Annotated in this window: 104 protein-coding genes, 6 tRNA genes and 3 pseudogenes (2 of these 113 cut by a window edge); 28 read left to right on the plus strand and 85 right to left on the minus strand. The window is 54.7% G+C overall.

Translation table 11 applies throughout. From position 1 onward, the window contains the following. The 4 genes from B142_RS0100545 to B142_RS0100560 all read left to right on the plus strand — a co-directional run. Positions 1-321: the final stretch of an ABC transporter ATP-binding protein gene (locus B142_RS0100545; protein ID WP_018119586.1), read on the plus strand. Its footprint begins 642 nt before the window's first position; 321 of the gene's 963 nt are visible here — the last part of the coding sequence; its start codon lies beyond the left edge, outside the window; it ends in the stop codon at positions 319-321. A 73-nt stretch (positions 322-394) separates the two neighbouring features. Continuing rightward, entirely contained in the window at positions 395-1,075 is a 681-nt protein-coding gene (locus B142_RS0100550) for an ABC transporter permease (protein ID WP_018119587.1), read from the plus strand. Positions 1,076-1,153: 78 nt separating this feature from the next. Further along, a complete protein-coding gene (locus tag B142_RS11435) occupies positions 1,154-2,116 on the plus strand; it encodes a COX15/CtaA family protein (RefSeq protein ID WP_051067287.1) in 963 nt (320 codons plus the stop codon). A 36-nt stretch (positions 2,117-2,152) separates the two neighbouring features. Then, positions 2,153-3,130, plus strand: a complete 978-nt coding sequence (locus tag B142_RS0100560; protein WP_018119589.1) for a quinone oxidoreductase family protein — start codon at positions 2,153-2,155, stop codon at positions 3,128-3,130. A gap of 25 nt (positions 3,131-3,155) precedes the next feature. On the opposite strand, the gene B142_RS0100565 is transcribed toward B142_RS0100560, so the two are convergent. Further along, positions 3,156-4,091: a heme o synthase gene (locus tag B142_RS0100565; RefSeq protein ID WP_018119590.1), complete on the minus strand. Its 936-nt coding sequence runs from the start codon at positions 4,089-4,091 to the stop codon at positions 3,156-3,158. 288 nt (positions 4,092-4,379) lie between these two features. Between B142_RS0100565 and tkt the strand changes: the two are divergent. The 5 genes and pseudogenes from tkt to pgl all read left to right on the plus strand — a co-directional run. Further along, positions 4,380-6,473 (plus strand): annotated as a pseudogene (tkt, locus tag B142_RS13915) (transketolase); the annotation flags it as partial. Positions 6,474-6,587: 114 nt separating this feature from the next. Next, positions 6,588-7,652: pseudogene (gene tal / locus B142_RS13920) on the plus strand (transaldolase); the annotation flags it as partial. 81 nt (positions 7,653-7,733) lie between these two features. Continuing rightward, positions 7,734-9,260, plus strand: coding sequence for a glucose-6-phosphate dehydrogenase (zwf, locus tag B142_RS0100575; protein WP_026167704.1), 1,527 nt, complete (start codon positions 7,734-7,736; stop codon positions 9,258-9,260). A 42-nt stretch (positions 9,261-9,302) separates the two neighbouring features. Beyond that, positions 9,303-10,208: a glucose-6-phosphate dehydrogenase assembly protein OpcA gene (locus tag B142_RS0100580; RefSeq protein ID WP_018119593.1), complete on the plus strand. Its 906-nt coding sequence runs from the start codon at positions 9,303-9,305 to the stop codon at positions 10,206-10,208. Then, positions 10,208-10,930 carry a 6-phosphogluconolactonase gene (pgl, locus tag B142_RS0100585; protein ID WP_018119594.1) on the plus strand — a complete coding sequence of 241 codons (723 nt, stop codon included), beginning with the start codon at positions 10,208-10,210 and terminating at the stop codon, positions 10,928-10,930. The genes B142_RS0100580 and pgl overlap by 1 nt, the downstream gene beginning before the upstream one ends. A gap of 140 nt (positions 10,931-11,070) precedes the next feature. Here the strand turns inward: pgl and secG are convergent, their stop codons facing one another. From secG to pyrR, 29 genes and pseudogenes are all read right to left on the minus strand, one after another. Then, positions 11,071-11,307 carry a preprotein translocase subunit SecG gene (gene secG / locus B142_RS0100590; RefSeq protein ID WP_018119595.1) on the minus strand — a complete coding sequence of 79 codons (237 nt, stop codon included), beginning with the start codon at positions 11,305-11,307 and terminating at the stop codon, positions 11,071-11,073. Between the two features lie 85 nt (positions 11,308-11,392). Next, a complete protein-coding gene (gene tpiA, locus B142_RS0100595) occupies positions 11,393-12,172 on the minus strand; it encodes a triose-phosphate isomerase (protein WP_018119596.1) in 780 nt (259 codons plus the stop codon). 49 nt (positions 12,173-12,221) lie between these two features. Further along, complete coding sequence (locus B142_RS0100600) at positions 12,222-13,436, minus strand: phosphoglycerate kinase (protein ID WP_018119597.1); 1,215 nt, start codon at positions 13,434-13,436, stop codon at positions 12,222-12,224. Between the two features lie 110 nt (positions 13,437-13,546). Continuing rightward, complete coding sequence (gene gap / locus B142_RS0100605) at positions 13,547-14,560, minus strand: type I glyceraldehyde-3-phosphate dehydrogenase (RefSeq protein ID WP_018119598.1); 1,014 nt, start codon at positions 14,558-14,560, stop codon at positions 13,547-13,549. Positions 14,561-14,614: 54 nt separating this feature from the next. Continuing rightward, on the minus strand, positions 14,615-15,652 hold the full coding sequence (gene whiA / locus B142_RS0100610; protein WP_018119599.1) for a DNA-binding protein WhiA: 1,038 nt from the start codon (positions 15,650-15,652) through the stop codon (positions 14,615-14,617). Positions 15,653-15,740: 88 nt separating this feature from the next. Further along, on the minus strand, positions 15,741-16,790 hold the full coding sequence (locus B142_RS0100615; RefSeq protein WP_018119600.1) for a gluconeogenesis factor YvcK family protein: 1,050 nt from the start codon (positions 16,788-16,790) through the stop codon (positions 15,741-15,743). 180 nt (positions 16,791-16,970) lie between these two features. Then, on the minus strand, positions 16,971-17,843 hold the full coding sequence (rapZ, locus tag B142_RS0100620) for an RNase adapter RapZ (RefSeq protein ID WP_018119601.1): 873 nt from the start codon (positions 17,841-17,843) through the stop codon (positions 16,971-16,973). Positions 17,844-17,901: 58 nt separating this feature from the next. Then, positions 17,902-19,935: an excinuclease ABC subunit UvrC gene (uvrC, locus tag B142_RS0100625; RefSeq protein WP_026167705.1), complete on the minus strand. Its 2,034-nt coding sequence runs from the start codon at positions 19,933-19,935 to the stop codon at positions 17,902-17,904. A 60-nt stretch (positions 19,936-19,995) separates the two neighbouring features. Then, on the minus strand, positions 19,996-20,538 hold the full coding sequence (locus B142_RS0100630; protein WP_018119603.1) for a PH domain-containing protein: 543 nt from the start codon (positions 20,536-20,538) through the stop codon (positions 19,996-19,998). Then, a complete protein-coding gene (gene ribH / locus B142_RS0100635; protein WP_018119604.1) occupies positions 20,535-21,041 on the minus strand; it encodes a 6,7-dimethyl-8-ribityllumazine synthase in 507 nt (168 codons plus the stop codon). The genes B142_RS0100630 and ribH overlap by 4 nt, the downstream gene beginning before the upstream one ends. 1 nt (position 21,042) lies before the next feature. Continuing rightward, positions 21,043-22,404: a bifunctional 3,4-dihydroxy-2-butanone-4-phosphate synthase/GTP cyclohydrolase II gene (locus tag B142_RS0100640; RefSeq protein ID WP_018119605.1), complete on the minus strand. Its 1,362-nt coding sequence runs from the start codon at positions 22,402-22,404 to the stop codon at positions 21,043-21,045. Between the two features lie 11 nt (positions 22,405-22,415). Further along, positions 22,416-23,129: a riboflavin synthase gene (locus B142_RS0100645; RefSeq protein ID WP_018119606.1), complete on the minus strand. Its 714-nt coding sequence runs from the start codon at positions 23,127-23,129 to the stop codon at positions 22,416-22,418. A gap of 13 nt (positions 23,130-23,142) precedes the next feature. Next, entirely contained in the window at positions 23,143-24,210 is a 1,068-nt protein-coding gene (gene ribD, locus B142_RS0100650; RefSeq protein WP_026167706.1) for a bifunctional diaminohydroxyphosphoribosylaminopyrimidine deaminase/5-amino-6-(5-phosphoribosylamino)uracil reductase RibD, read from the minus strand. A 12-nt stretch (positions 24,211-24,222) separates the two neighbouring features. Next, on the minus strand, positions 24,223-24,972 hold the full coding sequence (rpe, locus tag B142_RS0100655) for a ribulose-phosphate 3-epimerase (protein ID WP_018119608.1): 750 nt from the start codon (positions 24,970-24,972) through the stop codon (positions 24,223-24,225). Positions 24,973-24,988: 16 nt separating this feature from the next. Continuing rightward, the gene (locus tag B142_RS0100660; protein WP_018119609.1) at positions 24,989-26,608 is read right to left on the minus strand and encodes an RsmB/NOP family class I SAM-dependent RNA methyltransferase; all 1,620 of its coding nucleotides are present in this window, start codon (positions 26,606-26,608) and stop codon (positions 24,989-24,991) included. Then, on the minus strand, positions 26,605-27,582 hold the full coding sequence (fmt, locus tag B142_RS0100665; RefSeq protein ID WP_018119610.1) for a methionyl-tRNA formyltransferase: 978 nt from the start codon (positions 27,580-27,582) through the stop codon (positions 26,605-26,607). The genes B142_RS0100660 and fmt overlap by 4 nt, the downstream gene beginning before the upstream one ends. 49 nt (positions 27,583-27,631) lie before the next feature. Beyond that, positions 27,632-29,638, minus strand: a complete 2,007-nt coding sequence (locus B142_RS0100670) for a primosomal protein N' (RefSeq protein ID WP_018119611.1) — start codon at positions 29,636-29,638, stop codon at positions 27,632-27,634. A gap of 17 nt (positions 29,639-29,655) precedes the next feature. Next, a complete protein-coding gene (metK, locus tag B142_RS0100675; RefSeq protein ID WP_018119612.1) occupies positions 29,656-30,891 on the minus strand; it encodes a methionine adenosyltransferase in 1,236 nt (411 codons plus the stop codon). Between the two features lie 177 nt (positions 30,892-31,068). Beyond that, positions 31,069-32,343 carry a bifunctional phosphopantothenoylcysteine decarboxylase/phosphopantothenate--cysteine ligase CoaBC gene (coaBC, locus tag B142_RS0100680; protein WP_049148374.1) on the minus strand — a complete coding sequence of 425 codons (1,275 nt, stop codon included), beginning with the start codon at positions 32,341-32,343 and terminating at the stop codon, positions 31,069-31,071. Between the two features lie 45 nt (positions 32,344-32,388). Then, positions 32,389-34,008 (minus strand): sodium:solute symporter family protein, encoded by a 1,620-nt coding sequence (locus tag B142_RS11445; RefSeq protein ID WP_018119614.1) that lies wholly within the window; start codon positions 34,006-34,008, stop codon positions 32,389-32,391. Positions 34,009-34,360: 352 nt separating this feature from the next. Then, positions 34,361-34,642, minus strand: a complete 282-nt coding sequence (gene rpoZ / locus B142_RS0100695) for a DNA-directed RNA polymerase subunit omega (RefSeq protein ID WP_018119616.1) — start codon at positions 34,640-34,642, stop codon at positions 34,361-34,363. A gap of 95 nt (positions 34,643-34,737) precedes the next feature. After that, positions 34,738-35,307: a guanylate kinase gene (gene gmk, locus B142_RS0100700; protein ID WP_018119617.1), complete on the minus strand. Its 570-nt coding sequence runs from the start codon at positions 35,305-35,307 to the stop codon at positions 34,738-34,740. A gap of 5 nt (positions 35,308-35,312) precedes the next feature. Then, a complete protein-coding gene (gene mihF, locus B142_RS0100705) occupies positions 35,313-35,636 on the minus strand; it encodes an integration host factor, actinobacterial type (protein WP_018119618.1) in 324 nt (107 codons plus the stop codon). Between the two features lie 273 nt (positions 35,637-35,909). Then, positions 35,910-36,755 carry an orotidine-5'-phosphate decarboxylase gene (pyrF, locus tag B142_RS0100710; RefSeq protein WP_018119619.1) on the minus strand — a complete coding sequence of 282 codons (846 nt, stop codon included), beginning with the start codon at positions 36,753-36,755 and terminating at the stop codon, positions 35,910-35,912. Next, the gene (carB, locus tag B142_RS0100715; protein WP_018119620.1) at positions 36,745-40,080 is read right to left on the minus strand and encodes a carbamoyl-phosphate synthase large subunit; all 3,336 of its coding nucleotides are present in this window, start codon (positions 40,078-40,080) and stop codon (positions 36,745-36,747) included. Before carB ends, pyrF begins: the two co-directional genes overlap by 11 nt. Before the next feature lie 2 nt (positions 40,081-40,082). Further along, the gene (gene carA, locus B142_RS0100720; protein WP_018119621.1) at positions 40,083-41,291 is read right to left on the minus strand and encodes a glutamine-hydrolyzing carbamoyl-phosphate synthase small subunit; all 1,209 of its coding nucleotides are present in this window, start codon (positions 41,289-41,291) and stop codon (positions 40,083-40,085) included. Positions 41,292-41,349: 58 nt separating this feature from the next. Beyond that, positions 41,350-42,759: a dihydroorotase gene (locus tag B142_RS0100725; RefSeq protein WP_049148376.1), complete on the minus strand. Its 1,410-nt coding sequence runs from the start codon at positions 42,757-42,759 to the stop codon at positions 41,350-41,352. Between the two features lie 77 nt (positions 42,760-42,836). Further along, positions 42,837-43,772, minus strand: coding sequence for an aspartate carbamoyltransferase catalytic subunit (locus tag B142_RS0100730; protein WP_018119623.1), 936 nt, complete (start codon positions 43,770-43,772; stop codon positions 42,837-42,839). Between the two features lie 134 nt (positions 43,773-43,906). Next, positions 43,907-44,476 (minus strand): annotated as a pseudogene (pyrR, locus tag B142_RS0100735) (bifunctional pyr operon transcriptional regulator/uracil phosphoribosyltransferase PyrR); the annotation flags it as partial. A gap of 110 nt (positions 44,477-44,586) precedes the next feature. Here pyrR and B142_RS0100740 point away from each other — a divergent pair. From B142_RS0100740 to B142_RS0100750, 3 genes are all read left to right on the plus strand, one after another. Next, complete coding sequence (locus tag B142_RS0100740; protein WP_018119625.1) at positions 44,587-45,993, plus strand: TIGR01777 family oxidoreductase; 1,407 nt, start codon at positions 44,587-44,589, stop codon at positions 45,991-45,993. Between the two features lie 121 nt (positions 45,994-46,114). Then, on the plus strand, positions 46,115-46,639 hold the full coding sequence (locus tag B142_RS0100745) for a YbjN domain-containing protein (RefSeq protein ID WP_018119626.1): 525 nt from the start codon (positions 46,115-46,117) through the stop codon (positions 46,637-46,639). A gap of 9 nt (positions 46,640-46,648) precedes the next feature. Next, a complete protein-coding gene (locus B142_RS0100750) occupies positions 46,649-47,149 on the plus strand; it encodes a YbjN domain-containing protein (RefSeq protein WP_018119627.1) in 501 nt (166 codons plus the stop codon). 92 nt (positions 47,150-47,241) lie between these two features. Here the strand turns inward: B142_RS0100750 and B142_RS0100755 are convergent, their stop codons facing one another. From B142_RS0100755 to aspS, 16 genes are all read right to left on the minus strand, one after another. Next, positions 47,242-48,093: a PPK2 family polyphosphate kinase gene (locus B142_RS0100755; RefSeq protein WP_039733494.1), complete on the minus strand. Its 852-nt coding sequence runs from the start codon at positions 48,091-48,093 to the stop codon at positions 47,242-47,244. A gap of 5 nt (positions 48,094-48,098) precedes the next feature. Continuing rightward, the gene (gene nusB, locus B142_RS11450) at positions 48,099-48,692 is read right to left on the minus strand and encodes a transcription antitermination factor NusB (protein WP_018119629.1); all 594 of its coding nucleotides are present in this window, start codon (positions 48,690-48,692) and stop codon (positions 48,099-48,101) included. Between the two features lie 11 nt (positions 48,693-48,703). Then, positions 48,704-49,267, minus strand: a complete 564-nt coding sequence (gene efp, locus B142_RS0100765) for an elongation factor P (RefSeq protein ID WP_018119630.1) — start codon at positions 49,265-49,267, stop codon at positions 48,704-48,706. Between the two features lie 213 nt (positions 49,268-49,480). Beyond that, the gene (locus B142_RS0100770) at positions 49,481-50,572 is read right to left on the minus strand and encodes an aminopeptidase P family protein (protein WP_018119631.1); all 1,092 of its coding nucleotides are present in this window, start codon (positions 50,570-50,572) and stop codon (positions 49,481-49,483) included. A gap of 112 nt (positions 50,573-50,684) precedes the next feature. Beyond that, the gene (gene aroQ, locus B142_RS0100775; RefSeq protein ID WP_018119632.1) at positions 50,685-51,140 is read right to left on the minus strand and encodes a type II 3-dehydroquinate dehydratase; all 456 of its coding nucleotides are present in this window, start codon (positions 51,138-51,140) and stop codon (positions 50,685-50,687) included. A gap of 58 nt (positions 51,141-51,198) precedes the next feature. Beyond that, the gene (aroB, locus tag B142_RS0100780) at positions 51,199-52,314 is read right to left on the minus strand and encodes a 3-dehydroquinate synthase (RefSeq protein ID WP_049148379.1); all 1,116 of its coding nucleotides are present in this window, start codon (positions 52,312-52,314) and stop codon (positions 51,199-51,201) included. Positions 52,315-52,361: 47 nt separating this feature from the next. Then, the gene (locus tag B142_RS0100785) at positions 52,362-52,895 is read right to left on the minus strand and encodes a shikimate kinase (RefSeq protein WP_018119634.1); all 534 of its coding nucleotides are present in this window, start codon (positions 52,893-52,895) and stop codon (positions 52,362-52,364) included. Then, on the minus strand, positions 52,895-54,130 hold the full coding sequence (gene aroC / locus B142_RS0100790; protein WP_018119635.1) for a chorismate synthase: 1,236 nt from the start codon (positions 54,128-54,130) through the stop codon (positions 52,895-52,897). Before aroC ends, B142_RS0100785 begins: the two co-directional genes overlap by 1 nt. Positions 54,131-54,138: 8 nt before the next feature. Then, positions 54,139-54,594, minus strand: a complete 456-nt coding sequence (locus tag B142_RS0100795) for a prepilin peptidase (protein WP_018119636.1) — start codon at positions 54,592-54,594, stop codon at positions 54,139-54,141. A gap of 98 nt (positions 54,595-54,692) precedes the next feature. Next, on the minus strand, positions 54,693-55,616 hold the full coding sequence (locus B142_RS0100800; protein WP_236658171.1) for a shikimate dehydrogenase: 924 nt from the start codon (positions 55,614-55,616) through the stop codon (positions 54,693-54,695). Then, a complete protein-coding gene (gene mltG / locus B142_RS0100805; RefSeq protein ID WP_018119638.1) occupies positions 55,570-56,769 on the minus strand; it encodes an endolytic transglycosylase MltG in 1,200 nt (399 codons plus the stop codon). The genes B142_RS0100800 and mltG overlap by 47 nt, the downstream gene beginning before the upstream one ends. Before the next feature lie 25 nt (positions 56,770-56,794). Then, positions 56,795-57,352, minus strand: coding sequence for a Holliday junction resolvase RuvX (gene ruvX / locus B142_RS0100810; RefSeq protein WP_049148380.1), 558 nt, complete (start codon positions 57,350-57,352; stop codon positions 56,795-56,797). A gap of 143 nt (positions 57,353-57,495) precedes the next feature. Then, entirely contained in the window at positions 57,496-60,168 is a 2,673-nt protein-coding gene (gene alaS, locus B142_RS0100815; RefSeq protein ID WP_018119640.1) for an alanine--tRNA ligase, read from the minus strand. Positions 60,169-60,300: 132 nt separating this feature from the next. After that, a complete protein-coding gene (locus B142_RS0100820; RefSeq protein WP_026167712.1) occupies positions 60,301-61,641 on the minus strand; it encodes a replication-associated recombination protein A in 1,341 nt (446 codons plus the stop codon). Positions 61,642-61,721: 80 nt separating this feature from the next. Further along, positions 61,722-62,933: a phosphotransferase gene (locus B142_RS0100825; protein ID WP_018119642.1), complete on the minus strand. Its 1,212-nt coding sequence runs from the start codon at positions 62,931-62,933 to the stop codon at positions 61,722-61,724. 85 nt (positions 62,934-63,018) lie between these two features. Next, positions 63,019-64,836, minus strand: a complete 1,818-nt coding sequence (gene aspS, locus B142_RS11455; RefSeq protein ID WP_039733557.1) for an aspartate--tRNA ligase — start codon at positions 64,834-64,836, stop codon at positions 63,019-63,021. Between the two features lie 405 nt (positions 64,837-65,241). Here aspS and B142_RS0100835 point away from each other — a divergent pair, with 405 nt between their 5' ends. Continuing rightward, positions 65,242-66,651, plus strand: coding sequence for an L-serine ammonia-lyase (locus tag B142_RS0100835; protein WP_026167713.1), 1,410 nt, complete (start codon positions 65,242-65,244; stop codon positions 66,649-66,651). Here the strand turns inward: B142_RS0100835 and hisS are convergent. From hisS to tpx, 3 genes are read right to left on the minus strand one after another with little or no spacing between them, the layout of a single operon-like run. Then, a complete protein-coding gene (gene hisS / locus B142_RS0100840; RefSeq protein WP_018119645.1) occupies positions 66,648-67,922 on the minus strand; it encodes a histidine--tRNA ligase in 1,275 nt (424 codons plus the stop codon). The genes B142_RS0100835 and hisS overlap by 4 nt on opposite strands. A gap of 11 nt (positions 67,923-67,933) precedes the next feature. Beyond that, positions 67,934-68,605 (minus strand): MBL fold metallo-hydrolase, encoded by a 672-nt coding sequence (locus B142_RS0100845; protein WP_018119646.1) that lies wholly within the window; start codon positions 68,603-68,605, stop codon positions 67,934-67,936. A gap of 59 nt (positions 68,606-68,664) precedes the next feature. Continuing rightward, positions 68,665-69,165 carry a thiol peroxidase gene (tpx, locus tag B142_RS0100850; RefSeq protein WP_026167714.1) on the minus strand — a complete coding sequence of 167 codons (501 nt, stop codon included), beginning with the start codon at positions 69,163-69,165 and terminating at the stop codon, positions 68,665-68,667. Positions 69,166-69,346: 181 nt separating this feature from the next. On the opposite strand from tpx, the gene B142_RS0100855 reads away from it, so the two are divergent. Next, complete coding sequence (locus B142_RS0100855) at positions 69,347-70,213, plus strand: peptidylprolyl isomerase (protein ID WP_018119648.1); 867 nt, start codon at positions 69,347-69,349, stop codon at positions 70,211-70,213. An 81-nt stretch (positions 70,214-70,294) separates the two neighbouring features. After that, the gene (locus B142_RS0100860) at positions 70,295-70,663 is read left to right on the plus strand and encodes a hypothetical protein (RefSeq protein ID WP_018119649.1); all 369 of its coding nucleotides are present in this window, start codon (positions 70,295-70,297) and stop codon (positions 70,661-70,663) included. Between the two features lie 155 nt (positions 70,664-70,818). Here B142_RS0100860 and B142_RS0100865 read toward each other — a convergent pair whose 3' ends face one another. From B142_RS0100865 to B142_RS0100915, 11 genes are all read right to left on the minus strand, one after another. Further along, entirely contained in the window at positions 70,819-73,110 is a 2,292-nt protein-coding gene (locus B142_RS0100865; protein WP_018119650.1) for a RelA/SpoT family protein, read from the minus strand. A 17-nt stretch (positions 73,111-73,127) separates the two neighbouring features. Then, a complete protein-coding gene (locus tag B142_RS0100870; RefSeq protein WP_018119651.1) occupies positions 73,128-73,694 on the minus strand; it encodes an adenine phosphoribosyltransferase in 567 nt (188 codons plus the stop codon). A gap of 67 nt (positions 73,695-73,761) precedes the next feature. Beyond that, positions 73,762-75,384 (minus strand): ABC transporter substrate-binding protein, encoded by a 1,623-nt coding sequence (locus B142_RS0100875; RefSeq protein WP_244264079.1) that lies wholly within the window; start codon positions 75,382-75,384, stop codon positions 73,762-73,764. A gap of 216 nt (positions 75,385-75,600) precedes the next feature. Beyond that, positions 75,601-76,743: a protein translocase subunit SecF gene (gene secF, locus B142_RS0100880; protein ID WP_018119653.1), complete on the minus strand. Its 1,143-nt coding sequence runs from the start codon at positions 76,741-76,743 to the stop codon at positions 75,601-75,603. Continuing rightward, a complete protein-coding gene (gene secD / locus B142_RS0100885; RefSeq protein WP_018119654.1) occupies positions 76,736-78,544 on the minus strand; it encodes a protein translocase subunit SecD in 1,809 nt (602 codons plus the stop codon). The genes secF and secD overlap by 8 nt, the downstream gene beginning before the upstream one ends. A 64-nt stretch (positions 78,545-78,608) precedes the next feature. Beyond that, entirely contained in the window at positions 78,609-79,019 is a 411-nt protein-coding gene (gene yajC, locus B142_RS12780; RefSeq protein ID WP_018119655.1) for a preprotein translocase subunit YajC, read from the minus strand. 111 nt (positions 79,020-79,130) lie between these two features. Further along, positions 79,131-80,249, minus strand: coding sequence for a Holliday junction branch migration DNA helicase RuvB (ruvB, locus tag B142_RS0100895; RefSeq protein WP_018119656.1), 1,119 nt, complete (start codon positions 80,247-80,249; stop codon positions 79,131-79,133). Positions 80,250-80,270: 21 nt separating this feature from the next. Continuing rightward, complete coding sequence (ruvA, locus tag B142_RS0100900) at positions 80,271-80,903, minus strand: Holliday junction branch migration protein RuvA (protein ID WP_018119657.1); 633 nt, start codon at positions 80,901-80,903, stop codon at positions 80,271-80,273. A 3-nt stretch (positions 80,904-80,906) separates the two neighbouring features. Next, positions 80,907-81,446: a crossover junction endodeoxyribonuclease RuvC gene (gene ruvC / locus B142_RS0100905; protein ID WP_018119658.1), complete on the minus strand. Its 540-nt coding sequence runs from the start codon at positions 81,444-81,446 to the stop codon at positions 80,907-80,909. Positions 81,447-81,467: 21 nt separating this feature from the next. Then, positions 81,468-82,223 carry a YebC/PmpR family DNA-binding transcriptional regulator gene (locus B142_RS0100910; protein WP_018119659.1) on the minus strand — a complete coding sequence of 252 codons (756 nt, stop codon included), beginning with the start codon at positions 82,221-82,223 and terminating at the stop codon, positions 81,468-81,470. A gap of 163 nt (positions 82,224-82,386) precedes the next feature. Beyond that, entirely contained in the window at positions 82,387-83,322 is a 936-nt protein-coding gene (locus B142_RS0100915) for an acyl-CoA thioesterase (RefSeq protein ID WP_018119660.1), read from the minus strand. A gap of 128 nt (positions 83,323-83,450) precedes the next feature. On the opposite strand from B142_RS0100915, the gene B142_RS0100920 reads away from it, so the two are divergent. Next, positions 83,451-83,927, plus strand: coding sequence for a DUF3817 domain-containing protein (locus tag B142_RS0100920; RefSeq protein ID WP_018119661.1), 477 nt, complete (start codon positions 83,451-83,453; stop codon positions 83,925-83,927). 18 nt (positions 83,928-83,945) lie between these two features. On the opposite strand, the gene B142_RS0100925 is transcribed toward B142_RS0100920, so the two are convergent. The 15 genes from B142_RS0100925 to B142_RS0100995 all read right to left on the minus strand — a co-directional run bounded on the left by B142_RS0100925 (position 83,946) and on the right by B142_RS0100995 (position 93,597). Further along, complete coding sequence (locus B142_RS0100925; RefSeq protein ID WP_018119662.1) at positions 83,946-84,470, minus strand: hypothetical protein; 525 nt, start codon at positions 84,468-84,470, stop codon at positions 83,946-83,948. Next, positions 84,467-85,567: a glycosyltransferase family 4 protein gene (locus B142_RS0100930; protein WP_018119663.1), complete on the minus strand. Its 1,101-nt coding sequence runs from the start codon at positions 85,565-85,567 to the stop codon at positions 84,467-84,469. Before B142_RS0100930 ends, B142_RS0100925 begins: the two co-directional genes overlap by 4 nt. An 11-nt stretch (positions 85,568-85,578) precedes the next feature. After that, positions 85,579-86,556: a phosphatidylinositol mannoside acyltransferase gene (locus tag B142_RS0100935; RefSeq protein WP_018119664.1), complete on the minus strand. Its 978-nt coding sequence runs from the start codon at positions 86,554-86,556 to the stop codon at positions 85,579-85,581. Next, positions 86,553-87,176, minus strand: coding sequence for a phosphatidylinositol phosphate synthase (gene pgsA, locus B142_RS0100940; RefSeq protein WP_026167719.1), 624 nt, complete (start codon positions 87,174-87,176; stop codon positions 86,553-86,555). Before pgsA ends, B142_RS0100935 begins: the two co-directional genes overlap by 4 nt. Further along, complete coding sequence (locus B142_RS0100945; RefSeq protein ID WP_018119666.1) at positions 87,169-87,750, minus strand: HIT family protein; 582 nt, start codon at positions 87,748-87,750, stop codon at positions 87,169-87,171. Before B142_RS0100945 ends, pgsA begins: the two co-directional genes overlap by 8 nt. After that, positions 87,734-89,797 (minus strand): threonine--tRNA ligase, encoded by a 2,064-nt coding sequence (gene thrS / locus B142_RS0100950; RefSeq protein WP_018119667.1) that lies wholly within the window; start codon positions 89,795-89,797, stop codon positions 87,734-87,736. The genes B142_RS0100945 and thrS overlap by 17 nt, the downstream gene beginning before the upstream one ends. A gap of 168 nt (positions 89,798-89,965) precedes the next feature. Then, complete coding sequence (locus B142_RS0100955; protein WP_026167720.1) at positions 89,966-91,237, minus strand: Dyp-type peroxidase; 1,272 nt, start codon at positions 91,235-91,237, stop codon at positions 89,966-89,968. 106 nt (positions 91,238-91,343) lie between these two features. Next, on the minus strand, positions 91,344-91,973 hold the full coding sequence (locus B142_RS0100960; protein ID WP_018119669.1) for a copper chaperone PCu(A)C: 630 nt from the start codon (positions 91,971-91,973) through the stop codon (positions 91,344-91,346). A gap of 29 nt (positions 91,974-92,002) precedes the next feature. Beyond that, on the minus strand, positions 92,003-92,611 hold the full coding sequence (locus B142_RS0100965; RefSeq protein ID WP_018119670.1) for a copper resistance CopC family protein: 609 nt from the start codon (positions 92,609-92,611) through the stop codon (positions 92,003-92,005). 301 nt (positions 92,612-92,912) lie between these two features. Then, positions 92,913-92,988 (minus strand) — tRNA-Gly (locus B142_RS0100970). Positions 92,989-93,050: 62 nt separating this feature from the next. Then, positions 93,051-93,123 (minus strand) — tRNA-Val (locus B142_RS0100975). Positions 93,124-93,154: 31 nt separating this feature from the next. After that, a tRNA-Cys gene (locus tag B142_RS0100980) sits at positions 93,155-93,225 on the minus strand. A gap of 44 nt (positions 93,226-93,269) precedes the next feature. Further along, positions 93,270-93,342, minus strand: a tRNA-Gly gene (locus tag B142_RS0100985). A gap of 30 nt (positions 93,343-93,372) precedes the next feature. Further along, positions 93,373-93,445, minus strand: a tRNA-Val gene (locus tag B142_RS0100990). A gap of 79 nt (positions 93,446-93,524) precedes the next feature. Further along, positions 93,525-93,597 (minus strand) — tRNA-Gly (locus B142_RS0100995). 134 nt (positions 93,598-93,731) lie between these two features. Between B142_RS0100995 and B142_RS0101000 the strand changes: the two genes are divergently transcribed. The 3 genes from B142_RS0101000 (at position 93,732) to msrB (ending at position 96,177) form a co-directional block, all read left to right on the plus strand. Then, the gene (locus B142_RS0101000) at positions 93,732-94,439 is read left to right on the plus strand and encodes a dihydrofolate reductase family protein (protein ID WP_018119671.1); all 708 of its coding nucleotides are present in this window, start codon (positions 93,732-93,734) and stop codon (positions 94,437-94,439) included. A 10-nt stretch (positions 94,440-94,449) separates the two neighbouring features. Beyond that, positions 94,450-95,697: a glycosyltransferase family 87 protein gene (locus tag B142_RS0101005; protein ID WP_026167723.1), complete on the plus strand. Its 1,248-nt coding sequence runs from the start codon at positions 94,450-94,452 to the stop codon at positions 95,695-95,697. Between the two features lie 78 nt (positions 95,698-95,775). Beyond that, entirely contained in the window at positions 95,776-96,177 is a 402-nt protein-coding gene (msrB, locus tag B142_RS0101010) for a peptide-methionine (R)-S-oxide reductase MsrB (RefSeq protein ID WP_018119673.1), read from the plus strand. A gap of 118 nt (positions 96,178-96,295) precedes the next feature. On the opposite strand, the gene hemQ is transcribed toward msrB, so the two are convergent. Beyond that, positions 96,296-97,030, minus strand: a complete 735-nt coding sequence (hemQ, locus tag B142_RS0101015) for a hydrogen peroxide-dependent heme synthase (RefSeq protein WP_018119674.1) — start codon at positions 97,028-97,030, stop codon at positions 96,296-96,298. A gap of 196 nt (positions 97,031-97,226) precedes the next feature. On the opposite strand from hemQ, the gene B142_RS0101020 reads away from it, so the two are divergent. Both B142_RS0101020 and B142_RS0101025 read left to right on the plus strand, forming a co-directional pair. Next, positions 97,227-97,859, plus strand: coding sequence for a DUF3000 domain-containing protein (locus tag B142_RS0101020; RefSeq protein ID WP_026167724.1), 633 nt, complete (start codon positions 97,227-97,229; stop codon positions 97,857-97,859). Between the two features lie 18 nt (positions 97,860-97,877). Continuing rightward, positions 97,878-99,104 (plus strand): HRDC domain-containing protein, encoded by a 1,227-nt coding sequence (locus B142_RS0101025; RefSeq protein ID WP_018119676.1) that lies wholly within the window; start codon positions 97,878-97,880, stop codon positions 99,102-99,104. 79 nt (positions 99,105-99,183) lie between these two features. Here B142_RS0101025 and dxs read toward each other — a convergent pair whose 3' ends face one another. From dxs to dut, 4 genes are all read right to left on the minus strand, one after another. Then, positions 99,184-101,073 (minus strand): 1-deoxy-D-xylulose-5-phosphate synthase, encoded by a 1,890-nt coding sequence (gene dxs, locus B142_RS0101030; protein ID WP_018119677.1) that lies wholly within the window; start codon positions 101,071-101,073, stop codon positions 99,184-99,186. Positions 101,074-101,166: 93 nt separating this feature from the next. Next, a complete protein-coding gene (locus B142_RS0101035) occupies positions 101,167-102,408 on the minus strand; it encodes a class I SAM-dependent RNA methyltransferase (protein ID WP_018119678.1) in 1,242 nt (413 codons plus the stop codon). A 2-nt stretch (positions 102,409-102,410) separates the two neighbouring features. Further along, positions 102,411-103,331: a DUF3710 domain-containing protein gene (locus tag B142_RS0101040; RefSeq protein WP_018119679.1), complete on the minus strand. Its 921-nt coding sequence runs from the start codon at positions 103,329-103,331 to the stop codon at positions 102,411-102,413. Positions 103,332-103,599: 268 nt separating this feature from the next. Next, entirely contained in the window at positions 103,600-104,052 is a 453-nt protein-coding gene (gene dut, locus B142_RS0101045; protein WP_039733498.1) for a dUTP diphosphatase, read from the minus strand. A 127-nt stretch (positions 104,053-104,179) separates the two neighbouring features. Here dut and B142_RS0101050 point away from each other — a divergent pair, with 127 nt between their 5' ends. Then, complete coding sequence (locus tag B142_RS0101050) at positions 104,180-104,746, plus strand: DUF3093 domain-containing protein (protein WP_018119682.1); 567 nt, start codon at positions 104,180-104,182, stop codon at positions 104,744-104,746. Between the two features lie 66 nt (positions 104,747-104,812). Here the strand turns inward: B142_RS0101050 and B142_RS0101055 are convergent, their stop codons facing one another. Both B142_RS0101055 and B142_RS11465 read right to left on the minus strand, forming a co-directional pair. Further along, positions 104,813-105,103 (minus strand): DUF4193 domain-containing protein, encoded by a 291-nt coding sequence (locus tag B142_RS0101055; RefSeq protein ID WP_018119683.1) that lies wholly within the window; start codon positions 105,101-105,103, stop codon positions 104,813-104,815. A gap of 192 nt (positions 105,104-105,295) precedes the next feature. Continuing rightward, positions 105,296-106,189 carry an inositol monophosphatase family protein gene (locus tag B142_RS11465; protein ID WP_051067291.1) on the minus strand — a complete coding sequence of 298 codons (894 nt, stop codon included), beginning with the start codon at positions 106,187-106,189 and terminating at the stop codon, positions 105,296-105,298. A 74-nt stretch (positions 106,190-106,263) separates the two neighbouring features. Here B142_RS11465 and ppgK point away from each other — a divergent pair, with 74 nt between their 5' ends. Continuing rightward, entirely contained in the window at positions 106,264-107,028 is a 765-nt protein-coding gene (gene ppgK, locus B142_RS0101065) for a polyphosphate--glucose phosphotransferase (protein ID WP_018119685.1), read from the plus strand. 255 nt (positions 107,029-107,283) lie between these two features. After that, positions 107,284-108,642, plus strand: a complete 1,359-nt coding sequence (locus tag B142_RS11470; RefSeq protein ID WP_018119686.1) for an RNA polymerase sigma factor — start codon at positions 107,284-107,286, stop codon at positions 108,640-108,642. 184 nt (positions 108,643-108,826) lie between these two features. On the opposite strand, the gene B142_RS12785 is transcribed toward B142_RS11470, so the two are convergent. From B142_RS12785 to B142_RS0101085, 3 genes are all read right to left on the minus strand, one after another. Further along, on the minus strand, positions 108,827-109,390 hold the full coding sequence (locus B142_RS12785; protein ID WP_018119687.1) for a DUF4190 domain-containing protein: 564 nt from the start codon (positions 109,388-109,390) through the stop codon (positions 108,827-108,829). Positions 109,391-109,472: 82 nt separating this feature from the next. Further along, entirely contained in the window at positions 109,473-111,281 is a 1,809-nt protein-coding gene (locus B142_RS0101080) for a DEAD/DEAH box helicase (RefSeq protein ID WP_018119688.1), read from the minus strand. 109 nt (positions 111,282-111,390) lie between these two features. Continuing rightward, entirely contained in the window at positions 111,391-111,633 is a 243-nt protein-coding gene (locus tag B142_RS0101085; protein WP_018119689.1) for a DUF3039 domain-containing protein, read from the minus strand. A gap of 59 nt (positions 111,634-111,692) precedes the next feature. On the opposite strand from B142_RS0101085, the gene B142_RS12790 reads away from it, so the two are divergent. From B142_RS12790 to B142_RS0101105, 4 genes are all read left to right on the plus strand, one after another. Next, on the plus strand, positions 111,693-112,214 hold the full coding sequence (locus B142_RS12790; RefSeq protein ID WP_018119690.1) for a DUF3099 domain-containing protein: 522 nt from the start codon (positions 111,693-111,695) through the stop codon (positions 112,212-112,214). Positions 112,215-112,232: 18 nt separating this feature from the next. After that, positions 112,233-113,825, plus strand: coding sequence for a DUF7782 domain-containing protein (locus B142_RS0101095; protein WP_018119691.1), 1,593 nt, complete (start codon positions 112,233-112,235; stop codon positions 113,823-113,825). 135 nt (positions 113,826-113,960) lie between these two features. Beyond that, complete coding sequence (dtd, locus tag B142_RS0101100) at positions 113,961-114,431, plus strand: D-aminoacyl-tRNA deacylase (protein ID WP_018119692.1); 471 nt, start codon at positions 113,961-113,963, stop codon at positions 114,429-114,431. Positions 114,432-114,614: 183 nt separating this feature from the next. Then, positions 114,615-115,343 carry the 5' portion of a sigma-70 family RNA polymerase sigma factor gene (locus B142_RS0101105; RefSeq protein ID WP_018119693.1) on the plus strand. It continues 261 nt past the right edge of the window, so the window shows 729 of its 990 coding nt (coding positions 1-729); its start codon is at positions 114,615-114,617; its stop codon lies beyond the right edge, outside the window.

Genomic DNA, 115,343 nt, shown 5'->3' on the forward strand with positions numbered 1-115,343 from the left:
GACTATGTCTACATCATCAACCACGGGAAGTTGCAGGTTGCGGGCACGCCGCACGAGCTACTCACACAAACCGCGGGGGAAAGTCTGACGTTTGCTACCGACGTTGAGCTTGCCGACGATCTCTTCCCCGCCGAGTGGACGGTGACTGCAGTCGGACACCACCGCTATCGCTTACACTCAGCCCCTACCCCAAAGCTGCTCGCTCAGCTGACCGCCACCTTGGCCGAGCACAATATCTTATTGCGCGAATGTAATGTCACTGCCCGTAGCCTAGAAGATGTCTTCCTAGCAGTAACCGAAAACGTTGATCACAGTGCATAGTTTTAGTACCGACACTTTCCGTCCAGCGCCGAACCCGGCCTCATTCGCCAGAATCGCCGCCGCACAAACGCGAATGGAAACTGCGCTGATTATGCGCCACGGCGAACAGTTACTTTTGAATATTGTTGTTCCACTCGCCATTTTAATCGGGGCTTCTGTGGTACCGGTATTAGGCGAAGACCGCGGCATTGATGAAATTTTTCCTATGGTCCTAGCCGTGGCTGCCATGGGTTCTGGTTTTACCGGACAAGCCATCGCGGTAGCCTTTGACCGCCGCTATGGTGCCTTAAAGCGCTTGGGAGCTTCCGGTGTCCCCCGTCGGGCAATAATCGTCGGCAAGATCGCCGCGATCGCCATCGTCACCTTGTTGCAAGCGATCCTGCTGGCTATTGCAGCAGCAGCGCTCGGTTTTAGTACCGGTATCGTCGCATACCTCCTGTCGGCCGTAGTACTGCTGCTATCCGCTGCCAGCTTTACTGCTTTTGGGCTCTTATTGGGCGGTACTCTCGCGGCCGAAAAAGTTCTGGGCTTGGGGAATTTCTTCTGGCTTGTGTTGCTCGGCGTTGTCGGCTGGGTGCTGTATTCGCAAGGCCTGTCCAGTAACGGAGCATGGACGATAGTGCCGTCGGTCGCTGTGGCCTCGGGGCTAACGGAAAGTTTGCGCGGCACCATCCCCATCACCGAATTGGCCGTGATCTTAGCCTGGGGATTAGGTGCAGCAGGGTTAGCAAGTAAGAAATTCAGGTTCTCCTAAAACTTCGAACCTGCTGTGGGCAATCCCTCAGGCTACTCGCCGCGTAAGCGTTCGGAACCCGAGTTTGTGCAGAGTAGGATGAGCGATGTGAGTAGCGTAAATCAGCAGACACACCAAAGCCTGAAATGGCAGCGACGGCTCGCCCTAATCCTGCTTATTTCGCAAGCCGGAATTACGGTATCTGGCTCGATCGTTCGGGTCACAGGCTCCGGGCTAGGCTGTGATACTTGGCCGAATTGCCACGAAGGCTCCCTCGTGCCCGTCGCTGGCGCACAGCCGTGGGTGCATCAACTCATCGAATTCGGTAATCGCCTACTGACCTTCGTCGTTGCCGCAGCCGCCATCGCCGTACTCGTAGTCGTCATGAAAGCTGGCCGACGCCGCGAACTCGTCGTCTACGGCACACTCTCAATCATCGGCATCGGCGTGCAAGCTGTGATCGGCGGCATCTCTGTGCATATGGACCTGCACTGGTGGTTCGTCGCATTGCACTTCTTGCCTTCGATGGCACTCGTGTGGATCGCCGCACTGCTGTACGCGCGGATCCCAGAAGACGACCAGCAAGCACCACACCGGGTCTTTGGTGCGCATACGCGTCGATTCGCACTCGCGGGCGCCATCGCCTTGGCAGTCGTGTTGATGACCGGCACGATGGTTACCGGTTCCGGACCACATTCTGGTGATGCAGATGCTGGAATGGAAGGCCGTTTAGAGCTCGATACCGAAGTTCTAGCAGTCGTGCACGCGGTATGCATGTACGCCTACTTGCTGCTTACTCTGCTGGTGCTGTGGCAGTTGTACAAACAAAAAGCTCCACAGCGAGCCAAACGCACCGCGTGGGTGCTAGTCGTAGTCATCATCATCCAGTGGGCAATTGGCGTCGCACAGTTTTACCTCGGCGTCCCCCGGTGGACCGTGCCGTTCCACATTGCGATGAGCTCAGTGGTCGTGGCGTTTACCGCTGTTCTCTGGGCTCGGGGCTACGCCCGACCGCACTATGACATTCAGCGGTCAGAGGATCGGCAACTCCAGACCAACTAACTCACGACGCTGCCGCAGTCTGTAACCTCGGTAACCATGAAGGCAATACAGATTGAACAAACCGGCGGGCCGGAAGTCCTTCAGCTCGCTGAGGTTGCAGCACCTGAACCATCCGACGGACAAATCCTCGTCGATGTCCTCGTCGCTGGTGTGAACTACATCGATACCTATTATCGCGAGGGCATTTACGACGCCGAACCACCGTTTACTCCCGGATTTGAAGGCGTCGGGCGGGTCCGCCATGATCCACAAGGCGAAATCGCTCAGGGCACCATGGTCGCCTGGAACACCGCATTCGGATCCTACGCAGAACAAGTCTGTGTAGATCGTGACAAGGTGGTGGCAGTACCTAATGATTTTGACCTACCAACTGCCGCTTCCATGCTGCTGCAGGGCATCACCGCGCATTATTTAACCCACGGAGTCTACGAACTTGGTGAAGGCGATAGCTGTGTCATCACCGCTGGTGCAGGCGGGGTTGGCTTGGTAGCCACCCAGCTCGCAGCGGCAGCTGGTGCCACTGTCTACACAGTGGTCTCATCCGCAGAAAAAGAACAGCTATCGTATGACGCCGGGGCAACCCGTGTTCTCCGCTATGGGCCGGACCTAGTTGAACAGGTTCGCGACCTCACAGACGGTCGTGGTGTTGATGTGGTGTATGACGGCGTCGGCAAGGATACTTTTGCGCAATCGCTCGATATGGTCCGCGAGCGCGGTGTCGTCTGCTTGTTCGGTGCTGCGTCTGGCCCGGTGGATCCCATTGACCCGCAAGTCCTCAACCAAAAGGGCTCCATCTTTCTTACGCGACCATCCGTGGCCGGTTGGACGAGCCGCGAAGGTGAATTCCAAATGCGCGCCCAAGCCGTCGTACAGGCTGTCGTCGACGGAGACTTGCGGTTTCGGGTCAGCAACTCCTATGCCCTGGAAGACGCTGCCCAAGCCCACCGTGACCTACAAGACCGCAAAACTACCGGCTCCATCGTCTTGCGCGTGCAGGAAGACGAATACGCCTAAGCAGCGTTGCTAGTGGTGCTAGGCCTTAAGCCATGAACGGTGTCCAGCCGATAACAGCATCGACGGACAAGGTGAGGAATAAAATCGCCAAATAATTATTTGACCAGATGAACAGCGCCATGGGTTGCACCTTGGCGCCTTTTTTCACGCCTTGGTGTAAACGATTGGCCATGTATAAGAACACCGCCGCCGTGCTGACAGCACCGACGAGATAGATCCACGACGCAGCTGGGATCAGCACAAAAGAGGTAATAACCATGGCGACTGAGTACAGCAGAATCTGGCGGGTAACTTCGGATTCCTTGGCGACGACGGGCAACATTGGAATACCCGCTCGCTTGTAATCGTCCTTGTACTTCATAGCCAGGGCCCACGTGTGTGGTGGCGTCCAGAAGAAGATAATCAAAAACAACGCGATTGCTTGCCACCACTGTGCAGGCTCGCCCGCAGGCGCATTATCGGTGATGACAGCCCAACCAACCATGACTGGCATACATCCAGCAAGGCCACCCCACACGATGTTTTGCGAAGTACGACGCTTAAGAAACTTGGTATAGACCAGGATGTAATGCACGTTGGTCAGAATCACGAACAGCGCGGCAAGCCAGGAATGTGCGAGTAGGCCCAACCACAGCACAGAGATAATCAGCAACACTGAGCCAAATACCGCGGCTTCGCGTTTCGACACGGCGTCGTTCACCAACGGCCTGCCGCGGGTGCGCTTCATTTTTTGGTCGAGTTCATAGTCAGCGACCATGTTGAAGGTGTGCGCGGCAGAAGCACCCATCCAGCCACCCAATAATGTGAGGATGATCAAGCCGAAGTTATTGGCTATCGCTTCCGTGCCGCGTTCTGCTTGCAATATGGCAGGAAGCGCGGCCACCAAGAGCAGTTCAATGATCCGCGGCTTGGTTAATGCGAAATATGCCTTGATCTTCCCCAAGGAAAAATCCTCCAACAACGTGCCAATTAATTCTCTCCACGCCCATTATTGCTAGCAATCGGGCGCCTTAAGAGATAGTCGTTTACAAAGGGCGGAAAGTTCCCACCTACTTTCGGCGGATAAGAACTCACTGTCTCGAACCACCATAGCCTACACGCATCCTCGGGTGTCGCTCATAATCGCATGCAAGTACGCAAACTTAGACAGCTACCTTTAGACTATGGGCAGACCATCGTCGTCACAGTGATAGAACGTCACCGTGATAAGCCATCACCGTTGTAAACAGATTGATGCGAGGAACCTGCTGTGTCACTGTCCCCCAAATTAAAAGCTAAGACCGTACGTCGCTACCCAAGTGACTGGAGCGAGACCGATACCCGCGCAGTAGATACCGTGCGTTTATTAGCCGCCGATGCCGTGCAGAACTGCGGTTCTGGCCACCCTGGCACCGCCATGTCTCTCGCGCCTTTGGCTTATACGCTCTACCAGCGTGTGCTCAACCACAACCCTGCCGATCCACAGTGGGCTGGGCGTGACCGTTTTGTACTTTCCGTGGGCCACTCATCCCTGACGCAATATATTCAGCTTTTCCTTGGTGGTTTCGGCTTGGAACTCGAGGATTTGCAGAAGCTGCGCACCTGGGGTTCATTGACTCCAGGGCACCCAGAATACGGCCACACTGCTGGCGTCGAAATCACGACTGGCCCATTGGGACAAGGCTTGGCGTCATCGGTGGGCATGGCTATGGCTGCCCGCAAAGAACGTGGTCTATTTGACCCGGACGCACCTGCCGGTGAATCCCCATTCGATCATTACGTCTACACCATTTGCTCGGATGGCGACGTACAGGAGGGTGTAACCGCCGAAGCGTGCTCACTGGCGGGTACGCAACAGCTCGGAAACTTGATTGTCTTCTGGGACGACAACAACATCTCCATTGAAGATGACACCGATATTGCATTCTCGGAGTCCGTCGCTAAGCGCTACGAAGCTTACGGTTGGCAAGTTCTCGAAGTAGGTTCCGGCGAAGACGTCGCCGCCTTGGAACAAGCAATCAAGCTTGCGAAACAAGACACGTCACGGCCGACCTTTATTCGCGTACAAACTGTTATCGCTTACCCCGCACCCAACGCTATGAACACGGGCGCATCGCACGGTGCCGCACTCGGAGAAGAAGAAATCCGTGCGACAAAGAAGTTCCTCGGTTTTGATCCGGATCAACATTTCCATGTCGATGACAAGGTGTTGTCACACACGCGTGAGCTGGTCAACCGCGGCACCGAAGCACAACAGGCATGGCAGAGGCGTTTCGATGCGTGGGCAGAAAAAAACCCTGAGCGCAAACAGCTATTCGACCGCATGACGGCCTACGAGCTACCGGAGAACTTCGGCGAGAATATGCCAGTCTGGGAACCTGATGCCAAAGGCATTGCCACCCGAAAGGCGTCGGCGGAAGCCATCCAGGTATTAGCTGCCCAGCTGCCGGAACTATGGGGCGGATCGGCAGACCTTGCCGGCTCTAACAACACGGTAATCAAGGGCGCACCGTCGTTCGGTCCACAGTCGATTTCGACGGATATGTGGCAGGCCGATCCCTTGCAGGGACGTAACTTGCACTTCGGTATCCGTGAACACGGAATGGCCGCAATCATGAACGGCATCGCGTTGCACGGACACACTCGCGTGTACGGCGGCACGTTCTTGATTTTCTCGGAATACATGTACCCAGCTGTACGTCTGGGCGCGTTGATGGGCACTGACACCTATTACGTATGGACACACGACTCCATCGGCCTGGGCGAAGATGGCCCAACCCACCAACCCGTGGAAACCCTGGCTGCGTTGCGTGCGATCCCGAACTTGTCGGTAATCCGCCCTGCCGATGCCAACGAAACTACCCAAGCGTGGGTTGCCGCAATGCGGAAGGAGAAAGGCCCCAAGGGGCTGGCGTTAACCCGACAGAATGTTCCAGTATTGGACGGCACCGCCGAAAAAGCCGCAGAGGGCGTCGCCAAGGGCGCTTATGTCTTGGTGGAAGCCTCCGCCTCGCCAGAATTGATCCTGATTGCGACCGGCTCCGAGGTGCACCTGGCAGTAGCTGCAGCACAGCGCTTGGAAGCCGAAGGAACCCCAACGCGAGTGGTATCGGCTCCGTGTCTGGAATGGTTTGAGCAACAGGATGAGGCTTACCGGGAATCGGTATTGCCACGCGAAGTTCCTGCACGCGTCTCCATCGAAGCTGGTCTGGCGATGCCATGGCACAAATACACCGCACCTTATGGACGCCAAGTTTCTTTGGAGCACTACGGAGCTTCTGCCCCGGCGGAAGAACTCTTCGAAAAATTCGGCTTTAGCGTCGACAATGTGGTCGCTGAGGCGAAGAAGGCTCTGGATCAAGCACCGGCCGCCTCGAAGGTTTCTGGGTGGGGTGAAAAAACCACCTCCGGCACCGCTTCTGAATCGCTGGCCCCAGCACATGCCGTGGATTCTGCAGACGCCGATTCTGCACTCGCGGAACTAGCCGCGGTCGGCACCGCTACTTGGCTGGATGATCTCTCCCGCGAGCGCATTACTTCCGGCAACCTCAAGGAACTCATTGAAACCAAATCGGTTTTGGGTGTGACCACGAACCCATCAATTTTTTCTGCTGCGATGAGTAAAGGTGATTCTTACGACGCTGATATCGCGGAGCTAGCACAGAAGAACCCAGCTGCCGACGAAGCAGTCTATGAATTAGCAATTGCCGACGTGCAAGATGCGTGCGACGTTTTGTCGTCGGTGTATGAACGCACTGGTGGTGCCGACGGTCGCGTCTCCATCGAGGTTGACCCGCGAATTTCTGCCGATACTGACAAGACCTTGGAGCAAGCTCGCAGCCTGTGGCAGAAAGTCGGCCGCGAAAACGCAATGATCAAGATTCCGGCCACCCCAGAAGGCTTGTCGGCGATCACCGCGACCCTAGCAGAAGGAATCTCTGTCAACGTCACCTTGATTTTCTCCGTAGAGCGCTACCGCGAGGTCATCCAAGCCTATAAGGAAGGCATCAAACAAGCCCGCGACAACGGCCATGACCTGTCCAAGATTCACTCGGTTGCGTCTTTCTTCGTTTCCCGGATCGATACCGAAGTCGATAACCGTCTCGACGAGATTGGCACGGATGAAGCACGCAGCCTGCGCGGACAGGCTGGTATCGCTAACGCTCGACGTGCATACGCTCTGTTTATTGATGAGTTCCAGGACTTTGACATTCCAGGCGCCAACAAACAGCGGCCGCTGTGGGCGTCGACTGGTGTCAAAAACCCACACTATCCTGCCGACATGTACGTAACGGAACTGGCTGGTCCGGACACCGTAAACACTATGCCGGAAGCAACGCTGGAGGCCGTACTCGAAAGCGGTATTATCAAGGGTGACACGTTGACTGGTGCTGGTGACAAAGCTGGCGCAATCTTTAGTCAGCTGGAATCCGTAGGCATCGATTTCGCCGAGGTCTATGCCAAACTCGAGCTTGAAGGCATTGACAAGTTCGTTAAGGCATGGGAAGAACTGCTGGAATCTATGTCGCAGCGTTTGCGCTAAAGTACCCCTGCCAGTTCCCCATCTAACTTTCCATAGCATGACACCGCCCATGGTTATGGGCTGAGAAAGGACCATTCGCCTGTGACGTCGAATCCTTGGCATAATCCCCTGCGCAATCCGCACGATTCCCGACTGCCGAGGATCGCCGGCCCTTCGGGCATGGTGATTTTCGGAGTCACAGGCGATTTGGCCTATAAGAAGCTCCTGCCAGCTATTTATGATTTGGCCAACCGCGGCCTGTTATCCTCAGCATTCGTTCTGGTTGGCTTTGGCCGCAGGGAGTGGTCCAACGACGATTTCGTGGATTACGTCAAAGCCGCCGTACAAGACGGAGCGCGCACTCCGTTCCGGGAAAATGTCTGGCGCCAGCTGGCTGCCGGCATGGAATTTGTCACCGGGGGCTTTGATAACGACGGTTTCGACCAGCTCGCCGCACGAATCGCTGAGGTAGATCAACACCGCGGTACCGCTGGCAACTGGGCTTACTATCTGTCCATTCCCCCCAGCTTTTTCTCCGAAGTATGCCACCAGCTCGAGCGCACCAATATGGTCAGCACCGAGCCCGGTGCTTGGCGTCGGGTGATCATTGAGAAACCGTTTGGCCACGACGAAAGCTCAGCTCGCGAGCTCAACGAGATCGTCAACCAGGTATTCCCTGAGGATTCGGTCTATCGCATTGATCATTACCTTGGCAAAGAGACCGTTCAAAACATCCTGGCGCTGCGTTTTGCCAACTCGATTTTTGAGCCGATCTGGAATGCCCGCCACATCGACCACGTCCAAATCACCATGGCCGAAGACATCGGGCTCGGAGGGCGCGCCGGGTACTACGATGGTATTGGGGCTGCACGCGATGTCATGCAAAACCACCTCTTGCAGCTTTTGGCGTTGGTCGCGATGGAAGAACCCATTTCGTTCACCCCCGATGCGCTGCGCGCTGAGAAGGTGAAAATTCTGCAAGCAACCTCGCTGGCCACCCCGCTGGAGCATACTACCGCGCGTGGGCAATATTCCGCGGGCTGGCAGGGCTCTCAACAAGTCCAAGGCCTGCGTGAAGAAGAAGGCTTCGATCCCGAATCGACCACCGAAACCTATGCAGCCTGCACGCTGGAAATTAATTCACGTCGATGGGCTGGGGTGCCGTTCTACCTGCGCACTGGCAAACGCTTGGGGCGCCGCGTGACCGAGATCGCGCTGGTTTTCAAGCACGCTCCCCACCAACCCTTTGCGAAAAACGGTGCCCAGCATGGACAAAATACCGTGGTTATCCGTGTGCAGCCGGATGAAGGCGTGCTGATGCGCTTCGGATCCAAGGTTCCCGGCTCTGGTATGGAAGTTCGCGACGTGAATATGGATTTCTCCTACGCAGAGGCATTTACCGAGGAATCCCCCGCCGCCTACGAGCGCCTGATCCTCGATGCGCTGCTAGACGAGTCAAGTTTGTTCCCGACGAACAAAGAAGTGGAACTAAGCTGGGCGATTTTAGACCCGATGCTGGAATACTGGCAGCATGCAGACCAACCAGAAAGCTATCCCGCGGGTAGCTGGGGGCCTGCCAGCGCTGATGCGATGTTGGCACGACGCGGCCATGCCTGGCGGCGCCCGTAGACCGTGTCCGTGACTGACCTGCACAAGGAGTAATTAGCAACCATGATTCATTTCCTCACGGATACGACCACCACCGATATTGCCCGCGAGCTTAATCTGGCGCAAGAGCATTACACGCTGACCACTGGCCGAGTGTTGACGCTCATCATCATCGCTTCAGCGAGTGACGACGTTGAGGCCATCTTGCGCGCCAACCGCGATGCATCGCACGAGCACCCGGCCCGGGTACTGATTTTGTTGACGGCTGACTCTAACGATGACACCTACCTCGATGCTGAGCTGCGCGTTGGTGGTGAAGCCGGGGCATCTGAGATCGTCGTCATGACGCTCAACGGCGCGATGGCACACCACCCGTCGTCGATCGTCACCCCGTTGTTGCTGCCGGATACACCTATCGTCGCGTGGTGGCCTAATGTGCATCCTGATAACCCAGCTGCGGACCCAATAGGAAAGATCGCGCAACGTCGCATCACAAGCGCCCAGGACTTTTCGCAACTAGCCCGCAACTATGCGCCCGGTGACTCGGATACCGCGTGGTCGGCGATCACCGCGTGGCGTGGCATCGTTGCCTCAGCTCTGGATCGTTACCCACACCACGACGTGCACTCAGTGACCATCATCGGGAATCAAGGTCCCGAGCACGCCATTGCAGCAGGCTGGCTTGCCGACGCTTTAGGAATCCCTGTAACCCGTACGGCCGTGAGCCATGAGGATTCACCGCATGCTATCGATGCACTGCACTTAACGATGGATGATGGTGAAACTCTGAGCATCTCCCGCGCTGATAACCACACTGTCAGCGTCCACGTCCCAGGGGCTGCGCGTAGCCTCGTCGCGCTCAACGTCCGTAGCTGGGCAGAACGACTATCTGAAGAATTGCGGCATCTGGAACCAGACGATACATACGCACGTGCCCTTCGTGCAGCCAACGACGTGAAAGGACAATAATGACCACAGTCTTTCCTGCAACCGACAAACAGGACATGGCGCACAAGGTGGCACAGCGATTCGTTGATTTAGTCACCGAAATTCACGCAACCGGAGGTGGGGCACACGACGACGGCACTGTGCGCGTGGTGTTGACCGGTGGCTCTTCAGGAGCCGCGGTGCTCGAAGCTCTAGCTAGCAAAGGTACGGAGCTGGATTGGTCCCGTATCAGGATCTTTTTCGGGGATGAACGCAACCTGGCCGTCGACGATCCAGAATCCAACGAAGGGCTGGCACGCCGTGTCTTGCTTGACCAGCTGAATATTCCCGAAGACAATATTCACGGTTATGGCCTGGCTGGCAACGATGACCTTACAGATCGTGCCCGAGACTACGCCGCGGTGCTAGCGGATTTTGCGCCCGCGGGTTTTGACCTCCACCTCGTAGGCATCGGTGACGATGGGCATATCAATTCGTTGTTTCCCCACCACGCGGGGCTCGACAACGAAGCAACCGTCATAGCGGTGACGGACTCACCTAAGCCCCCAGCAGAGCGGCTGAGTTTGGGTATTCGCGCGGTGACGCATTCTGACCGGATTTGGTTTCTGGCTGCGGGAGAAAATAAATCCGATGCAGTCGCGCAGGTGCTCTCCACCGCGGAACCGGACAAGTCATGTCCAGCCACACTCGTGCATGGACGTATCGAAACTCTCTTGTTTAGTGACGTGATCCCCGCGCACTAATTTATGCTTGTGCACTACCCATCGCTGCACAAGCACTAGAATCCTGGGAAAGCACCGACACGCGAAAAACCCACCGGCTGGAAATGATTCCAACCGGTGGGTTCGTCGTTAGTGCGATGACGATGTGCAAGTTAAGCGAACTACAAGTTATAAGCCTGTAGCAAGTTCAACGCGACGATCGCTGCAATCCAAATCAACGCCAGGACGATTGTGTAGCGGGTCAGGTTCTTTTCCACCACGGTAGAACCAGACAAATTAGACTGCACGCCACCACCGAACAGGCTCGACAAACCGCCACCTTTGCCCTTATGGAGCAAGATGAAAATAGTCATCAATACTGCTGTAACCAGCAGGATGATCTGCAGCGCTAGTTGCATTCAGGTGTTCCTTCACAATGAGTGCGAGTTTATAGGTATACCGACGGTCGAGTATACCCTTAATGGGCAGCGAATGGGTGATTTGCTAAACCTGCGAGACGGATGCTGCTGCTAACTTAGCAAATTCTTCGCCATCCAGTGACGCGCCGCCCACCAGGCCGCCGTCGACGTCTGGCTGCGCAACGATATCCCCGATGGAATCCGTGCGCACTGAACCTCCATACAAAATGCGTATTGCTTCTGCTGTTTCCTCGTCTGCAAGCCTAGCGATCAAGCCGCGGAGTGCCTTGCACACCTCTTGCGCATCCTTTGGTGACGCTGCTTTGCCTGTGCCGATTGCCCAGATTGGCTCATAGGCCACGACGGTGTTCTTCAGCTGCTGAGGATCCAAACCGTCCAAGGAATTGCGGGCCTGCTCCACAATATAGTCGAGGTAGCTACCCGATTCCCGGATGTCTAGCGACTCACCGACACACACGATCGGCTTGATACCATGTCGATGCGCCACCTGGGCTTTCTGTGAGACCAGATCAGAGGTCTCGTGATGATAGTGGCGCCGCTCCGAATGGCCGACAATGACCCACTCGCAGCCCAATTTGGCAAGCATTGGTGCTGAAACATCGCCGGTATACGCTCCCTTTTCTTGGGAAGCCAGATTCTGTGCGCCGTAGCTGATCTTCATTTTCTCGCCACTGACCACGGTTTGAATCGAACGTAGATCAGTAAATGGTGCCAGCACCGCAATATCGACCTGTTCGTAGTACTCTTTCGGCAAAGCAAACGTCAGCTTCTGGATATTCTTGATGGCCTCGAGGTGGTCGAGGTTCATCTTCCAGTTACCGGCAATGAGCGGAGTTCGTGCCATGTGGTTCTCCTTGTGATGGTGCTAAACGTTCGGGTTTTTCAGGCAGTTTCTAGCGGGTCAGGACAGCGACGCCTGGAAGTTCTTTTCCTTCCAGGAATTCCAAGGAGGCTCCGCCACCAGTGGAAATATGGCTAAATCCAGCTTCATCCAGGCCTAGTGCGCGCACCGCAGAGGCAGAGTCCCCTCCACCGACAACGGTGAATGCTCCATTATCTGTGGCCGCAATAATGGCCTTGGCGACGCCTTCGGTACCCCGTGCAAATGGCTGCTTCTCGAATACGCCCATGGGACCATTCCAAAACACCGTCTTTGAGCCGGTAATGAGTTCTGCGAACTTCTCCACTGATTTCGGTCCGATATCCGGGGACAGCCAGCCTTCTGGGATGTCTGCGAGCCCGACAACCTGAGTATTCGCGTCGGCGGAAAATTCATCGGCGGCTAGCAGATCAACCGGCAGACAAATCTTGTCGCCGAAACGTTCCAGCAACTGTTGGCACGTCGGAATCATGTCTTCCTGCAGCAGCGAATTCTGCACGTTATAGCCCTGGGCAGCAAGGAATGTGTAGCACATACCGCCACCGATGATGATGTTGCGCGCCTTGCCTGCCAGCGCTTCAATAACGCCCAATTTATCGGAGACTTTTGAACCGCCCAACACCACGGTGTAATCCTGCTGCGGATCATCCGCAACCGCCGAAAGCTTTTCTAGCTCTGCCTCAACCAGGTACCCGGCATAGGCATCCAATTTGCCAGCAACCTCGAAGACCGAAGCCTGCGCGCGATGAACCACGCCAAACCCATCCGAGACAAACACTCCGTCATCAGCAGCTAACGCGGCCAGTTCCGCTGCGAACTCTTCCCGCTCGGCTGCGTCCTTCGACGTTTCCCGAGCATCGAAACGCACGTTTTCCAGCAACATGACGTCACCGTCGTTAAGCCCATTAGCACGTTCATGGGCATCTTCCCCCGTCACATCCTGCGCCAAAGCAACCCACTGGCCCAAAGCATCAGACAAAGCTTCCGCAACCGGCGCCAAAGAATACTTCTCGTTGAACTCGCCTTTCGGGCGGCCCAGGTGAGAAGCGATAATCACCTTGGCACCGGCGTCGACAAGCGCCTGAATAGTTGGCAACGCCGCCGTAATACGGCCGGGATCAGCGATGGCACCATCGTCGGTAAGCGGAACATTGAGATCCGCCCGCACCAATACGTGGCGGGAATCCAGGTCTTGCTCCAACAACTGCGCTAGCTTGCGAAATGCCAATGTCTCTTCCTTTACGCGATCAGATTCGTGTGCGATTCTACAGCGAACAATTTTGCAGCGAACAATTACTTGCGACGGACAAGCTCTGGCACGCTTCAATCAGTCCGAGGTTACAGCTGCGCCCCTACGTGTTTGCATAGTCGCAGCAACTGGCTACTGTAGCCCCATTCGTTGTCGTACCAGGCCACTACTTTGACCAAGGAGTCGCCGATAACCTTCGTCAACGGTGCATCAAAAATTGCGCCGTGGCCGTTGCCAACAATGTCGCTAGAGACCAATGGGTCTTCGGAATACTGCACAATTCCTGCCAAATGGCCCTCCGCCGCTTTCTGGATGGCTGAGTTAACCTCGTCGACGGTAACGCCGCGCTCGGCCTGGAACGTCAGCTCCATTGCCGAACCAGTGAGTGTAGGAACCCGTAATGCATAACCATCGAGCTTGCCAGCAAGCTCCGGAATCACAATGCCCACCGCTTTGGCTGCCCCCGTCGAGGTCGGAACAATGTTTTGTGCAGCCGCACGCGCCCGCCGAAGGTCCTTGTGCGGGCCGTCGACAAGCTGCTGGTCACCGGTATAGGCATGCACGGTCGTCATCAACCCGCTAGCGATCCCGAATTCCTGATGCAGGATCGACGCGATTGGCGCCAGGCAGTTTGTGGTGCACGAGGCTGCGGAAATGACGTCGTGTTGGGTTGAATCGTAAGAATCCGAATTGATTCCATACACAAAAGTCGCATCGACATCCTTGCCAGGTGCCGACAAAATCACCTTTTTTGCGCCCGATTCCAAGTGTGGGTGGGCTTGCTCGCTGGAGCGGAATTTGCCGGTAGCTTCAACCACGATATCGACGTCGTGGGTTTCCCACAGCAATTGCGACGGTTCGTTGATGCTGGTTAACGCAATACGCTGCCCATCGACAACCAGGGAATTTGCCTCACCAGATTCGACAGAAACGGTGGCCGCGAGCGGACCTGACACGGTGTCGAACTTCAACAGATGTGCCAAAGTTTCCGGCGGCGCCACGTCGTTAATGGCAACAATCTCAATATCTCCCGGCGATTCCAGGACGGCGCGCAAAAAGCTGCGCCCAATTCGGCCGAAGCCGTTAATTGCTACACGAGTCATAGCGCCATATTACCGCGTGACGGCAGCAACCGCTGTTCGTTTCTGAGTTTCCCCTTAGTTTTCTGCACTCTCGGAGTCATTGGAGTGATTGTTGTGCTCAGTAGCCGCAAAATCGTCGTCGAAAAGGTCCTCGTCGATGCCCTCGGAGGTATCCGGAATGCCGAGTTCTTCCGCACGCTTATCCGCCATCGATAACAGTCTGCGGATACGTCCAGCAACCGCGTCTTTGGTCATCTGCGGATCACCGAGCTTACCCAGTTCCTCCAACGACGCCTGACGGTATTTCACGCGGAGATTGCCCGCATCCGCTAGATGCTCCGGTACCTCGTCGCCAAGAATTTCCATCGCCCGGTGCACCCGGGCAGCGGCTGTCACCGCAGCACGTGCTGATCGACGTAAGTTCGCATCATCGAAATTGGCCAAGCGATTCTGCGAAGCCCGGGCTTCTCGCCGCAAGCGTTTCTCGTCCCATTCCAGGCGCGTAACCTGCGCTCCCATACGACTCAGTAACGCACCAATCGCTTCCCCATCGCGTATGACCACTCGGTCCGTGCCGCGGGATTCTTTGGTTTTCGCCGCGATTCCCAGCCTGCGCGCACAGCCCACCAAGGCAAGAGCTGCTTCTTGACACGGGCAAGAAACTTCCAACGACGAGGAACGACCCGGCTCCGTGAGAACTCCCTGGGCTAAAAACGCTCCCCTCCAGGCGGCCTCATTGTCAGCAATCGTTCCAGAAATTACCTGCGGGGGAAGGCCCACTACCGCATGCCCAGATTTCGTCACCAGCCCAAGCCGACGGGCAATCATCTTCGCATTCCGGGTGATACTCAGTTGGTAGCGCGGATTCTTTTGCGCACTGGCAGGACCAGCTGCGGTGGGACGAATCGTGATATTAAACAATTCTTCCAAGTCGTTTGCCAATCGCTGCGCCACCGATAGTGAACTTAGTTCCACCTCGATCGTCAAAATATCGCCGACGATTTCCATCGTTCCCGCTAATCGCAAAATTGCGGCGACTTCTGCACTCCGAGCGGATTGCTTAGCAGGAACCACCCGAGTGAGTTCCTCTTTGACTTGGTCTGTGAGCCCCACAGCAGCACTCTGCCTTTCGTCTGATGAGTCGATAGTTTCTAGCCGGGTGTTAAATTTTCCCGGAACCGCGGAAATGCACAGCCCAATATTACGTTGCCCGGTTTACCAGGAACTTGGCATAAACTTCGCGCAAAGTATCCGCGAGTTTCGCTTCCTCGTGCCGGGAACTTTCCCTGCCTGCTTCGTCTATTTCACGAACATCGGCAAAAACCATCTCAGCTTGCAATATTCGCGCGGCTTTGCGCAAATATTCTCGTTCTGCTTCCGAGGTTACTGATGCAGAGTCACAAATCACCACATCTACGTGTAACCCTGGCGCATGCTGAGCAAGAACGTGGATGTGCCGCTCATATGAAAAACCCTGTGTCTCCCCGGGTTCTCCATTCAAATTCAACACCAGTACACGCAGACCCGAACACTCGTTAATCGCGCGCACGATTTCGGGCAAGACTAAGTGCGGTATCACACTAGAAAACCAGGAACCTGGCCCGATCGTCACAAGTTCCGCATCAGCGATTGCTTTAAGCGCCGCAGGATTAATCTGCGGATTACTAGGAATCACACTGACTCGTCGTACTTGGCCAGGCGTGGAAGCCACCGCAACCTGTCCACGCACTGAACGCATCACGCGTGGGTCCTCGTCCAAACCTGAAACATCGGCCTGGATATCTAATGGTTCTGTACACACCGGCAATACCCGACCTTGCGCCCCGGTTAAGCGCGTCACCGCATCCAGCGCCGCCTGTTCTTGCCCCAGAATCTCTTTTAATGCAGTGATCAACAGATTGCCAAGGGCATGACCAGCCAACGCACCGCTGCCGCCAAATCGGTGCTGGAGAGTTTGTTCCCAGAATTTAGCTTCCTCGCTGTCGCTGACCGACAACGCAACCAGAGCCATGCGTAAATCACCTGGCGGGATCATGTCAAATTCTTTACGCAACCGTCCGGAACTACCGCCGTCATCCGCCACCGTGACAATCGCTGAAATGTGCTCAGCCCCTAACCGTCGGGCCGCCTTGAGGGTTTGGAACAAACCGTGGCCACCGCCAAGCGAAGCGATGCGCTCTGGCAGCTGCCTATCAGAGTGGAATTGTTCATTGGCAGGCGTCTCGGGTACAGGTGGCGGTGTCGAAACCATGTTGCAGCTAGTATTCCTTCTCGTAAATCGATGAGTGAATTATGAGTAACCGAGCCCGGTTACGGGTATACGCAGATTTATGACCTCGGACTGTTGGTCACTGCTAGTAGTTGTTAGTCACTGCTAGTCGCTGTTAGTCACTGAGTCCTGGAAACCACAAAGGCGCTTAGATCGTGGTCCCTAAGACCTGTCGAAATCGCGGTGCATAACGTTAATTTCCAGGTCCTCGCGTTGGCGCAGCCTGCGCGCTACTTCTTCAGAAATTGCTACCGAGCGATGATGCCCGCCAGTACACCCGATAGCGACGGTGATGAAGTTTTTTCCTTCATGCCGATACCCAGAAAGCATCGAATCAAACATCTTCTCGAAGTTTCCGATAAAGTTCTCTGCCGCGGGGCTTTCCAGTACATAATCAGCCACCGGCCCATCGGTACCGCGATATTCCCGCAGCTCCGGGATCCAATACGGGTTAGGCAGAAAACGCACGTCCAACATCAGATCCGCATCGCGCGGAGCACCATGCTTAAACCCGAACGATTCAATGACCACATGTTGCTTATCAAGGCCCATCGAACCAAAACTCGCCTCCATCGCACGACGCAGATCATGCACAGAGAGATTTGAGGAATCGATAATCACATCAGCGCGTGCCTTCAACGCAGAAATCGCTTCCCGCTCCCGCTGAATACCCACCTGAAGGGTATCGTCCTCCTGCAGCGGGTGCGTCCGGCGCACGGAATCAAACCGGCGAATCAAAACGTCGTCACGAGCATCCATAAACAACACCGTGACTGGCATATCGCGGCGTTCTAATTCATCTTTGGCGGACAGAATCGACCCCCCAAACATGCGAGAACGCACATCCGCCACGACGGCAACTTTGTCAACCGGTGAATTCTCATCCGCGCACAAATCTAACAGCTGCACCATCAATTCCGGTGGCAGATTATGCGCAACATAAAAGCCTTTGTCTTCCAGCACGCGAGCAGCCGAAGACAGCCCGGCACCGGACATTCCGGTGAGTAAAATTGGCGACGTGGCGAATGTGGTCATGGCTTACAGCATAGTCGGTGCATCACATCGGTGCGATTTACCGAAAACGCCGGTAAACCTACTTGTGGAGCGCAGTATAAATATTTTCCGCTAATGCCGGACCGAACCCCTTGACCTCAGTGATCTCCTCAACACTCGCCTGCTTCAGCTTTTTCACGGATCCAAAATGCTTCACCAAATCTGCGCGCCGGGCCGGGCCCAGCCCAGGCACCGCATCCAATGCCGAACTGCGCAGACGTTTTGAGCGTTGCTGCCGGTGGTAACTGATGGCAAAACGGTGTGCTTCATCACGGATATGCTGCAACAAGTACAGTGCTTCACTACCACGCGGGAGAATTATCGGTTCGTCATCACCCGGAACCCAAATCTCTTCGAGGCGTTTTGCCAAACCAATCAACGCCACATCCACTACGCCGAGCTCATCGAAGACTTTTTGCGCGGCATTCACCTGCGGCAATCCGCCATCGACGACGAATAACTGCGGCGGGTACGCAAATTTCTTGCCATCAGCGGATTCCTCGGTGACGTCTTCATCGGAAAACGTCGTTGCTTCCAGTTCCTCATCTGGGACGTGCAATTTATCGTCTTGGTGCCGTTTGAACCGCCTTCTGGTGACCTCCGCGATGGACGCGACGTCGTCCGAATGTCCCTCGCCTGCTGCTTCTTTGATGCGGTACCGCCGATAGCTGGATTTGCGCGGCCGGCCATCCTCAAAAACCACCAATGATGCCACGACATCAGTACCTTGAATATGCGAGATATCGATGCACTCGATGCGCAACGGGGCGGTGTCCAAGAACAACGCCGATTGCAGATCCTGGAGCGCGGCCGATCGTGCGGTTAGATCCCCGACGCGTTTGAGTTTGTGTTGTTTCAGTGCATCCTTGGCGTTGCGGTAGACGGTGTCCATCAGCGCCTTTTTGTCGCCGCGCTGCGGTACGCGTAGCTCTACCGGCCCGCCGCGTAAATCAGAAAGCACCGTGGAGACTTGCTTGCTGTCCTGGGGTTCGGTGTGCACCATGATCTGGCGCGGAATAACAGCCCGGGTGGTCTGTCCCGTAGCCCCGACATGCTCTCGGCTATCTGCGCGTGATTGTTGATCGACCCCGCGTCGATCAATGAGCTTCGCGTCTTCAGCAGCTTCTAGTTCTTCGCGTTCGGCGGCATCGGAATAAAACTGCACCAAGAAATTCTCAATGAGCTCAGGAAGCTCCGTGAGCTTTTCGACGACCCAACCACGCTGGCCCCGAATACGACCATCACGCACGTGGAAAATTTGCACTGCGGCTTCCAGCTCGTCGTCGGCAAAAGCTATGAGATCTGCAGCGGTCCCGTCCCCCAAAACTACTGTCTGTTGTTCCATCAACTTGTCAATCGCCCCGAGGTCATCCCGCAAGCGGGCCGCGCGTTCAAATTCAAGCTCTTCGGAAGCTTGCTCCATCTCTGCGGTCAGACGCTTGACAACATCATTTGTCCGTCCACGCATGAACGACACCAAACCATCGACCGTGTCCCGGTGCTCGGCGACGCTGACCCGCCCGATGCACGGAGCATCGCATTTGCCAATATATCCCAGTAGACAAGGCCTACCCAAGCGTTCATGCCGTCGATACACCCCAGCAGAGCAACTGCGCATCGGAAATACGCGCAGCAACAAATCCATGGTTTCGCGCACCGCCCAGGCATGCGAGTACGGGCCGAAATACCGAACCCCACGCTTACGCGGCCCGCGGTAAAAAAACACGCGCGGGACTTGTTCACCCACTGAGACCGCGAGCATTGGATAAGTCTTATCGTCGCGGTACATGACGTTAAACCGTGGATCGAACTTTTTAATCCAGGTGTACTCGAGCTGCAGTGCTTCGACCTCACTGGCAACCACTGTCCATTCCACCGAGCTGGCCGTCTGCACCATTTGCCTGGTTCGTGGGTGCAGTTGTGTGATGTCTTGAAAGTAGTTCGACAGACGCGCCCGGAGGTTTTTCGCCTTGCCGACGTAGACGACGCGCCGGTTTTCGTCGCGAAATTTGTACACTCCCGGTTCCGTGGGAATCGTCCCCGGCGCCGGGCGGTAGGTTGCTGGGTCGCTCATTCTACTGGATCACTTAGGGTGCTAGATCGCTAAAGGTGTTAGGACGCTCTGTAGAGCTGGTTATTCTTCTGGCATGTACTGTGCTTCAAGTGCACGGAATTTCCGGACTGCTTCAATCGTATCTTTGCCATCCGAGGCTTGGATCGCCCACAGCGGCATATATTCAAACTCTGGCAGCTCTAAGCGTGCCATCCGCGCGCCTTCTGGGAAAGACAAACCGTAGATCAGCTGCCAATAATAAAATCTGGTGCCAATAATATTGCGGACTTCCACGCCATCACTGTTCACGCGCACACGCGGACGAGACAACGCAAGCCAGACCAACACGGAGATAATCAGCCCGACGCCGGGAAACGCGATGAAGTCAATCCCGGTAACTGCAGCGCCCGTAAATTCCAGGCTTAATTGCCACGCCATGAAAATGTGCACGGCCAAGATGATCGGGATCAAGATCCCGGCATAAACCCGCAGGCGTCGGGAAGTGATAGTCAGTTGCCAAGGCTTATCGCTGGTCACAGAAAACGGGTCTAGTGCGGTATACGCCGCTAACTTTTTCTCATCGAGCTGCTTGCGGGAACTCCCCTCATGCGACTGGGATGTCATGCTTGCTCCTGCTCATTAGATAGCTGCTGTTCGCGCAAAATACGCAGTGTCGCCAAAGTATCGAGCGCTGCGGTCATGGCTTCGCCGCCTTTGTCTTCAATGGAATCAGGAAATCCTGCCCGAGCAAGCGCTTGTTCCTGGGAATTGACCGTCAGCACCCCGTTCGCGACCGGGGTAGCTTCATCCAGGCTGACCCTAGTGAGCCCTTGGGTCACTGAATCACAGACATAATCAAAATGTGGGGTGCCACCGCGAATCACGCATCCCAGTGCAACGACAGCGTCGAACTGCCGGGCTGCCTGTTGCACCACTACGGGCAATTCGATAGCGCCCATGACGTGGGCTTCGACAACTTCTGCCCCTGCTTCGGTTGCTACCGCGACCGCGCGCGAACGCATCTGTTCACACACTTCCTCATTCCAGCGGGTTGTCACTACGCACACGCGAGCGCCTGCAGCACTACCGCTGCTGATATTGCTCGCTGGTGCTCCTCCGTGTGCCATGTCAGTTCCTCGCTCCTGTTGGTGTCGGTGTTGTTGGTGCCGGTGTTGTTGCACCTGGCCTATCGCCAGTGGTTTCGTTGGGTTTAGCTTCTGCATGCCGCGCATCCCATTCCGCGACCGTCGGCAAATCATGCCCCATGCGATCACGCTTGGTGCGCAGATAAGAAATATTGTCCTCGTTAGCTTCCGTCACCAGCGCGGTGCGCTGAGAGACTTCCACCCCAAAGCCCTCGAGCCCTTCTGCTTTAAAGGGATTATTAGTCAACAAATTCGCCGTGGCGATACCAAGATCAGCAAGGATTTGGCCAGCCACAGAAAACTCGCGAGCATCCGCTGGCAGTCCTTGCTCTAGATTCGCATCGACAGTATCGGAACCGTTTTCCTGCAAGCGATAGGCCTTGAGCTTGGCCAGCAATCCGATCCCACGGCCTTCATGGCCACGGATATAAATCACTACCCCGCGACCAGCTTCTTGAATATAGTCAATCGCTTGATCGAGCTGTTGTCCGCAATCGCAGCGTCGCGAATGAAATACATCTCCGGTCAGGCATTCCGAATGCACGCGCACCGGAACATCGGTGGCATCACGTAAATCCTCTACTGACCCCGCAATCAACGCCACATGTTCTGTGCCATCCACCTGGTGGCGATAACCCAACGCGGTCATCGGACCAGCATCCGTCGGCAAGCTGGTTTCGACTTCCCGAATTACTTGCATTTCATTACGACGGCGCCACTGGATCATTTGCTCAATCGAGATCAATGCCAGCCCGTGCTCATCGGCGAATTCACGCAGCTCCGGCAAACGCGCCATGTCAGTCGGATCTTTTTCGGAGACGATCTCACAAATAGCACCAGCTGGGCGCAGACCCGCTAATCGAGCGAGATCAACCGATGCTTCAGTATGCCCGTTGCGCTCCAATACTCCGTTTGGACGCGCGCTCAGCGGCACGACATGTCCAGGCCGGGTAAATTGTTCGCGATCAGCATCATCAGCTGCTAATGCACGCAAAGTTTTCGCGCGGGTCGTCGCAGAGATGCCGGTCGTCCCATCATTGAAATCTACCGTGACCGTATAAGCAGTTCCGCGCACGTCCTCATTAATAGCGGTCATGGGTGGCAGACCCAGACGGTTGAGGTCATGCGGCAACATCGGCGCGCAAATATAGCCGGAGGTATAGCGAACCATGAACGCCACCAGTTCCGGGGTGGCTTTTTCGGCGGCAAAGATGAGATCGCCTTCGTTCTCCCGATCTTCGTCGTCAACAACAACGACCGCCTTGCCTGCGCGAATATCGGCTATCGCACGCTCGACGCTATCAAGTTTAATCTCACTGCCATCCTGGGTGACCTCGGTGCTCATATGCCTCCACCTTAGTGCGTGTCCGACGGAAAATTATAACTGGTCGGCGTACCTGCAGCCAACAGCTTTTCGACGTATTTGCCGATGATATCGACCTCCAGGTTCACCGTTTCGCCCACCGCCAATTGCCCCAAGGTGGTTACGGCCAAAGTCGTGGGAATCAAGGAAACTTCAAACCAGTGCTCAGCCTGATGCTGGGCAGTTGAACTCGCTGTATCTTGTGAATTCGTGGCGTCCGCAGTAGCTGTGTCAGAAACTGCTGCGTCAGAAATCGCAGACACCGTCAAAGAAACCCCGCTGACGGCGATTGAGCCCTTTTCCACGACGTATTTCACCAGGGGCTCTGGTAGCTGGAACCGTAATACGTCCCAGTGCTCGGAAGCAGTACGCGAGACTAAAGTAGCCGTACCGTCGACGTGGCCTTGCATAATATGGCCACCAAGCCTGGAATCCGCCCGTAATGCGCGCTCCAAATTCACAGCACTGCCGGGCCGGAGGTCTCCTAACGACGAACGGTTAAGCGATTCCTGCATGACATCCGCAACAAAGACACCGGAAGCAACGTCTAATTCAGAAACAGTCAAGCAGACACCATTGACTGCAATGGAATCACCAAGACGCGCATCCGTAAGGATGTGCCGACCGGAAATGCTTATCCGGACCGCGTCACCGACGTTGTCCACCGCCGTAACTTCCCCTGTAGTTTCCACCAATCCACTAAACATTATTCGCCACCTTTCACTGCTGCCGGTTTTCGGGCGTGCGCCCTGGCACCATTGTCAACAACACATCGCCGCCGAGTATTTCCACGTCGCTTATCTGCAGGCGCATCCCTTCCGCCAAACTCTGCCCAACAGCAGATTCGAGCACACTACGGCCCTGTCCTAACAGCAAAGGGGCGATATATGCTTGCACTGCGTCCACATAGCCCTGAGCAACGAATGCACTCAACAGCTTTGGACCGCCTTCCACCAGCACGTCACGGCAGCCCTGCTCCCATAAAGCAGTCAATGCAGTCGGAATATCCGGATATTGTGCGTAACCCAACCGTTGCAAGTTGCTGCATTCTGTCAGATCCGAAGCACCAATGACCACACGCTGTGGTTGCTGCTGGTACCAGGCAGTTTCTCCTGCTTCGGTAGTATAACGAGCAGTCAGCGACGGATTATCCGCCAATGCGGTACCAGTACCGATAATGATCGCATCACGCTTACTACGATCCAGGTGCACCCGCTCGCGGGCTGCGGTACCTGTAATCCACTGGCTCGACCCATCGATTGCGGCGCTGAAGCCATCGACAGACTGTGCAAACTTCAGCGTGACATGCACTCGGCCCATGGCTGTTGCGTGCAGCCATGGACGAAGCTCATCATTGTGCATCTCGCCCTCGTCAGGGCCTGCAGCTTCGAGGTGAAAAACGGGAATTCCTGCGGCACGCAGTTTTTCGGCCCCACCGGCAGCAATCGCGTTGGGATCCGCATGCACGTAATGCACCGAGGCTACACCTGCATCAATAAGTGCCTGCGCACACGGGCCAGTCCTGCCGAAATGATTACAAGGCTCAAGTGTGACTACCGCATGCGCTCCACGCGCAGCCGCACCGGCGTGCTCTAAGGCAACGATTTCCGCATGCCGCCCACCTGGAGGTTCTGTTGCACCTATTCCGCAAATCTCGCCGGTGGCGGTTACCAGCACTGCCCCTACCGGCGGGTTGGGACTGGTGCTGCCGCGAACCGTATCGCCAGCTTTGTGTGCGGCAGCTAGCGCCGCGTTAAGTATGTGAGCCGCAAGGGGGCTCTCGTCCATTGCCGGTGCCATTTAGTGGTGCGTCGCTCCAACAGCGAGTTCGCGGAGGTTATCGACCGCCGCGGCGGGGTTATCCTTTTTGAATACGGCAGAACCTGCCACGAATGCGTCACAGCCTGCTTCCGCGGATTTCTCAATGGTGTTCTCAGAGATTCCACCATCAATTTCGATAACACAATCCAGGTGCTTCTCATCGATCCTTTGGCGCAATGCACGGACTTTATCTAATTGGTCCGGCATGAACGATTGCCCGCCGAATCCGGGTTCCACGCTCATTACCAATGCTAAGTCGAAGTGTTCCAAATCATCGAGATACGGCTCAATCGGTGTCCCAGGTTTCAAGGAAAATCCTGCGCGCACACCTTTCTCACGAATCTTTTTCGCCAACCCGATGTGATCCTCGGTGGCTTCGACATGGAAGATTATGCAATCAGCCCCCGCCGCGACATAGGCGTCTACCCACTCCTCAGGCTTTTCAATCATGAGATGCACGTCGAGCTGCTGTTCGGTGATTTTGTCAACGGTCGCCGTGATGTCTGGGCCGAAAGACAGGTTCGGAACAAAGTGACCATCCATGATGTCCACGTGAATCCAGTCAGCATTGTCAACGGCACGTACTTGATCACCCAGCTGTGAAAAATCGGCCGCCAAGATTGACGGATTAATCAAGGCTCTTTGCTTGACGTTTAGGCCGTCCTGGCGGGCGCGGTTTCCCGCTGCGTGGGTATCATTTTCGAGGTGGGCGGAATCGCGAACAGACATACCGCCCATTCTACGACTACTCCGGCTTACGGCGCAGCACCGCGAAAAACATGGCATCAGTACCATGTCGATGCGGCCACATCTGTGCAGAGCGGAATGCGCCGTCTCCTCCAATACCTGGCATCGGCGGCAGCACCGAAGCCGCCGACAACTCTTCGAGATCCGGACTATCGGCGTCGGACATAACCGCATCAACGATTTCCCGGGTTTCCCGCAAGTCCGGTGAACACGTGGAATAAACCACCACACCGCCCGGGCGGACCAACCGCAGTGCCGAACGCAACAATTCCACCTGCACAACATTCAGCTCTTCGATATCAGCGTCGTCCTTTTTCCACCGTGCTTCAGGGCGGCGTCGTAAAGCGCCCAATCCGGAACAGGGGGCGTCGACAAGCACCCGATCATAGCCAGGCTTTAGGCCCGGATCCCGGCCATCCGCTTGATATACCGTGACGGGCAGATCCCCAACCGTGGAGCGAATAAGCTCTGCGCGGTGCGGAGAAATTTCCACCGCATCGACCGTAGCACCATCGATGCCCGCTAATGCGCCAAGCAACGCCGCCTTGCCACCAGGCCCCGCGCACAAATCCAGCCACCTGCCGGAATCGTTTCCACTAACCTCGGCTTGCGCCACTGCGCGGGCAATCAACTGCGAACCTTCATCCTGGACCGCCGCCAATGACTGCTGTACCGGCTCCAAAGCACCCGGATTTCCGCCGGACTCTAAATAAACCGCATAAGGGCTGTACCGAGCCGTCTCCCCTCCGATCATCAACGCGAGTTCCTCTGCGCTGATCTCGCCAGGACGTGCAACCAAATGCACCACGGGGCGTTCAGAATCGGCAGCGAGCAGCTCACCGAGTTCCGGATGGATCCGTGTCGCTGCCGCAGAATCCACAGCATCCGCAGCGTCCGCAACCGCGCGATTACCAATTCCAAGAGCACTAGGGGTGTTTTCGCTGGACGTTGCCCACAAGGCCGCATTAAAGGAACGTGCGATCCACTCCGGATGCGCGTTGGCAAACGCCAATCCTGCCAACTCACCATCCGGTCGCAGCTGGCTCATCCAGTCTGCCTTTGGGGTACGCCCGATCGTGCGCAAAATTCCGTTGACGAAGCCCTTAGCCTTGCTGTGCCCAGCTGTTTCCACCAACCGAACCGAAGTATCCACTGCCGCATGATCATCGACCCGCGTGAACAACAGCTGGTAGGCGCCAAGGCGCAGGGAATTCAACACGGCGGTTGCCAAAGACTCCAACTCGCGCGAGGAACATTCCTCCAAGACAGTGTCAATAATCCCGAGGCAACGCAGGCACCCATACGTGATCTCCGTGGCGAATGCCGCATCGCGTCCCTTTAGACGCGCTTGCCGCAAAGATTTCGGCAGAATCAAATTCGCATAGGCATCATCGTCACTGACTCGGTTCAACACTTCGAATGCCACCAGGCGTGGCTTGTCGACGCCCGCTGGTGCCTGGTGTTCGCGATTCCGGTCCTGCCGTTTAGAGTATTTTTGGTTGTTTTGCTGTTTTTCGCTCGGCGCGCCCTGCTTCCCCTTCTGCGCCTTTGTGCGTCCGGGGCGCTGTGACTGACCAGAACGCGCCCGAGAACGAAAACCTCCAGCGGCTGCACTCATGACAAAATTCCTTCCGGTTGACTACCACGTGCCCAATCTGCAGCATCCATCTTCTTCTTGCCAGGTGCTTGCACCATTCCCAAACGCACCGGCGTGGTCGCCGTGCCGACGAAAACGTCATTTTTGGTGACCTGGATTTCGCCCGGTGCTAACGCAGTTTCCTTCAACAACACGGTTTCGTTCAACACCGTAGCGGCATTGGAACCTGGTTTGACCACCGTCACCGGCGAAATCTTTAACCGCTGATCCCCCAACATCGTCCACGCACCTGGACCCGGGGTATATGCACGGATGTGGCGATCCACCGCGAAATCTGGCTGCGCCCAGTCGATCCGGGCTTGATCAGCCGAAATTTTCGGTGCATAGGTTGCCTCACCAGTTTGTGGTTGCGCCTCCAGGCGATCGTCGGCAAGCCCATCCATGGTGGCTACAAGCAAATCTGCACCTGAATATGCCAACCGTGTCAATAAATCATCGGCGGTATCATCGTCGTGAATTACCTCGGTGACTGTGCCCAGGACATCGCCAGTATCTAAGCCTTCCTCGATGCGAAACGTGCTCGCCCCAGTGATGTCATCGCCATGAGCAATCGCGGCTTGCACCGGGGCAGCCCCGCGCCAGTGCGGCAATAACGAAAAATGCAGATTGATCCAGCCATGACGGGCCGCCGACAAAAGATCAGGACTGATCAATTTGCCATAAGCCACGACCGCGACCGCCTCCGGAGCCAGTTCCCGTAGCCATTCACGTACCTGGACGCCATCGTCGGTATCAGCGCGCAGGGTCTCCGGCTTCAGCACCTCGATTCCCCGCTCCTGTGCCACCGCTGCCACCGGCGACGGAGCCAAGTTTCTTCCACGCCCTCGTCGCGCATCAGGACGCGTGAGCACCCCGACGACGTCATGCTCAGAACCCAATAACGCTTCTAAAGCTACGACAGCTGGCTCCGGCGTACCAGCAAACACAATCCGCATAGTTTTCACTGCTCCTTCATCAACGCGTAATAACTAAAAATTACCCAACTTATCCAATATGAATTGGATCAACCTGAATCCGCAATGGCAACTCATCTTTCCGCAGACTCCGAGCCACCGCCGCAGTGCGTAGCGCTGACCCTAATTCAGCCCGGGGCCCTAAGGGAGTACGCACCAGGATTCGTTGTGGTGGCCCAAAACGCTGCTCATCATATTCCCCCGGTAATCGCGTTGAACGCGGCAGATCCACCGGACCGAGGACTTCCGCATGCTTCGGCAGCTCAACTAGATCCAAAAATAAATCCAGGCTGGCATCGGCTCCATCAATCGCAGCCATATGCACCGCCGGCGGAAACCGCGTTTCCCGTCGGCCCGCCAATTCCGCGGCCGCAGCGGCAATCGGATCCCACCGGATAAACATCTGCACTGCTGGCAAACCAGCAGCTGCAACCACAATCACCGTGCCACCAGCCGCCCGGCTTTCCACTAACGCGGCCGCACGCATCCAGGTCGCGAGCGTATCTTCTGCAGCCCGCAGATCCTGTCGCCCGAGCAAAGCCCACGTATCAAGAAAGAGCGCGGCACCATAACATCCGTCTTCCACCTGAGGCTCCGCACCCGGTGTTGCCACCACGAGCGCTGGGCCATTGGGCACGGAATCCAGTACTCGCGAACCACCCGAGGTAATTACCCGCGTCGATGGGAATGCCCTACCAAGTTCTTCAGCTGTGCGTTGCGCTCCCAAGACCACGGCGCGCAGCTTGTGCGAACCACACTCACCACAACGAAACGACGAGTGTATTGCCCCGCACCAACGGCACGTCGGTACCGATGCCTCTGTATTCTCATGCTCCGGCAAGCCCAACGGGCCATTACATGTCCGACAGCGCGCTGGATGACGACACCGCCCACAAGCAAGCGTCGGGATATAGCCTTTCCGGGGGACCTGCACCAGCACAGGCTTCGCGGAAGACAGTGCGCGACGAGCGGTAGTGAAAGCCAGCCCCGGTATTCGAGCTTGGGCAGCACCAGGGTCTTTTTCGAGTTCAAAATCTGTATCTGCAGCTGCGCGAATCAGTGGCGCTGCCTCCCGCACCTGGTCCCGGGAAGCCACCAAATTATGCATCCAGCCGGCTTCAACCAACAGCTGTGTTTCTGCAGTTCGTGCATACCCACCGATCAACAACGAGCACTTTTCCAACCCAACACGCGTGGTCAGAATTTCCCGCGCATGGGCGTACGGCGCACGCGGATCTATCAGGTTTTCATCACCATCATCGATGATCACCGCCAACCGTAAATTGGCGACTGGCGCAAATGCCGCATTGCGGGTGCCGACGACCACACGCGCTTGGCCGTGTAAAACCGACAGAAAACGGCGGTAGCGCGCTTGCGGCCCCAATTGGGCATGAAGAGTCGTAATCTGCTTTGGGCCCACATACTCCCGAAACGCGGATTCTAAACGATCGACATCCCGCTGATCAGGCACAACCAGCAAAACCCCGCCACCGTCAATGGCAACCTTAGCCGCCAACGACGCCACTACGCTTGCCCAATCATCGCCCGGGGTAATCTGCCAAGCCGCACGAGACGGCTGGCCCGACAGTACCGAATCTACAAACGACTCCCCGTACTGATAATTCGACCACCCTGATAAGTCAGGCTCGGTTGGTTCACCAAGATCCTCCCACGCGGTAGCGAAATCCGCTGTCTCTGCTTGCTTGTGCCGCGGAGGAATCGCATTGCGGATAATATCGGCTCGGGTGCCGCTATAGCGCTGCGCTAACGACTCGACCAAAGCTGCCGTATGTTCCGGATAGACCACATCCGGTGAATACACCCGTTCAAGATAACGCAACCTGCCGGCATGATCAGAATGCTCGCGCCGCTCCAAAACGATGCCGTCGACAAGCCTGCCATGAAAACGTATGCGTACCCGGGTACCAGCCTGCGCAGCCTCATCATCTTTGTCCGCGACCAGATAATCAAACCCGCGGTCCAGGTGTGCTAGCCCAAGCAATGGCAGCACATGGGCGACCGGACGGGCTAGCTGCATTGCATCTCCTCGAACAGTTACGACACCCCTGCAGCGGAACGCAGTTGCTCGACCCGGTTTGTTTGCTCCCATGGCAAATTCAGATCGTCGCGGCCGAAGTGACCATACGCCGCGGTGGGACGGTAAATCGGACGAAGCAAATCCAATTCGCGGATAATAACGGCAGGTCGCAAATCGAAAGTCTGTGCAACCGCTGCCTGAATGGATTCGTCATCCAAACCATGATGTGCGGTGCCGAAGGTCTCGACGTAGAGCCCTACCGGATTAGCCCGACCGATAGCATAGGCAACCTGGACCTCTGCGCGATCCGCGAGGCCAGCGGCTACGATATTTTTCGCTACCCACCGCATCGCATAAGCCGCTGAACGATCTACTTTTGACGGATCCTTTCCCGAAAATGCACCACCACCATGGCGCGCCATTCCGCCATAAGTATCGACGATGATCTTCCGGCCGGTCAGCCCTGCATCGCCCATGGGACCGCCGAGAATAAAGGAACCAGACGGATTAATCAGCAAGGTGACATCGTCGGTATAAAAATCGTGCAACCCCGCCTGCTCGATCACGTGCTCGATGACATGGGTACGAAGTTGCTCTTCCAGCCACTCCTGGCTGACCTCTGGATCATGTTGCGTAGAAATCACAATCGTATCGATGTGCGACGGTTTTTGTCCGGTATAAGCAAAAGTTACCTGCGTTTTGCCATCCGGGCGCAAGTGCGGCACAATCCCCTGCTTACGCACGTCAGTGAGCCTACGAGACAACCGATGCGCGAGTGCAATTGGAAGCGGCATAAACTCCGGAGTCTCATTCGTGGCATAGCCGAACATCAGCCCCTGGTCACCGGCACCCGCGACGTCGTCATCATCCAGCTGAGAACCAGACCTGGCTTCGTGTGATCGATCCACACCGTCGCCGATTTCTTGGGACTGCTCACCGATGGCAATGTTCACGCCGCAAGTCCGACCGTCGAATCCGACATCCGAGCTCGTGAAACCAATCTCCAACAAAGTCTTGCGCACCAATTGCGGAATTTCTACATAACCGGTGGTCCGGACCTCACCTGCCACATGCACCTGGCCGGTGGTGACCAGCGTTTCGACGGCAACACGCGCGTGCTGATCTTTCTCGAGCAACGCATCAAGGATGCTGTCCGAAATGGCATCGCAAATCTTATCCGGATGACCTTCCGTCACGGACTCGGAAGTAAACAAGCGCAGGCCGTTGGCGCTTGCGCGAACTGGTGCAGCCACGAAAAATCCTTAGAACACAGAGAAAGCAACGTACAAAACCGAACTATTTACCAGCATCGGCACAACACAGCATGCGCGCATTACAATGACGCGGAATGCCATAGCGCAACACCGGCACAATACTCAGCGCAGCGCACAACGCCGCGCAGGAACAACAATTAGTATAGACAAAGCGGTCTATAGAAGCAACGCTAGCTTGTCCCAAATTTGGGCGGAAACTACGTGCTTCGAGCCCGCGGCAACCTCGGTAACAGTGCCATCGCTGTCCAAGAGAAATCCTTGATTGGTCGTTTGCCCGAAGACTTTGCCCGGCCCTACTTCATTGCACATCAGCACGTCGCAGCCTTTACTCTGCAACTTATCCTGGGCATATTCCAGAATAGATTGCTTATCATCTCCAGTTTCGGCAGCAAAGCCCATAATCACAGTCTCAGCAGCCAAACTTCCGCCAGCTCGCGCTTCCACCAAACTAGCCAGCACGTCCGGGTTTTCCACCAGCTCAATCGTGCTCAGTCCTGCAGCACCCTGCGACTTTTTCATCTTATGCTCGGCGGGCCTAGCAGGACGGAAGTCCGATACCGCCGCGGCCATGATAATCACGTCCGCACCTTCGGCTTGATTATGCATTGCATGCTGCAACTCCACGGTGGTTTCCACCGGGATGACCTTGACACCTGGAGGATTGGGCAGCGTGGAATTATTCGCAGCTACAAGCGTTACCGTGGCGCCCCGTTGTACCGCGATTTCTGCAAGCGCGAAGCCTTGCCGCCCCGACGAATGGTTTCCGATAAAACGAACCGGATCGATAACTTCTTGGGTGCCTCCAGCACTAATAAGCACGTTCACACCGGTAAGGTTGTGCTCCATCGACGCACCAGAAAATACAGTGCGCGCAACCGCCGCAATATGGCTGGGATCAGGAAGACGGCCTGCACCCGAGTCTTTCCCAGTCAGGCGGCCCACTGCGGGGTTGAGCACCACGATTCCGCGTTCCCGCAGCGTCGCGACATTCGCCTGCGTCGCCGGATTATTCCACATTTCGGTATGCATAGCCGGCGCAATAATCACCGGGCACGTAGCGACCAGCACGGTAGCAGCCAGTAAATCGTCGGCACGCCCTGCAGCTACGCGGGCCAAAAAATCGGCCGTCGCAGGCGCAATCACGATTCCGTCGGCCTCTTGCCCATAACGAACATGCGCGACCTCATGTACGTCCTCGAACACCGAAGTGGAAACCGGATTACCGGATAAAGCCTCAAATGTTGCTGCCCCGACAAACTGTAATGCCGAATTCGTCGGAATAACGCGTACCTGATCGCCGTCTTCCGTGAATTCCCGAACGAGCTGGCACGCCTTAAAAGCAGCGATCCCACCACATACCCCGACGACAATATTGTGTGGATGGCGTGCGCCATCGAAATTGCGCGGGCTCTCTGAGGTGGCAGCGTTCATCGTCGATCCGATCTGGGACATAGTGTGGGGCTCCTGTAAATTCGCCTAGCTCATAATTGGCACGTAGAAAAAGCCTACCGCGGTAAACAGGATGGCGATAAAGCCGATCGCCACATAGATGTACCGATTGGTGCGTTTGACCTCGGCTACCGTGACATCTGATTCCACGCGTTGCTTCAACTCCGAGATATATTGCCACGAGCTTTCTTCCACCGGCTTCACCTTCGAACCGACGATAACGGCAATCAAGCTGGCTGCGAGGCCGAACAGTACCGGGTGGAACGCCATCGGCCAATCAACACCGCCGAAAGTCTTGATGCTTTCCAGGATCAACGTGATGACACCGCCACAGAGCATTCCCCAGAAAGCGCCTGCTTCGGAAATCCGCTTGGATTGCGTAGAAGCAAAAGCCACAATGCCCCAGGATGCGGCAAAGAAAGACGCCGCCATATAGCCAATATCCAACACGCTTGGCGTCGCGACATATGCCAGCAGCAACGCAATACCGCCGACGATAAACATCGACCAACGAGCTGAGCGCACGTTATCAGTATTCGTGTCGCTGCCATCCAACCCCTCGCCACGGCGGAACAAGGGCCCAACGTCGTGCGCTGCGCTGAAACCGACCAATGATAAAAAGGTCGACGCAGAAGACAGGCCGGCAGCGACAATTCCGGTCACGAGGATAACACCAACCGCGGTGGGCATGACGTTGTAGGCAGCCCAGATAAACACCTGAGAATTTGGCTCAATATCTGGATTAATCAAGTTCACCGCGTACGCCGCAAACATAATGAAGAGATAAAATGACGGGATGATCAGCAGCGTCACAATACCCGCACGGATAGCAGTGTGACTGGTTTTTGCCATCATATAACGAGAAGCCTGCCACGGACTCACGGCAGTCACGAACGCCCACACCAGGCCAAAGGTGAAGATATAAATCAGCGCTTCACCAATGGAATTCAGCCTCTCGCCAGGCCCCTCAATCTGCCCATGCCACAATAAGCCCTCACGCAATGTCGGGTCTGCTGCCAATTGCGTGAAAGTTTCTTTTACTCCGCCTGCTTCGCGGAAAATTGCAATCGATCCCAGGATTCCGCCGATAAGGAAGAAGAAAAACATCATCGTATCGGTGATGATCACGCCCTTGGAACCGGACAACACCGTAAAGATGGTGAATGCTACCCAGGTGATGAACACGGCCCAGAAGCCATCGATGCCCAGGATCGCTTCGATGACCACCGCGAGACCACGAGTGACGGTAACAAGGTATAAGCCCATACCGATCAGCACGGACGCGCCGGCTAGTGCGCGAAGGCGCGAAGAATTAAAGCGATTGCCGAAAAATTCGGGGATAGTCAGTGCTTCCGAATCGCGCAAGTAGCGACCAAACAGGACCACGCCGGCCAAATAGCCCATCTTGGACATCACGCCCAAAAGCAAGATCGGCCACGGGAAGCCATCATAAGCCATTCCGGCCTCTCCCATGAGCGCGACCGTCGACAAGAACGACGCAACTAGCGTGCCGACGATGAACAGGACGCCAACGTTACGACCAGCAACGAAATAATCGTTTTTGTTATTGATCCCCCGGCTGACCCAAATACCTACAACGAGAAATCCAAGGAACGAGAGGATGACAGTGATGGTAAACGTATCCACTATTTCTCAGCCTCCCCCTTCTGCTCGGCGGAGTGCTGGGCATTTTTGAGTTCGGAATTGAGCTTCCAATAGGCCAAGCCAAGTCCGATACTAAACACCACGATGTGCAATATGCTGGGAAATAGCAGTTCGAGCATTCATCACTCCATTCAACAACTGATCAAAACTGGTAGGGAAACAATGGAATCCTAGCGTATTCGGGAGTTTTTGTCAGTTTTCTCACAACTTTCGCAGCTTCCTCCAACCTGAGACGGACCCCGGTGGGGGTAATGCGAAAAGCCAAAGCCCACCGCCCCGTGTCTGGGGAGGTGGGCTAGCTATGTGCGGCTCTTGCTTAAGCAGATACCAAAGCTTAACGAGCTTCCTCGTGATCCAACAGGCCTTCTTCAATCTCACGCAACGACAGCGACAATGGTTTTTCGCCTGGTTCCGGGGTGACCAATGGACCGACGAATTCAAATACGCCTTCGTCTTGTTCCTGATAGTAGCTATTGATCTGACGTGCCCGTTTAGCGGCGAAGATCACCAAAGCGTACTTCGACGACACTTTATTCAACAATTCGTCGATTGGTGGATCCGTGATGCCTTCAGGTTTATCGAAGACGCTGTCAGTTTTCGTGGACTCGGTAGTCACTACGAGACCAACCCCTTTTCGCGTTGATGTTTAGAAAAATTATAAGCCGTATCAGAGCCGTGGAAGACGAGCGCCGCCAACTGCCTAGAATTGTCTTAGCTGCGCAGAAACTCGCTAATGGTCTCTACTGCCCTGTCCAGATCGTCATTAACCACGACGTGATCAAATTCATTTTGGGCGTCCAACTCGACACGGGCTGTTTCCAGACGCCGACGCACGACGTCGTCGGGCTCAGTGCCACGGTTACTCAACCTATCGCACAGCACGTCCCATGATGGTGGAGCTAAGAATACAGTCGTGGCTTCCGGCATTTTAGCTTTGACGTTTCGGGCGCCTTCCAAATCCACCTCAACCAGCACAGGCCGCCCCTGAGACAAAGCCTTGGTGACGGGTTCGGCTGGAGTACCCGAACGCTGCAAACCGGAATGTACCTCTGCCCATTCCAGCATCTCGCCGTTATCGATGGTCTCCTGAAAACGTTCCGGGGTGACGAAATAATAATCAATTCCGTCAGTTTCCCCTGGACGCGGATCCCGAGTCGTCATCGAAACCGAGAAGTAGAGATCGTGGATCGCGGCGCGAAGCTGTTTCACCACCGTGGATTTTCCCACGGCAGTTGGTCCAGCAAGCACAACCAAACGGCCACGTGGTGTCACACCGGGCATGCGCTTTAGTCTTCGGAGTAGCCGAAACGATCCAGCAGCGCACGGCGCTGACGCTCACCGAGACCACGCAGACGGCGGGTCTGGGCAATCTCCAGGTCCTCCATGATTTCGCGGGCCTTGACCTTACCGACCTTTGGCAAGGCCTCCAGAAGTGCTGCGACCTTGGTCTTACCGATGATTTCATCGGTTTCTGCCTTGTCGAGGACTTCCTTCAGGTTAGTTCCGCCACGCTTCAGTTCGGCTTTGAGCTCAGCGCGCGCCTTGCGGGCCTCAGCAGCCTTTGCCAGGGCTTCTTTACGCTGCTCATCAGTCAACTTTGGAAGGGCCACGTGGATTCCTCCGATTCAATGTGGGTTTGTTGTTCTTATCAACGGCAACTGTAGCAGTCATGCACCAATTACCGCCCGAATGGGAATTATAGAGCTTCAACGATGTCAGACGAAGATAAACCAACCGCGGTCAGTTCCCGAACGCAACATCGCCGGCTTTTTGCATATCTTAACACCGTAACCAGGCATTCCGCGATTTCGCACCTTGGATACCGCAGAGTTTTACCACGTCAAAGCATCAGGAGGCACAGACGAAAGCCTTGCACGTGGGTCTTAGCACCCCGGAAACTGTGCAGCTTGCTCAACTACTGCTTTATGCAGGTCAGCAATGTCTGGACCAGCCGAAAGTACACTGCGTGAGACATTCGGAAAAGCCCAGTGGGCAGCGTCTGTCGCTATCCGTGCGATATCAGCCACAGTGCCGCCTTGCACACCAACGCCAGGCATGAGCACCGGTCCGTTAAACCCGCGAAGATCGGGCGGGGTGTGGACTGTCGCACCAACGACGATGCCTAGCGTCGCTGATTTCTGCGTCGCGTTGTAATCACGACAATAATTGACGACGTGCTGCGCCAAGCTCGTGCCGTTACGTTGGAAATTCTGGAATTCGACGGCTTCCGGGTTCGACGTCGCTGCCAAGACGAACACGCCTGTGCCGGTTGCCTCAGCGGTGTCAATCACAGGTTTCAGCGCACCGAGTCCAAGATAAGGAGCAACCGTGACAGCATCCGCTCGGAGAGGTGAGGCTGGGTCAAGCCACGCAGACGCATACCCAGCCATGGTAGAACCGATGTCTCCGCGCTTTGCGTCCGCGATGACCAACGCACCCGCCGCACGCAGTTCCGCAAGGGTTTCCTCGAGCACTGCAAAACCTGCGGATCCAAACCGTTCATAGAACGCCACCTGGGGCTTGACGACGCATGCCGTATCCGCAAACGCCTCCACGCACCGGCGCGAAAACTCCCGCAATCCATCGACGTCGTCGTTCAGTCCCCAATCGCGTAATAGCGCGGCATGCGGATCAATACCGACGCAGAGCCGCCCGCGCTCAGCGGAACGCTCGCGAATACGCTCTCCGAAACTGAGAAGAGTTCCAGCACCCGGTGCACTACTCGCCATGGTTGAGCTCCTGCAGGCTACGAACGGTTAATTCATCACCACGCAGGGCTTCGATTCCCTGCACAGCAGCGGTAATCCCCTGCACGGTAGTCACCGCCGGAATGCCTACCGAAATTGCAGCGCTACGAATGTCATATCCATCGTGCCGTGCCCCAGCAGATCCCGCCGGTGTATTCAGAATCAGATCGATATCACCTTCGGTGATCTGATCCACGATGGATTTGCCCTCGACATTGCCTGAGCGGATTTCCGAGGCCTTGTACGCAACTTCACAATCGATGCCGTTACGACGCAACATCTGCGCGGTTCCAGCTGTGGCGACGAGCTTGAATCCCATTGATGCCAAACGCTGGATTGGCACGATCAGTGTACGCTTATCGCGGTTCGCCACCGATACGAATACGGTGCCATCACGTGGTGGACAACCAAACGCAGCGGTTTCTGCTTTCGCATAAGCCGCACCAAAGTTGTCTGCCAATCCCATTACCTCACCAGTAGATTTCATCTCTGGCGACAGCAAAGTATCCAGCGGGGTGCCGTCCGGGCGCCGGAATCGTTTAAATGGCATCACTGCTTCTTTCACCGCAATTGGGTGATCCAGCGGCAGCGATCCACCGTCATAAGTAGTTGGGACCATGCCCTCGGCGCGCAAATCTTGCAGGCTTGCACCGAGCATGATCCGCGCGGCGGCTTTCGCCAGTGGAACACCGGTCGCCTTCGACACAAATGGAACCGTACGGGAGGCACGTGGATTCGCTTCGATGACATAGAGGATGTCGTCTTTCAAGGCGAATTGCACGTTGATCAAGCCCTTGACGCCAATACCGTGAGCCAATGCCTTGGTCGATTCACGCACCTTGTCGATATCTTCTGGCCCGAGCGTCATCGGCGGCAAAGCACATGAAGAGTCACCAGAGTGAATACCTGCTTCTTCGATGTGCTCCATCACGCCAGCAAGATAAACCTCTTCGCCATCACACAGGGCGTCAACGTCGATCTCAATTGCCGAATCCAGGAAGCGGTCCACCAACACAGGGTGGTCTTCGCTCAGCTCTGTCGCACGTTCGATGTAATTTTCCAGGCTGGCTTCGTCGTACACGATTTCCATGCCGCGTCCACCGAGCACATAAGACGGACGAACGAGGACTGGATACCCAATCTGTGCGGCAACGTCGCGGGCTTCTGCATAGGAAGTGGCTGTACCGAAATCTGGTGCTGGCAACTGGGCCTTGGCCAGTACTTTGCCGAACACTCCCCGGTCTTCTGCGTTGTTGATGGCCTCGGGGCTCGTACCGACCACAGGAACACCAGCAGCTTCCAAGCGCTCTGCCAAGCCCAGTGGGGTTTGCCCACCGAGCTGCACGATCACACCGGCGACATTTCCCGACTGAGATTCTGCGTGGTAGACCTCCATGACATCTTCGAAGGTCAGTGGCTCGAAATACAGGCGGTCGGCTGTGTCGTAGTCCGTCGAGACGGTCTCCGGGTTGCAGTTGACCATGACGGTTTCGTAGCCAATGCGTGATAGCTCCAGTGCGGCGTGCACGCAGGAGTAGTCAAACTCAATTCCCTGGCCAATGCGGTTCGGACCAGAGCCTAAGATGATGACCTTGTCCGTATCCCGCTGTTCGGAAACCTCCGACTCTGCATTCGGATCATATTCGTAGGCCGAATAGTGATACGGCGTGTGGGCTTCGAATTCACCGGCGCAGGTATCGACTGTCTTATATACCGGCCTAATACCCAGACTCCACCGCAGGGAACGCACGCCATTTTCCCCCGCGAACTCTGGGCGCAGTGCAGCAATTTGGGCGTCGGAAAGCCCCATGACCTTTGCTTGCCGCAGCAACTGTTCATCCAGTACTGGGGCGGTACGCAGGTAGTTACCGAATTCCACCAAGTGTGCGAGTTCGGCAAGGAACCAAGGGTCGATCTCCGATGCTTCGTGTACCGCGTCAACGCTGGCGCCCCACCGTAACGCAAGTTCGGCGTCGTACATGCGGCCTGCGGTTGGCCGTCGCAAACGATCCAATACTTCCGAGACGTTTGTCGCATCCCCCGCGATGACCTCATCCGGCACCGTCCACAAACCAAACGGCTTGGATTCCAGCGAACGCATAACCTTGTTCAGGCCTTGGATATAGTTACGACCAATTCCCATCGCCTCGCCCACCGATTTCATGGTGGTGGTCAGCGTGTCATCGGCGCCCGGGAATTTTTCGAAAGCAAAGCGTGGAGCCTTGACGATAACGTAGTCCAGCGTCGGCTCGAATGCCGCCGGGGTGGTCCCGGTGATGTCGTTGGTGACCTCATCCAGGGAATAGCCGATGGCGAGTTTGGCAGCCAATTTAGCGATCGGGAATCCAGTCGCCTTGGAAGCTAGCGCCGAGGAACGTGACACGCGAGGGTTCATCTCAATAACAATGATCCGCCCGTCGTCCGGATTGATTGCAAATTGAATATTGCAGCCACCCGTGTCGACGCCAACTTCGCGGATGATGTCGATTCCCAAATCGCGCATCTTTTGGAATTCACGGTCCGTCAGCGTCAAAGCAGGCGCCACGGTAACCGAGTCACCGGTGTGTACGCCAAGAGCATCGACGTTTTCGATTGATGCGATAACCACGACATTATCGTCACCATCACGCATCAGCTCCAGCTCGAATTCTTTCCACCCCAAAATGGATTCTTCAATCAGGACGTTCGCATCTGGCGAAGCTGCAATACCGCCTCCGGCAATTCGGTCCAGGTCTTCGTAGGTATACGCCAAACCAGACCCCAGTCCGCCCATGGTAAACGACGGCCGTACCACAACCGGAAGTCCCAATCGTTCGACGCATGCATGCACTTCGTCCATGGTGTAGCAAACTTCCGAACGCGCGGACTCGCCGCCGACCTTCTCGACGATATCTTTGAACTTCTGTCGATCTTCGCCTCGTTCGATGGCATCGATATCGGCACCGATCAGTTCAATACCGTGCTTGTCGAGGATTCCCGCGCGATCCAGCTGGATTGCTGCGTTCAGGGCAGTTTGTCCACCGAGCGTTGCTAGCACCGCGTCGATCGGGTGCCCACCAGCTCGTTCTTTGTCAATAATCTTCTCGATGTATTCGGTCTCGATCGGCTCCACATAGGTGGCATCCGCAAATTCCGGGTCAGTCATGATTGTCGCCGGGTTTGAGTTCACGAGTGTGACCCGCAGGCCCTCGGATTTCAGGACGCGGCAGGCCTGGGTACCCGAGTAGTCGAATTCGCAGGCTTGGCCGATGACGATTGGTCCGGATCCAATAACCAGGACGTGGTGAATATCAGGGCGCTTCGGCATAATTAAGCTTTCCTTTCCTGGCTGTGCTGCTCAAGCAGCGCGAGAAATTGATCAAAGAGCGGGTGGGCATCGTGTGGGCCAGCAGCAGACTCCGGGTGATATTGCACGGAATAAGCCAGGCCACTGCGCAAAGCGACGCCTTCGACGGTGCCATCATTCAGGCAAGTATGCGTGATTAACGCTGGGCCGAAATCGGTCGAAAACGCACGGTCGGTTTCCTGGCAATCGGCAGGCAACGTCTCGGTATTACCCGGGGCGGCCAACGCGAAACCGTGATTTTGCGAAGTGATATCAATCTTGCCGCTCTCGTGATGCAGTACCGGAACATTGATGCCACGGTGACCAAACTTCATCTTGTACGTCTGCAAGCCCAGGGCCCGGCCGAGCAGCTGGTTACCGAAACAAATACCGAAGAATGGAATTTTTGCCGCCAGAATCTCCCGCAGGGTGGCAACCATATCGTCAGCGGTTGCTGGGTCTCCCGGACCATTGGAGATAAATACCCCGTCTGGTTGCAGCTTTTCTACCTCGGCGAAACTGGTTCCCGCTGGCACCACCACAGTTTCAATGCCACGGCGTGCGAAATTACGTGGCGTTGCTGTTTTAATTCCCATGTCAAATGCAACGATGCGGTAGCGAGTCGCACCTACCGCAGGCACGGTGTAGGCCTTGTCGACGGAGACTTCCCCGGCCAAATCCGCGCCCGCCATATCTTCTTGCTCACGGACCTCCGCGATCAATTCATCATGTGGTCGCTGTGCCTGTTCACCAGAGAAAATTCCCGCCTTGACGGAACCATGGTTACGCAAACGACGGACTAAAGTTCGGGTATCGATACCGGAAATGCCAATGACGCCTTGTTGCTCCATCGCTTCGGGTAGCGAGGCAGTCGCACGCCAATTCGACACGCGATGTGCCAGGTCGCGAACGACCAGCCCAGCAACCCAGATGCGCCCGTCGTGTGATTCGTCATCCTCGTCGTTCCAACCGGTGTTTCCGATATGAGGTGCAGCGGTGACAACAATCTGACGGTGATATGACGGGTCCGTCATAGTTTCTTGGTAACCGGTCATCGCCGTAGTAAATACGGCCTCGCCGAGGTTTTTGCCAGTGGCGCCGAACCCAAATCCGGGATACACGCTGCCATCCCCGAGCACGAGTACCGCAGGTACCGTCTCGGGCGGGTAGCTTCGGTGTGCAGGGTTAGTCACGGTTTTCTGCCTTTCGCTTGCTGTTGTCAAATTCTCGAGTCCATTGTGCGGTAATCATTTAATCTTCCGAGCCTGTTGCCTCACCAGCGTCGGCACGCGCACAATCGGCAAGTTCATAACTCAACCCTCCCCGCAAGATCGTGTGTGTCACCTTCGCTCCAAATTCATGGCCCTCATAAGGGTTGTTCCGCGATTTCGACGCAAATTCCTCGGCCTTCGAGGTCCATGGATAAGCCGGATCCACCACAGTGAGGTTCGCCGGTTCTCCCACCGCAATCGGGCGGCCGTGATCTGGCAGTCGAGTGATTTCTGCGGGACGCTCCGACATGACGCGAGCAATAAAACGCCAGTCTGCCAAACCGGATTCCACGAAAATCTGGGCGATTACAGCCAACGAGGATTCCAGGCCGAGCATCCCCGGCTTCGCGTGTTCGAATTCCACGCACTTATCCTCGCTGCCATGGGGCGCGTGGTCGGTGGCCACGCAGTCGATTACCCCATCGAGAAGAGCTTGCCGCAGCGCCAACGTGTCCGATTCTTCACGCAACGGTGGATTAACCCGGAAAATCCCGTCATAAGTACGCAGCTTCTCGTCGTGCAGCAACAAATGATGCGGAGTAACTTCCGCGGTGATCGGGATTTCGTGTTGCTTCGACCAGCGCACCAGCTCCACTGTGCCTTCTGTGGAGGCATGGCAGATATGCACGCGGTTTCCGTAATCACGCGCCAATAGTGCATCCCGAACGACAATGGATTCTTCTGCTACCCGCGGCCAACCCGACAGCCCAAGCTGGGCTGCAGTCGCACCCTCATGGGCAACCGCAGTCTCGGTCATTCGGTGATCTTCTGCATGCTGCGCAATCAAGACGTTCAAGCCCTTGGCGTATTCCAGAGCTCGACGCATCAACTGTGGATCATTGACGCACTTCCCGTCGTCGGAAAACATCCGTACTTTCGCTGCACTGCGTGCGAGCATACCGAATTCTGTGAGGTTTTTACCTTCCAGCCCTTGCGAAATGGATCCCACCGGGTGCACATCGCACACGCCGTGCTGCTGCCCCTTGTACCAGACAGATTCCGCGATCACCGGCTGATCCGTCACCGGCTGCGTGTTTGCCATCGTGAAGACGGCTGTAAAGCCACCGCGCGCTGCAGCTTCTGAGCCACTGGCGATGGTTTCTGTGTCTTCCCTGCCGGGTTCGCGCAAGTGCACGTGCATATCGACAAGGCCTGGTAACAAAACGTTGCCCTGCAGATCGCGCTCATCATCTGCCGAGAGTTCAGCAGCTGCGTTCGAATCGGTTACCTCGATCGCCTGGATACGCCCGTCGGCAAGCAATACGTCAACGGGGTCACCCTCGCCATACGGCCGCACGTTGCGCAACAACAAGGAACTTTGCGACGCCGGGCGTAATTGCCCAGTCGGCGGATATTTCTCCTGCGACGGAGTGTGGTGTGTATGCGACATGATCGTGACTTCCCCTGTGTTGTGTGAATTATGTGCTGTCATATTCTGGTTTTCACCTGCGTTCTTTAACTGACGCGTTATTCCGCTCCGGAGCCGGCCAACAACGTAAATAGCACCGCCATACGCATGTGCACTCCGTTGTTCACCTGTCCCAGCACCACGGTATTTGGGTAGTCGGCAACGTCATAGTTGATTTCCATGCCGCGCAGCATCGGACCGGGGTGCATGATAATGGCATCATCACGCAGCAATGCCGCACGCTGCTTCGACAGCCCGTAGTACGTGGCGTATTCACGGTGCGAAGGGAAGAAACCACCGTTCATGCGTTCTTTTTGCACACGCAACATCATCACGGCATCAGCCCCGGCAAGCTCGGCATCAAAATCATGACTGGTACGTACCGGCCAATGTTCCACACCGTGCGGCAGCAAGGTGTGCGGTGCCACGAGAACCACGTCCGCGCCCATTGTGGAAAGTAAATCGACATTCGAACGCACGACACGTGAGTGCAGACAATCTCCCACAATAACGACACGACGACCGGAGATCTCGCCGAGATGCTGACGCAGCGTCATCGCATCGAGCAGGGCTTGGGTCGGGTGCTGATGAGCACCATCACCGGCGTTAATCACAGACGGGCCAGAGCCGTCGGTATCCACCCAATTGGCAAGCAACTGAGCAGCTCCGGACGACGGATGCCGGGTGATAATCGCATCGGCACCGATTGCGGCCAACGTCAACCCGGTATCGCGCAGGGACTCGCCTTTGGACACCGACGACGACGACGCAGATAGGTTAATCACATCGGCGCTCATCCATTTACCGGCAGTTTCAAACGACGAGCGGGTACGAGTCGAGTTTTCGTAAAACAAGGTATAAATCGTCCGCCCCCGCAACGTCGGAAGCTTCTTCACATCGCGATCAGCCAGGGCTTCGGAAAACCGCTCAGCCTCATCCAACAGTCCCGTAATTTGGTCCGCGTTTAAATCCGCAATGGATAGTAAGTGCTTCACTACTTGTCCCCTTGCCTAGGCTGGTCGTCTACTAGATCAGTGGTTGCGGTATCGGTCGATAGTGTCGACTCTACGAATTCTGCTGATGTAGCTGCTTGGTGCTGCGTAACCCGGTCCTGCACACTGCGCATTCCGCGTGACAAGATCACGGCGTCGCGGCCGTCGATATCCGAATTCAAAACAGAAATGCCCTCGGTACGCGCAGTCGGGAGATTCTTGCCGACGAAATCAGCGCGGATCGGGAGTTCACGGTGGCCGCGATCCACTAATACGGCCAGTTGAATTGCGCGTGGGCGGCCAATATCGGACAGTGCGTCGAGTGCTGCGCGAATGGTACGCCCGGAAAACAGCACATCGTCGACAAGCACCACGATGGCCTCGTCGATGCCTCCACGCGGAATCGATGTGGGTTTTAGCGCGCGGTGTGGTTTCGAACGAAGGTCATCACGATACAAAGTGATATCTAGCGCGCCAGTGGCGACAGCCTGGCCAGAAAACTCGTGAATCTTGTCCGCGATACTCTCCGCCAAGGGAAGGCCCCCGGACGGAATGCCCAGTAAGATCACCGGCGCCGAGTCTGGCGAGCCGATGGCGTTTTTCTCAATAATTTGGTGCGCGATGCGTGCGATCGTGCGCGAAATTGCAGCAGCGCTCAACAACTCAGTTGTTTCTGCTGCCTCCGCGGACGGTTCTTCCACTGTCATCGTGCCCTCCTTCCCCGCCTCTCTGTGCGGATTTTAAAGGATGCCGACTGCATTCATGGTTGGGTCTATGATGGAGACACCGCTTCAGTCTAGCACTAAGGATTACGCGCGTGAGCTTTTCCGCCCAACATCTCGTTCCAGCCCCACGCTCCGAAGTGTGGGATTGGCACACCCGCCCAGGGGCAATCAGTCGACTCACCCCGCCGTTTCTGCCGATGACGCCACAGACCGAAGCAACGAGTCTTGCCGACGGCACCACAATTTTCCGGCTCCCGGCAGGGCTGAAATGGGTCGCACGCCACGATCTCACGCGCTACCAACCCGAAATATCGTTTACTGATTTTTGCATCAATTCCCCAGTCCGACAGCTCGCACAATGGCGCCATGATCACCACTTCGCCGATGGTGAGCTGCCGAATACCACCACAATCAACGACACTGTCCACACACGTGCACCCGCTCATTTATTGCGCCCGGTGTTTGCTTATCGGCAGCGTCAGCTCATCGCGGATTTATCGTTCTTACAGTCGTTGAAGGACGCAGGCTTCGCAGGGGCAACGTCCGCAGCCACGACCGGAAAAAACTCCATAGAGCCCGTACCAGGAAAAGCTCTCACGATCGCCATGACCGGCGCCCATGGTTCTGTCGGACGCAGCTTGAAAGCCCAACTAACCACAGCTGGACATACTGTCATTGAGCTGGTGCGCGGGGAAGCGAAAACCGGTCAGCGCCACTGGCACACCCACTACCCTTCATCACATCTTCTCGCAGGCGTCGATGTCCTTGTACATTTAGCGGGTGAACCTATTTTTGGCCGCTTCAACGAAGCACACAAAAAAGAGATTCGCGGCTCACGGGTAGACCCAACCTATAAACTGGCACGCTTAGTCGCAGACTCACCGACTGTTACGACGATGGTCTGTGCTTCTGCTATCGGCTACTACGGCCCAGATCGCGGTCCCGAAATTCTCACAGAAAATTCCGAGCGCGGCGATGGCTTTTTGGCCGATGTGGTCGCTGACTGGGAACTTGCATGTCGACCGGCATTAGAAGCCGGAAAACGTGTGGTCAATATCCGTACTGGGGTGACGCTGTCCGGAAACTCTGGTTTGCTTCCACTGCTGAAGACATTGTTTTCCACCGGTTTGGGCGGGAGTTTTGGTGATGGAAATTTCTGGTTCAGCTGGATCGCGATGGATGATTTAACCGATATTTATACCCGAGTAATCGTTGACTCTCGGATTACCGGCGCAATCAACGCGGCAGCCCCGCAGCCATTGCTCAACAAAGATATGGCTAAAGCACTCGGTACTGAATTAAATCGCCCGACGCTGCTTCCAGTCCCCACATTCGGACCCAAATTACTACTGGGTAAAGAAGGCGCCCACGAATTAGCTTTGGCAAATCAACGGGTCTCCAGTGCAAAGATTAGCCAGCTCGGCCACCAATTCCGTTTTCCCACTCTTGATGCTGCCCTCGCTCACGAACTTGGGGGTGAACAGCTACAAGACGAATAAATACAGTATGGGAAAACCAGTACTAACACTGAAACTTACACTGTGGCCAATGATTTTCCGGCTAGTTTGCCGGTACGGTGGCAATGGTTAGAAGCAAACCCAACGCGAACGGAAAGAGCATATGAGCCAACAACCAACGCCGAATGAGCAAGATCGCTCGCCGGAAACCGTCGGTGACATTGCAGAAGTCACCTTCGAGCGCATAGGTGAGATTCTTGACGCCGAAAAGCTCGTGTACCGCAACGAGGAACAAGAAATTCCCGACGGCAGCACATTGCAGGTAGTACGCACCGGATTTAGTAATGCAGCAATCGCGATCAGCGTCCGGCAAAACATGCTTATCGTCGATTCACTCTGGCGCGGGCAGCTCAGTACTAGCCAAGCGGTTGACGTGCTTGCTGTCGTAAATTCGTGGAACCAAGCACAATTTGCCCCAACGCTGCGATTTTTTGAACAGGGAGAAAACCTGCTAGCAATTTCAGCGGTTCGTGAAGCTGATGTCAGCACTGGCATGACCCGAAACCAGTTGGGCGCGTTTTTGTTGAGCACGTTGGACGCAGTCTTGGAATCGTTCCAGGCCCTCGGCAAACAATTCCCAGACGCTGTCACCTGGGAAGAAAACCACACGCACGACGAACAGAACTAGGAGTTTCTCATGAACACCGATACAGAACTGGCCCCAGCCACCATCGACCGTGTCGTCGAGGCCATGCGTGGATTTGATGTGGAACTCACCAAGGTTGCAGGAAAAGAAATCGCTACCGCAAACCTCAACGACACCTTGTGCACATTCGCGGTGCTGGGCTCGGCAATGGTGGTCCGCTCCGAAGTCGCCACCGATACGGACTACGACAGTGCTGATGCTGGATTGTTCTTGGCTGCCAACCAAATTAATTCCACCTCGATCGGCGCACGCGCCGTTATTGCCGAGCACGAAGGCAAGTTAATCGTGCGCACCGAACGTGACATTGTGGTTGCCGCCGGAATCTCCGACGAGCAGCTCAAGGTCGCGCTCAAAGCTGCCGTCGACGGTGTGGTGCGAGCACAAGATGCGATGGTCGCCGCAGCCGACGAAATGCGAAAGCTCAATGAGCACCGCGACCAGGCTGATCACACCACCGCTGAGCACAACACCTCAGACGAGCAAGGCGCCTAGTCTCAGCGCAAAAACAGGCGCTAAGATAGTAGGTGCCAGGACGCAGCATTAACGCGGCATGGCACTACAACACGAGGAACCCGTGATTACAACTATCCGTGCAGGCGGCGGTACTGCTGCTCGACATCGTAGCTTGGCTGCGGCCAATCCAGATCCATGGCGCGCAACCGCCGCAACACCAAGTACTTCACGGCAGTACGTGCATAAAGCTTATTGTCACTAGGCACGATGTACCACGGAGCGTCCTCAGTGTGGGTGCGGTTAATGGCTATCTCATAAGCGCGCTGGTAATCTTCCCATTTCTTTCGATTGTCGAGATCAGACGGGTCAAATTTCCAGCGTTTATCATGTCGTTGCAGCCGACGTGCCAGGTTAGATTTCTGGAATTCTGCAGAAATATGCAGCATTATTTTGATAATGCGCACCCCGCGTGCTGCAAGCTGAGATTCAAAATCAACGATCGCATCATAGCGACGCTCGATCTCGTCAGCTGGCGCCATTTTCTCTACTCGCTGAATTAGAACATCTTCATAATGCGAGCGGTCAAACACGACGATTTCGCCGTCCTCCGGCGCATGCTTGTTGATGCGCCACAGGAAATCATGGTTCCGTTCTTCTTCAGTTGGCGCGCCGAATCCCACGGGACGCAAGCCTTGGGGGTCAAAAACTGACAACGCGTTGCGGATCATTCCGCCTTTGCCAGATGTATCCATGCCCTGCAAAATCAACAAGATGGATCCAGATTGTGCGGTCCCTAGGCGAGAATGCGCAAATAATTTTTCCTGCAGTTGCCGCAGTTCCGCATCGAATTTACGGAATCGTCTCCGCATCCTCTTCCCGCGCGGATTACCGGAAAACCCGGGAGTCGACTGTGGATCAATTGCGGACAATTCTACGGGTGGAACTGCCCGCAACCGTTCTGCATGACGTGGTTTAAAAGACACAGAAATTAGGCTTGCTCGTCTGTGTTTTTGGCGTCGGCATCGTCGCTAGCACCATCGTCGATGTCACCAACGTCAACGCCACTGTCATCTCTGTCATCGTGAGCCATCGGATTATCAGCTGAGACGGATTGGGCAATATCGTCCAACACCGCGTGAATATACGGCGCAGCCGATTCTGTGGAATATTCACTGGCTAATTCCACGCCTTCCACCACGGCAACGGCTGCCGGTACGTCAGCGTTAAACAATATCTCCCATGCGGAAACGCGCATGATCGCGCGGTCAACTGCCGGAAGCCTTCCAAGTTCCCATTCCTGTGATAAGAAACGGGAAATTAACTCGTCAATTTCATCGAGTTTCTCTGCAGCTCCCGCGACAATTTCTTTGGTGTACTCAGCCACGGGTGGGACCGGTGATTGCTCCCATGCGGCAAGCTCCACGCGATCGTCGACAATCGCCACCGGATCAAGGTCTCTGGTTTCAGCTTCGTAAAGGATGTCCGCGGCACGGCGGCGAGCCCGGTAGCGCTTGGTGTGCAAACGCTTATCTGAGCGAGTGAAACGGGTACCGGAAGCCGCGGTTTTTTTGTTGTCTGACATACCCTTGCGCGTTAGTTGTTGCTACGGGAGAGGTAGTCGCCGGTACGCGTGTCGATCTTGACGACGTTTCCGGTTTCGATGAACAGCGGAACCTGGACTTCAGCGCCAGTTTCTAGCGTCGCTGGCTTGGTGCCACCGCTCGAGCGATCACCTTGCAAACCAGGATCAGTGTGTTCCACTTTGAGGTCGACGTTGATCGGAAGTTCAGCGAACAACGGCTCATTTTCGTGGAACGAGACCTGGATGCGCATGTTTTCGAGCAGAAAATCCACTGCACGGCCGAATTTGTCGGCCGACAATTCGACCTGCTCGAAGGTCTTATCATCCATGACGACATAGTTGGTGCCGTCATTATAGAGGTACGTCATGTCACGGCGGTCAACCGTAGCCAACTCGGCTTTCGCGCCGGCGTTCCAGGTCTTGTCAGTAACTTTGCCAGTCATGACATCTTTGAGTTTGGTGCGCACGAATGCTGGACCTTTTCCTGGCTTCACGTGCTGGAATTCCACGATCTGTTGTAGTTTGTTGTCAATTTTCAGCACAACGCCGTTTTTGAAAGCAGTGGTATCAGCCACGAATCAACTCTCCAATATTTGTCAGTGCGACAGCTCCACAACGCGTGGAGTTGCCTAGTACATCTTTGCTCCCGCTAGTATAACCGAGACCGCCCGGACCGTTAAAGAATCGGCACGGGCGGCAATGTGCACTCGTGCGCTCCTATCTACCCGACGCCACGCGCGCGCAACGTCGTATGCTGACAATCCATGCCGACGTTATGGCAAACGTTTCTAGAGTTCGCGCAACTGTTTTGTCGGTGTAGATAAGTTGCGTGGCTTACCGTCCGTAATCACCAAAGTATCTTCAATCCGCACACCTACCTTGCCCGGGATATAAATTCCTGGCTCAATCGTGAGCGTCATACCTGCTTCGATTTTGCCCTGACCGGTGTGAGCAGCTGCTGGGGCTTCATGTACATCAAGGCCAATTCCGTGCCCGGTGGAGTGGACAAAATATTCTTCATAGCCAGCCTCACGGATAATGTCGCGGCACGCGGCGTCAATATCAGCCAGCGGAGTACCAGGGGTAGCCGCCCGGACTCCAGCTTCCTGTGCTTTAAGCACAATGTCATAAATTTCCCGAGAGAAATCATCGATCTTGCCTACAGCAACAGTGCGCGTCATATCGGAATTAAACCCAGCGCGGTGTGCACCATAGTCAATTGTTACGAGATCGCCTTCTTGCAGTTCGCGATCACCTGCACCGTGGTGTGGTTTTGCGCCATTTGGGCCGCTAGCGACGATAGTGTCAAAGCTTGGGCGTTCCGCACCCAACAAACGCATACGGTATTCCAGGTCAGCAGCAATCTGACGTTCGGTGCGACCGGCGACTATTTCCCCAGCAGCAATCATATCCTCGAGTGCTTGTGAGGCTAGCTCTGCGACTCCTGTCAGACGTTCGATTTCGACGTTGTCTTTGATTAACCGAATCTTTTCAATCATCCCGGAAACTGGCACCAGTGTCACTTCTTCTGGACACTGTTTTTCCAGTTGCTTGAACTGCTCGATGCTGACGAAATCAGACTCCACACCAACCCGACGTGGGCCTTCTAGCTTCTGGAGCAGATCTTTTGTGATGGCACTAGTAATCGTTGCAGTAATATCAGGAACTTCTTCTGCAATCTGTGTCGCGTAACGCCCATCCGTGCTAATAGCAGCAGATTGATCTTTCGATAACAGCACCGCACCATTGGATCCAGAGAAACCGGATAAATACCGAACGTGGATCAGGTGAGTCACCAAAAAGTCATCGAGGCGCTCTGCTGCCATGGCTGTCGCCAATTTACGACGACGGTTGCTAAAGCGAGTATCAGCCAATGTCATTGTTCTCCTTATTAGGCTAGTATGCTGAACCTTGTAGTCAACCACGAGTAATCGTGGCAATTCCTATCCCCATTCAGCGTAAATTTCCACAAAGAAACTATCTTTTACGATGTTACGCCACATTATCTGCCCAATAACGTAACGCAGCACTATATCCAGTAATACCAAGCCCCGCGATGACACCACGTGCAAGCGGCGACAAGTACGAGTGCCCACGAAATGCCTCTCGAGCATGCACATTGGAGATATGCACCTCGATGAATCCAGCACCGTCTGCTATTTCTGCTAGCGCATCACGCAGCGCCACCGAGGTATGGGTGAAACCACCAGGGTTAATGATTACTGGCCAGTGATGATCCGCGGCTTCGTGGACATAATCCAGTAATTCGTGCTCAGCATTGGATTGCCGACAAATGACGTGTAAGCCATGGGCCTCGCCTTCGGCGATCAGTGCAGTTTCCACGTCACTGAGCGTCGTCGCACCGTAAATTTCGGGTTGGCGCTTGCCCAAACGATTCAAGTTAGGACCGTTCAGAACCAATACAGTGGAGCGATTATTCCCGGGCATTACGACAGTATCCTTTCAGCGGCTACAAAAATCTGGTTGTCACGCATCGATGCAGGTTCTATGCGCAAATTGCTTGGTACGCTGCACGCAATTCTTCATCTGAGGCATCCGGAATACGCATACAATCGCCAATTCCCGTGATTCCTACAAACCGGGGTCTGCCTTCACGGTTTTTCTTATCCCTGTTCATAGCTGCAAGTAGTTCGTCGAAATGTCCTGGCTCATACGCCACCGGCAGTCCGACTGATTCCAAAATTCGGCGGTGCTGTTGAAGCAATGCGTCGTCGATCAACTTGCGGTTACGCGCTAAATGCGCGACGTACATCATGCCCACCGCCACCGCGTTTCCATGGCGCCAGGCAAAATTCTCGCGCAATTCCACTGCATGGGCAAAGGTATGACCGTAGTTGAGGGTTTCCCGCAAACCTGACTCACGCAGGTCCATGCCGACGACGTTTGCTTTCACCGCTATTGAACGCGTGATCAATTCCGGCAAATAACCATCGGGGTCCAAACAAGCAAGCGGGTCATCTTCATAACGATCAATGATGACGCCATCGCTGATGAAACCAGTTTTGATGATCTCTGCTGAACCGGCAATTATCTCGTCTTCAGGGAGAGTCGTCAGACGGTCTAAGTCTACGAAGACACTGTCTGGCTCATGAAAAGCACCGACCAAATTTTTCCCATGGCCAGTATTGATTCCGGTCTTTCCACCGACGGCTGCATCCACCATCGCGAGCAAAGTCGTCGGCACCTGGATGACCTTTATTCCTCGCATCCACGTAGCTGCAATAAACCCAGCTAGATCGGTGACCGCACCGCCTCCAAAACCTATGATCACATCACGTCGGGAGAAATTATGCTGCGCAAGTTCGTCCCATAATTGGCCAGCGACTTCAAGAGTTTTTGCGGCTTCTGCATCTGGCACAGGGAATAAATGCACTCGCAAGCCCAGATTTTCAATCGAACGCGCAACCTGCCTGGCAGGTGCCGCCATTGTCGGTTGATGCACGATCCCCACAGTCTGGGCTCCGGTATGCTTCGCTCTGTCCGCAATGGCATCAGTCAGACCGCGGCCAATTGTCACCTGATAAGGATTTGGGCCATTGACTTCAATTACCTCAGAACTACCCACGCTATGCTGGCGGCCTTCAGGTGACGGGGAAAACATGTTAAAACTCATCGTTATTACTACCTTCCGGCTAAATGCACGCGATATTACAAAGTTTCCAAAAAGCCCAAGATGTCTGCAACTACTTGTTGCGGACTGCGTTGATCAGTGCGGGCACGATAATCGGCAACCTCTCGATACAACGGACGGCGTTGTGCCATCAAATTCCGGTAACGCGTATCAGCATCCTTCCCCGCAAGCAGTGGGCGTTGCTGTCGGTTATGAGGGCGCGTGGTGCGCTCAATCCCAGTGTCATCGCTGACATCGACGAATACCACGGTCTGCTGGTCTAATAAACTGCGTGTTCCAGCGTGCGTGACTGCTCCCCCGCCAAGCGCGAGAATCCCCGGCTCTTGTAGTGCTTCGGCGATCACCTCAGCTTCCAGTGCCCGGAAGGCTTCTTCACCGTCTTCGGCAAAAATTTCCGAACAGGTCTTGCCGGCCTTGCTCTCAATCACAAAATCGGAGTCAACAAATTGCTGATTAAGAACGCGGGCTAATCGACGACCAATCGTTGTCTTACCCGCACCGGGAGGCCCAATAAGCACGACAGACGGGCGTGAACTTTCTCCATATCCCATTACATCTCCCCCGCTCCAGCTGTGGCATCCTCAGAGAACGCGAGTTTTTGTTCTACACGGCGTTGATAGGCCAAGAAATTACGGCGGGTTTCTACAACGCTATCGCCACCAAATTTCTCCAGCACAGCCTGTGCCAATACCAACGCCACCATTGCTTCTGCGACAACTCCAGCAGCGGGAACTGCACACACATCGGAACGCTGGTGAATCGCGGTCGCCGCAGAACCAGTTTCCATATCGACGGACCGCAGTGCGCGTGGGACGGTAGAAATCGGCTTCATTGCAGCTTTCAGGCGCAGCTGTTCACCATTGGTGGTGCCTCCTTCCAATCCACCAGCTCGATTCGACGCGCGCGCCAATCCCGTGTCTGTACGGATGATCTCATCATGCGACTCCGAGCCTCGGGAACGAGCCTGTGTAAACCCGTCCCCGATCTCTACTCCTTTAATAGCCTGAATACTCATCAAAGCCCCGGCCAACCGGGAATCGAGCCGCGTCTGCCCAGAAACATGAGAGCCCAGCCCCACCGGCAAACCATCGACGACAACTTCGACGATTCCACCTAAGGTATCGCCGGACTTCTTCGCGAATTCAATCTCCGCGATCATCGAGGCTTCAGCGTCTTTTCCAAATGCGCGCACAGGTGAAGCATCAATTGTTTCGAGATCGCCTGGTTGGGGTGCCTGACCTTCATAAGGTTGGGACGGCCCAATGGAAATCACATGCGACAAAACCTCCACGCCAAGCACCTGCCGAAGAAAATTACGGGCAACGGTGGCGCAAGCGACGCGGGCCGCCGTTTCGCGTGCTGAAGAGCGCTCCAAAATATTGCGAGCGTCGGCATGGTCATATTTCACCATGCCGGAAAAATCTGCGTGTCCCGGACGCGGACGCGTGAGCTGTGCGCCGCGGCCTGAGTGTAGGGCTTTCGCAATATCCGGATCATTCACATCCACAGGGTTTGGGGACATGATGGTTTCCCACTTCGGCCATTCCGTGTTTCCGATCATGATGGCAATCGGACTACCCAGTGTTTTTCCGTGCCGAATACCGGCGAGCAAACTCAACTCATCGGCTTCAAATTTCATACGAGCGCCGCGGCCATACCCCAAACGACGACGCGCGAGTTGGTACGCAATATCGTCTGCAGTGAGCTCGACGTGTGCAGGCATATTTTCCACCACAGCCACCAATGCTTGGCCATGTGATTCCCCAGCGGTAGTCCAACGAAGCATGCCGTCTATTATTCCACAAGCAGTATTGAGACCATCACAGTGGCCAGAATCATAGCTGGCCCATGTGCAACGTAGCCCCGGTTTCGAAGCATTGCAATAAGCAAGCTCAGCAATGATGCTGTTCCTGCGGCAAGTAATACGGCAAAAGCACCACCTGCCGCTGCAGCCATGATGGCAAGCGGAATTGCCAGTTTAATATCTCCACCACCAATGCCAGGTGCATGCGGTCGCCCGCATAAACGATGCCACAGCGCAGCGCTCCAAATCTGCACCAGATACAGAATTGGCCAGAGACTAGCCGCCGACAAAATTTCGGTGGTATTAGGGTGCTGAAACGCCCATCCAAGAGCACATGCTGCGGCCGGAAGTGTCAGAAAATTTGGCAAGCGGTGGGCTTTTAAGTCATAGCCGACCAAGGCACACGCCCACAGAAAAATAGCAAATACTACGAAAAATCCCCCCATGCCTGCTAACGCTACCGAAGAATCCTCGTGTAGGGGAATTTCCGTAGCGCCGCCCTACCCGTAAGTCAGAAAACCGACAACCCCGAAAGCAACAATTCTTATGGTTTCTGAGAATTCAACTCTCTATCGAGCGCAGCCCACATTTCTTCTTTCGGGGCAGGAAGCCCTGTGAAGAGTCTAAATTGGCCAAAGGCCTGGTGTGCCAGCATGACATGCCCGCCAACGCTGCGATGCCCATTGGATGCTGCCTGAATCGTCAATGGAGTCGGCCAGGGGTCATAAATGACATCAAGGACTGGTGCGTGGGCCAGACGCCGTTCGTGACCGGCTACAGCGTCTGCGGGCACTGTAGAAATAATAGCGTCGCAGTCTTCTAATGAGTCTTCCCAAGTAGCGATATTCCATGCCACTCCCATGGACTCGGCGAGCGGCGCCCACTCGCTGCTACGATCACTGCGGTTAACGATGGTGACTTCCCGAACTCCCAACGTACCCAGAGCCCACAGGACCGGCCGTGACGTACCGCCAGAACCCAGGACCACAACATGCTCTAACGAGCCACTGTTGTTCGGAAATAATTCCCCGAGTGCTCCAAGTACTCCGTCGCCATCCGTATTATCGGCAAACCACCCGCCATCACGTCGCACCAGGGTGTTTGCGGTGCCAATCATGTTGGCACGACCGCTGACGTGATCAGCAAGTTGCAGGGCTTCAAATTTTCCTGGCATCGTAACAGAAAATCCGCGGTACGAGCCATCAGCTTGTGCCACAAAATCGGCCAGCCGTCCCTTGCCTACTTCACAGCGATCATAGTGCCAGCCATTCAGGCCAAGCGCACGATATCCGGCATTGTGCAACACCGGCGATAGCGAATGAGCTACCGGACTACCAAGTACCGCAACGCGATGAGGTACATCCCGTTCCGAATCATTCGGAAACTGAAAGTCCGAGTTAGCACTCGACGCAGCTTGGATCCTATTCATGATGGTCCAGGATTCCGGATTCGAGTGCACGATCGACATCTTCTAAATGTTCTTCAAAGGTATCGTTGAACACCGTGGTGCCTTGTTCATCGACGGTGACGAAAAACAGCCAATTTCCTTCAGCTGGATGTTCCATGGCATGCAACGCTCCATCCGAGGGCGCTGCAATCGGTGTGGCCGGTAGCCCATCCATTGCGTAAGTATTCCATGGGGTCTTTCGCGCACGGTCTTCATCAGTGGTTGCGAGTTCGACGTCGTCTAGTCCGTAGTTGACAGTAGAATCGAATTCCAAGCGCATAGGTTCATCCAGGCGATTAAGAATGACGCGTGCAACCTTATCGAAATCACCTGCCGGTGCCTCCCGCTCAACCAGCGAAGCTGCGATAAGCAAATCATAAGGCGCTAGATCAATCGCACGAGCCCTCTCAACAATATTCGAGTCGTTATAGCGCTTAGTCGTCCGCGTAACCAGATCAGTCAAGATCTCTTCTGCGTCCATATTCGGATCAATGACATATTGTCCGGGAGCGATCAACCCCTCGAGGCGTTTCGGATCAGAACCTTGCTCACGTACACGCTCCAGCGCCCATTCGGGTGCACCAAGATCTGCAGGATCGGTGTTAGCAGCTACCGATTCCAACTCCTGTGTGCTCACACACTGACTGTCATCGCCACCAGAGCAACTGACTTTGGAAATTTGCGTGTAAATACCTTCACGGATGTTTCCACCCTTAACATTCACATCGTGCAGAGTGGTGCCACCGTGCACATCAAGTAGCTCTACTTGTTTATCGGGGTTCAGCAATGCCGCCACCGCAGCCTGGGCGCTCATTTCTTCTTCCAAACGGTAGAAACCAGGTTGCACGTTACCGGCATCAGGATTGCTGGCCGCGGCAGTCTGGAAGACCGAATCCGACGCCACAATTCCGCGCTCTTCTAGCTCCGGTCCAAGCGATGAAATCGAATCGCCTTCTTTAATCTGCACCATAGCCACGACACCGTTACCGTCGCCGTCGAAGTCATCCACTGCGGCGCCTCCTCGGTTGCCGGATATGACGTTGAATGCAATATAGGCACTCACTCCGATAATCAGGATGAAAGAGGCGATTAGCACAGCAAGACCCCGTTGCCGACGTTTCACATATTTGGGATCAATGCTGCGTCTTACGCGCACGCGCGTCTGTGTGCTCATGTGTGTTATCTCTTCTTTATTCGGGTTAGTTCGGAGAGTCGTTCTCACGCTGACGTGCCAATACGCGTGAATCCAACCACGATTGCAAAATTTCCACGGCGGCTGCCTGGTCAATCACCGATCGGCCGGCCTTTTCTGATACTCCAGATGCTCGTAACGCCTGGGTTGCAGCTACCGTCGTCAAACGCTCGTCGGCAAACACTACGGGAATAGTAGAACCTGTGTTACGCAGACGGCGTCGGATACGAAATGCAATTTCTTTCGCGTGCTTGACGCTCTTTGAGCCATGCGCCTGCAAATCTCGGGGCAAACCTACCACGACTTCGACAGCATCATAATCCGAGATAAGCTCCAGAATCCGATCGATGTCTTCCTGGTCCCGATCCTTAAATCCAGTTTCTCGCTGTACCGTCTCCACAGGAAATGCCAAGGTAGCTTCTCTATTGGACGCGGCAACACCGATGCGGACTGTACCAACATCAATGCCGATGCGCCGCCCCTCGATAACTTGGGAATGCCGAGGCGAATCAACGCTGGGAGCGTTTGGCTCGAGTTTGCTCACGTATGCGATCTCCCTTTCCATTCCCGAAATAGTATTAGCGATTACGGCACGCGCCACGTGACGCTGCAGGCAAAAACCTGCCGATGCTCCGTTGTGCTCGCTTATTCTATAACTAAACGATAACAAATCGGCGATCGGCAGGCGCAAAAGCAAACCTTGGCATGCTATGCCCGAGAAATTTCGTCACGCAACGCTGCAAAACCTTGCTCAATTCCGGCTGCTTGGCTGCCGGACCCCTGAGCCATGTCTGACTTACCGCCGCCTTTACCGCCGACATATCCCCCAAAAATCGACACCAAGCTACCTGCCGCCAAACCCTTGTCGACCGCTTCTGGGTTTAGCGCAACCACAAACGGCACTTTCCCAGCATTGTCTGCAGCCAAGACTACGACCGCTGGACGGCCTTGCATCCGGTTACGGATATCTGCCGCAATAGAACGAAGCTGACCACCATTAACCTCTGACGGAAGCTGTGCGTTCACTACAGCAACACCGTTAACCTCAACCGCATCATTAGCGTATTCCGCGGCTTTAGCAGCCATTTGCTGTTGCCGCAGCGCGGTAACCTGCTTTTCCGCTTCTTTCAACTTCCGCGTCAAGGTCTCGATGCGCTCGGGCACCTCATTCGGCTTCGCCTTCAGCGACTGTGCCACGCCATGGGCAAGGGCAGCCTCTTGTGAGAAGTAGCGGAAGGCATCCAAACCGGAATAGGCCTCAATGCGCCGCGCCCCAGAGCCAACCGATGATTCACCGAGTACAGAGACCGGACCAATCTGCGATGAGTGACTGACGTGGGTACCGCCGCATAACTCAGTCGAAAAAGGACCGGCGATTTCTACGACACGCACTCGCTCGCCATAATTTTCACCAAACAAGGCGAGAGCACCCATATCCTTCGCATGATCAAGCGAGGTTTCTAGCGTATTAACCTGGTAATCAGCGTCGACTACCTGGTTGGTGATCGTCGCAATTTCCTCCAATTGACCAGGGCTCAACTGCTCCGTGTAGTTGAAGTCAAAACGCAAATATCCCGGTCGGTTCATAGATCCAGCCTGCACAGCAGTCGGCCCCAAAACCTCACGCAGCGCACCGTGAATCAGGTGCGTGGCGGTATGCGCTTGGCGTGCTCCGTGGCGCCATTTTTGGTCATATTCTGCGGTTGCCGTTTGTCCGATCTCTAGTGATCCCCCAAGCAACTGCCCCCGGTGCACCCACAGTTTCTTGGCGATCTTTTGTACGTCGGTAACTTCTACCGTGGCATCACCCGCGGTAATCGTGCCCCGATCAGCCAACTGGCCACCCGATTCTGCATACATCGGGGTAACATCCAAAATGACTTCGACGTTATCGCCGCTGTGGGCCGTCGTCACGGATTGGCCATCGCGTACTAACCCAATAATCGTCGAATTGGTTGCCTGCTCCGAATAGCCAGCAAATTCTGTCGGCTGGTTGTCAACCCATTCGCGGTACACAGACTCGTCGGCATGAGTATTCTTCTTAGCCTTGTTATCTGCCTTCGCGCGAGCCTTTTGCTCTGCCATTGCCGTCTCGAAGCCGTCCATGTCGACCTCAAGGCCCGCTTCTGCTGCCATCTCCATGGTGAGGTCGATGGGGAAACCATAGGTATCGTGCAGCAAGAAGGCATCGGCACCAGTCAGGACCTTCTCGCCGCGCTTGTTGAGTTGTTGTGCGGTTTCGTCGAAACGACTGGTTCCCGATTCCAAAGTCTTCAAAAACGCACGCTCTTCAGCGGATGAGACCGCGAGAATGCGCTCTCGGCTCTCAGCAATTTCTGGATACGACGGCTCCATCGTGTCCATGACCGTCGACATGAAGGTCTTGATGGTCTCGCCTTGAGCCCCGAGCAAGCGAGCAGAACGGATAATACGTCGCAATAAACGACGCAAAATATAACCCCGCCCCTCATTCGACGGCGTGACTCCATCCAAAACCAGCATCATCGCAGTGCGCGAGTGATCAGCAATCACGCGGAAGCGGACATCGTTATCTTGCTCGGCCCCATAGGAGGCGCCGGTCAACTTTTCAGCGGCAGTAATTACTGGTCGCAACAGATCGGTTTCATAGACATTGTCGACACCCTGCAGCAAGCACGCCAAACGCTCAATCCCTAGACCGGTATCGATGTTTTTCGCAGGAAGCTCCCCGAGGATCTCGAAGTCGCCTTTGCCTGACCCGGTCGATTCTCCGCGTTCATATTGCATGAACACGAGGTTCCAAATTTCCATGTACCGGTGTTCGTCGGCGGATGGCCCGCCTTCCGCGCCATATTCTGGGCCTCGGTCATAATAAATCTCGGAACACGGACCGCAAGGTCCCGGAACCCCCATGTGCCAGTAGTTATCTTCCACGCCCATGCGCTGAATGCGTTCGTCTGGCACGCCGATCACCTTGTTCCAGATCTCAGCGGCCTCGTCATCGGTTTCATACACGGTGACCCACAAACGTTCTGGGTCAAGCCCCAAGCCGCCGTCGGCAAGCGGATTTGTCAACAGCGCCCAAGCGTTGGAAATTGCGCCTTCTTTGAAGTATTGGCCGAACGAGAAGTTTCCCGCCATCTGGAAAAAAGTATTGTGCCGGGTAGTGATACCGACTTCATCGATATCCAGGGTGCGCACGCATTTCTGGATCGAAGTGGCCGTACCATTTTCGTACGGAGGGTTTTGCTGCCCCAAGAAATACGGCTTAAAAGGAACCATACCTGCATTGACGAACAGCAGGTTGGGATCGTCTAGGATCAACGAGGCACTCGGTACCACTTCGTGGCCTCGTTTGGCGAAGTGCTGGGTAAAACGATCTCTAATTTCGTGGGTTTGCACTATGTCTATTCCTTTTCGTTACTAACACGCTGAACACAGCACTCGGCGCATGCTGTATAACTTGCACACTGCATATTCTGTACTTTGCCGCTAATACGTTCAGCACCGAGTGTACTAAGTGCCCCAGCGGGGTTATTTCTTGCCTCGTACCAACCTACGCAGTCGGCCCAGATATTCCGAAATACGGCTCTCGTTACCATGATCCGTCGGCTGGTAATACACCGCATCCTGGAGCTCATCTGGAATATATTGTTGTTCCAGGACTCCGCGCGGATCATCGTGTGGATAGCGATAACCTTGCGCGTTGCCTAAGCGCTTTGCGCCTTCATAATGGCCGTCCCGTAAATGTGCCGGCACCGTACCTGCCTTACCAGCGCGTACATCATTTAAAGCATCAGTGATCGCCTGATTCACGCTTGCTGATTTCGGAGCCGTCGCCAAATGGATGACGGCTTGAGCCAACGTGAGTTTTCCTTCTGGCATACCAATAAGCTGCACTGCCTGCGACGCAGCCACAGCGACCTGCAAGGATTGCGGATCCGCCATGCCGATATCCTCGCTTGCTAGAATAACCAGCCTTCTTGCAATAAAACGCGGATCTTCGCCCGCCTCAATCATTCGAGCTAAATAATGCAACCCGGCATCGACGTCAGAACCGCGAATCGATTTAATAAGAGCGCTGGTGACGTCGTAATGTTGGTCGCCGTCGCGATCATAGCGCACCAATGCCGTATCGACGCTTTGGGCAACCATGTCGGAAGTGATTTCAGGCTTCGCAGCGTTTTCTGCGGTGTCCGCGCTTTCTGCAGTTTCAGCCGCTGCCTCTAAATACGTCAGTGCCCGGCGGGCGTCGCCACCGGCCAGCCGCACAATATCATCCACAGCTGATTGCGCAATGCGAACCCGACCAGATAATCCTCGGGTATCAGTCACCGCGCGCTGGACCAATTCAGCAATTTCAGCTTTGTCGAGCGGTTGGAGTGTCAGCAGCAACGAACGGGATAACAGCGGTGACACCACCGCAAATGACGGATTTTCCGTCGTCGCTGCCACGAGTAACACCGTCTGATTTTCCACAGCCGCTAACAAAGCATCCTGTTGTGTTTTGGAAAATCTGTGCACCTCATCGAGGAACAAAACGGTCCGTTTCCCATGTTGTGCATCACGACGTGCAGCACTAATAACCTCGCGAACTTGTTTTACGCCAGAATCCAAAGCCGATAAGCCAACGAAATGGTGCCCCATCTGCGAAGCGATGAGAGAAGCAATGGTGGTTTTTCCGGTTCCCGGAGGGCCGTAAAGGATGACAGAACTACGTCCCTGTCCTTCAACGAGTTTCCGGAGAGGCTTACCCTCATCAAGCAGGTGGCCTTGGCCAAGCACTTCGCGCAGGTCCGCGGGCCGCATCCGAGCTGCCAACGGCGCGTCTGCACCTGATTGGAAAAGAGCAGATCCTTGAAAACGTTCGTACATCTCTGCGTCGGAATTGTCCTGGTGGTTGGAGGTGGAGTTAACTCCATGTAAGGCTCCGCCGAACAGCGAATCTTGACTCATTATTTCCAGCCAGGCTTTTCGACGCGCTGAGCAATACTGCGGGCAAACTCTGCAATCTCCGCACTCGTGTCTTCCGTGCCGTTATCTCCAAAACGCGACATTGCTTCGAACGTCTCGTAAATATCGCGCCTAGCCAATAGTTCATCGTCACTGAAACTATCGGCAGAACCAGTGCGCAGTAACGCTGCCGCCTGATCTAAATCAGTGGAAATATCCTCGCCTTTCTGCACCATGCCAACAACACCACTCAGATTTCCGGCCGACATCGTCGCAAGCGTCGATAAGCCCCACCCCACGAGGGCAGCCAGCACACGCGCATGCAAGTTGTGCGGCTCGACCAAGTTGGGAAAGACTTCCTTGATCTCCCTCTTCCAGGCAGAAATAAAGGTATCGGCTTCTTCATCGGTGATTGGGTGGGTGAAGACAAATTGTGGAAATCCGGCCACCACGCACGCAATATCAAAGGAGACATCGCGAAAACCTGCCCACTCGTAATCCAGGAAATGCGTTTTCTCGGCGACAATAATATTATCCGGCGATAAATCAAACGGTGTGAAAGCGCGTGCAGATCCTCCGACCACACGTTTCCGAGCAACCTGTGCGGCATCGTGGAAAGCTTGCGGAACACTAAATCCTGATTGCTCCAGAATCTGCTCACCCAACAGGATGGACTGCTGAAGTGCATCATCCCGGACCTCTTGATTTTCCCCGAACTGTGGGTGCTGCTTCAGCATCCGGGCCATGAGAATATCGAATTCTTTCTCCCGTTCCGCTGTCCCAGCGTGCATGCGGCCCAACGAACTACCCAAGTTCCGCAGGATATGACCACGCGTTTCATGTTTCGCGGTTTCCAGTAAATCGTCGAAAGTATCGCCGTCGCCAGAATCAGTCATGACCACCAGGCGTTGGTCAATATCATGCGCGAGCAGCATCGGTCCAGGACGCACGTTTTCCGGCAATGCGGTGGTGAACTGATAGGCAACTACTTCACGCATCAAGGCGGCGTCGTACAGCACCTCACCGATCATGGGGACAAATTTCAACACTACCGTGCGATACTGCAAGAATGGTTGGCTTGCTACGCGGGCACGCAGCACCGTGGATTCACCAGAACCTGCAAGCACCTCCACGTCTTCTAGTCGCTGTGAACCACCAAAACGGTGCGAAAGAAGATCTTCGGCGATGCTTACTAATTGTTCCTGGCTAGGCACTGTTGTCACTCCATGAAGTGGTCAATCCGAGTCTCTTATATCGAGTGCATAAAAGGCTGGATTGACACATGATAAGGTCGAAAACCTATTTGGCTTTGTCGGTCTCGGTGCTCTGTCCACCGGCTTTGTTGGCCTTTGGTTTGACATCAACGCCGGTTTCTTTCCGCTGCGCAGCAGAGATCGGAGCAGGCGCATCAGTTAATGGGTCAACGCCACCACCAGACTTAGGGAAGGCGATGACGTCGCGAATGGAATCATAGCCGCCAAGCAGAGAGACAATGCGGTCCCAGCCAAAAGCGATGCCGCCGTGTGGAGGTGCTCCATAGCTCATAGCCTCCAACAGGAATCCGAATTTTTCTTGAGCATCTTCTTCGCTGATACCCATGACTTTGAACACGCGTTCCTGCAAATCCTTGTTGTGGATACGGATTGATCCGCCACCGATTTCGTTGCCGTTGCAGACCAAATCGTACGCATAGGCGGTAGCCTCACCTGGGTTTTCGTCGAAGGTGTCAATCCATTCCGGTTTTGGTGAAGTAAACGCGTGGTGTACTGCAGTCCACTTGGAATTGCCCAGCGCAACGTCACCATCGGCAACTGCGGCCTCCGCTGGCTCAAACAATGGAGCATCCACGACCCAGACGAAAGACCAGTCGCCTTCTTTAATGAGACCCAATTTGCGTGCAATCTCATTACGGGCTGCGCCCAGCAAGGCACGCGAGGAGCGAGTATCACCGGCGGCGAAGAAAATGCAGTCACCCGGTTGTGCGCCGACGTGTTCGGCGATGCCAGCGCGCTCAGCATCGGTAATGTTTTTCGCCACTGGGCCAGACAACGTGCCGTCTTCACCGACCAGAATATAGGCCAGGCCCTTAGCACCACGCTGCTTGGCCCATTCCTGCCACGCGTCTAACTGTCGACGCGGCTGGTCAGCGCCGCCACGCATGACGACGGCTCCGACATACTCATTCTGGAACACGCGGAATGACGTGTTCTGGAAGAACTCAGCACACTCGGTGATCTCAATATCGAAGCGTAGATCTGGTTTGTCCGACCCATATTTCCGCATCGCCTCGGCGTATGTAATGCGCGGAATTGGACGGGAAATTTCGTAGCCGATGAGGCTCCACAGCTCTGCAGCGATTTCCTCACCCAGTGCAATCACGTCTTCTTGATCGACGAACGACATCTCGACGTCCAGCTGCGTGAATTCCGGTTGCCGGTCTGCTCGGAAATCTTCATCGCGGTAACACCGGGCGATCTGGTAATACCGCTCCATGCCAGCGACCATCAACAGCTGCTTAAACAGCTGCGGCGACTGCGGGAGCGCATACCAAGAGCCTGGCTTCAGTCGTGCTGGCACGACGAAGTCACGTGCACCTTCTGGCGTCGAACGAGTCAGTGTTGGAGTTTCGATCTCTAAGAAATCATGCTTATCCAGCACGCGGCGTGCGGCCTGGTTGGCGCGCGAACGCAGTTTCAGCGCGTCTGCCTGCTTTCCCCGTCGCAAATCGAGGTACCGGTGACGCAAACGTGCTTCTTCACCGACATCAGTAGATGAGGCATCTTCCACCTGGAACGGCAATGCATCCGACGTCGACAAGACCTTGAGTTCGGTGACGTTGACCTCAATCTCACCAGAAGCCAGGTTCGGGTTTTCCGAACCTTCTGGGCGAGGCTCGACCTCACCTGTGATTGCGATGCAATATTCCGAACGTAAAGTGTGAGCTTGCTCGGCTACCTGCGAATCGCGGAAGACAGCTTGCACGTACCCAGAGTGATCCCGCAAATCAATGAAAATCACGCCTCCATGGTCACGGCGTCGGGCAACCCATCCGGCGAGGGTCACCGAATCCCCTGCGAGGTTTTTGCCAAGCTGGCCTGCTGAATGTGTGCGCAGCACGATTATCGAAGATCCTTCCATGCGGGTCGGGTGGCTCTTATCTGTGTAGTATTCCAAAGATATCGCCAGCCGCGCAGCAGCCTGGCGCGCTACTGAAGGATGCAGCATGCCAGGATTACAGCGTGACCGACAGCACTGAGCCTGAATGAAACTGTTCCCAATCCTACATTGTTTCAGCCCCGCAGTTTAACCCGTGCAGGTGTGGCCTGGGAGCGTCTTTCACTGGAGTCAGTCGATTATTTTTTGCCAAGCTAGAGCGTGCTGCCGAAATACCTAGCTAGCCCACAACGTTGGCACGTAGACTAGGGAAGCATTCCCAGCAAATTGTTGAACAAACAAGCGTAGTCCTTATCACTCCAGCACTCTCCCACTTTTGCGGAGCGATGAGGAACAAGGAGCACTTCTATGACTATTAGCGTGACTGACATATTTTCGATCGGGATCGGCCCATCATCCTCACACACGGTAGGACCTATGCGCGCGGCAAAAGCCTTCGTTGATTCCCTTCCGGCTACCCCACACCGTGTGAAAGCCCAGCTACGAGGATCCCTTGCTGCTACTGGCCGTGGACACGCTAGTGACCGCGCTGTTATCTTGGGCCTAGTTGGCTGGGATCCACTCGACGTCCCCCTTGATGCCGAGCCACGCGCAGATCAACCCATCCCGACGGCGGGCACTGCACAGGGCCCAGATGGCGAAATACACTACGAACTTGAATTCATCAACGAACCGCTACCCCAGCATCCCAATGCCGTTGTATTCAGTGCCTGGGATAACAATGACGAGTGTGTAGTCGACGGCGCCGAATATTTCTCAGTCGGCGGCGGGTTTATCCTCACACGCAAAGAACTCGATGCCGAAGTGGAAAAAGACGATGAAGTACCCGCCGGTATGGCAGCGGTAGATGGCGAATCAGAGGTACCCTATCCTTTTAGCTCCGGTGAAGAACTTCTGCGCATGTGCGAAGAATCGGGCTTGGAGATCTGGCAACTCGTCGAGGCTAATGAAAAGGTACTCCACAAAAGCGACGGCGGCATTGACTTTGTCAATGAGCACCTGTTCACCGTATGGAACGTCATGCGTTCCTGTGTCACCGAAGGAATCGCCGCCAAAGGTCACTTACCCGGTGGACTGCACGTACCTCGGCGTGCAAACCAGGTATATCAGCAGCTTCTCGACGGCGGTCACGATACCTCGCACGGATTTCACGCAATGGACTGGGTAAACCTCTATGCGTTGGCCGTCAACGAACAAAACGCCGCCGGTGGCCGCGTAATCACTGCACCCACCAACGGCGCCTGTGGCATCATCCCGGCTGTCTTGCACTATGCCCGCGACTTCCAGGCACATTTCACCCACGAATCTGCTCGACGTTATTTGCTGACCGCTGGCGCAATCGGCATGATCATCAAGCAGAATGCATCTATTTCCGGCGCAGAAGTCGGTTGCCAAGGTGAAGTGGGATCTGCCTCGGCGATGGCAGCTGCCGGAATGGCGCAGTTGTTTGGCTGCAGCCCAGCCCAGATAGAAAACGCAGCAGAGATTGCGCTTGAGCACAACCTCGGCTTAACCTGCGACCCAGTTGGCGGACTGGTACAAATTCCGTGCATCGAGCGCAACGCGATTGGTGGAGTCAAAGCAATCAACGCTGCCCGACTTGCCAAGATCGGTGAAGGTACTCACCACGTCACGCTCGACAATGCTATCGAGACCATGGCCGAAACCGGCCGCGATATGCTCTCAAAATACAAGGAGACATCCATCGGCGGCCTTGCGAAAACCCTCGGCTTTACCGTCAGCCAGGTGGAATGCTAGCGCAGTTTGTTTAACAGCCACTGTTCCAGCTCAGCTGCTGGAACTTCGGTTTGCTCGTGCGCTGCCAGATCCTTCACAGCCACAACGCCGTCGGCAAGCTCAGACTCCCCCAGAACCAGAGCAAATGCTGCGCCGGACCGGTTAGCCGCTTTCATGGCACCCTTCATGCCCTTGCCACCAAATGCCATATCCGCAGAAATGCCGACCTGCCGCAGAGAGTTCAACACGATTGGCATCTGGGCACCGGCTGCTGCACCAAGCGGAACACCGAAGACTTCCACTCGTTGCTCAGTACCTTCCAGCGTGATGCCTTCCGCCTCCAAAGCCAAGAGCGCACGATCCACGCCGAGACCAAATCCAATGCCCGACAATTCCTGACCGCCAAGCTGCGCCATCAGGCCATCATAGCGTCCACCGCCGCCGATACCCGATTGCGCACCCAAACCATCGTGGACGAACTCGAAACACGTCTTCGTGTAATAATCCAATCCCCGAACCATACGCGGGTTAATCGTGTAGTCAATGCCCATATCGTCCAAGTAGCCGGTCACCGCATCGAAATGCGCGCGGCATTCATCATTAAGGTGATCGATCATCAACGGTGCGTCGACAAGCTGTCGCTGGACTTCTTCGCGTTTATCATCCAAGACCCGCAAAGGATTAATTTCTGCGCGCTTGCGGGTCTCATCATCGAGATCAAGCTGGAACAAAAATTCTTGCAACTTCTCCCGATATGCCGGACGGCATTTGTGATCGCCTAGACTCGTGATCTCCAGTCGATATCCACGCAACCCCAGTGCTTTATAGGCGCGATCGGCAATCGCAATAACCTCAGCATCAAGCGCTGGATCATCCACGCCAATCGCTTCAACGCCAACCTGCTGCAGCTGCCGGTAGCGGCCTGCTTGCGGGCGTTCGTAACGGAAAAACGGGCCGTTATAGACTAATTTCGCAGGCAGGGGGCCACGGTCAATTCCGTGTTGAATGACCGCACGCACTACACCGGCAGTACCCTCCGGGCGCAAAGTCACGGAACGGTCGCCTCGATCGGCGAATGTATACATTTCTTTAGAAACAACGTCGGTGGATTCGCCCACACCGCGGGCGAACAACTGGGTGTCTTCAAAAATCGGAAGCTCAATGTGCTCGAATCCCGCAAGCCGCGCGTGATGCACTAACGTATCGCGCACTTTCACAAACGTCGCTGACTGCGGCGGGATATAGTCCGGTACACCCTTCGGGGCTGCTGCTTTGAATTTCGAAGTACTCACAGCAAACCAGTTTAGCCCCTTAGCTGCGCCAGGAATGGATTGGTAGATTTCTCATGCTTCATGGTCGTGGTTGGTCCGTGACCAGGTAGCACATGCAGATCATCCGGCAGGTTCAGCACGACCTCGCGCAATGAGGTATTCATCGCTTGCGGGTCAGAAAACGGCAAATCCGTGCGCCCAACCGCGCCCCGGAATAAAACATCACCAGAAAACAGGATGTTGTCACTACCCAGCATCACACAACCAGGCGAATGCCCTGGTGCATGCAAGACGAAAAACTCGCGCCCCAAAAGTTCTATCGTGCTGGGTTCATCACGCACGTTGTCAGCGGTACGGGCTTCAGCGCTACCAATAGTGCGCAAATCAGCGATCGGAACCATGTTGGCAACGTCGAAAAGTGCCTGCATTTGTTGTGGCAGCGCCGACATATCACCAAGCCACAGTTCATCGGCAGCATGAATATAAACTGGGATGTCAAATTCTCTGGCTAAATCGCCAGCACATCGCGTGTGGTCAAAATGCCCATGGGTGAGAAAAACCGCGTCGAGGTGCAACGACTGTGTTGCAGCAACTACGCGGTCGAAAGAGTGCATTCCCGGATCAACCACAATCGCGTGTCCGTTTTCGGAAACGATATAACAATTGGTTTGATAAGGGCCTGCAGCGAATCCGGAAATCTCCATGTCAGGATTCTACCTACCGCACCAACAAACAGTAGGCAGCGGTTAACGACAAATCACAATTAGTTCTGCAGCGCTTCCAATGCAGCGTCGTAATTTGGCTCAGTGGTGATTTCGTCGACCAGTTCCACGTGAGTAATCGTGTGATTAGCATCGGTCACGATAACAGTACGAGCCAGCAAACCCTTCAGCGGCGACCCATCGAGCTGCACGCCATAGTCCTGCCCAAAACTGGACCGGAACACCGAACCCGTCTTCACGTTGTCGATGCCTTCAGCATCGGTGAATCGGCCGTGCGCCATCGGCAAGTCAGCGGAAATACCCAGCACCACGGCGTCGTCAAGCTTCGTTGCTTCTTCGTTAAAACGGCGCACAGAAGCAGCGCACACACCGGTGTCCAAAGACGGAAAGATATTGAGTACCAGCTTCTTGCCGGAAAAATCAGCTGGAGAGAACTCTTGCAGATCAGAACCAACGACGGTGAAGTCAGGCAGCTTGTCGCCAACTTTTGGCAAGTCACTAACGGTTGCGGTTTCTTGATCTTGGAATTTAGTAATAGCCATGACCGCCATAATAGTGGCATAGGCCCCGCGCTGCCACTAAAACATAGTCAGGAATTCATAGCCAGCACTGTTAAAATACCGCGCAGACCGCTATATCATCTGTACTCGTGCCCTGGGTCTGCCATTGGGTTTTGGCTCGGCAGGTCCCTGAGCGCAGTTACCGCTACTAGAAAGTTGAACAGTGGATAAGCAACACAGCAACAAACAACGAGGCGCCGAGGCGCTCGACGAACTCGAAAAGTCCTTGAAATCTCGCGAACGAAAAGAAAAATCGCGCCCACTCGGAGTCGCCGCGGTTGCAGCCCTGGCGATTGTCGTACTCGTCGGTGGCATCTGGCTATTGGCAACTCGTGATGGCGATGACGCAGACCTTACCGCCGAGGAAGAGACCACCACATCAGAATCTCCAGAGGCAGAAGCACTTGCGCTGGAGCGTAGCGAACAACTTCCGGAGACTGTCACCTGTACCTATAACGAACACGACGGCGAGACTGCTACAGGCGATGCCGGTCTGCCCAAGACAGATAATGTCTCCGCCCGTGGAAATGTCACTGTCACTCTGGAGACCTCCCAGGGCGACATCGGTATGGAACTAGACCGCGAAGTCGCTCCATGCACAGTAAACGCAATCGAGCATCTAGCGAGCGCCGGCTACTACGACGACACCGTGTGCCACCGTCTGACCACCGAAGGAATCCACGTGCTGCAGTGCGGAGACCCAACCGGTCAAGGCTCCGGTGGCCCAGGCTTCCAGTTCGCGAACGAATACCCAACAGATGAGCTTGGCGACGAAGCAGCATCCACCCAGGTCATTTACCCACGCGGTTCCATCGCAATGGCCAACGCGGGTGCAGACACCAATGGTTCGCAGTTTTTCTTAAACTACGAAGACTCACCACTGCAGGCTAATTACACCTATTTCGGACAGATCGACGATAAGGGCCTGAAAACCCTGGACAGCGTCGCGGAAGCTGGCACAGAAAGCGGCGCCGGTGATGGTGCACCTGCCGAAGAAGTACGGATTAAAAAAGCGACCGTAAAATCTTAACGAAAACCCTTGCAAATAGGTTTCTGGTAGTTTATGCTGTATATGTTCCATTCACATCAAGCTCTAAGGAATTCAGGAAGCATGAAGTTTTCTCCTCGTAAGGCCGTACTGGCCGGCGCCACCGCACTCGCCCTGTCCACCACCGCTCTGACCGCTGCTCCAGCGATCGCTCAAGAGACTGCAAAGGCCCCAGTCGGATCCAGCGTCGAAGAGTTCTTCGGCTCCTCCGGTAACACTGACAGCACCAAGGAGAAGGGCACCGACGCCACCGCCAAGAACAAAGAAAGCAACACCGACGGCTCTTCCACCCCTGCTGGCTCCAGCGCCGAGGGTGAAGGCAAGGGCGGCTTTGACTTCAATAAGCTGAACCAAGTCCTGAAGGCCATTTCGGGCGTAGTTGGTGCAGCCAGCACCATCTTTGCTTTCTTGAAGTCTCTGAAGCTGATCTAACGAGGGCATTGAGTGCCGAAATGTCTATTCGGTTAATTTCTTAGCGCAGCATTTACGCAATGCACGGGCGCTTAGCCGTGCGCCATGTGAACGTGCGGCTACCTAAATTGACCACCCGGTCAGTAATCTTTGAGATTACTCACCGGGTGGTTTTTCTATGCAGTCACACGGTAAACGTCGAATACACCTTCGGTATTTCGCAGGGTATTCATCAACGCGCCAAGCTGTTTGCTCCCTGATACGGTAAAGGTGAAGCGTACTGTTGCAACATGATCTTCCGAGCACTGCGAATTCATCGATAACACCGACAAACTTGACTGCTGGAAAATACCAGTTAGCTCGTACAATAGCCCCTGCCGGTCCAAAGCCTCCAGCTGCAAAGTTGCACTGAATGCCCCTTCTGTATCGACGTTGTTGGCCCAAGTAACCTCGAGCACCCGTTCGGGCTCATCACGCAGCTTCGTGGCATTCGTGCAATCTGCCCGGTGGACGGAAACACCCCCACCCCGTGTCACGAAACCGAAAATCTCATCACCAGGCACCGGCTGGCAACACTTCGCGATCTTCGCCATCACATCAGGGTTACCCTCGACCAGAATCGCACTGCCGGTTTTTTCCTGCCCAGTGGCTTGCTGTTTCGATTCCAGCAACTGGCTCCACGGCGTGCGGTCTGCCAACGCATCCACAGCATCTTCTTGGTCGCCGAACATGGCCATCAACTGGTTCGTCACGTGTTTCGCCGACACATGGCCAGCACCAATCGCGGTGTACAGCGCATCAATATCCGGGTAGTGCAGTTGGGTGGCCACCTGCTTCATCGAAGACGTCGTAAACAGCCTGTGCAGTGGAAGACCACCTCGCTGTATCTCCGCCGCTAGGGCATCCCTACCTGCTTCCAGATGCACCTCGCGCATCTCTTTGGCAAACCACTGGCGAATGTTTGCGCGAGCGCGCGGCGAGACAACGAAATTCTGCCAGTCTCGCGACGGTCCAGCATTCGGGTCTTTCGAGGTGAATATCTCTACCCGATCACCAGAATTCAGCTTGGATTCCAAGGCCACGAGCTTGCCATTGACTTTAGCGCCGATACAGCGGTGGCCCACTTCCGTGTGCACGGTATAAGCGAAGTCAACCGGGGTGGAACCTGCCGGAAGCGTAACCACGTCGCCTTTCGGCGTAAACGCAAATATCTGGTTGGACGTGAGATCATAGCGTAGCGAATCGAGAAATTCGTTGGGATCAGCCGCTTCCTTTTGCCAGTCGAGCAGCTGACGCATCCACGCCATTTGGTCAACCTCGGCGTCTTTTTCGCTGTTTTTACCCTTCAGCTCTTTATAACGCCAGTGTGCAGCCACTCCATATTCCGCATTATGATGCATCTCGTGGGTCCGAACTTGGACTTCCAAAGGTTTGCCGCTACCCGAAATCACTGTGGTGTGCAGCGACTGATATACGCCATAACGAGGCTGAGCGATATAGTCTTTGAAACGCCCCGGCAGAGCAGAATAAAGTCCGTGGACGACTCCGATGGCTGCATAACAGCTGTTGACATCATTAACCAAAATACGAATGCCTACTAAATCGAAGATTTCAGCAAAATCTCGGCCGCGCACGATCATCTTCTGATAGATAGACCAGTAGTGTTTTGGGCGACCGCGTACCTCAGCTTCAATGCCGTTGTCTTTCAGCGTTGATGTAACTTCTGCGGTAATCTCGGCCAGCATACGATCACGCTGCGGAGCCCGATCGGCAATCATCCGCACGATCTCGTCATACTTTTTGGGGTACAAAATGGCAAAGGCAAGATCTTCCAATTCCCATTTCACCGAGGCCATGCCCAAACGATGTGCCAAAGGAGCAATGATTTCCAAGGTTTCGCGAGCCTTTTTCGCTTGCTTTTCCGGCGGCAAAAAGCGCATCGTTCGCATGTTGTGCAGCCGGTCCGAAACCTTAATGACCAACACGCGTGGGTCCCGCGACATCGCGACAATCATTTTGCGGATCGTTTCCGCCTCAGCACCGCTGCCAAAAGCTAGCTTGTCTAGTTTGGTTACCCCGTCAACCAGCCGAGCAACCTCCTCGCCGAAGTCACGGGTGAGATCATCCAACGAATAATCGGTGTCTTCCACCGTATCGTGCAATAAAGCAGCCACCACTGTCGTGGTGTCCATACCGATCTCAGCAGCAATTGTGGCTACCGCTAGCGGATGCGTGATATACGGATCCCCCGAGTTGCGCGTAACGCCTTCGTGCAGGCGTTCTGCCGTCTCATACGCACGGTTAATAACGTCCGCATCTGCCTTCGGGTGAAACTCCCGGTGGATAGACATCAGTGGTTCAAGAACCGGTTTAATCTTGACTTTCCCGGAAGTTAGCGACCTTGCCAACCGTGCGGACATGCTGCGCACGCTGGGGGACGATCGTTTCGCTGCTTTATTGTCCGTCATAGGTACATCTCCGCGGTCTAGCGTGCCGAATGTGGATAGATGACTACCAGATTATCGTCACCGAGCATCTTGCGCCCATCGAGACCAGGAATTTCCAAAATAACGACGTTTGCAACAATATTTGCACCGCAGTTAGCCAGCAGTTTTTTCGCTGCTCCAAGGGTGCCGCCGGTGGCGAGGATATCGTCGACAAGCGCAACGTTTTTGCCGTCTAAATCGATCCCGTCGGCGGGCACTTCCAGTGCAGCATTGCCATATTCCAGGCTGTAATCCTGACTATGGACTGGGGGCGGCAGCTTTCCCTTTTTCCGGATTGCCAAAATCCCTAGCCCGAGCTTGTATGCAACAGCGGAACCTAATAAAAACCCTCGAGCATCCAAACCACCAATAATCTCTGCGCCAGCGGCCGCACACTGTTCGGCTAATGCATCGACCAACATGGCAAATGATTGTGGATCCGCAAGCACTGGCGTGAGATCCTCGAAAACGATCCCTGGTTGCGGGAAGTCTTTGACCCGCCTGATCTTGTCATCCAATACGTTTTGCGCGTCGACGAGAGTGGTTGTTCTAGCAAGTTCAGTCACAGTCTCAATTCCCAAGGTTGGCTTCGTATTGACGGCTTATTGACGACGCAGTTAATGGACAGCGCGATTATCCGGTTTTCTGCCAGCGATCCATATTCCACCCGATCGCCGATTCTCCAGTATAAGGCACGGCACTTGTGACATCGCGGTTGATCACAAAAACCCGTGGCTGGGCTGCCAACGGAATCATAGAAACCTCTTCCCACATAGCGGATTCCGCTCGGCGCAGAGCATCAATGCCCGAAATGTGTACAGCTGCTCGTGCATCGAGATTTGGTGGATATACCGCGCCCAGATAGGCATCAACTTTTCGACTTTCGCCAGGCTGGTCACCCTCGGACTGCTTGGTAGCTTCCTCGGCAGAGTCCTCCGCTACAGAGCCATCTCCTGCAGTGTCCACATCATCAATATACAAATCTTGTGCTGTGGTTTCTGCCTGTGCCGCATCGACGACCTCAATTCCAGCTTCCCGGCACCGCTGCGCAATTGTTTCTACCATGGCTGCCAAGCGTTTATCCTGCCCGCGGTAGCCTACGCGGATGGTTTGTCCTGCTAATTCGCGCGCCTTAGCAATATCCACGCCAGCATGCGGTTCCGAAATATCCCGCAAATGATGCCGCACCGGGTCCTCGTGCTCAATGCTTTGCCACAGCACGGGTCCGACCTCAACACCGGAGACTCTTGACGACGTCTCTGCTACCGCACCTTGATCAATGCACGCCGCGAACGCTTGGCGACTGCCAGGTTCTGCAAAGATCCCGGTTTCGGACAACAACAACGCATCCGTGAGTTCTCCGACCTGAGGTTGAATGGTGAAATTGGCTCCAGCAGCATTACGATCCAACCATTCAGGGTTCACCTGGCTAATATCCGCGATATCCAGGGAGTCTTGTTCCAATAGCTTCCCTGAATCAGCACGAGCAGGCCACACCGCGAGGCTCGCGAGCTGTGCATCGTCACCATAATAAGCTTCATTGCGGGCCAGAATCGCTGCCCCTTCATCGCTCACGTGATCCAACAGAAATGGACCGGCAGATACTTGTAGTAAGGGATCGAAGTTATCCAAGGCAAAGGCCTCGGACCATATTCTTGCCGGCTCAGACAATTTTTCAACGTCGCGGTCTTCTAAAGCCTGATGCAGCTCAGTAAGCGGCATGCCTGCGCGGGAAGCAATCGCGTGTGCGGGTAGCACAGTTCCCGGCGAGAAGAGCTCACGCCAGCGCTTCCCTGCACCCTCCTTGAACTTTACAGAAAACCGTGCGGCCCCCGGCTGGCATTCAAATTCATCGACATGTTGCATCAATGGCAATTGTGATGAAAAAAGCTCCGGCATCACGCCCGCAGTATAGGCCAGTAAAAAGTCCGTGCACGTTATCGGAGCACCATCGGAATACTGCGCATCCTCGGAAATCGTGTAAATGACCTGAGGCTTAATATCAGGTAAAAACCGCACGCTGATCAAATCACTGTTTTGAATCAGCTGCCCGTGTGGCCCCGGAACGTAGACACCCGGATACAGACGTGCCGACAGTTGCTGCGCTGCCGTCGAGCTACCGGTAATGGAGCCCGCATTGGTCGTTGTCAGTGGGGACGAGGACTGGTAATTCAGTTCCTGTTGCCCGTCAGCCACCGTGCTAATCCAGCCTGAGTGCTCTTCGGCCTCCGGAGCCGGTTCATCGGCGCATGCCACCAAGACGCCAGCCAAACTCAGGCTCGCCGCGCAGGCTCCTAGCCGCCGGATTCGCGATAGCCTGTTGGCGCGTCTGCAGTGTCTCACGTCCGAATCATAGAGAACGGTCATAGCCAAGTGGTCCTCATCTGTGCAATGGTTTCGGGCTGCTGCCTGATTGCGGGCACGTCCACGGACGCGCCCCTCAATCTTAGACGAGGGGCGTGGCAACGCGCGCTATTCGGGGCGCCAGGTGCTTCCGCCCGTGCTGTGCGGGGTTTGAAAGCTTTCGCGTGCTGGTGCCGCGACGGCAGTCGTTTCCGGAGATGCGATGGTCCGATGTTCGATGTCATTATCGATTTCGCCTGATTCACCATCGACGTCCCCACGGGCACGGTATTCTGCGACTTCTTGATTGTGTTTTTTGATCTTCTTGCTTCGATTAACAATTGAGACCAGCAATGGCGTCGCCAAGAAAATTGACGAGAAAATACCTTCGATGACACCAATTAATTGGACGAGCGCCAGATCGCGCAAAGTACCGATTCCCATCAACCAGACCGCAACGGCGAACAGCGCGATGATCGGCAGTGCGGAAATAACAGACGTCGAAATCGAACGCATTACCGTCTGATTAATCGCGCGATTGGCTTCTTCACCGTAGGTAGCGCGTCGAGAAGCGGTAACGCCTTCGGTGTTTTCATTCACCTTGTCAAAAACAATGACGGTGTCGTAGATGGAGAACGTCAATACAGTCAGCAAACCAATGATCACAGCTGGCGAGACCTCAAAGCCAAACAGCGAATAAATGCCCGCAATCACAATACCGTCGACGATAAGTGCGCCCATTGCAGCGAGTGCCATGTATTTTTGCAGACGGAAAGCGACGTAGATGGTTGCGAAGACCAAGAAAACAACCATGGACAACAACATGCGCTGTGTAATGGTATCGCCCCAGGATTCCGACACTGTGGAATCACCAATGGCATCCGGAGACGGCGCACCGGTGTGGTCCTTGGGTTCATGCTCTTCATAGATGGCCAAACGAGCTGCATCAATTTGCGATTGCGACAGGTGTTCAGCGGTAATCTCGAGCGTCTCGGAATCACCGGAGCCGACGATTTGCGTGATTTCTGGTTCTACGCCGGTTGCCTCGACGAAGGTCTCTTCGACTTCCTCCGCGACTAAATCACCAGCAGGCATCGTCATCCGTGTTCCACCCTCGAAGTCGATTGACATGGAGAATCCGCGAAACAACATCGATGCCAGGCTGATCAGAATCAATGCCGCTGTAATGAGATAGAAGAGTTTACTCCGACCAATGAAGTCGATGCCGCCATCACCGGTGGTCAAACGGTTGACAAGAGATTGTTTAGCCATGGATTTTCTCCTCATCCGCAACTTCGGCTTCTGCACGACGCTCTTCGACCAAGTCAAATACCTTGCCCAGCCCGTTGACTTGTGGTTTTGCCCAGAACGGCTTTCGCGCAGCCATAATCATCAATGGTGCGGTGACCAGGAAGGATACGACGATATCAAATACAGTCGTGATTCCCAGCGTAAACGCGAATCCCTTGACATCACCGACGGCGAGGAAATAGACGACCACAGAACCGATGAGAGTGACAACGTTACCAGTCACGATGGTGCGTTTAGCACGCTCCCAAGCACGTGGTGCTGCCGAACGGAAAGTACGCCCTTGCAACAATTCGTCTTTAATGCGCTCATACAACACGACAAACGAGTCAGCTGCGGTGGCGATACCGATGATCAATCCAGCAATTCCGGAAAGGTCCAGGGAATAGCCTATCCAACGGCCCAGCAAAACGATCGCTGCATAAGTAATAACACCTGCTGCAGCAAGGGACACTAGCGACACCAATGCTAACAAGCGGTAATAGTAAAAGACGTAGACGGCGATCAGTGCCAGGCCCACCAGGCCGGCAATGAGTCCAGCCTTTAGCGCGGCTTGCCCCAATGAAGGCGGAACCGTCTCCGCCGTACCGCCTGGAGTGCCGTCTTCTCCAACAAATGACAGCGGCAGGGCGCCGTAGCGCAGGTTATTCGCTAGCTCTTGGGCTTCTTCCTGGCTAAATTGCCCGGTGATCGAGGTCGTCGAACCATACGGCGTGACGCCTTGAATCACTGGCGCGGAAATCACATTGGAGTCGAGCGTAATCGCAATCTGCTGTTGCAGATAGTCTTCCGTCAAGTCAGCCCAAGTCTGCGCACCGGACGGACCGGACCCAGTCTTGAACGCGAATGAAATTTCCATCTGACCACTGTGCTGGTTAAAACCACCGTTGATCGGGCTATTGGTATCAATTTCGTTACCCGTCAAACGTGGACCTTCGGGATCGGTGACCCCGTTAAGCAATGGCGCAGGCTGTAGCAAATACGGTTGGCCCTGCTCATAATCGCACGTCACTAATGGTTTCGCCGGATCATCAGCACCGGATAGCGGATCAACGTCACCTTCACAGGTCAGCAGAGCACTGGCAGCGGCTTGCGTCGTTGGATCTTCCGACTGCCGATCAGCAATCAGCATCTCGGTAATTTCGTCGCGGCGCTCGGCTTGTTCCAAAGAGTTTTCCGGCTCCGGCTTGACAGAGGACGTGATTTTTGGCTTTTCTCCCAGACCAGCAGCGGCTGCGTCATCAGCTTGTTCTTCGAAAGCAGCGAAAAGTTGATTAATGGTTGCTTCTGCGTCTTGCTTGTCGAGCAATCCATATTCCACCCAGCGGTTGGCCATTTCTCCGAGGGTGTCAGTCAACTCCGCTGGGTTCGGAGCTGGTTGCTGCGCAACTGGACGGAACAGCAGCTGCGACGTCTGCCCGACTGCTCGTGCTTGGGCTGTGTCTTCTCCGGGCACAGTAATCACCAGAGTATTGCCGTCGGTAACGACTTGCGCGCCAGAAACGCCCATGCCGTTGACACGCTGTTCCAAAATTGCACGCGCTTGATCCAGCTGATCCTGGGTTGGTTCATCCCCCTGCGGAACGAGCGTGACGCGAGTACCGCCCTGCAGATCAATGCCTAGACGGGGTGTTGCGTGTCTATCACCCGTAAACAAAATAAGGGAAAATAACGCCACTGTGATGACGATGAACCAGGCTATTGCCTTGGCAGGCCACGTGCGGGAATTACCGCCACGATTGGCCTTAGTATTTGGTTCCGGCAAGGGAGTTTCTCCTGAAAGCGATTAATAAACCTACGAATGCGCACATGTGCACCGCGGTCAGTCTTTAGTTATTACGATCATCATTTTCTGGGTGTTGTGGAAGTCCCCCGCCACCCTGTGCATCTGCGGCATCATCCTGGTTTTGGTCGCTGCCGGTGGATTCCGCGGCATCATCGTGCGCGTGTTCCGGGTGGATTGCAGCATTCTGCGACGGACTCACCTGATCCGCGGGACGCAAAATAGCGATCTTTTCCATAGTGACCTCGACGCCAGCAGCAATTTCTCCTGTAACAGTGGTTTCGCCAATATCCGTCAATACCAAATGGATGCCACCGGCAGTGATCACTCGATCGCCCGGGTTCAACGCCTGTTGAAAACTACGCAGTTCTTCCTGCTGTTTCCGCTGCTTGCGCATCATGAAAAATGATGGCAACAAGAACAAGGCCAACAGAGCAATAATGAGAACAATATCCATGCCCCATAGTGTGCCAGACGCGGTTAAGGCAATGCTACTTAGTAGCTATTCCATAGTCCGTTCAGCCGTCGGAGCTAATGAAAATATAAAGCGCACCGACGAATAGTGACGCTAATCTTCGTATTGTCCAGGTGCACTTTCCGGCGCTTCCAACCCCAGGTGGCGCCAGGCCCGTGCAGTAGCGACCCTGCCCCTGCCAGTTCGCGCCAATAAACCAGCGCGAACCAAGTAGGGCTCACAGACTTCTTCGACCGTGGCAGATTCCTCACCAACTGCCACTGCCAGGGTGTTGACCCCTACTGGTCCGCCTCCATGCCCCTTCACCAATGCCGAGAGCACAGCCCGGTCGAGCCGGTCAAGCCCAAGTTCATCGACATCGAAAACATCTAGCGCTCCCTGAGCAGAGCGGAGATCAATCCTGCCGGGGCCATGCACGTCGGCAAAGTCTCGCACCCTGCGCAAAAGCCTATTGGCGATGCGGGGAGTTCCCCTGGAACGCGAACCAATCTCAACGGCGGCATCGTGGTCAATATCAACGTGCAAGATGTGTGCGGTGCGTTCGATAACTTCTGTCAAATCTTCGGTGTCATAGAACTCCATCTGCGCGTTGAAACCGAAACGATCACGCAACGGACCCGTCAGCATTCCTGCGCGTGTAGTGGCGCCAACCAGTGTGAATGGTGGAATTTCCAACGGGATCGAGGTTGCTCCAGGCCCCTTGCCGACGATAACGTCGATGCGGAAATCCTCCATAGCCATATACAACATTTCTTCGGCCGAACGTGCCATGCGATGAATCTCATCGATAAACAGCACGTCTCCTTCAATGAGGTTCGATAACATCGCGGCCAAATCGCCCGCGCGCTCTAAGGCTGGCCCGGATGTCATGCGCAAACTGGAACCGAGTTCACCCGCAATAATCATCGCCATTGTCGTCTTACCAAGCCCCGGCGGGCCGGATAACAACACGTGATCTGGAGTCACATTACGACCCCGCGCACCTTCCAATACCAGGGAAAGCTGCTGCCGTACTTTTGGCTGCCCTATGAATTCCTGCAGACTTTTCGGGCGTAAAGACCGTTCAAAATCCTGTTCACCAATCTGTCGCTGAGGATCAACCTCAGCACCAATTGGTCTGCCACCAGCACTCTGGGCTCCAGATGCACGACCACCGGTGGTGGCTGCATAATCTTTCGGCAGTTCGAATTCAGTTCTCTCCAAATCTGACATTTCTACCAGCTCTATCCAGCGTTATTTCTTCGGTCCCAGTTCTGCCAAAGCAGCACGCAAGACACGGGATGAATCTGCATCTGGGTGTTGCGCAACCACCTTATCCACCGCCGCCGTTGCTTGTTTCTCACTGAAACCAAGTCCGATTAATGCAGCAACTACCTGTTCCGATAACGCAGCTGAAGGCTTGCCAGCAACTCCAGCAGGCCCGTGTTCTGTGCCGACAGCATCAGTTCCTGTATTGGATGGCTGCAATTGTGCAACCTTATCTTTCAGTTCGACGATCAATCGCTCGGCGACGCGTTTGCCAATACCGGGTATACGTTGCAAGGTTTTCGCTTCTCCAGCAGAAATCGCCGTCGCTAGCTCTTCTGCGTTCATGACCGACAGCGACGTCATCGCTAGTTTCGGACCAAACCCAGACACGCTCTGGAGAACCGTGAACATTTCTTGGTCCCCAGAATCAGTAAACCCGTAGAGGGTCATCGAGTCTTCTTTTACCGCCAACGTGGTCAAAATGAATGCTTCTTCACCACGACGCAATATTCCCAATGTGCGCGGTGTCGCAATAACACGGTAGCCAACGCCTGCGCATTCCAAAACCGCAGCATTAAGGCCGATATCAATCACTGTCCCACGTAACGAGGCGATCATAAACTAAGAGCCTTTCTCTAGCGATTTTTTGAGCAATTGTTCCTGCTGAGCTAACGCAGGTGCGCGCCAGCAATGGCAAATCGCTAGCGCCAATGCGTCGGCAGCATCTGCAGGCTTTGGCGGCTCAGACAGCCCCAGGATCCGAGTCACCATTGCCGTCATCTGCTTTTTGTCCGCCCGACCGTTACCGCTGATCGCTTTTTTCACTTCGGATGGGGTGTACATATCGACCGGCAACCCGCGTTCGGCTGCAGCGAGCATTAACACACCAACAGCGTGCGCAGTATGGATCACCGTAGACACGTTACCGCGTTCGAATAGACGCTCGATCGCGACGACATCGGGTTGATAATCATCTATCCACTCGCGCACGGCATGGGAAATACGCAATAAGCGCTCGGTCAACGGTGCATCACTGGGTGTACGGATTACCCCGACCGACACAGGGTAAATCGCTCGCCCTTTACCGGACTGCACGACCGATAGCCCACAACGCGTCAGGCCGGGATCAATCCCCATCACGCGCAGTCCTTCAAGATTCATCGCAGACTAATTCATCACAGACTAAGCGTTGAGCTCTTCCAAGACTTCATCCGATACAGTCATGTTGGTATAAACATCCTGCACGTCATCGACGTCTTCGAGTGCGTCGATCAGCTTAAACACTTTCTTGGCGCCTTCGACACCAAGTGGTACGTCCACCGAAGCCCGAAAATCCTGGTCCGAATCATCAACTTCGATGCCGGCTTCTTCCAAAGCAGTTCTCACTGCAGGAATATCCGTCGGCTGGCAGATAATTTCAAACTTCTCGCCTTGGTCTTTGACTTCTTCCGCTCCCGCGTCCAAGACCGCCATCAGCAAGTCGTCTTCGGTAAGCTCACCTTTCTTTTCCACCAAAACATAGCCGGTACGGCTAAACATATAGGCCACAGAACCTGATTCACCCAGGTTGCCACCATTTTTGCTCATCGCGGTTCGTACGTCAGTAGCTGCGCGATTCTTATTGTCCGTCAAGCACTCGATCAGCATTGCCACACCATTCGGGGCATAACCTTCATACATGATTGATTGCCAATCGGCGCCCCCGGCCTCTTCACCGGAACCGCGCTTTCGAGCCCGCTCAATATTATCTGCTGGGACCGAAGCCTTCTTGGCCTTTTTAATCATGTCATCCAGCGTCGGGTTGGCTGCCGGGTCTCCGCCACCGTTACGTGCCGCTACTTCGATATTCTTGACCAGTTTCGCGAACTCTTTACCACGTTTGGCGTCGTTGGCAGCCTTTTTATGTTTGTTATTTGCCCATTTTGAGTGGCCTGCCATGTCATTCCTTTCAACAGCATTGCTTATGCCGGTTCAACGTCGTGGTGAATACCCATTACTCGCACGACGAAGCGATATGAACCCCGAGCGAGAAAATGCCCGGATATTTTAACGCATTCAAGTATACGTGTGAATACAGATTAATTGGCGAGCACGTGTGCTATCACCGGTGATCCCGGACTAAGCCCTCCTGAGTGGCCATCGCGACAAGTCGTCCATCACTGGTAAAAAACCGCCCCATCGCGAATCCGCGCCCCGCCCCAGCCGCCGGTGACCATTGGTCATACAACAGCCAGTCGTCGACACGAAAAGGTGCGAATATCCACATGGAATGATCCAAGCTGGCCATTTGTACATGACGATCCGGTTCAAGCGCGGTGGCATTCGATAACAGCGTGCTATCAGAGATATAACCCAGTGCGGCGGCGTGGTGGTTAGCGCCATCGGTGATGGCACCGTTATAGCGAATCCACATACTCAATCGGTTGCCTGGTGCGAAACCATCACCGACTTTTTCTTGTGGGACTACAAGAGCCTCCCAATCACCACTGTGGTCTAAGGTGTGCGATTTGCTGAAATCTTCGAAAACCGCTCGCGGCGTGGTGTCGGGTTTGGGAACAGCGGGCATGTCATGGCCATACGATGGCCCGGTATCACCACTACGGTGGTAGCTCACAGAAAGATGGCAAATTTCTACCTCATTCTGGAACACCCGCACCCGGCGATTCGCAAAGCTGCGCCCGTCACGCACGAGTTCAACTTGCACATCGATCCCTAGTTGTGCGTCGCCTCCTTTGAGAAAATACGTATGCAGTGAATGCAGTTTTTTCTTGTCGACGGTCGCGTTGGCTGCGGCTAAGGCTTGTGCCACTAGTTGCCCACCATAGGTACGTTCCAAATTTGTCGGTACGCTACAAGCGTGAAACCAGCGCGTGTTCGGGATCGCCGCAACCCCGGTCTCCCGGTCACTCAGTATTTCGTCTCCGTCGCCATTGTCATCGCCATTGTTATTTACATCAACAACACCAGCCGAGTATGCCGGTTCCGGAATTTCTCTCACATGAAGGATGCGGTCAATCTCGCTCGAATTCGTGCTCATTACGTCTCTTTCGCTTGCCGACGGTTAGTGATTGACGTTACAAGCCTACCGCACATTCTCCATCGTGCGATGAATCGACGTCACGCCCAAACCTGCTCACGCATCGCTGAAGCACTAGAGTTGCGGCTATGACTCCACAAAAGCTGCACCGAACCGCCGCGATCCTCGAGATGGTGACGTGGTCGCTGTTAATCCTGGGCATGGTCTTGAAGTATTCCGGAACCACTGATGCCGTAGTACCTATTACCGGTAGTATCCATGGCTTCGGCTTCTTATGCTTCGTGGTAATGACCGTACTCATCTGGATCAATAACCGATGGAGTCCAGTTCTAGGTTTCGTCGGTCTCATGGTTTCAGTCATCCCATTTGCGGCGTGGCCGTTTGCTGCCTGGGCAGACAACAGAGGAATTCTCGACGGTGGTTGGCGCTTCCGCGATACAGACACCTCTGCTGCCCCGAAAGGACCATTCGACTGGGCTTTGTACCAAGCCGTGCGCTACCCTGCCCGCAGCATTATCGTAATAATGGTTGCGGTCGCTGTTGTTTTCAGCGTTTTGCTATTTCTTGGCCCACCAGTCGCACTGGAAGATATCGTCAACGAATAATTACCGCACAACTGCTAGTTAAACACTCAAATATGAGGTGTATTGGAAAAAATCCGGTAGCGGCGCCCTGCCGCCTAAGCGGAAAGTTTTCACTAATGGCCGCAGGCGCAGCCCGCGGGTACTCGCCACTGCCTCGTTATAAAACCGGTGTGCCAGTTCCGCCCGTACATCGGCATCGATGAGTTCCGGCTGGTGGTTGCTTAGCCCATGTTCAGCAACACCGTTTATATGCGAATCATCAGCAGAACATTCAGCAGCAAATTTTCTGTTAATCGCAGCCGACAATTCCCGCTCGGCAGCCTCCCGTGGCGCCAATTGTCCGTGGACGAGACGAATCGATTCCACTTCTCGTGCTTGAGGTGCCAACTGTGGACTCACAGCGGCAACCACAGCTACACGACGATCAAGCGCAGCTTGCAGCGATTGCAGTGCCGCATCGAGACGAATATGCAAGCGATGAAGTCGTTGAGCTGTGAAATAGGTCCACAGTACGGCGCTCACGACGCAAACCAACAAGATTGCCAGTATTAGGTCAATAATCATTGAACGCTGCGCACCTTCGAACCATTGACGACGGTTTCATATACTGTTTCGACCTGCGTGGCAACAGAGTCCCAATCGAAGTTTTGGGCACGCTTGATGCCGGCTTCTACTAAACGTTTCCGGTGCTCGAAATCGTCGACCAGCATCCGCAATACACGAGCAAGATCCGAACTATCACCGGTTCGGAATAAAGCGCCCGCGGGCGTATCGCTCGCTGCATCGCACACGACGTCAAAAGCTTCGAGATCGCTGGCAACTACGGCACAGCCAGCGGCCATAGCTTCGACTAATACGATGCCGAAACTCTCACCGCCTAAATTGGGCGCGACGTAAATATCAGCGCGGCCTAAAATAGTAGCTTTCTCAGCATCGCTGACACGTCCCACGAAGTCCACGCCGGGGGCCTCGCGTTTTCGCCCACCACCCATAATGGTTATTCGAACATCACGGTCAAGTTCGTGCAGAGCCTCCAACAACACGTCCAGACCCTTCCGGGATTCATCCAAACGGCCGAGGAATACGATCTCCACCGGTTTCCCGCTGTTTTCTTGGAAGGGAACACGTTGTGCGGCATACACCGAGGTATCGACGCCATTGGGAATCAGCACGGGATCGCCACCGAGCTGCTCAACTTGCCAGCGCCGTGCCATCTCCGAAACTGCAATGCCCGCCCGTATTTTGTCCAATAACGGGCGCAGCACCGGCTTAAAAATTCTCAACAACAGCGACGAGTCTGACGAGGCATGATACGTAGCAACAATAGGGCCTTGCGCCATGCGCAAAACCGCCATGGAATAGCTCGGCGAGTTTGGCTCGTGGATGTGCACGACATCAAATTCGCCTTCCCGAAGAAACTTCTTTACCGTTCGACGAACGTGTGGTCCAAGGGACAAACGTGCTACCGATCCGTTGTATCGAATCGGAACTGAGCCACCCCCCTTGACCACAAAATCAGGGACATCAGTCTGGTCGGAAGCAGGCCCAAGTACGCGGACCGTATGACCACGGGTGATCAGTATCGTCGCCAAGTCATAAATATGTGCTTGGACGCCACCAGGCTCATCGAAAGAATAAGGACAAACTATTCCAATGCGCATCGCGAATCGCCCTAGTTTTCGGCCTGCTCGTAAGCACGCAAGGCCTCGCGTTGTTGCTCGCTCATTCGAGCCGGATCAAGGTCACGCAACCAAATCGGTTGCAGCATATGCCAGTCTTGCGGGGTACTAGCGATGTTTTCTGCTAAAGCATCAGCCAACCGTTGAGTCGTCGATTGCACGTCACTAACCGCAATCTCATGAGTCGCAGCAAGGCCCCAGTTCGGCGATACTCCATCGTCAGCACCCTGGAACCAGGAGTGCACAGCGAATAATGTCGCCCCAGTTTCTTTCGCTAACACAGCTGGCCCGGCCGCCATAGAAGCCGGTTCACCAAAAAAGTCGACAATGACGCCAGAGTTTTTCAAATCTCGTTCGCACAAGAGCGCAACGACGCCTCCGTCCTGCAGGACCTGTTTCAGGTAAGAAAACGGAGGTTGATCCCCTCCGGTCAACGGGATCACGTCAAAGCCCATCGAGTTCCGATACTCCACAAACGCATCGAACAAGGATTCAGGCTTGACCCGCTCGGCGACAGTAGCAAACTGTCCGTAATGCGCCACGACAAACGCACCAGCCATATCCCAGTTTCCGGTATGTGGCAGTGCAAGAACTACCCCCTTGCCGCGTTCTAATGCGGCATCGAAGGCGTCACGGCCAGATACACCGTCGGCAAGCCGTTGTGGAAGGTTATCTTCGTGTTGCATCGTGGGTAAGCGAAACGCTTCTAGCCAATAGCGGAAATAGCTGCGCATGGAATCTCGGACCAGTTGTTTAGTCACATTCTCCGGGCCGACGACGCGGGTCAGATTTTTACGTAATTGTTCCGGCCCCGTTCCTTTCTTGCTGACAGCGTCGGCAAGCTTATCGAACGCCTTGCGGCTAAGGGAGAACGGTAGCCGTCGAACCAGCGACCAGCCAGCAAAATACCCGTATGCCACGATATCTTCGCGCTGTGGAAGCCGCGTGCCAAGTCTGGAAATTATGCTCATGTGGTGGCCTTTCGTGCAGCAGAGTCGAGTTTACGTGCCATAGCCATACGCTGGTAAACCGTAAACAACGAGCCAACCGCCAAAATCCATAACGCAACATCGATCGCGTACGGAACACCTACCCCTTGCAGGCCAATTCCAACCAACGAAATAATCAACCGCTCGGGCCGTTCAATAAGACCCCCAACCAGCTTCAGGCCAGAGGCTTCACCGCGAGCTTTGACGTAGCTAATTACTTGCGACGATACTAAGACAATTAGAGACGCTACGACCAGAGATTTCGGGGCGTCATAGGAATAAATCAGCCACCAAATAATAGCCGCGAACAGTGCGCCATCAGTAATGCGGTCACACGTAGCATCGAGTGTCGCGCCAAAAGCGGAGGCCCCACCTTTAAGACGTGCCATTGTGCCATCAATCATGTCGAACGCTGCGAACAGCCCGGATAAAATGGCAGCCCAAAATAGAAATCCTGCGGGAATCAACACGACGGCAATCGCGGTAGTCACCACGGCACCGATGACGGTGACCATATTTGGGGTTAAGCCAGCAGCAATCGCTAATTTGGCGAGCGGTTCTACAACCACTGCCGCGGGTTTCCGACCATGAACGCTAAGCATCGGTGGCGTTATTCACTCCCTCGTTATCAGAATCTTCCGCGGCAATTTCCGCCCAACTTTCTGCCAGGATAGTGCGCGTATCCGCCAAAAGCTCCGGTAACACCTTAATTCCGTCAATTATTGTCAGAAAATTGGCATCACCTTGCCAGCGTGGGACGATATGCATGTGCAGATGGTCGCGCACACTACCGCCACTGGCTCCACCAAGATTCATGCCGACGTTAACCGCGTGTGGACGCGAGACTCGTTTTAATACCCGAATAGACATCTGCGTGAACTCGAGTAACTCCGTCGATTCCTCGGAATCCAAATCTTCCAGGTTCGCTACTTTCCGGTACGGGACGACCAGCATGTGCCCTGCGTTATACGGGTACAGGTTCAACAATGCGTATACCTTGCTCCCGCGCGCAATAATCAGGCCATCCTCATCCGATTTCCGCGGCGCCTCCACAAAAGGTTCTGAGCTCTTTTCTTTGATGTAGGCCTTTCGATAAGGTGCCCACAATCGCTGCAAACGGTCCGGATCGCCAACACTGTGGTCACCACACCGCTGGTCATTACTCTCGGTTTCCAAAGGTCTCCTTAGACGGCGCCTCGTTACGACGCAGACTGATCCAGTCGCTGATCAAATTCACCGCATCATCGACGGCTACACCATTCAGTTGCGTGCCGTCGAGGAAACGGAATGACACAGCCCCAGCTTCTACGTCACGTCCACCAGCCAATAACATGAACGGAATCTTGCCCGTGGTGTGGTTGCGGATCTTCTTTTGCATACGATCGTCTGAGGTATCAACATCCGCGCGGATACCTCGTGCCCGCAGTTGCGCGGTGATTTCTTCCAAGTGCGGGACAAATTCGTCGGCTACCGGAATGCCCATTACTTGCTGTGGAGCTAACCACGCTGGGAATACACCTGCGTAGTGCTCTAGCAGTACGCCGAAGAAGCGCTCAATTGAACCAAACAGGGCGCGGTGCACCATGATGGGACGCTTCTTGCTGCCATCAGGCGCCGTGTATTCCAATTCAAAACGTTCCGGCAGGTTGAAGTCCAGCTGCACGGTCGACATCTGCCACGTACGACCGATGGCATCACGAGCCTGCACCGAAATTTTCGGACCATAGAAAGCAGCACCTTCCGGATCCGGAACCAAATTAAGGCCTGAAGAATCAGCTACCCGCTGCAAAATGGCGGTAGAGCGCTCCCAAATCTCGTCTGAGCCCACGAATTTCTTTGGATCTTTGGTGGATAGCTCCAGATAGAAATCATCCAGACCATAATCACGCAGCAAAGAAATAATAAAATCGATAACCTTGCGCAGCTCATCCTCAAGTTGGTCTTCCGTGCAGTAAATATGCGCGTCATCCTGGGTGAAACCACGAGCCCGGGTTAAGCCATGCACGACTCCTGATTTTTCGTATCGATAGACCGTGCCAAACTCGAATAGACGCAGAGGCAACTCCCGGTAGGACCGGCCCCGTGAGGCAAAGATCAAATTATGCATGGGACAGTTCATCGGCTTGGCATAGTAATCCTGTGCCGGCTTAGTTACATTGCCGTCCGCATCATATTCGCCATCGAGTTGCATCGGCGGGAACATACCTTCAGAGTAAAAATCCAGGTGGCCGGATTTCCGGAACAGATCCCCCTTTGTCAAGTGTGGAGTGTTGACAAAAGAATATCCCGCCTCGATGTGGCGCCGCCGAGAAAATTCTTCCATCTCCATGCGCACGGTAGCACCATTGGGATGGAACACTGGGAAGCCAGAGCCAATCTCTTCCGGGAAAGAAAACAAGTCGAGCTCAGACCCCAGACGGCGGTGGTCACGTTTTTCTGCTTCTTCCAACATCGTCTGGTAGGCCTCGAGAGCCTCGGATGATTCCCAGGCAGTGCCATAAACACGCTGCAAATCAGCCTGGGATTGATCACCGCGCCAGTATGCTGCCGACGCACGCGTCAGGCTAAAGGCTGGAATGTACTTAGTCGTGGGAATGTGTGGACCGCGACACAAATCCGACCATTCGACCTCTCCAGTCCGAGGGTTGAGATTGTCATAGTAGGTCAGTTCACCGGAACCAACTTCCGTAGCTTCATCGGAGTCTGGGTCCACGTTTCCTTTGTCGGCCACCAATTCCAACTTGAATGGCTCGTCGGCAAGCGCTGTCTCCGCTTCAGCGGAATCAGAAAATACGCCCCGTGCAAAGCGTTGTCCGGTCTTGATGATCTTCTTCATCCGCTTTTCGATCTTTTTGAGATCTTCCGGAGTGAATGGTTCTGCAACTTGGAAGTCATAGTAGAAGCCATTGTCAATGGCAGGACCAATTCCCAACTTCGTCCCTGGGAATTCTTTTTGCACTGCTTGCGCCAGTACATGGGCGCACGAGTGACGAATCACTCCTCGCCCTTCCTCAGAACCCGCAATGACTGGCCAAAATTCGCCAGCAGTTTCTGGAACATGACTTAAGTCTTTGAGAACTCCTTCGGCGTCTTTTACGCAGACAACAGCCTCCGGCCCTTTATTGGGAAACCCCAGTTCTTTCATCGCAGCACCGACTGGGGTTCCTGCACCGACGCTGAAAGATTCCGAAGGATTCGCCAAAGGCTCAAGTGAATGGACCATGAAAGTTTGCGCTCCTTTGCGCTTATCGACTGCGGCATACCTGGCCGCACCCTGAGGAAACTGATTACTTCGCCATTTTAGCGCCTCGGTCTTTCTCCGTTACAGCCAGGCCCGATAACTCAAAAAACGCATTTTCGACTGCCCTAAGTCACACCTTTAACCAGGCTTTCACGCTTCTAACAGCGATTGTCCCCAATATTCATCACGTTCCTGACCTTCTGCATCAGTTCCAGGGGGAATAGCCCACACCGACGACCCAATATGCGTAATCCATTCGTTAAGGCGGTCGACTTCATCAAGCCGCCGTTGAATGGGAATAAATTGTTCACGCGGGTCCTGCTGGTAGCAGATGAAAATCAGACCAGAATTCGATAACTGCTCATCTCCGGGTTCAGGCGGCAAGTCATAACTAAATGGACGACGCAAAAGTTTTTGCCCAGGTTTATCATCTGGGTTACGTGCGCGCGCCATGTGGCTCGTCGGATCAATAACGGGGAGCCCAAATTTATCGCGAGCTGTGAAATCGGGATCATCGTGTTCATCGGTTCCGGTTAACGGCGCCCCAGAATCCAGTTTGCGGCCCATCGCATTTTCGCGTGATCCGCGGTCAAGCTTTTCCCACGTATCCAAATTCATACGGATACGTCGAATCACCATCGCACTGCCTCCATGAATCCAATCAGGGTCAGACGAGTCACGCGGAATAAATACCTGATTGGCGAATTCTTCTTCGGACCTCGGGTTTACGGTGCCGTCGAATTGCCCAAATAAATTTCTGGGCGTGGTGCTCCGAGAACGGGCTCCATCCGCGTGGCTGAAGCCTTGCTGCAACCACGCAACGTCGACGTAATCCACGCCGGAACGAATCATATGCCGCAGAGCGTATGTGGCGGTGAGCGGTTCGTCGGAGGCAATCTGTAATAAAAGGTCAGCTTCGCCCCAGTGCGGATCAAGTTGATCGCGGCTAAATTCTGGGATCGGCTGCAACCATTCAGGGCGCTGGTCTTCGGCACCGATCGTGGTAAACAAACCGGGCCCAAATCCAACCGTGATGGTTAAATTTCCAGGAACGTTCAGCAATTCGGGTTCTAAGGTACCACGCGGTGCGATGCCCGCGGTTAAGCGTCGGGCGTCTTCGGTCCACAATTTGAGCAGTCTCCGAACCCCTTCGCGGTCTACCCCTGCTTTGAGAGCAAACGCGACGAGATTGGCACGTGCCTGTTGCGGCTCCTTGATCCCCGCCTGGTGAGTGCCGTCGAATGCCACCACCGCATTTTGCAGCCTGACATCAGCCATTGCCACAGCATCGGAAGGACTTTCTGAACCCGCCCACGCCGTGTTGTTTGCGAGTTGAGCCTGGGAGGAACATCCTTGTAATGCGATCGCAGACGCGCCGGTACCAAGCCCAGCGAGAAAGTGTCGGCGTGAAAAACCAGCCACGAAACTAGCTCCTTAAAAATTTGCCCGTTACCGTTGACATTGCGTGTCCAGCGCCGCGATCGCGTCTATGGCGGTCTAACGACAAGCTATCGGTATTAGTTGTGCATTAGTTGTGTTCGCCGTGATCATGACCACCATGCTCGCCGTGATCATGGCCGTTATGATCGTGGCCCGCGTGACCTCCATGGCTCTCGAGGTCGCCGTACTCTTCATCGCCGGCGCCAATGGTACGAACCGGAACTGGTGCAAGTTCGATTTCACTACCGTCAGCCAATTTCAGGGTAACGGTGATTTCATCGCCGGCTGCGATTTCCCCGTCGTATTCCATGATCATGAGGTGATCGCCGCCTGGCTTGAGTTCATGAGATTCTCCAGCGGGGATGCGCAATTCCTCTTCGCGCTCACGCATCGCTCCATTCACGACCTCGTGGATTTCGTAGCGCGCTTCACCCAGGCTCGTCGTGAAACTCTCGATCACGATATCTTTATCGGAAGCATTTGTCAGTTCCCCAAAAATAGCAGTCATTGGCTCATCAGCTGCTTTTGCCTTGACGACGCCGTCTTCCAGGGTTACTTCCGTAGCGGCAGATTCTTTGGATGCGGTCGTGGAATCAGAAGCAGAGCTTTCGGTAGTCGTTGCTGCGGCGTCTGTGTCTGCATCGTCACTGGAACATGCGGCCAAAGTCAGACCGGTAGCAAGAACGAGTGCGGACAATGAAAGAGCTTTATTTTTCATGATTTTCTCCTGATGTTAATTGTCATGTGCTAGTTGTCGAACCGTTTACGCTTTTGTACTAGCAGTACGATAACCCCGATGGCAGCGGCGATAGCACCGATTGCGATAACGATGCTGGCAGCACCGGCGCCTTGACTGTCTTCCGCGTTTTCTACCGCATCTGAGGTATCTGCTTCCGCAGAGTCATTATTATCTGGTTGTGAATCTGCCGACGCGGAGGAAGCGGTTCCGCCGCCGTTTCCGACGCTGAACTCCAGACCACCGCGGGTAGCATGACCATCAGATGAAGTAATTTGATAGCCGACAGAATAAGTTCCGTCCGGTGTATCGAGATTATCGGGAACGTCGACGGTTAGTACCCTGCCGTCCAAGTCCGGTTCAGCATCAAAAATGGTCTCGCCGCTCGCATTGCTCACCGCAACGGTATTGAAACCTTCCCTCGGTTCCCCTGAGAATTCGAGCACGATGGAGTCTGGGAATTCTTCTACAACCGAACCGTCTGCAGGGTTACTGTCGACGACTACGTCATGCGCCGACGCCTGTGGCGCAAATGACCACAAGGCAGCAGCACTCAAAGTAGCTGTCGCCAAACCAGCACCAATGCGGCGTATGGGTGTTCGTTGAGCAGAAGAGCTCATAAAATTCAGCCTCCATGTTGTGAACTGCGTAGTCATGCACTGTTCTACAGGACTAATCGGGTTTTTGACGAGTCCACCTTAGTAGTCGCTAGGTTCATAGAAATAGTTCCGACGAATCTCAAGTTTAACGGTGTAATACCACCCACAGATCACAAGTGCCCGTCATTGCCACAAATTCTACTTTTCAGGGCTAAACCCAGTTAAGGGTTTAACCCTGTATTCCCCGCTGCGCTGAGAATATGCTTCGCATGCGCGAACGCCGCCCCTCCCAACGGAGAGACGGCGTTTCCCAAATAAGAATTGGAGCGGATGACGAGACTCGAACTCGCGACCCTCACCTTGGCAAGGTGATGCGCTACCAGCTGCGCTACATCCGCAAAAGAAAACCACAGGCCCGGTTTCCTTGGGGAATTCCGAAAGGAATTCGGTTATTCCCGTGTGCGCGATACTGGACTTGAACCAGTGACCCCTACCGTGTCGAGGTAGTGCTCTACCAACTGAGCTAATCGCGCTGACAATGACGAAAGTCGTCATTGTTACTCGAGGTGGAAACGGGAATCGAACCCGTGTGCACGGTTTTGCAGACCGTTGCCTCACCACTCGGCCATTCCACCGCGGCGATACCGCCTCACAAGGATACCCACAAAGGGGGAACCAGAGCGGATGACGAGACTCGAACTCGCGACCCTCACCTTGGCAAGGTGATGCGCTACCAGCTGCGCTACATCCGCGGGCGAGGACACCGTGAGATGTGCCCTCTGTGCGCGATACTGGACTTGAACCAGTGACCCCTACCGTGTCGAGGTAGTGCTCTACCAACTGAGCTAATCGCGCTAGATATGGAGTTTTCACTCGGCGTCCGCAACCCTGGATGGAACCCAACAGTATGAGAACCAACCAGCGGCGTACGCTGAGCGGATGACGAGACTCGAACTCGCGACCCTCACCTTGGCAAGGTGATGCGCTACCAGCTGCGCTACATCCGCATTCAGTGCCTTGTGCACTGCTTAAGAGACTCTAGCGGCATACTTACCTAAACACCAAATCCCAAGGTAAAAGCTATATTAGACCGCACGTGACTACACCTGCTTGAGAGATTACTACTGCTATTCTGGTCGCTATGGAAAACCGACCCAGCCTTGCGCAACTTCTCGGCCCCGAACGACGAAATTCCGCCGGTTATTGTATCCGCGCAATCTTTGCAAGCACGATCACTGGTTCTGCGACTGTCGATGGGCGCTCGAACGATCTGGGCAACGAGCTCGATACTGAATTATTACTCGCAGCTCGCGAGTGGTCAGATGTGGTCTTGGTCGGTTCAGAAACCGTGCGGGCAGAAAATTATAGTGGTGTCCAACCGACTACCAAGAAGCCAACACCAGCACACATTGCTGTCATGACTGCCTCAATGCACTTCGACGATAATTCTCGTTTCCTCCACGACTACCACGTGCCACATCTATTTTTAGTGCCGGAATCGTCACTCAAAGATCCTCATAAAAAGGAAAGAGCGGAGAAACTAACCTCATTTGGCGAGGTCATCGCAGTTGGTTCGGGTTCGGTGGAAGAATGCATTAAAACCTTGGTAGCTCGAGGCTTTAAGCGAATTTTGTGCGAGGGTGGCCCGTCTGTTTTCAGCGGGTTGATCACAGCAAATGCCGTCGACCAATTTTATCTCACACTCGATCCAAGGTTGACCTCTACGGTGGAAACTCCCATCACTCGCGGCACTACCGGAACGGTAAGCACACAGCAAATGCAATTAGAATCCGTAGAGCGCTGTCCCGATAGCACGCTTTTCCTGCGTTATGGGCGTCACCCACGATAGACTCGATGCGATGAATACAGTGGGAACCTCGCAGGTCACTGCCCGCCGGGCACAGGCTTTTTTGTGGCCGCTAGCAATTATGCTGGGAATACAGCTGGTTATCGTCGAGAGCTTAAACGGAGCCGTAACCGACGATTTCACAACGGTCTATTCCGCGCTGCAGCGATTCATTCACGGTGAGAACGTTTATGCTCAGGTCTACCACCACACTGATCCGCTGTATTTATACAACCCCGGCGCTACTCTGCTGCTAGCTCCGCTGGGATTCATTGAACCCGCGGGATTCGCTCGCACACTGTTCATCGTCGCTAATGCCACCGCCATCGTCACATCACTGGCAATTCTCACGCGTATTTTTGGTTACTCACTACGAGGCCCGGTTTTCCCGTTGTGCATCGCGGTGGCCACAATGACCGAAGCTGTCCGCAATACACTGATTTTCTCCAATATCAACGGCATACTTCTTCTCGCGCTCACAGCGTATCTTTGGTGTCTGACGCAAAAGCAACCTTGGGCACGCTGGGTAGGCGGAGTCATCATCGGTCTCGCAATTCTCATCAAACCGCAGTTCGCCCCACTGTTATTTTTGCCGCTAGTGATGAGATGGTGGCCCACGATCATCATCGGCATTGGGGTACCTGTCGGACTCAATCTCGTTGCCTGGCCCCTCATTCCCGGCGCCCAAGAATACCGGTCGGAACTGGTTCCTCATTTACGCCAAACGCGTGATTTCGCGAACTCTTCTTTGCCGGGTCTTGCTGAATATTTCGCTATGCCTAATTGGCTTTATTATCCCGTTTGGCTGTTTTTCGCAGGGCTGGCTGGAATTGCGGTGCTCGCACTTTTGTCACTACGAAAAACTGATCACTTACTCTGGATGGTCACCACCGCCGGGGTACTCTTCTGCGGTGTTTTCTTTTTGTCCTCGTTGGGACAAATGTATTACTCAATGTTGCTGTTCCCGATGATTTTTAGCTGCACTCGCGGACGTAGCGTTTTCCACCTCTGGCCATCATGGCTTGCGGCAATTATGTTCTTGTTTCCACTCAGCTGGACTATGACCTGGACTGGGGAACGGGGCGCACCGATCGGGACATGGATGAATTATTTTTCTGCCACCGTCGGCTGGGGGCTCTTGCTCTTGACGACGGCTACCTGTTCGGTGGCGTGGTTTCTGCATGACAGAAAACACGACGTCCCAACGCCCAGCGCGCAAGATCCCAACCCGGACACAGCAATCGCTAACAGACCGACATAGCGCCGTGGAATAGGCTCCCGGGGTGATTGATTAAACCGCCGCGATTAACATGTCGTACGTAAGCGTAGAATATCGCCCATGACAGATTTTTCCCTGATTGCTGACGACCAATGGCGTGAACGCCTCAGCGCAGAAGAGTACCGAGTGCTTCGTCAAGGCGGAACAGAGGCCCCACACACTGGTGAATACAACAACACCACCACTGAGGGCATCTATTCTTGCCGGGCGTGCGGCGCAGAATTATTTCGTTCCAACCAAAAATTTGCCTCACACTGTGGATGGCCATCTTTTTTCTCTCCACTTGCCGGAGACTCCGTTATTGAACGAGAAGATCGCTCGCACGGAATGGTACGTACCGAAGTGCTATGCGCAAGCTGCAATTCCCACCTCGGCCATGTTTTCGCCGGAGAAGGCTACGATACTCCGACGGATCTGCGCTATTGCATTAATTCGGTCGCAATGACGCTTCACGAGGCCTAGCCACCTAACAACTCAGGTATCCGGTAACGGCGATATCCACTGAAACGAGCTCGCAAAGTTAGCACGTTTCAGTGGACATTATCGGGGTATTTTTCGGATGCTCTTTCTGCGCGTACCGCTAAGGCAAGGTCTGCACCAGCTCATTCAAATCTTCTACCATGCGGCCGGTGTAAAATGGTAGCTCTTCGCGTACATGCAAACGAGCTTCTGTGTAACGCATGGTGTGCATCAGGTCTACAATGCGACCTAAATCTTCTGCTTCAAACGACAGCATCCATTCGTAGTCACTGACGACGAATGCAGCGATGGTATTCGCACGCACGTCAGCAAAATCGCGCGCTTTCATGCCGTGTTCACGCAGAATACGCGCACGCTTTTCTTCTTCCATGACGTACCAGTCATACGAACGAATGAATGGGTACACGCAACACCATTTTTCGGGGGCCTCCCCCATAATGAACGCCGGGAGGTGGCGTTTATTAAATTCCGACGGGCGGTGCACGCCATTTCCTGCCCATACCAACGAGCTTGCCTTACCCAGCGAAGTCTCACGACGGAACGCCGAGAAAACCGACTGCAACTCCTCGAAGGTTTCTGCGTGCCACCAGATCATGAAATCCGCACCCGCCTTCATGCCAGCGAGATCATAGATTCCGCGAACAGTGATGCGGCCTTCGTCGGCAAGCCGGTCGAAGAATTCTTGCGCCTCAACAGCCATCCGCTCCCGTGAAGCCTTATCACCAGCCGTAAATCCATCGTTGAGCTTAAACACCGCGTGCTGGCTATAACGCTGCACCTTGTTCAACTCGTCATAATTCAATTCTTGTGGGGACTCTGAATGGGACGCCGCCATGGAAACCTCCTGGGGTGTACAGGTGTAATGTGCAACTTGTTCGTGACAAGCATTGGTTGTGCACCAATGTGCGCGTTATACGCACAGCAAAACTCAAAATTTGTGCTCGTCGGCGATTAACCACGCAAATGGTGATTCTACCGTCAACCTTACCCCACGGCGCGCCTTCACCACTACGCCAAGTCTCAACATTAGGTTGAACGTTGTGAATGACACAGATGCGTCGACGAACTCGCAGGGCACCACAGCTTCGAAGCCGGAACGTGGCGTAACGCCGCAGGCATTTAGCGAAGCCGTGGAATCAATGCACCAAGCAAACCTGCGTCAGGGTATCTCACTCGGGACGATTCGCCCGCCACAGCGTTTAGCACCTTTTAGCCATGCCATTGGCCTTGAGGTTGAACACCGCTCCACGGACCAAACCCCAACAGACTCGGAAGGCGATGCTTTCGGTCGACTCATCCTTTTGCACGACCCAGGCGCGCAGGAGTCCTGGGAAGGCGATATGCGCTTGGTCGCTTATATCCAGGCGGACATGGAATCAGCCGTCGCTACCGACCCTCTGTTACCCGATGTTGCCTGGCAATGGCTCAGCGAAGGCCTCGAAGCACACGCCGCCGGTTACACCAACTTAGGCGGCACCGTGACCTCAACGACTTCGGTCCGCTTTGGCGAAGTTGGCGGGCCGCCTCGTGCATATCAACTGGAAATGCGAGCTTCCTGGACGGCAGACAACAATCAGCTTGCTAGCCACGTTGAATCCTTCGCCGAAGTTCTCGCACACGTCGCTGGTTTACCGCCCGAGGGCGTAAGTGAGCTCCGCCGCTAGTCTGCAACACCACAAAACATGACTGAATTTCTGCGCCGTCCGGCCGCGGGCATTCCGCCGGTACTGTCGTCTGCGGCAGAATTCCTCGCCGCCGCAGATCGCATTGCAGGCGGCCACGGCCCCATTGCCATTGATACTGAGCGAGCCTCGGCCTTTCGTTACGACGACCGAGCTTTCCTAGTTCAGATTAAACGCGCTGGTGCTGGCATATTTTTGTTCGCGCCAGAAGGCCAGCGTGCCGAGCTTGGCGCCGCACTGGCCCCAGTAATCAACAAACTCACCTGGGTCGTGCACGCTGCTGTTTCTGATTTGCCGTGCCTTGCTTGGCTTGGGTTGTATCCCGCGCATCTCGTCGATACTGAGTTGGGTGGCCGACTTGCTGGCCTAACGCGGGTGGGGTTAGGCGCCATGTACGAAGATTTGCTTGGTGTACGCGTGGCCAAAGAACACAGTACGCAGAATTGGTCGTCGACCCCATTACCAAAGTCCTGGCTTGCTTATGCAGCATTAGACGTCGAAGAATTGCTGGAGCTTGCCGACGAAGTTGAGTATCTCCTGCGTTCCCAAGAAAAATGGGAATGGGCATTAGAAGAGTTCGAATACGTGCGCACACAACATCAAGATATCGTGGCACCAGATGTGCGGGAATGGCACGAAGTGAAAGGAATGCGCGGGTTAGAGCATCCGCGAGACCTCGCTATCGCCCGGGAAATTTGGATTGTGCGCGAAGATGTTGCCGCCCACGATGATATTTCACCTGGCAAAATCCTACCGAATAAGGTGATCCTCGCGATTGCTAGCCGAAGACCCGCAAACCTTGCGCAACTCAAGCGAGTTCCCGGTGCGAAGAATTCCCGCCTTGCACCAGGCACCTGGTTGGATGCTATTCGCCGAGCCGAAAACCTCCCAGTCTCCGAGCTTCCGGTTCCTGGAGAAGGAGAATTGGCTCACTGGAGAAATACTCAGGGGATCAATACCAGGCTGTGGAAAAAGCGCGATCCGGATTCGTGGAATACCTGGGAATTAGTTCGCGAAGATATTCGGGAGCTTTCGTATGAGATCGCCGTCCCACATGAGAACCTCATAAACGCAACCAGCGTGAAAAAAATTACATGGGATATCACCGTGACTCATAACATCCGCACCGAGGATGATTTGGAGGATGCACTGGCGGCAGAAGGTCTACGAGAATGGCAAAAAGATATTATTTGGCCGGTTTTCGCGGAGCTTTTGCCTGAAGGATAACGGATAGCGCTTGGCGCTAAGAGCTAAGTTCTCATCAGGCCAGACTGCACCTAGAGCAACCTGGTACAGCGTACACCGCCTACCCGCGCCGGAGCTCACTGATTGCGGTAGAAATACCCGCGACATCCAACCCCACTTCAGCTAACAGCTCATTTCGGGAGGCGTGTAATGGGAATACCGCAGGAAAACCAAGGTGACGCACCGGCGTCGTGATGCCAGCCGCGGAGAATTCTTCAGCGACCAGTGATCCTATGCCACCGCGTACGATGCCATCTTCCACAGTTAACACGGCGTCGTGGTCCGAAGCCAAGCTATATAATGATTCCGCTACTGGAGAAACCCATCCTGGATCAACCACAGTGACGTTTTCGTGAGCTTGCGCTGCAATAACAGCTGTCTCCACCATCGAGCCGACTGCTATAACAAGGACCGACTTGTCCAGTTCAACATTGTCCGAGCCCTCTTCAGCATCACTGTAATGCATGATATCGACTCCGTCGGCCAGCGATGCCCAAACCGGGAGTTCCGGCGGTAAGCTTCCTTTCGGGAAGCGAACAATCGTCGGGCCGTCGTCGACAAGCAAGGCTTCACGGAACAGCGCTGCCAACTGCACCCCGTCGCGCGGTGCGGCAATACGGATGCCTGGAACAACGCTCGCAACCGAAAGGTCCCACACACCGTTGTGGCTGGCCCCATCAGAGCCTGTCACACCAGCTCGATCCAAAACCAGAGTCACCGGCTGATCCAACAAGGCGACATCGAACAACAACTGGTCAAAAGCCCGGTTCAAAAAAGTGGAATACACTGCCACTACCGGATGGAAACCAGCCAATGCGAGACCGGATGCGGACGCTACTGCATGCTGTTCGGCGATGCCGACATCAAAAAAGCGGTCCGGAAAACGCTCGGCAAACGGTGCCAGGCCCGTTGGGCCCGCCATGGCGGCGGTAATTGCGACAATATCGGATCGCTTTTCGGCTGCCGCAAGTAATTCTTTCGTAAACACCTGGGTCCAACCAGGTTTCGATTTCGATTTCGGCAGGCCGGTCACCGGATCAATCGCTCCAGTGGAGTGCATCTGGTCAGCTTCATCATTAACCGCATGCTCATAGCCGTGGCCCTTCTCGGTAACCACGTGCACGATGATCGGCCCCTCGTAATTTTTCGCATAGCTAAAGGCCTGGTCAAGCGCATCGAAATCATGCCCATCAACAGGACCCACGTATTTCATGCCGAGTTCTGGAAACATCTCCGTAGGCAAAACGGTGTGCTTGACGCCTTCTTTGAAGGCATGCAGCGCCTCGAAAGCACGGTTTCCTACCCAGCCCATGGACTTCAACGTCTTTTTGCCGTGCTCCATCAGACCGTCATAAGGCCCAGAAATACGCAGGTGTGCGAGGTTTTCTGCAAACCCGCCAATGGTTGGCGAATAACTGCGCCCGTTATCGTTGACGACGATGACCACATTGCGGTCTTTCCCCGCTGCAATATTATTGAGCGCTTCCCAGCACATTCCACCAGTCAGTGCACCATCGCCCACCACGGCCACGACATTATGATTGCCGCGCCCATCCAGCGCGAAGCCTTTTGACATTCCATCGGCATAAGCCAAAGATGCGGAGGCATGGGAAGATTCGGTCCAGTCATGTTCCGACTCCGCACGCGCGGTATAGCCAGACAACCCATCTTTTTGCCGCAAAGTCGTAAACCGATCAGCCCGGCCAGTCACAATTTTGTGCACATAGGACTGATGCGAAGTATCGAAGATGAATGGTTCTTCCGGGGAATCGAAAACTCGGTGCAGCGCGAGCGTCAGTTCCACCACACCCAAGTTCGGCCCCAAATGACCACCAGTTACTGAGACGTGTTCGATGAGAAAATCGCGAATTTCCTCCGCCAAGGTGGGGAGCTGTTCCGGGGACAGAGCCTTGAGGTCGGCGGGAGTGCGTATTCCGCGAAGAAGGCCCATTGTCTCTACCTCAACTCCTCGTCTCATCTGTAATCGTCAGTAGCTAACGTTTCTATCTTACTCGGTACCCCTACAGAATCTGGAACTGGTGAATTACTCAGAGCTTATAGGTTTTTCCAACAGCGCCAAGACTTCGAAATGATGGGTGCCTGGAAATGCATTGACCAAAGTAAGCTTCTCGACGCGATAGCCGTTGTCTACCCAGCTTCGCAGATCGCGTGCACACGTCGCAGGATCACAACCGATGTGCACAATCCGCTGTGGGTTCGCCTGTGCTACTTGTTCGATGACGCGCGCGCCAGCACCTTTTCGTGGCGGATCAAGGACCACCGCATCGGGTGAATCCAGCTGCGCTACTGCTTTTTCCACCTGCATCTTGTGCATCTCAACCCCCAAACCTGTGAGTGCAGGTTGGGTTTGTTCCATCGCAGCGGCAGAGGTATCCACACTATGTACCACGCTTGCCGACGGATCCTGTGGCTGCAATGCGCGCGCAATTGCCGGGATAAACAGTCCTACCCCGCCATACAGGTCCCACCCGGTTCCGCCGTCTGTGCGCTGAGTACCGGACAACCAATCAGTGATCATCCTGGAATACTGTTGTGGGGCCCCGATGTGTGCTTGCCAAAACGCGGTGACGGGAAAATGGAAGGTCTTTCCGTCGGCGGTTTCCGTGACGGTCCCGCTGCCTTCTACTACCTTTTCGATTTTTTCCGTGCGTTTACCCCTGCCGGATTTGCGGGATTCTACGACGTGCCTTGTGCCAGTTGAATCCATGGCCACGATCACTTCAGACCCAGGACGGAAACGCCGAGCATCGGTGCCGATAATATTGTCGGCTAGACCGTCGACAAGCTGGATGCATGCATGGTCGGTTACCAATTCATGGCTGTTTTTCTTGCGTAGCCCGGCCCGGCCGTTGTCGTCGACACCAAAGCGAACGCGGGTACGCCACCCTTTCTGGGGAGCAAGATCAACGGTGGCAACTTCCGGCAGTTGGGTGGTGTCCAGTTTCCCAATCCGCTGGAGCTGATCTAGCAGAACCGATCGCTTAAGCTCTGCTTCCTGCGCATAGTCAAGCGTGGAAAAATCGCAACAACCGGCCCCGGCAGCTGCCGCAGGGCAACGTGGTGACGTGCGATAATCACTAGGCGCAATTATTGCCGCAATTTCGCCAGCAATAAAAGATTTCTTTTCTTTAGTGATGTGCACCTGCACCCGGTCACCGGGATAAGTGGAACCAACGAACACCACGCGGCCGTCGTCGGCAGTTCCGATTCCGACACCGCCGTGCCCCATCCGCTCGATGGTCAATTCAAGACTAGCTGCAGCCACTACTATCGCTGTTCCTTCGTATTTTCTGGTTTCATTGCGTTCGTACCATCCGTACTTGCAGCCCCGCGCCCATTATCTGCAGGCTCCCCGGCTGCATCCCGGAGCGCTTGTTTCGCTTCATCCACTCGTGGAGATTGCTGTTGGCTTTGTGTTTGGCGTTGCTGCATCGCTTGTTGGATCTGCTGCATCAAACTGGCAGGCATCGTCACTGGCAAAGAATTTCCTGCCAGAATTGGTTTGTCGCCGCGATAAACGAAAGTCCGCGCAATCACCTCACGCGCAAGTTCCGCTAATTGCTCAGCCCGTTGCGCTGGGCCTGCCAGGGTAACGCGTAGCATCCAGCGGGGCTTTTCTGCACCGATGACCCGGGTGACGGCTTGTTTATTCTCACCAACAACTTCCTTTCCCCACGGGCCTTGTTCAAAGCGCACCTCGGCGCCACTTTGCGCCATGCTTTCAGCAATCTCGCCAGCGGCTTCTTCCCATTGACCCGTAGACGACGGTGCTGCGAACGCGATCGGGGTCAACCTGCCATAGTGGGTCACCAAATGCAGCATCTTGGGCCCTTTTTCCCCCATTTCAACTTGCACTTGGGAGTCTTTTGGCACGGCAAGTTTGACTGATCCTAGGTCAAGCAGCCCCGAAGAAAAATCTCCGAAATCAAATTCGTTGATATCGACAGTATCCCCATCGAACGGTCCGGTTTCTCCGGGCACACTGGTATCACCTGGCACAGATGGAATTGGTGATCCTTCCTGCACCTCATTGGTCTCGGTTGACGAATCATCAGAAATATTGTTCTCAGCAGCATCTGCCACATCGGTTACACCGGTTGCGTCAACCGCTTCGTCGTTACTTCCGACGTTTGCTGCCTCATCAGCCTTCGCTGCCTTTTTCTTCTTAGAAAAACCCCACAATGCCATGCTGAGTATCGTCCTTTCCCGCAGCGGACTCCCCGCTACATATCATTGGCATCGTCCCTATCATCATGCCTGATGGTACGACCGCCACAGTGAATACAACCGCCACGGTCACGAATTAAGACAATGCACAATGACCTTCGTGTCTTTTTGTTGGTTCCACTAGTACGTCTTTGATTCACAACGATACTTGGATCGGGAACACGCTTCTAGAATCCTTCTACACCGCTGCAACGCGGTCTCGCCAATTAAACTTAGATACGCTTGGGTTCTAGTGCGTTCCAGTCGAGCCGTAACCACCGGTTCCGCGTTCTGTCTCAGAAAGTTCGGCGGTTTCGACAAAGTCAACTAATTCCACTCGTTGGATCACCAATTGCGCAATGCGCATTCCCCGGGTGATGTCAATGGAGTTTTCGGGGTCATGGTTAATCAAACAAACTTTGATTTCTCCGCGATATTGCGCGTCGATAGTGCCCGGTGTATTCACAACGCTAAGGCCATGCCGCGCAGCAAGCCCTGAACGGGGGTGAACCAGCCCGACGGTACCTTCTGGCAACGCGATAGCAATGCCAGTCCCGACGAGAGCTCGTTGCCCGGGGGCCAGACTGATATCTTCCGTAGCGCACAAATCTGCCCCGGCATCCCCAGGGTGTGCCCGAACGGGCAGCGGTATTTCGGGGTCCAATCGTCGAACTTGGACCTGGCTAAATTGAGATACGCTCATGTACTGCAAGGTTACCCGTCGAAGGTCTCCATGTCGCAGTTGGTCTTGGTTGGCCTGGATTGTTCTGGGGTGGTTAGCGGTGACCTGGAGTGGTCGTGGATTCTTCTCGGGAACTACCATGGCCGTTATGAGCTCATCTGCCAATTCAGCTGACGCTGCTAATTCAGAAAATCCACACCCTGCCGCCAAGTCTGCTCCAGCCCCCGAAGTGCTGTATCAAGAGCGTCAATGGGTCCCTTGGCACTGGTGGCTGATTGCCCTAGTTGCAGTTGTGATCGGCACCGGCCAACTAGCGCTAAACCGAAATCTCTGGTGGTTCGCAATACCTTTTTTGGTTGTCGCTGCATTGGCAACCTGGGTGTTGATCCACCTATCTTCCACCGTTATCCGCGTCGAACGTGATTCCGACGGCACGCGGTGGCTGGTAGCCGGTTCAGCACAATTGCCCTCGGACGTCGTCAGCCGTAGCTTGGCTGTCCCAAAGAGTGCAAAACGGAATGCCATGGGTCCACAACTTGATCCTGCCGCCTTTTTGGTGACACACAGTTGGGTTCCGCATCTCGTGATGTTGGTGCTTGACGACGACGATGACCCCACCCCATATTGGTTGGTCAGCGCGAAAAACCCACGCGCTATTTTAGAAGCCTTCGTTCCGGACCAAGCTGCACAGGCCACAAATCCGATAGGTAGTTAGCAGCATTCTGCTGCAGTTTTGCCAGGCTGCAATTGGGCGCAACCTGGATTTGTACGCGAGAAAGATTTACGCGCAGTCGAGGCAAATTTTTAACCCGTCTTCTTCATGCGAAAAACGGTTTTTGCGTTGCACTAAAAAGCAGCTATCACAGGTAAATTCGTCGGCCTGGCGTGGCACAACGTTGACGTTGAGTTCTTCACCTGAAACGTCAACTGTTGGCGGCTCGAAAGGCTCAACGATTTCCCCGTCTTCATCCATGGGGTCGGAATCGCTCTCCGCAGCCTTGAGCCCTTCCAACGAATCTGCTTCCAATTCGTCTTCTGGGCGAGTGCGGGCCGCATCGTAGTCTGTAGCCATTATCCACGTCCTATTGAGTGATTGATTAATGTCGAAACCGAGCATCCGAACAATCAGGCCTTGGTGCTTGAAGTGCTTGAAGCCTTGTGATCGATTACTCGATGGTTTTTCTCAGTGTATGTGCGTCGGATACTAAGCTAAAATAATTATATTGTCATATTTCCAGCTCATCAGCGCTTTTTGCCACTCAATTTAATCATCAGTTGTAGACGGAAGCGCCTCTAATGCCCCTGCTGCGCGCAACTCATCCTGCATGCGTTCTGCCAACCCGGGCGCATAGGCAACAAGAACTTCCCCCTGACTGCCCTCAGTAGCAAACTCGGGGGCATGTACGACAGCCCCTGCTTCTGCGGCAATCAACATGCCTGCCGCATAATCCCATTTGTTTAACGCTGCTTCATAGAAGACATCGACCTGCCCACAGGCCACCCGACACAGGTCAAGGGCTGCCGAACCCATACGTCGGATATCCCGCACACGCCCCAACAGCTTGGTTAAAACTTCGGCTTGGCGCACACGCCTACTGCCTTCGTAGGAAAACCCCGTTGCTACCAGTGCGAGTGAGGGATCCGTCACAGTATTGGCCTGTAAAGGTTCAACTTCCCCAGTTGCATCCTGCCTAGTCGCTCCACCTCCAAGGTGTGCGGAATACATTTGTTGACGCTCGACGTTATACACCGCACCGGCTACAGGCATGCCATTCCATACCGCCGCTACGGAAACCGAATACTCCGGAATACCGTACAAGAAGTTCACGGTGCCGTCGATGGGATCAATAATCCACTCGATCCCACTGGTCCCGACATATCCCGCCCCTTCTTCGCCAACAATGCCGTCGGCAGGTCGAAGTTGCTGCAGCTTGCCGACGAGCGCGGCCTCGGTGGCTTTGTCGACTGCGGTGACAGGATCAACCGCGCTACTTTTTGTTTCTACGGTCCGTGCAATCGCAGTAGAACTTCCAATTTCTTCACTACGGCGCGTAATTACTGCTCCGCCGAGCCTCGCTAACTCGATAGCGATCTCTCGTAGCTGGTCTGCGCTTTTCTCTCGGTGTTGCTGACAGAATTCTGCAAAGGAAGCAAGCACTGAATTACATTGAGTCGCACCGGTATTCATACCCTCACCGTACTCGTTACTTATCGTGCGCTAATCTGTCACCCATGTGCGAACAGCAACTCGGTTTTGGCATCGATATCGGAGGCTCTGGAACAAAAGGTGCCTTGGTTAATTTGCATACTGGCGAATTTATCGGTGAGCGAATTAAGTACGAGACTCCCAAGCCAGCGACCCCTGAAGCCGTCGCTGCGACCGTAGCAAAGATCATTGACCAGGCAGACTGGGATGGTCCCGTGGGGATCGCTTTGCCCGGTGTCGTTCGCGGATCGTCTATGCTTACTGCCGCTAATATCGACCCATCCTGGCTGCATGCAAACATTCACGACGTTTTCAGTGCAGTACTGGGCGAGCGCGCAATCACATTTCTCAATGACGCCGACGCCGCAGGATTGGCAGAAGTCGCATATGGCAACCCGCAAGCGCAATCAGGTTCAGTCATCTTTTTGACGATTGGCACAGGTATCGGCTCTGCATTCTTAGTTGAGGGCAAACTATTTCCAAACACGGAACTTGGTCACCTTCTGATTGGCAATGAAGAAGCCGAAAAAATCGCTTCCTCCGGGGTAAAGAAATCGCTTGGTTTAAGTTTTGATGACTGGGCACCGAGATTAGAAAAGGTTCTCGGCGAATATGAGCGACTATTCAACCCTGCCGCTTTTGTGATCGGTGGAGGAATTTCGCGCAAATCCGCTCGCTGGCTACCGCTACTTCAGCTTTCCACCCCGATCATCCCGGCAACACTGTTAAATCGTGCGGGGATCGTAGGCGCAGCGCTTGCTGCTCACTCACCCGAGTATATTGCCGGTTAACCCAAGGTTTGGCCCTAGACAGGCCTGAACGAACACAAAACATTGATCGTCCGTTATACTGGGCGCTCATTCCCGACAATTAACCAACTTCATGATGCGCGCTTAACACCGTGATGCTGAAATGATTGTGGCATGTCACCGCGAGCACAAGATTCTTGCAGGTGTGACAAGGCAGTCAATTCAGCAGCCACAACCCAGTGCGCACATAGGTAGGCTTGTTCATTGATGTCAGTACAATTCGGCGAAAGGGCGTACGTGTCAGCCACTGAATCTTCCGATCAGCCTCTCGATGAGAGCACACCAAGCTCTGCGCGTGCACGTGGCGCGAAGACAGCTTCTAGGAAGTCAACCAGCAAGTCGGCGTCGAAGTCTGCTCAGGCCAAGACCGGCAAAGCTTCGCAAACCAGTGTCTCCATCGAGCCCGAAGAAATTCCTGCGGCCACAGCACCAGTCACTGATCCGGTGCTGGATGAGCCCATTGACGGGACCGATGATGATCCCGATGTTGAGCCAGACCTCGACGACGCCGACGCCTTCGACGACGAGCCTCTTGACGAACAAGAAGCTGCTGAACCAGAGCTTGGCGAAGAAGACGAGGAAGACGCTGGCAATTCCGTTTGGGACGAGGACGAATCCGCGGCGCTGCGCCAAGCGCGCAAAGATGCTGAACTTACTGCATCAGCAGACTCTGTACGGGCATATTTAAAGCAAATCGGTAAGGTCGCTCTGCTTAATGCGGAGCAGGAGGTTTCACTCGCAGAACGCATCGAAGCCGGCCTTTACGCGCAGTTCCGTATCGAAGAAATGTCGAAAGCACTCGAAGCTGGAGACAAGCAGGCGAAGCTCTCTCCTGCCCTGAAACGCGACCTGCGCTCGATCGCCCGCGACGGGCGTAAGGCCAAGAACCACTTGCTGGAAGCAAACCTTCGGTTGGTGGTCTCACTAGCAAAGCGTTATACCGGTCGCGGTATGGCCTTTTTGGATTTGATCCAGGAAGGAAACCTGGGCTTGATCCGTGCTGTCGAGAAATTCGACTACACAAAAGGCTACAAGTTTTCTACCTACGCCACGTGGTGGATTCGCCAAGCCATCACTCGAGCGATGGCAGACCAGGCCCGCACCATTCGTATTCCGGTGCACATGGTTGAGGTCATCAACAAATTAGGCCGGATTCAGCGCGAATTGCTACAAGACCTGGGGCGCGAACCTACGCCGCAGGAGTTGGCAAAGGAAATGGACATCACCGAGGAAAAGGTGATGGAAATCCAGCAGTACGCTCGCGAGCCAATTTCGTTGGACCAGACCATCGGTGATGAAGGTGATAGCCAGCTCGGAGACTTCATTGAGGATTCCGAAGCTGTCATTGCCGTTGACGCGGTCTCGTTCACGCTGTTGCAAGATCAGCTGCAAGACGTTCTGACGACGTTGTCGGAACGTGAGGCCGGCGTCGTCCGCCTTCGTTTTGGTTTGACCGACGGTATGCCGCGTACGCTGGATGAAATCGGCCAAGTTTACGGAGTCACCCGCGAACGCATCCGGCAAATCGAATCGAAGACGATGTCGAAATTGCGCCACCCTTCGCGCTCGCAGGTCCTCCGCGACTACTTAGATTAAGCTCCAATTCGGGAACAAATTAGATTAAGCCCCAATTCGGGAACAAATTAGATTAAGCCCCAATTCGGGAACAAACCGCGATCTAGCCGCCTTCGGCCACATCGCAGAAAAACAGAAATCCTCACCCAACGGCTTTGTGGGTGAGGATTTCTGTGTGTTGCAAGTAGAAGCTCAGTGAAAGAGCTTATCCCTCGATGTTTTGTTCTTGCATAGCATCATCGACGCACTGTTCCAACGCAGCTTCGTTGTCTCCGTGTTGTTCGTAGCAGTCAATAAAGCCCATGTCGTCGAGTAGCCTGAACCCGAAGATCATGATTGCTATGCCCACGACAATGGACAGGATAGACGTCACTAAGCCGACTACTGACATCACGGTTCTGCGATTCTCGGTGCGTCGCTTGCGCCCCACCACCAAGCTGACAATGGAAAGCACGGTGCCGATGATTCCGAGCAGCGAGCCCAGCAAGACTATCGAGCCAATCAGCGACAGGATACCGATGCCCAACGCCCACGGAGCCACCGGGTTTTTGGATTCATTCAGTGCCTCGAAGCCGCCAGACTGCTCGGCCCCGTAGCCGCCCGCGTAATAGGCATCGCCTGCCTGGTTTTGTCCAGCTTCTTGGCCGCCTACGGAAAAATCATAGCCGTCACTTTGACCATACTGACCGTACTGGGAGTATTGGCCTGTATCATCACCCGATTGTTGCGAATTATCATCGAAACGGTCTGAATTATTGGGGGTAGACATGCCTTTCGCTATCCCTTCATGTATAGACACACTTAACTATCCTTACCTTACCCTGGTTAGTGCTAAGTGTGGGGCTTTCGTATTACCAAGCACGCAAATGCTGAATCCGTTCTTTCAGCTGCTCTGCATTACACAATGCAGTGGGTGGGCCACCACATGCTTTCCGGACTTCATTATGGATCGCACCATGTGGACGCCCGGTGTTCTCTGCACGGACGGCCACCAGGGTATTCAGTTCTTTTCGTAGCTTCGGAATTTCCACCGCGGCGATCTCATCATCCGCGTGGGTACCGGTCTGCACGGAGGCCGAGTGACGAGAAGCCGCCCGGGCGCCCGTCGAATTCGATGGATTATCATCGAGCAACCCGTTTTTGAGTTTATGCTGATACTCTGCCTCGGCTTGCCGACGCGCCTTCTCTTCTGCCTCGCGGGCATCGAGCTGTTCTTCCTGACGCTTGCGCAACAACGCTCTGACTTGTTCCTGATCAAGCAATCCGGGCAGACCCAGAAAATCAGCTTCTTCATCGGAACCACTGAAGGCACCCGTTCCAAACGTCGAACCATCATAGATCAGCGAATCTAGCTCTGCCGAGGCACCAATTGACTCGTAGGACGAGTCTTCCGTCCTCTCATTTTTTTCTTTATTGGCTTCTGCGACCGCCTCTTCGTCCCAGGCCTCCTCACGATGCGGCTTTCCGATGACATGATCACGAGACGTCTCGAGTTTTTCTGCAAGATCCAACAACGTCGGTACGGAAGGCAAAAATACACTCGCGGTCTCCCCCGGCATCCGCGAACGCACAAAACGACCGATTGCCTGCGCAAAAAACAGTGGAGTGGATGCCGACGTGGCATATACGCCAACAGCCAAACGCGGTACGTCTACCCCTTCAGAGACCATACGTACCGCCACCATCCACTCGTCCGTGGAATCAGAGAAGGAATTGATGCGTTCTGATGACCCTGGCTCATCAGACAGAATCACCGAAACGGGTGTCGACGAGATTTTCTCCAATATTTTGGCATAGGCCCGGGCAGTTGTCGTATCCGTCGCGATGACCAATCCACCAGCATCGGGCATATTGGTCCGGATCTGTTGCAGGCGCGTATGCGCGGCCTGTAGCACTGCCGGTATCCACTCGCCTTTCGGATCCAAAGCGGTACGCCAAGCACGTGCAGTTTCCTCAGCGCTCAGCGGGGTTCCCAAACGCGCAGAAATCTCTTCCCCTGCACTGGTACGCCAGGTAGCCTCACCAGAATAGGCAAGAAAAACGACAGGTCGAACCACGCCGTCGGCAAGCGCATCGCCGTAGTCGTAGGTGTGGTCAGCCTTCGAAATCTCATGACCTTCACCGTCTTCTTCATAGCGTACAAACGGGATATACGAATTATCGGAGCGAAAAGGCGTACCGGTCAGGGCCAGTCGGTATTCGGCTTGCTCATAGGCCTCACGAACACCATCGCCCCAGCTTTTCGCATCACCAGCATGGTGGATTTCGTCGAGGATCACCAGCGTACGTTTCGACGTCGCCAAAGCATGATGCTTCGGCGGATGCATTCCCACTTGGGCATAGGTAACCACAACTCCGTCATAGGCATAGTTAATCGCGGCGGAGTTAGTAAACCGATCGTCTAAAGACACACCCACGCGCCCGGCGGCCGCAGCCCACTGTCGCTTCAAATGCTCAGTGGGAACCACAACGATAATCCGGTCTACGGATCGGTCTTCTAACAGCTCGGTTGCCGCCCGAATAGCAAATGTCGTTTTACCAGCTCCAGGGGTAGCCACCGCCATGAAATCACGCGGGCGTTCCGCCAAAAACTTCTGCAAAGCCGCCTGCTGCCACGCACGCAAGCTGGAGTTATTGTTAAAGTTGCGTGGTTTTGCCACAAAACACCACCGATGCTGAAGAAATGCTGAAGACTGCGGCAGAAAGTTAGAGCCAGTTATTCTGGCTGTCTCGCCTGCCACAGTCGTTTGGAACTATCTACTCGTGGAGTTACTTCTTTCGCAGCCCAGAATAAATTTCTTGGCATTTCGGACACACCGGCGAACCTGGTTTAGCTTGTTTACGCACCGGGAATTTTTCACCACACAATGCGATGATCATTTTTCCGCTGACAGCGGAATCAACGATCTGATTTTTCTTTACGTAGTGGAAAAACTTTGGCGTATCGTCGTCAGAGCCGGTACGCTCTCGGGTTTCTGGACGTTCGATGGTCTGGGTTGCTGTGCTCGTCATGGCCTTCTATTTTGCCGTATTCATAGGATTTTGGGTAGCCAGCCTCTAGGCTGGGGTTTATGACTACCGGAAGCACTCGTGGCACCAGTGGAGAGGATTTCCCGCGCCGTTCTCTGTGGCAACGCTTCCACCAGCGCTTACACCGCGACAAACCTGTTTTAATCACCACTGCACGCACCACCCGGGCGCAAGATCGCAAAAAGCGAGAATGGTGGTACGGGTTCTTACAGTTTTTACGAGTCCCATTAACCCTTGCATGCGTCGGAATGTATCTAGCTTGGGACTGGGTGCTGGTGCCGGTAGTACTTGCGGCAATTACGTTCCCCTTACCATGGATCGCGGTAATGATCGCGAATATGGAAGGTACTCCCACGGACAAGCGCCAACCGCGGGTATACAAGCCAGCAGTCGCCCGGCAAGCCGAGCGGAGTGTGTTTCGTGATATCGAAGCTGCCGAACAGCAGCCGAACCCCAGCAACGCGCTGTCACCCAGAATTATCGACGCGGATGCGGCTAATTCGCACAACACGAACACGAGAAACAATAATGCCTATGACCATGATGATCATTACGGCGAATGATCATTACACTGAATAGCAATGACTACGCACGCTAATTCCACTACTCCTCACCCAACTGAAAGATTTGGCGAGGCTGCCAAGGAACTCATCGAATATTTCGCCGCTATCGGGTTTGATTCGGCAGGCTTAGCCGCCCACTTGGGCCCGGATTATCTTTCGGCGCTGCACCGTGGTGATCCCGGCGCACTGCGGTTTCGCACCCAACAGGCCACGGAATTCGATCAACTGATTCAGGCATTCATCCTGCGTGATCCGGTAGAAAAAGAAGGCTTCTCACAATTGCTAGGCGCAGATCTCGCCGATAAGGTGATCGACGCAAATATTGCCGTCTGCAACGGACCAGCAATCGTACGGGTGGTTATCGATGTCCGGCCGCACGTTATTAACGGTAAGCCACGCTGGGTTTTCTCCGATCCAGACGCAGCTATGGTGCGCCAAGATGCTGCGGAAGATCATGTACCGGGTGTCGGTGCTGCATCGTTATCGCTGTTACAGTTTTGTCCCACGGAGCCCGTCGCATCGGTACTTGACCTAGGAACAGGTTCGGGGGTGCAGATCCTAGGGCAAGCTGATTCAGCGCAAAAAGTGACTGCCACCGATGTATCTACGCGGGCACTCGCTTTAGCTGATGCCACCATTCGCGGTGCAAACATCGCCGAGAAAGTGGAGCTACGCGCCGGATCGTGGTTTGAGCCCGTCGTCGGCAAGCGATTCAACCGGATTGTCGCGAACCCACCTTTTGTTGTCGGCTCCACCGAGATTACGCACACCTACCGCGATTCCGGCTTGGACTTAGACGGCGCCAGTGAGCTGGTGGTCTCCGAAGTGGCCGACTATCTAGCGCCAGGCGGATCCGCATATTTATTGGCATCGTGGGCCCACAGCGGGGAAATACCATGGCAACATCGAGTCGCCAGTTGGTTGCCGAGCCATGGTGTTGCGGCCTGGGTGTTGCAACGTGATTTTGCGGATCCTGCGCTGTATGTCAGCACGTGGTTGCGCGATGAGGCGATTGACCCGCGCTCGCATAAGGCTAGCGAACGCAGCGCAGAATGGCTACAACACTTTGCTGACCATGACGTGCACGCAATTGGGTTTGGGTATATCGCGATACAGGATATTGGCGATCAGCCTTCAGAAATTATCGCAGAGGACATCCCGCAAGCATTTGACGACCGGCTAGCCGACGAAGTTTCCGAATATTTCGTGCGTGCCGCTTGGCTCCGGGAACAATCGAGTGAGGATATCGCGAACGCGCGGTATCAATTACGCCCGCAAGTAGCACGGGAGATTATCGAAGTACCCAATACGGCAGCTGGAATGGGTTTTCAGCCACAGGTTTATCGTTTGACGCGCATGGACGGCCCCCGGTGGTCCCACGAGGTGGATGAGCACGTTGCCGCTATTGTCGCAGGCCTGAATCCGGAGGGACTGCCACTGCGCGAAGTTGTCGGCATGTACGCTGCTGCACACAACATCAGCAACGTCGACGCGATGCGCACTGAGGACTTCAATAACAACGACGATGAGTTATTACGACAAGCAGTGGGCGTTATCGCTGATTTGGTGCGGCACGGCCTGGTTATTCCCGCCGATCTTGTCGACGATTAACCTCCCTGCGATCAGCACAGCAGCGCTGGGCTTGCGGTGCTGACTTTGTCGGAATTGGGTCAGTGGAAGCAATCACACATGGTTGGCGCATAACAAAAACGGCCGCTTTTACTGGATAAACGAGATGAGGACAGCATGAAGGCAGTATTAACCCGTGTCTCAAAAGCCGAAGTCACCGTAGATGGCGAGGTTGTCGGCAGCGTTACAGCGGAAGATACAGGCGGTATTTTAGCCCTTGTCGGTGTCGGTGCCGATGACGTATCCGGTGGCGAACCGAATGACAAAGGCATTGCCAATAACGCTTCCTGGAAAAAGATGGCGAAAAAGATCGCCGAATTACGCATCTTGGCAGGCGAGAAATCTGCATTAGATCTTGGTGCGCCCATTTTAGTCGTCAGCCAATTCACCTTGTACGGCGAAACTGCCAAAGGACGGCGTCCTTCCTGGGCGCAGGCAGCACCATCGGAATTGGCAAAGCCTTTCATCGACAAAATCGTCGCAGAGCTACGCGAACGGGGATTAGATGTCGCCACCGGCAGTTTCGGCGCGATGATGGAAGTATCCTCGGTGAATCAAGGACCTTTTACCGTCCTCGTGGAAACATAATGAGGTTCCATAACCGCGGAACTCAAGGCTAGCTAGCCGAGGACAACTCGATGGCATACCGGAAAACCCTGGATACTCACAGGAAGTTACCCCCGATTATTACCCCTGCAATGGTATTGGGAACAACTTCACTCGGTGAGCCGTTATTAGCTATGTAAACGGCAATTTGAGGAGGCCATCACAGTGACAACCGCTCCCGTGCAAGAATTTGACGAAGAAGAGCAGGATCGCGGCTCCCGTCGTGGCCATACCAACGACAATCCGTCCGCGGACTTGGTTCGCGTTTATCTCAATGGAATCGGCAAAACCGATCTGCTCACTGCAGATGACGAAATTGAACTCGCTCAACAGATTGAGGTCGGCCTATATGCGCAGCATTTATTGAACGATCCAGAACAGCACTTAACCCGCGCCAAAAAGCGTGACCTTAAGGTTCTTGCAAAACAAGGCAAAAAGGCACGCTCCCACCTATTGGAAGCCAACTTGCGTCTAGTTGTTTCCTTAGCGAAGCGGTACACCGGTCGCGGAATGCCACTTTTGGATCTCATCCAAGAAGGCAACCTCGGGCTGATTCGCGCCATGGAGAAATTTGATTACGACAAAGGATTTAAGTTCTCCACTTATGCCACATGGTGGATCCGGCAAGCAATCACCCGCGGTATGGCTGATCAATCACGCACCATCCGGCTTCCAGTCCACCTCGTCGAGCAGGTCAACAAGCTTTCCCGCATCAAGCGAGAGATGTACCAGTCATTAGGCCGCGAAGCTACCAACGAAGAGCTTTCAGAAGAATCCGGCATCCCGGAAGACAAGATTGAAATGCTTTTGCATCAATCCAGGGATCCGGTTTCGTTGGATATGCCGGTCGGCGCTGACGAAGAAGCACCATTGGGTGATTTCATTGAGGATGCA

This window comes from Corynebacterium propinquum DSM 44285 (assembly GCF_000375525.1).
Lineage (GTDB): Bacteria > Actinomycetota > Actinomycetes > Mycobacteriales > Mycobacteriaceae > Corynebacterium > Corynebacterium propinquum.

Bases quoted from the DNA above. Each gene is read 5' to 3' on its own strand.
- B142_RS0100615 (WP_018119600.1), bottom strand. From the start codon at position 16,790: ATGGTTTCGACACCGCCACCTGTACCCGAGACGCCTGCCAATGAACAA.
- B142_RS0100785 (WP_018119634.1), bottom strand. From the start codon at position 52,895: ATGGGATATGGAGAAAGTTCACGCCCGTCTGTCGTGCTTATTGGGCCT.
- B142_RS0100560 (WP_018119589.1), top strand. From the start codon at position 2,153: ATGAAGGCAATACAGATTGAACAAACCGGCGGGCCGGAAGTCCTTCAG.
- ruvX (WP_049148380.1), bottom strand. From the start codon at position 57,352: ATGGAAAGGGAGATCGCATACGTGAGCAAACTCGAGCCAAACGCTCCC.
- gmk (WP_018119617.1), bottom strand. From the start codon at position 35,307: ATGCCCGGTGTGACACCACGTGGCCGTTTGGTTGTGCTTGCTGGACCA.
- B142_RS0100960 (WP_018119669.1), bottom strand. From the start codon at position 91,973: ATGAAAAATAAAGCTCTTTCATTGTCCGCACTCGTTCTTGCTACCGGT.
- carB (WP_018119620.1), bottom strand. From the start codon at position 40,080: ATGCCGAAGCGCCCTGATATTCACCACGTCCTGGTTATTGGATCCGGA.
- B142_RS0100860 (WP_018119649.1), top strand. From the start codon at position 70,295: ATGAAGTTTTCTCCTCGTAAGGCCGTACTGGCCGGCGCCACCGCACTC.
- hemQ (WP_018119674.1), bottom strand. From the start codon at position 97,030: ATGGCGGCGTCCCATTCAGAGTCCCCACAAGAATTGAATTATGACGAG.
- B142_RS0100920 (WP_018119661.1), top strand. From the start codon at position 83,451: ATGACTCCACAAAAGCTGCACCGAACCGCCGCGATCCTCGAGATGGTG.
- B142_RS0101085 (WP_018119689.1), bottom strand. From the start codon at position 111,633: ATGACGAGCACAGCAACCCAGACCATCGAACGTCCAGAAACCCGAGAG.
- B142_RS0100725 (WP_049148376.1), bottom strand. From the start codon at position 42,759: ATGTCGCATACACACCACACTCCGTCGCAGGAGAAATATCCGCCGACT.
- B142_RS0100925 (WP_018119662.1), bottom strand. From the start codon at position 84,470: ATGATTATTGACCTAATACTGGCAATCTTGTTGGTTTGCGTCGTGAGC.
- B142_RS0101055 (WP_018119683.1), bottom strand. From the start codon at position 105,103: ATGGCTACAGACTACGATGCGGCCCGCACTCGCCCAGAAGACGAATTG.
- fmt (WP_018119610.1), bottom strand. From the start codon at position 27,582: ATGCGGATTGTGTTTGCTGGTACGCCGGAGCCAGCTGTCGTAGCTTTA.
- B142_RS0100965 (WP_018119670.1), bottom strand. From the start codon at position 92,611: ATGAGCTCTTCTGCTCAACGAACACCCATACGCCGCATTGGTGCTGGT.
- ruvB (WP_018119656.1), bottom strand. From the start codon at position 80,249: ATGTCAGATTTGGAGAGAACTGAATTCGAACTGCCGAAAGATTATGCA.
- B142_RS0101040 (WP_018119679.1), bottom strand. From the start codon at position 103,331: ATGGCATTGTGGGGTTTTTCTAAGAAGAAAAAGGCAGCGAAGGCTGAT.
- ppgK (WP_018119685.1), top strand. From the start codon at position 106,264: ATGTGCGAACAGCAACTCGGTTTTGGCATCGATATCGGAGGCTCTGGA.
- uvrC (WP_026167705.1), bottom strand. From the start codon at position 19,935: ATGAGCGACCCAGCAACCTACCGCCCGGCGCCGGGGACGATTCCCACG.
- tpiA (WP_018119596.1), bottom strand. From the start codon at position 12,172: ATGGCACGAACTCCGCTCATTGCCGGTAACTGGAAGATGAACCTCGAC.
- nusB (WP_018119629.1), bottom strand. From the start codon at position 48,692: ATGTCAGACAACAAAAAAACCGCGGCTTCCGGTACCCGTTTCACTCGC.
- pgsA (WP_026167719.1), bottom strand. From the start codon at position 87,176: ATGCTTAGCGTTCATGGTCGGAAACCCGCGGCAGTGGTTGTAGAACCG.
- dtd (WP_018119692.1), top strand. From the start codon at position 113,961: ATGAAGGCAGTATTAACCCGTGTCTCAAAAGCCGAAGTCACCGTAGAT.
- B142_RS0100670 (WP_018119611.1), bottom strand. From the start codon at position 29,638: ATGCAGCTAGCCCGTCCGGTCGCCCATGTGCTGCCATTGCTTGGGCTA.
- B142_RS0100915 (WP_018119660.1), bottom strand. From the start codon at position 83,322: ATGAGCACGAATTCGAGCGAGATTGACCGCATCCTTCATGTGAGAGAA.
- B142_RS12790 (WP_018119690.1), top strand. From the start codon at position 111,693: ATGACTACCGGAAGCACTCGTGGCACCAGTGGAGAGGATTTCCCGCGC.
- B142_RS0100645 (WP_018119606.1), bottom strand. From the start codon at position 23,129: ATGTTTAGTGGATTGGTGGAAACTACAGGGGAAGTTACGGCGGTGGAC.
- B142_RS0100630 (WP_018119603.1), bottom strand. From the start codon at position 20,538: ATGACATCCCAGTCGCATGAGGGGAGTTCCCGCAAGCAGCTCGATGAG.
- ruvC (WP_018119658.1), bottom strand. From the start codon at position 81,446: ATGAATCTTGAAGGACTGCGCGTGATGGGGATTGATCCCGGCCTGACG.
- B142_RS0100580 (WP_018119593.1), top strand. From the start codon at position 9,303: ATGATTCATTTCCTCACGGATACGACCACCACCGATATTGCCCGCGAG.
- dxs (WP_018119677.1), bottom strand. From the start codon at position 101,073: ATGGGCCTTCTTCGCGGAATACGCACTCCCGCCGACCTCAAGGCTCTG.
- B142_RS0100930 (WP_018119663.1), bottom strand. From the start codon at position 85,567: ATGCGCATTGGAATAGTTTGTCCTTATTCTTTCGATGAGCCTGGTGGC.
- B142_RS0100770 (WP_018119631.1), bottom strand. From the start codon at position 50,572: ATGACATTGGCTGATACTCGCTTTAGCAACCGTCGTCGTAAATTGGCG.
- pgl (WP_018119594.1), top strand. From the start codon at position 10,208: ATGACCACAGTCTTTCCTGCAACCGACAAACAGGACATGGCGCACAAG.
- B142_RS0101050 (WP_018119682.1), top strand. From the start codon at position 104,180: ATGAGCTCATCTGCCAATTCAGCTGACGCTGCTAATTCAGAAAATCCA.
- B142_RS0101025 (WP_018119676.1), top strand. From the start codon at position 97,878: ATGACTGAATTTCTGCGCCGTCCGGCCGCGGGCATTCCGCCGGTACTG.
- B142_RS0100795 (WP_018119636.1), bottom strand. From the start codon at position 54,594: ATGGGGGGATTTTTCGTAGTATTTGCTATTTTTCTGTGGGCGTGTGCC.
- B142_RS0100640 (WP_018119605.1), bottom strand. From the start codon at position 22,404: ATGAGCACCGAGGTCACCCAGGATGGCAGTGAGATTAAACTTGATAGC.
- ribD (WP_026167706.1), bottom strand. From the start codon at position 24,210: ATGGACGAGAGCCCCCTTGCGGCTCACATACTTAACGCGGCGCTAGCT.
- B142_RS0100745 (WP_018119626.1), top strand. From the start codon at position 46,115: ATGAGCCAACAACCAACGCCGAATGAGCAAGATCGCTCGCCGGAAACC.
- B142_RS0100750 (WP_018119627.1), top strand. From the start codon at position 46,649: ATGAACACCGATACAGAACTGGCCCCAGCCACCATCGACCGTGTCGTC.
- B142_RS0100820 (WP_026167712.1), bottom strand. From the start codon at position 61,641: ATGTACGAACGTTTTCAAGGATCTGCTCTTTTCCAATCAGGTGCAGAC.
- ruvA (WP_018119657.1), bottom strand. From the start codon at position 80,903: ATGATCGCCTCGTTACGTGGGACAGTGATTGATATCGGCCTTAATGCT.
- B142_RS0100865 (WP_018119650.1), bottom strand. From the start codon at position 73,110: ATGACGGACAATAAAGCAGCGAAACGATCGTCCCCCAGCGTGCGCAGC.
- thrS (WP_018119667.1), bottom strand. From the start codon at position 89,797: ATGGTCCATTCACTTGAGCCTTTGGCGAATCCTTCGGAATCTTTCAGC.
- B142_RS0100910 (WP_018119659.1), bottom strand. From the start codon at position 82,223: ATGGCAGGCCACTCAAAATGGGCAAATAACAAACATAAAAAGGCTGCC.
- tpx (WP_026167714.1), bottom strand. From the start codon at position 69,165: ATGGCTATTACTAAATTCCAAGATCAAGAAACCGCAACCGTTAGTGAC.
- B142_RS0100935 (WP_018119664.1), bottom strand. From the start codon at position 86,556: ATGAGCATAATTTCCAGACTTGGCACGCGGCTTCCACAGCGCGAAGAT.
- B142_RS0100800 (WP_236658171.1), bottom strand. From the start codon at position 55,616: ATGTCGATCGTGCACTCGAATCCGGAATCCTGGACCATCATGAATAGG.
- B142_RS0101095 (WP_018119691.1), top strand. From the start codon at position 112,233: ATGACTACGCACGCTAATTCCACTACTCCTCACCCAACTGAAAGATTT.
- B142_RS11435 (WP_051067287.1), top strand. From the start codon at position 1,154: ATGAGCGATGTGAGTAGCGTAAATCAGCAGACACACCAAAGCCTGAAA.
- aroB (WP_049148379.1), bottom strand. From the start codon at position 52,314: ATGTTTTCCCCGTCACCTGAAGGCCGCCAGCATAGCGTGGGTAGTTCT.
- gap (WP_018119598.1), bottom strand. From the start codon at position 14,560: ATGACTCGTGTAGCAATTAACGGCTTCGGCCGAATTGGGCGCAGCTTT.
- B142_RS0100835 (WP_026167713.1), top strand. From the start codon at position 65,242: ATGACTATTAGCGTGACTGACATATTTTCGATCGGGATCGGCCCATCA.
- B142_RS0101000 (WP_018119671.1), top strand. From the start codon at position 93,732: ATGGAAAACCGACCCAGCCTTGCGCAACTTCTCGGCCCCGAACGACGA.
- B142_RS0100845 (WP_018119646.1), bottom strand. From the start codon at position 68,605: ATGGAGATTTCCGGATTCGCTGCAGGCCCTTATCAAACCAATTGTTAT.
- aroQ (WP_018119632.1), bottom strand. From the start codon at position 51,140: ATGCCCGGGAATAATCGCTCCACTGTATTGGTTCTGAACGGTCCTAAC.
- aroC (WP_018119635.1), bottom strand. From the start codon at position 54,130: ATGCTTCGTTGGACTACCGCTGGGGAATCACATGGCCAAGCATTGGTG.
- coaBC (WP_049148374.1), bottom strand. From the start codon at position 32,343: ATGAACGCTGCCACCTCAGAGAGCCCGCGCAATTTCGATGGCGCACGC.
- B142_RS12785 (WP_018119687.1), bottom strand. From the start codon at position 109,390: ATGTCTACCCCCAATAATTCAGACCGTTTCGATGATAATTCGCAACAA.
- B142_RS0101005 (WP_026167723.1), top strand. From the start codon at position 94,450: ATGAATACAGTGGGAACCTCGCAGGTCACTGCCCGCCGGGCACAGGCT.
- B142_RS0100550 (WP_018119587.1), top strand. From the start codon at position 395: ATGGAAACTGCGCTGATTATGCGCCACGGCGAACAGTTACTTTTGAAT.
- dut (WP_039733498.1), bottom strand. From the start codon at position 104,052: ATGAGCGTATCTCAATTTAGCCAGGTCCAAGTTCGACGATTGGACCCC.
- ribH (WP_018119604.1), bottom strand. From the start codon at position 21,041: ATGGCACACGGAGGAGCACCAGCGAGCAATATCAGCAGCGGTAGTGCT.
- pyrF (WP_018119619.1), bottom strand. From the start codon at position 36,755: ATGGCGAGTAGTGCACCGGGTGCTGGAACTCTTCTCAGTTTCGGAGAG.
- rapZ (WP_018119601.1), bottom strand. From the start codon at position 17,843: ATGACCACATTCGCCACGTCGCCAATTTTACTCACCGGAATGTCCGGT.
- msrB (WP_018119673.1), top strand. From the start codon at position 95,776: ATGACAGATTTTTCCCTGATTGCTGACGACCAATGGCGTGAACGCCTC.
- rpe (WP_018119608.1), bottom strand. From the start codon at position 24,972: ATGTCTGTTCGCGATTCCGCCCACCTCGAAAATGATACCCACGCAGCG.
- B142_RS0100660 (WP_018119609.1), bottom strand. From the start codon at position 26,608: ATGAGTGCAGCCGCTGGAGGTTTTCGTTCTCGGGCGCGTTCTGGTCAG.
- yajC (WP_018119655.1), bottom strand. From the start codon at position 79,019: ATGGATATTGTTCTCATTATTGCTCTGTTGGCCTTGTTCTTGTTGCCA.
- secF (WP_018119653.1), bottom strand. From the start codon at position 76,743: ATGGCTAAACAATCTCTTGTCAACCGTTTGACCACCGGTGATGGCGGC.
- secG (WP_018119595.1), bottom strand. From the start codon at position 11,307: ATGCAACTAGCGCTGCAGATCATCCTGCTGGTTACAGCAGTATTGATG.
- mltG (WP_018119638.1), bottom strand. From the start codon at position 56,769: ATGAGCACACAGACGCGCGTGCGCGTAAGACGCAGCATTGATCCCAAA.